This window comes from Streptomyces sp. NPDC107498 (assembly GCF_055582805.1).
Map to the genome: position 1 here is coordinate 1 of NZ_JBVJPE010000013.1, position 111587 is coordinate 111587.

At 71.9% G+C, this 111587-nt stretch carries 107 protein-coding genes, 4 tRNA genes and 1 pseudogene (1 of these 112 running past the window's edge); 61 read left to right on the forward strand and 51 right to left on the reverse strand.

The features are described 5' to 3' along the window. The 3 genes from ACZ66Z_RS22575 to ACZ66Z_RS22585 all read right to left on the reverse strand — a co-directional run. On the reverse strand, window positions 1–1114 hold a 1114-nt coding region (locus tag ACZ66Z_RS22575), incomplete at its 3' end, for an ABC transporter permease (protein ID WP_469936613.1). Between the two features lie 75 nt (window positions 1115–1189). Continuing rightward, window positions 1190–2629, reverse strand: coding sequence for an FGGY family carbohydrate kinase (locus ACZ66Z_RS22580; RefSeq protein ID WP_469936615.1), 1440 nt, complete (start codon window positions 2627–2629; stop codon window positions 1190–1192). Between the two features lie 29 nt (window positions 2630–2658). After that, window positions 2659–2970, reverse strand: coding sequence for a YtxH domain-containing protein (locus ACZ66Z_RS22585; RefSeq protein ID WP_469936617.1), 312 nt, complete (start codon window positions 2968–2970; stop codon window positions 2659–2661). 136 nt (window positions 2971–3106) lie between these two features. Between ACZ66Z_RS22585 and ACZ66Z_RS22590 the strand changes: the two genes are divergently transcribed. From ACZ66Z_RS22590 to ACZ66Z_RS22605, 4 genes are all read left to right on the forward strand, one after another. Beyond that, window positions 3107–3179: transfer RNA gene (locus ACZ66Z_RS22590), tRNA-Asn, on the forward strand. A 5-nt stretch (window positions 3180–3184) separates the two neighbouring features. Further along, window positions 3185–3257: transfer RNA gene (locus tag ACZ66Z_RS22595), tRNA-Asn, on the forward strand. 166 nt (window positions 3258–3423) lie between these two features. Then, window positions 3424–3500: transfer RNA gene (locus ACZ66Z_RS22600), tRNA-Ile, on the forward strand. Window positions 3501–4062: 562 nt separating this feature from the next. Then, window positions 4063–4527, forward strand: a complete 465-nt coding sequence (locus ACZ66Z_RS22605; protein ID WP_469936619.1) for a hypothetical protein — start codon at window positions 4063–4065, stop codon at window positions 4525–4527. Between the two features lie 17 nt (window positions 4528–4544). On the opposite strand, the gene ACZ66Z_RS22610 is transcribed toward ACZ66Z_RS22605, so the two are convergent. From ACZ66Z_RS22610 to ACZ66Z_RS22620, 3 genes are all read right to left on the reverse strand, one after another. After that, window positions 4545–4778: a hypothetical protein gene (locus ACZ66Z_RS22610; protein ID WP_469936621.1), complete on the reverse strand. Its 234-nt coding sequence runs from the start codon at window positions 4776–4778 to the stop codon at window positions 4545–4547. Between the two features lie 134 nt (window positions 4779–4912). Then, window positions 4913–6967, reverse strand: coding sequence for a phosphocholine-specific phospholipase C (locus ACZ66Z_RS22615; protein WP_469936623.1), 2055 nt, complete (start codon window positions 6965–6967; stop codon window positions 4913–4915). A gap of 240 nt (window positions 6968–7207) precedes the next feature. Continuing rightward, window positions 7208–7624 carry an organic hydroperoxide resistance protein gene (locus tag ACZ66Z_RS22620; protein WP_190156536.1) on the reverse strand — a complete coding sequence of 139 codons (417 nt, stop codon included), beginning with the start codon at window positions 7622–7624 and terminating at the stop codon, window positions 7208–7210. A gap of 89 nt (window positions 7625–7713) precedes the next feature. Between ACZ66Z_RS22620 and ACZ66Z_RS22625 the strand changes: the two genes are divergently transcribed. From ACZ66Z_RS22625 to ACZ66Z_RS22640, 4 genes are all read left to right on the forward strand, one after another. Then, window positions 7714–8211: a MarR family winged helix-turn-helix transcriptional regulator gene (locus tag ACZ66Z_RS22625; protein WP_469936625.1), complete on the forward strand. Its 498-nt coding sequence runs from the start codon at window positions 7714–7716 to the stop codon at window positions 8209–8211. A 185-nt stretch (window positions 8212–8396) separates the two neighbouring features. Further along, window positions 8397–8861, forward strand: coding sequence for a GNAT family N-acetyltransferase (locus ACZ66Z_RS22630; RefSeq protein WP_469936627.1), 465 nt, complete (start codon window positions 8397–8399; stop codon window positions 8859–8861). Continuing rightward, window positions 8858–10123, forward strand: a complete 1266-nt coding sequence (locus ACZ66Z_RS22635) for an MFS transporter (RefSeq protein ID WP_469936629.1) — start codon at window positions 8858–8860, stop codon at window positions 10121–10123. The genes ACZ66Z_RS22630 and ACZ66Z_RS22635 overlap by 4 nt, the downstream gene beginning before the upstream one ends. A 154-nt stretch (window positions 10124–10277) precedes the next feature. Then, complete coding sequence (locus tag ACZ66Z_RS22640) at window positions 10278–13967, forward strand: S8 family serine peptidase (protein WP_469936631.1); 3690 nt, start codon at window positions 10278–10280, stop codon at window positions 13965–13967. Between the two features lie 87 nt (window positions 13968–14054). On the opposite strand, the gene ACZ66Z_RS22645 is transcribed toward ACZ66Z_RS22640, so the two are convergent. The 4 genes from ACZ66Z_RS22645 to mreB form a co-directional block, all read right to left on the reverse strand. After that, window positions 14055–15527, reverse strand: a complete 1473-nt coding sequence (locus tag ACZ66Z_RS22645) for an acyl-CoA synthetase (protein WP_469936633.1) — start codon at window positions 15525–15527, stop codon at window positions 14055–14057. Between the two features lie 336 nt (window positions 15528–15863). Then, window positions 15864–17099, reverse strand: a complete 1236-nt coding sequence (locus ACZ66Z_RS22650; protein ID WP_469936635.1) for an MFS transporter — start codon at window positions 17097–17099, stop codon at window positions 15864–15866. Between the two features lie 60 nt (window positions 17100–17159). After that, a complete protein-coding gene (locus ACZ66Z_RS22655) occupies window positions 17160–18809 on the reverse strand; it encodes a GAF domain-containing protein (protein WP_469937003.1) in 1650 nt (549 codons plus the stop codon). A 48-nt stretch (window positions 18810–18857) separates the two neighbouring features. Further along, window positions 18858–19919, reverse strand: a complete 1062-nt coding sequence (gene mreB / locus ACZ66Z_RS22660; protein ID WP_469936637.1) for a rod shape-determining protein MreB — start codon at window positions 19917–19919, stop codon at window positions 18858–18860. 286 nt (window positions 19920–20205) lie between these two features. Here mreB and ACZ66Z_RS22665 point away from each other — a divergent pair, with 286 nt between their 5' ends. Continuing rightward, on the forward strand, window positions 20206–21207 hold the full coding sequence (locus ACZ66Z_RS22665; protein ID WP_469936639.1) for an SCO2400 family protein: 1002 nt from the start codon (window positions 20206–20208) through the stop codon (window positions 21205–21207). A gap of 80 nt (window positions 21208–21287) precedes the next feature. On the opposite strand, the gene ACZ66Z_RS22670 is transcribed toward ACZ66Z_RS22665, so the two are convergent. Next, entirely contained in the window at window positions 21288–21722 is a 435-nt protein-coding gene (locus tag ACZ66Z_RS22670) for a MarR family winged helix-turn-helix transcriptional regulator (RefSeq protein WP_469936641.1), read from the reverse strand. 105 nt (window positions 21723–21827) lie between these two features. Between ACZ66Z_RS22670 and ACZ66Z_RS22675 the strand changes: the two genes are divergently transcribed. From ACZ66Z_RS22675 to ACZ66Z_RS22760, 18 genes are all read left to right on the forward strand, one after another. Then, window positions 21828–22847 (forward strand): NADP-dependent oxidoreductase, encoded by a 1020-nt coding sequence (locus ACZ66Z_RS22675; protein WP_469936643.1) that lies wholly within the window; start codon window positions 21828–21830, stop codon window positions 22845–22847. 65 nt (window positions 22848–22912) lie between these two features. Next, window positions 22913–23335, forward strand: a complete 423-nt coding sequence (locus tag ACZ66Z_RS22680) for an organic hydroperoxide resistance protein (protein ID WP_086831271.1) — start codon at window positions 22913–22915, stop codon at window positions 23333–23335. A gap of 676 nt (window positions 23336–24011) precedes the next feature. Continuing rightward, on the forward strand, window positions 24012–24845 hold the full coding sequence (locus ACZ66Z_RS22685; RefSeq protein WP_469936645.1) for a methyltransferase: 834 nt from the start codon (window positions 24012–24014) through the stop codon (window positions 24843–24845). Window positions 24846–24906: 61 nt separating this feature from the next. Further along, window positions 24907–25698: a HalD/BesD family halogenase gene (locus ACZ66Z_RS22690; protein WP_469936647.1), complete on the forward strand. Its 792-nt coding sequence runs from the start codon at window positions 24907–24909 to the stop codon at window positions 25696–25698. Between the two features lie 29 nt (window positions 25699–25727). Next, a complete protein-coding gene (locus tag ACZ66Z_RS22695; protein WP_469936649.1) occupies window positions 25728–26855 on the forward strand; it encodes a fatty acid desaturase in 1128 nt (375 codons plus the stop codon). Between the two features lie 4 nt (window positions 26856–26859). Then, window positions 26860–28197 (forward strand): phosphoribosylamine--glycine ligase, encoded by a 1338-nt coding sequence (gene purD, locus ACZ66Z_RS22700; RefSeq protein ID WP_469936651.1) that lies wholly within the window; start codon window positions 26860–26862, stop codon window positions 28195–28197. A gap of 8 nt (window positions 28198–28205) precedes the next feature. Beyond that, the gene (locus ACZ66Z_RS22705; RefSeq protein ID WP_469936653.1) at window positions 28206–29531 is read left to right on the forward strand and encodes an ATP-grasp domain-containing protein; all 1326 of its coding nucleotides are present in this window, start codon (window positions 28206–28208) and stop codon (window positions 29529–29531) included. A gap of 23 nt (window positions 29532–29554) precedes the next feature. Further along, entirely contained in the window at window positions 29555–30889 is a 1335-nt protein-coding gene (locus tag ACZ66Z_RS22710) for a diaminobutyrate--2-oxoglutarate transaminase (protein ID WP_469936655.1), read from the forward strand. A gap of 17 nt (window positions 30890–30906) precedes the next feature. Beyond that, a complete protein-coding gene (locus tag ACZ66Z_RS22715) occupies window positions 30907–32133 on the forward strand; it encodes an ATP-grasp domain-containing protein (RefSeq protein WP_469936657.1) in 1227 nt (408 codons plus the stop codon). Between the two features lie 97 nt (window positions 32134–32230). Continuing rightward, the gene (locus tag ACZ66Z_RS22720; protein ID WP_469936659.1) at window positions 32231–33535 is read left to right on the forward strand and encodes an MFS transporter; all 1305 of its coding nucleotides are present in this window, start codon (window positions 32231–32233) and stop codon (window positions 33533–33535) included. Beyond that, the gene (locus ACZ66Z_RS22725) at window positions 33532–34788 is read left to right on the forward strand and encodes an ATP-grasp domain-containing protein (RefSeq protein WP_469936661.1); all 1257 of its coding nucleotides are present in this window, start codon (window positions 33532–33534) and stop codon (window positions 34786–34788) included. Before ACZ66Z_RS22720 ends, ACZ66Z_RS22725 begins: the two co-directional genes overlap by 4 nt. A gap of 4 nt (window positions 34789–34792) precedes the next feature. After that, on the forward strand, window positions 34793–35146 hold the full coding sequence (locus ACZ66Z_RS22730) for a hypothetical protein (protein ID WP_469936663.1): 354 nt from the start codon (window positions 34793–34795) through the stop codon (window positions 35144–35146). Window positions 35147–35163: 17 nt separating this feature from the next. Further along, the gene (gene nudC / locus ACZ66Z_RS22735; RefSeq protein WP_469936665.1) at window positions 35164–36075 is read left to right on the forward strand and encodes an NAD(+) diphosphatase; all 912 of its coding nucleotides are present in this window, start codon (window positions 35164–35166) and stop codon (window positions 36073–36075) included. 31 nt (window positions 36076–36106) lie between these two features. After that, window positions 36107–36562: a rhodanese-like domain-containing protein gene (locus ACZ66Z_RS22740; RefSeq protein ID WP_225799749.1), complete on the forward strand. Its 456-nt coding sequence runs from the start codon at window positions 36107–36109 to the stop codon at window positions 36560–36562. Beyond that, on the forward strand, window positions 36559–37674 hold the full coding sequence (locus ACZ66Z_RS22745; RefSeq protein WP_469936668.1) for a DUF6421 family protein: 1116 nt from the start codon (window positions 36559–36561) through the stop codon (window positions 37672–37674). The genes ACZ66Z_RS22740 and ACZ66Z_RS22745 overlap by 4 nt, the downstream gene beginning before the upstream one ends. Window positions 37675–37679: 5 nt before the next feature. Beyond that, window positions 37680–38237, forward strand: coding sequence for a GOLPH3/VPS74 family protein (locus ACZ66Z_RS22750; RefSeq protein WP_469936670.1), 558 nt, complete (start codon window positions 37680–37682; stop codon window positions 38235–38237). Between the two features lie 49 nt (window positions 38238–38286). Then, window positions 38287–39120, forward strand: coding sequence for an EI24 domain-containing protein (locus tag ACZ66Z_RS22755; protein ID WP_469936672.1), 834 nt, complete (start codon window positions 38287–38289; stop codon window positions 39118–39120). Window positions 39121–39131: 11 nt separating this feature from the next. Further along, complete coding sequence (locus ACZ66Z_RS22760) at window positions 39132–39554, forward strand: pectate lyase (RefSeq protein WP_469936674.1); 423 nt, start codon at window positions 39132–39134, stop codon at window positions 39552–39554. A 76-nt stretch (window positions 39555–39630) separates the two neighbouring features. Here the strand turns inward: ACZ66Z_RS22760 and ACZ66Z_RS22765 are convergent, their stop codons facing one another. Next, the gene (locus tag ACZ66Z_RS22765) at window positions 39631–40593 is read right to left on the reverse strand and encodes a LysR family transcriptional regulator (RefSeq protein WP_469936676.1); all 963 of its coding nucleotides are present in this window, start codon (window positions 40591–40593) and stop codon (window positions 39631–39633) included. A 137-nt stretch (window positions 40594–40730) separates the two neighbouring features. Between ACZ66Z_RS22765 and ACZ66Z_RS22770 the strand changes: the two genes are divergently transcribed. Beyond that, a complete protein-coding gene (locus ACZ66Z_RS22770; protein WP_469936678.1) occupies window positions 40731–42920 on the forward strand; it encodes a M4 family metallopeptidase in 2190 nt (729 codons plus the stop codon). Between the two features lie 98 nt (window positions 42921–43018). On the opposite strand, the gene ACZ66Z_RS22775 is transcribed toward ACZ66Z_RS22770, so the two are convergent. Together ACZ66Z_RS22775 and ACZ66Z_RS22780 are read right to left on the reverse strand one after the other, a co-directional pair. After that, window positions 43019–43744 (reverse strand): carbon-nitrogen hydrolase family protein, encoded by a 726-nt coding sequence (locus tag ACZ66Z_RS22775; protein WP_469936680.1) that lies wholly within the window; start codon window positions 43742–43744, stop codon window positions 43019–43021. A gap of 58 nt (window positions 43745–43802) precedes the next feature. Then, window positions 43803–44774: pseudogene (locus ACZ66Z_RS22780) on the reverse strand (LysR family transcriptional regulator); the annotation flags it as partial. Here ACZ66Z_RS22780 and ACZ66Z_RS22785 point away from each other — a divergent pair. After that, complete coding sequence (locus ACZ66Z_RS22785) at window positions 44677–45525, forward strand: NAD(P)-dependent oxidoreductase (protein ID WP_469936682.1); 849 nt, start codon at window positions 44677–44679, stop codon at window positions 45523–45525. The pseudogene ACZ66Z_RS22780 and the gene ACZ66Z_RS22785 overlap by 98 nt on opposite strands. Before the next feature lie 41 nt (window positions 45526–45566). Here the strand turns inward: ACZ66Z_RS22785 and ACZ66Z_RS22790 are convergent, their stop codons facing one another. Beyond that, on the reverse strand, window positions 45567–46142 hold the full coding sequence (locus ACZ66Z_RS22790; RefSeq protein ID WP_469936684.1) for a TetR/AcrR family transcriptional regulator: 576 nt from the start codon (window positions 46140–46142) through the stop codon (window positions 45567–45569). Between the two features lie 160 nt (window positions 46143–46302). On the opposite strand from ACZ66Z_RS22790, the gene ACZ66Z_RS22795 reads away from it, so the two are divergent. Continuing rightward, complete coding sequence (locus ACZ66Z_RS22795; protein ID WP_469936686.1) at window positions 46303–48738, forward strand: glycoside hydrolase family 3 protein; 2436 nt, start codon at window positions 46303–46305, stop codon at window positions 48736–48738. A 60-nt stretch (window positions 48739–48798) separates the two neighbouring features. Here the strand turns inward: ACZ66Z_RS22795 and ACZ66Z_RS22800 are convergent, their stop codons facing one another. Then, on the reverse strand, window positions 48799–49698 hold the full coding sequence (locus tag ACZ66Z_RS22800) for an SGNH/GDSL hydrolase family protein (protein ID WP_469936688.1): 900 nt from the start codon (window positions 49696–49698) through the stop codon (window positions 48799–48801). Between the two features lie 258 nt (window positions 49699–49956). Here ACZ66Z_RS22800 and ACZ66Z_RS22805 point away from each other — a divergent pair, with 258 nt between their 5' ends. Further along, a complete protein-coding gene (locus ACZ66Z_RS22805) occupies window positions 49957–50451 on the forward strand; it encodes a DUF3145 domain-containing protein (protein ID WP_469936690.1) in 495 nt (164 codons plus the stop codon). A gap of 205 nt (window positions 50452–50656) precedes the next feature. On the opposite strand, the gene fabF is transcribed toward ACZ66Z_RS22805, so the two are convergent. The 5 genes from fabF to fasR all read right to left on the reverse strand — a co-directional run bounded on the left by fabF (window position 50657) and on the right by fasR (window position 55564). After that, on the reverse strand, window positions 50657–51919 hold the full coding sequence (gene fabF / locus ACZ66Z_RS22810; protein WP_469936692.1) for a beta-ketoacyl-ACP synthase II: 1263 nt from the start codon (window positions 51917–51919) through the stop codon (window positions 50657–50659). Between the two features lie 94 nt (window positions 51920–52013). Next, entirely contained in the window at window positions 52014–52262 is a 249-nt protein-coding gene (locus tag ACZ66Z_RS22815) for an acyl carrier protein (RefSeq protein WP_376486879.1), read from the reverse strand. Between the two features lie 60 nt (window positions 52263–52322). Further along, window positions 52323–53354 (reverse strand): beta-ketoacyl-ACP synthase 3, encoded by a 1032-nt coding sequence (locus ACZ66Z_RS22820; protein ID WP_469936694.1) that lies wholly within the window; start codon window positions 53352–53354, stop codon window positions 52323–52325. Window positions 53355–53372: 18 nt separating this feature from the next. Then, window positions 53373–54293 (reverse strand): ACP S-malonyltransferase, encoded by a 921-nt coding sequence (locus ACZ66Z_RS22825; RefSeq protein ID WP_469936696.1) that lies wholly within the window; start codon window positions 54291–54293, stop codon window positions 53373–53375. Between the two features lie 89 nt (window positions 54294–54382). Next, on the reverse strand, window positions 54383–55564 hold the full coding sequence (gene fasR, locus ACZ66Z_RS22830; protein ID WP_469936698.1) for a fatty acid biosynthesis transcriptional regulator FasR: 1182 nt from the start codon (window positions 55562–55564) through the stop codon (window positions 54383–54385). Window positions 55565–55635: 71 nt separating this feature from the next. On the opposite strand from fasR, the gene ACZ66Z_RS22835 reads away from it, so the two are divergent. Further along, window positions 55636–56304 (forward strand): pirin family protein, encoded by a 669-nt coding sequence (locus ACZ66Z_RS22835; protein WP_469936700.1) that lies wholly within the window; start codon window positions 55636–55638, stop codon window positions 56302–56304. Between the two features lie 4 nt (window positions 56305–56308). On the opposite strand, the gene ACZ66Z_RS22840 is transcribed toward ACZ66Z_RS22835, so the two are convergent. Next, window positions 56309–57481 (reverse strand): L,D-transpeptidase family protein, encoded by a 1173-nt coding sequence (locus tag ACZ66Z_RS22840; RefSeq protein ID WP_469936702.1) that lies wholly within the window; start codon window positions 57479–57481, stop codon window positions 56309–56311. Window positions 57482–57692: 211 nt separating this feature from the next. On the opposite strand from ACZ66Z_RS22840, the gene ACZ66Z_RS22845 reads away from it, so the two are divergent. The 5 genes from ACZ66Z_RS22845 (at window position 57693) to ACZ66Z_RS22865 (ending at window position 63515) form a co-directional block, all read left to right on the forward strand. Continuing rightward, window positions 57693–58880, forward strand: a complete 1188-nt coding sequence (locus ACZ66Z_RS22845) for a lipid II:glycine glycyltransferase FemX (RefSeq protein WP_469936704.1) — start codon at window positions 57693–57695, stop codon at window positions 58878–58880. After that, entirely contained in the window at window positions 58877–60496 is a 1620-nt protein-coding gene (murJ, locus tag ACZ66Z_RS22850) for a murein biosynthesis integral membrane protein MurJ (RefSeq protein ID WP_469936706.1), read from the forward strand. Before ACZ66Z_RS22845 ends, murJ begins: the two co-directional genes overlap by 4 nt. Before the next feature lie 135 nt (window positions 60497–60631). Further along, the gene (locus ACZ66Z_RS22855) at window positions 60632–61315 is read left to right on the forward strand and encodes a response regulator (RefSeq protein WP_469936708.1); all 684 of its coding nucleotides are present in this window, start codon (window positions 60632–60634) and stop codon (window positions 61313–61315) included. Between the two features lie 38 nt (window positions 61316–61353). Then, window positions 61354–62877: a sensor histidine kinase gene (locus ACZ66Z_RS22860; protein ID WP_469936710.1), complete on the forward strand. Its 1524-nt coding sequence runs from the start codon at window positions 61354–61356 to the stop codon at window positions 62875–62877. After that, window positions 62874–63515: a hypothetical protein gene (locus ACZ66Z_RS22865; RefSeq protein WP_469936712.1), complete on the forward strand. Its 642-nt coding sequence runs from the start codon at window positions 62874–62876 to the stop codon at window positions 63513–63515. The genes ACZ66Z_RS22860 and ACZ66Z_RS22865 overlap by 4 nt, the downstream gene beginning before the upstream one ends. Before the next feature lie 10 nt (window positions 63516–63525). On the opposite strand, the gene ACZ66Z_RS22870 is transcribed toward ACZ66Z_RS22865, so the two are convergent. Then, the gene (locus ACZ66Z_RS22870) at window positions 63526–64380 is read right to left on the reverse strand and encodes a serine hydrolase domain-containing protein (RefSeq protein WP_469936714.1); all 855 of its coding nucleotides are present in this window, start codon (window positions 64378–64380) and stop codon (window positions 63526–63528) included. 52 nt (window positions 64381–64432) lie between these two features. Here ACZ66Z_RS22870 and ACZ66Z_RS22875 point away from each other — a divergent pair, with 52 nt between their 5' ends. Together ACZ66Z_RS22875 and ACZ66Z_RS22880 are read left to right on the forward strand one after the other, a co-directional pair. Continuing rightward, window positions 64433–64852 (forward strand): MerR family transcriptional regulator, encoded by a 420-nt coding sequence (locus tag ACZ66Z_RS22875; protein ID WP_469936716.1) that lies wholly within the window; start codon window positions 64433–64435, stop codon window positions 64850–64852. After that, window positions 64849–65874, forward strand: coding sequence for an aldo/keto reductase (locus tag ACZ66Z_RS22880; protein ID WP_469936718.1), 1026 nt, complete (start codon window positions 64849–64851; stop codon window positions 65872–65874). The genes ACZ66Z_RS22875 and ACZ66Z_RS22880 overlap by 4 nt, the downstream gene beginning before the upstream one ends. A gap of 65 nt (window positions 65875–65939) precedes the next feature. Here the strand turns inward: ACZ66Z_RS22880 and ACZ66Z_RS22885 are convergent, their stop codons facing one another. The 7 genes from ACZ66Z_RS22885 to ACZ66Z_RS22915 form a co-directional block, all read right to left on the reverse strand. Next, on the reverse strand, window positions 65940–67136 hold the full coding sequence (locus ACZ66Z_RS22885; protein WP_469936720.1) for an acyltransferase family protein: 1197 nt from the start codon (window positions 67134–67136) through the stop codon (window positions 65940–65942). Beyond that, the gene (locus ACZ66Z_RS22890) at window positions 67133–68113 is read right to left on the reverse strand and encodes an alpha/beta hydrolase (RefSeq protein WP_469936722.1); all 981 of its coding nucleotides are present in this window, start codon (window positions 68111–68113) and stop codon (window positions 67133–67135) included. The genes ACZ66Z_RS22885 and ACZ66Z_RS22890 overlap by 4 nt, the downstream gene beginning before the upstream one ends. A gap of 157 nt (window positions 68114–68270) precedes the next feature. Further along, window positions 68271–68954 (reverse strand): response regulator, encoded by a 684-nt coding sequence (locus ACZ66Z_RS22895; protein WP_469936724.1) that lies wholly within the window; start codon window positions 68952–68954, stop codon window positions 68271–68273. Continuing rightward, on the reverse strand, window positions 68951–70294 hold the full coding sequence (locus tag ACZ66Z_RS22900; protein ID WP_469936726.1) for a sensor histidine kinase: 1344 nt from the start codon (window positions 70292–70294) through the stop codon (window positions 68951–68953). Before ACZ66Z_RS22900 ends, ACZ66Z_RS22895 begins: the two co-directional genes overlap by 4 nt. Window positions 70295–70626: 332 nt before the next feature. Next, the gene (locus tag ACZ66Z_RS22905) at window positions 70627–71589 is read right to left on the reverse strand and encodes a DUF4429 domain-containing protein (protein WP_469936728.1); all 963 of its coding nucleotides are present in this window, start codon (window positions 71587–71589) and stop codon (window positions 70627–70629) included. A 74-nt stretch (window positions 71590–71663) separates the two neighbouring features. Continuing rightward, window positions 71664–72872, reverse strand: coding sequence for an alpha/beta hydrolase (locus ACZ66Z_RS22910; protein WP_469936730.1), 1209 nt, complete (start codon window positions 72870–72872; stop codon window positions 71664–71666). 214 nt (window positions 72873–73086) lie between these two features. Then, window positions 73087–73746, reverse strand: a complete 660-nt coding sequence (locus tag ACZ66Z_RS22915) for a TetR/AcrR family transcriptional regulator (RefSeq protein WP_469936732.1) — start codon at window positions 73744–73746, stop codon at window positions 73087–73089. A 117-nt stretch (window positions 73747–73863) separates the two neighbouring features. Here ACZ66Z_RS22915 and ACZ66Z_RS22920 point away from each other — a divergent pair, with 117 nt between their 5' ends. Together ACZ66Z_RS22920 and ACZ66Z_RS22925 are read left to right on the forward strand one after the other, a co-directional pair. Further along, window positions 73864–75486 (forward strand): MFS transporter, encoded by a 1623-nt coding sequence (locus ACZ66Z_RS22920; protein ID WP_469936734.1) that lies wholly within the window; start codon window positions 73864–73866, stop codon window positions 75484–75486. A gap of 147 nt (window positions 75487–75633) precedes the next feature. Then, window positions 75634–76077: a peptidase inhibitor family I36 protein gene (locus ACZ66Z_RS22925; protein ID WP_469936736.1), complete on the forward strand. Its 444-nt coding sequence runs from the start codon at window positions 75634–75636 to the stop codon at window positions 76075–76077. Here the strand turns inward: ACZ66Z_RS22925 and ACZ66Z_RS22930 are convergent. Further along, complete coding sequence (locus ACZ66Z_RS22930) at window positions 76058–76882, reverse strand: potassium channel family protein (protein ID WP_469936738.1); 825 nt, start codon at window positions 76880–76882, stop codon at window positions 76058–76060. The genes ACZ66Z_RS22925 and ACZ66Z_RS22930 overlap by 20 nt on opposite strands. A gap of 83 nt (window positions 76883–76965) precedes the next feature. Then, complete coding sequence (gene aceE, locus ACZ66Z_RS22935; protein ID WP_469936740.1) at window positions 76966–79698, reverse strand: pyruvate dehydrogenase (acetyl-transferring), homodimeric type; 2733 nt, start codon at window positions 79696–79698, stop codon at window positions 76966–76968. A gap of 429 nt (window positions 79699–80127) precedes the next feature. Here aceE and ACZ66Z_RS22940 point away from each other — a divergent pair, with 429 nt between their 5' ends. The 6 genes from ACZ66Z_RS22940 to ACZ66Z_RS22965 all read left to right on the forward strand — a co-directional run bounded on the left by ACZ66Z_RS22940 (window position 80128) and on the right by ACZ66Z_RS22965 (window position 84515). After that, on the forward strand, window positions 80128–80550 hold the full coding sequence (locus ACZ66Z_RS22940; protein ID WP_225799709.1) for a DUF3052 domain-containing protein: 423 nt from the start codon (window positions 80128–80130) through the stop codon (window positions 80548–80550). Between the two features lie 120 nt (window positions 80551–80670). Next, window positions 80671–81129, forward strand: a complete 459-nt coding sequence (locus tag ACZ66Z_RS22945; protein ID WP_469936743.1) for a peroxiredoxin — start codon at window positions 80671–80673, stop codon at window positions 81127–81129. A gap of 138 nt (window positions 81130–81267) precedes the next feature. Beyond that, entirely contained in the window at window positions 81268–81843 is a 576-nt protein-coding gene (locus tag ACZ66Z_RS22950) for a TerD family protein (protein ID WP_030210761.1), read from the forward strand. A gap of 82 nt (window positions 81844–81925) precedes the next feature. Next, entirely contained in the window at window positions 81926–82501 is a 576-nt protein-coding gene (locus tag ACZ66Z_RS22955; RefSeq protein WP_125663907.1) for a TerD family protein, read from the forward strand. 28 nt (window positions 82502–82529) lie between these two features. Beyond that, window positions 82530–83678, forward strand: a complete 1149-nt coding sequence (locus ACZ66Z_RS22960; protein WP_469936745.1) for a DUF475 domain-containing protein — start codon at window positions 82530–82532, stop codon at window positions 83676–83678. Between the two features lie 99 nt (window positions 83679–83777). Beyond that, window positions 83778–84515, forward strand: coding sequence for a TerD family protein (locus ACZ66Z_RS22965; RefSeq protein WP_469936747.1), 738 nt, complete (start codon window positions 83778–83780; stop codon window positions 84513–84515). 17 nt (window positions 84516–84532) lie between these two features. Here ACZ66Z_RS22965 and ACZ66Z_RS22970 read toward each other — a convergent pair whose 3' ends face one another. Beyond that, window positions 84533–85399, reverse strand: coding sequence for a TerD family protein (locus ACZ66Z_RS22970; RefSeq protein WP_469937005.1), 867 nt, complete (start codon window positions 85397–85399; stop codon window positions 84533–84535). Between the two features lie 176 nt (window positions 85400–85575). On the opposite strand from ACZ66Z_RS22970, the gene ACZ66Z_RS22975 reads away from it, so the two are divergent. Genes ACZ66Z_RS22975 through ACZ66Z_RS22985 form a run of 3 tightly spaced genes read left to right on the forward strand, consistent with a single transcriptional unit; the run spans window position 85576 to window position 90203 of the window. Then, a complete protein-coding gene (locus ACZ66Z_RS22975; RefSeq protein ID WP_469936748.1) occupies window positions 85576–86760 on the forward strand; it encodes an HpcH/HpaI aldolase/citrate lyase family protein in 1185 nt (394 codons plus the stop codon). Between the two features lie 18 nt (window positions 86761–86778). Further along, a complete protein-coding gene (locus ACZ66Z_RS22980; protein ID WP_469936749.1) occupies window positions 86779–89382 on the forward strand; it encodes a phosphoribosyltransferase in 2604 nt (867 codons plus the stop codon). Between the two features lie 8 nt (window positions 89383–89390). Next, a complete protein-coding gene (locus ACZ66Z_RS22985; RefSeq protein ID WP_469936750.1) occupies window positions 89391–90203 on the forward strand; it encodes an HAD family hydrolase in 813 nt (270 codons plus the stop codon). Window positions 90204–90303: 100 nt separating this feature from the next. Here ACZ66Z_RS22985 and ACZ66Z_RS22990 read toward each other — a convergent pair whose 3' ends face one another. From ACZ66Z_RS22990 to ACZ66Z_RS23000, 3 genes are all read right to left on the reverse strand, one after another. Then, entirely contained in the window at window positions 90304–90522 is a 219-nt protein-coding gene (locus ACZ66Z_RS22990) for an FmdB family zinc ribbon protein (protein WP_469936752.1), read from the reverse strand. A gap of 32 nt (window positions 90523–90554) precedes the next feature. Further along, the gene (locus ACZ66Z_RS22995; protein WP_469936754.1) at window positions 90555–91853 is read right to left on the reverse strand and encodes a hypothetical protein; all 1299 of its coding nucleotides are present in this window, start codon (window positions 91851–91853) and stop codon (window positions 90555–90557) included. Between the two features lie 144 nt (window positions 91854–91997). Next, window positions 91998–92753 carry a DUF4097 family beta strand repeat-containing protein gene (locus ACZ66Z_RS23000; RefSeq protein WP_469936756.1) on the reverse strand — a complete coding sequence of 252 codons (756 nt, stop codon included), beginning with the start codon at window positions 92751–92753 and terminating at the stop codon, window positions 91998–92000. Between the two features lie 165 nt (window positions 92754–92918). Between ACZ66Z_RS23000 and ACZ66Z_RS23005 the strand changes: the two genes are divergently transcribed. Continuing rightward, a tRNA-Val gene (locus ACZ66Z_RS23005) sits at window positions 92919–92993 on the forward strand. Window positions 92994–93093: 100 nt separating this feature from the next. Here ACZ66Z_RS23005 and ACZ66Z_RS23010 read toward each other — a convergent pair. From ACZ66Z_RS23010 to ACZ66Z_RS23055, 10 genes are all read right to left on the reverse strand, one after another. After that, entirely contained in the window at window positions 93094–94230 is a 1137-nt protein-coding gene (locus ACZ66Z_RS23010) for a tyrosine-type recombinase/integrase (RefSeq protein ID WP_469936758.1), read from the reverse strand. Beyond that, window positions 94230–94439 carry an excisionase family DNA-binding protein gene (locus ACZ66Z_RS23015; RefSeq protein ID WP_385605330.1) on the reverse strand — a complete coding sequence of 70 codons (210 nt, stop codon included), beginning with the start codon at window positions 94437–94439 and terminating at the stop codon, window positions 94230–94232. Before ACZ66Z_RS23015 ends, ACZ66Z_RS23010 begins: the two co-directional genes overlap by 1 nt. After that, complete coding sequence (repSA, locus tag ACZ66Z_RS23020) at window positions 94436–95833, reverse strand: replication initiator protein RepSA (protein ID WP_469936760.1); 1398 nt, start codon at window positions 95831–95833, stop codon at window positions 94436–94438. Before repSA ends, ACZ66Z_RS23015 begins: the two co-directional genes overlap by 4 nt. Window positions 95834–95921: 88 nt before the next feature. Next, the gene (locus tag ACZ66Z_RS23025; protein ID WP_469936762.1) at window positions 95922–96254 is read right to left on the reverse strand and encodes a SpdD-like protein; all 333 of its coding nucleotides are present in this window, start codon (window positions 96252–96254) and stop codon (window positions 95922–95924) included. 11 nt (window positions 96255–96265) lie between these two features. Then, entirely contained in the window at window positions 96266–96424 is a 159-nt protein-coding gene (locus ACZ66Z_RS23030; protein ID WP_250765506.1) for a hypothetical protein, read from the reverse strand. A gap of 19 nt (window positions 96425–96443) precedes the next feature. After that, window positions 96444–96635, reverse strand: coding sequence for a mobile element transfer protein (locus tag ACZ66Z_RS23035; protein WP_469936765.1), 192 nt, complete (start codon window positions 96633–96635; stop codon window positions 96444–96446). Between the two features lie 12 nt (window positions 96636–96647). After that, window positions 96648–97349, reverse strand: coding sequence for a DUF2637 domain-containing protein (locus tag ACZ66Z_RS23040; RefSeq protein WP_469936767.1), 702 nt, complete (start codon window positions 97347–97349; stop codon window positions 96648–96650). Window positions 97350–97432: 83 nt separating this feature from the next. Beyond that, window positions 97433–98788, reverse strand: coding sequence for an FtsK/SpoIIIE domain-containing protein (locus tag ACZ66Z_RS23045; RefSeq protein ID WP_469936769.1), 1356 nt, complete (start codon window positions 98786–98788; stop codon window positions 97433–97435). A gap of 3 nt (window positions 98789–98791) precedes the next feature. After that, window positions 98792–99136: an SCO3933 family regulatory protein gene (locus ACZ66Z_RS23050; RefSeq protein WP_030688073.1), complete on the reverse strand. Its 345-nt coding sequence runs from the start codon at window positions 99134–99136 to the stop codon at window positions 98792–98794. 138 nt (window positions 99137–99274) lie between these two features. Continuing rightward, window positions 99275–100072 (reverse strand): GntR family transcriptional regulator, encoded by a 798-nt coding sequence (locus tag ACZ66Z_RS23055; protein WP_469936771.1) that lies wholly within the window; start codon window positions 100070–100072, stop codon window positions 99275–99277. On the opposite strand from ACZ66Z_RS23055, the gene ACZ66Z_RS23060 reads away from it, so the two are divergent. Continuing rightward, window positions 100073–100534, forward strand: a complete 462-nt coding sequence (locus ACZ66Z_RS23060; protein ID WP_469936773.1) for an NUDIX hydrolase — start codon at window positions 100073–100075, stop codon at window positions 100532–100534. It begins immediately after the preceding gene. A 35-nt stretch (window positions 100535–100569) separates the two neighbouring features. Then, the gene (locus ACZ66Z_RS23065) at window positions 100570–100737 is read left to right on the forward strand and encodes an e9imm peptide (protein WP_469936775.1); all 168 of its coding nucleotides are present in this window, start codon (window positions 100570–100572) and stop codon (window positions 100735–100737) included. A gap of 827 nt (window positions 100738–101564) precedes the next feature. Here ACZ66Z_RS23065 and ACZ66Z_RS23070 read toward each other — a convergent pair. Together ACZ66Z_RS23070 and ACZ66Z_RS23075 are read right to left on the reverse strand one after the other, a co-directional pair. Further along, window positions 101565–102191 (reverse strand): PIN domain-containing protein, encoded by a 627-nt coding sequence (locus tag ACZ66Z_RS23070; protein ID WP_381620903.1) that lies wholly within the window; start codon window positions 102189–102191, stop codon window positions 101565–101567. Window positions 102192–102852: 661 nt separating this feature from the next. Further along, window positions 102853–103203, reverse strand: a complete 351-nt coding sequence (locus tag ACZ66Z_RS23075) for a hypothetical protein (protein ID WP_469936777.1) — start codon at window positions 103201–103203, stop codon at window positions 102853–102855. Window positions 103204–103622: 419 nt separating this feature from the next. Here ACZ66Z_RS23075 and ACZ66Z_RS23080 point away from each other — a divergent pair, with 419 nt between their 5' ends. Continuing rightward, the gene (locus ACZ66Z_RS23080; protein ID WP_469936779.1) at window positions 103623–104684 is read left to right on the forward strand and encodes an HNH endonuclease; all 1062 of its coding nucleotides are present in this window, start codon (window positions 103623–103625) and stop codon (window positions 104682–104684) included. A gap of 609 nt (window positions 104685–105293) precedes the next feature. Here ACZ66Z_RS23080 and ACZ66Z_RS23085 read toward each other — a convergent pair. Both ACZ66Z_RS23085 and ACZ66Z_RS23090 read right to left on the reverse strand, forming a co-directional pair. Next, window positions 105294–107006, reverse strand: coding sequence for a phosphorothioated DNA-binding restriction endonuclease family protein (locus ACZ66Z_RS23085; protein ID WP_469936781.1), 1713 nt, complete (start codon window positions 107004–107006; stop codon window positions 105294–105296). Between the two features lie 149 nt (window positions 107007–107155). Further along, a complete protein-coding gene (locus ACZ66Z_RS23090; RefSeq protein ID WP_469937007.1) occupies window positions 107156–107623 on the reverse strand; it encodes a DUF4240 domain-containing protein in 468 nt (155 codons plus the stop codon). 90 nt (window positions 107624–107713) lie between these two features. Here ACZ66Z_RS23090 and ACZ66Z_RS23095 point away from each other — a divergent pair, with 90 nt between their 5' ends. From ACZ66Z_RS23095 to ACZ66Z_RS23120, 6 genes are all read left to right on the forward strand, one after another. Further along, entirely contained in the window at window positions 107714–108121 is a 408-nt protein-coding gene (locus ACZ66Z_RS23095) for a hypothetical protein (protein ID WP_469936783.1), read from the forward strand. A 91-nt stretch (window positions 108122–108212) separates the two neighbouring features. Then, window positions 108213–108503, forward strand: a complete 291-nt coding sequence (locus ACZ66Z_RS23100) for an Imm32 family immunity protein (protein WP_469936785.1) — start codon at window positions 108213–108215, stop codon at window positions 108501–108503. A 358-nt stretch (window positions 108504–108861) separates the two neighbouring features. Continuing rightward, window positions 108862–109017, forward strand: a complete 156-nt coding sequence (locus ACZ66Z_RS23105; RefSeq protein ID WP_469936787.1) for a hypothetical protein — start codon at window positions 108862–108864, stop codon at window positions 109015–109017. Window positions 109018–109082: 65 nt separating this feature from the next. Beyond that, window positions 109083–109370 (forward strand): hypothetical protein, encoded by a 288-nt coding sequence (locus ACZ66Z_RS23110; RefSeq protein ID WP_469936789.1) that lies wholly within the window; start codon window positions 109083–109085, stop codon window positions 109368–109370. Window positions 109371–109663: 293 nt separating this feature from the next. Continuing rightward, entirely contained in the window at window positions 109664–110188 is a 525-nt protein-coding gene (locus ACZ66Z_RS23115; protein ID WP_469936791.1) for a flavoprotein, read from the forward strand. Between the two features lie 53 nt (window positions 110189–110241). Further along, on the forward strand, window positions 110242–110778 hold the full coding sequence (locus ACZ66Z_RS23120; protein WP_469936793.1) for a DUF4231 domain-containing protein: 537 nt from the start codon (window positions 110242–110244) through the stop codon (window positions 110776–110778). A gap of 57 nt (window positions 110779–110835) precedes the next feature. Here the strand turns inward: ACZ66Z_RS23120 and ACZ66Z_RS23125 are convergent, their stop codons facing one another. Next, a complete protein-coding gene (locus ACZ66Z_RS23125; protein WP_469936795.1) occupies window positions 110836–111285 on the reverse strand; it encodes a lamin tail domain-containing protein in 450 nt (149 codons plus the stop codon). A 126-nt stretch (window positions 111286–111411) separates the two neighbouring features. Here ACZ66Z_RS23125 and ACZ66Z_RS23130 point away from each other — a divergent pair, with 126 nt between their 5' ends. Continuing rightward, window positions 111412–111587, forward strand: partial view of an MBL fold metallo-hydrolase gene (locus ACZ66Z_RS23130; protein WP_469936797.1) — the 5' portion only. The gene runs 643 nt beyond the window's last position; the window shows 176 of its 819 coding nt (coding positions 1–176); it begins with the start codon at window positions 111412–111414; the stop codon falls past the right edge of the window.

Sequence of the window (111587 nt, forward strand, 5' to 3'; positions counted from 1 at the left end):
TGCCCGTCGAACCGATGATCGCCGTGGTCTCACCCGGACGCGCGACCAGCGCCACGTCCTTCAGGACCGACTCCTCCGCGCCCGGGTAGCGGAAGTCCGCGCTCCTGACCTCCAGGTGCCCGCGCCGGTCGAGCGTCCGCACCGGCTCGGCCGGCGGCACGACGCTCGTCTCCGTGCCGAGGACCTCCTCGATGCGCTCCGCGCAGACCTCGGCGCGCGGCACCATCATGAACATGAAGGTGGCCATCATCACGGCCATCACGATCTGCATCAGATAGGCGAGGAAGGCGGTCAGCGCGCCGATCTCCATCCCGCCGCTGTCGATGCGGTGCGCGCCGAACCAGACCACGGCCACGCTGGAGACGTTCACGACGGTCATCACCGTCGGGAACATCAGCGCCATCAGCCGCCCGGTCGCCAACGACACCTCGGTCAGCTCGCCGTTGGACCCGCGGAAGCGCTCCTCCTCGTACCCGTCCTTCACGAAGGCGCGGATGACCCGGTTGCCGGTGATCTGCTCGCGCAGCACCCGGTTCACCGTGTCGAGCCGCTCCTGCATGGTCCGGAAGAGCGGCCGCATCCGCCGCACGATCAGCGAGACGGCGACGCCGAGGACCGGCACCACCGCGAGCAGCACGCCCGACAGGGGGACGTCCTGGCCGAGCGCCATCACGATGCCGCCGACGCACATGATGGGCGCGGAGACCATCAGGGTGAAGCCCATCAGGACCAGCATCTGGACCTGCTGGACGTCGTTGGTCGTACGGGTGATCAGCGAGGGAGCGCCGAAGTGGCCGAGCTCCCGGGCGGAGAAGGACTGCACCCGGTCGAAGACCGCGCCGCGCACGTCACGGCCGAGCGCCGAGGCGGTCCGCGCGCCGTAGTACACGGCCCCGATGTTGCAGACGACCTGGACGACGGAGACGCCGACCATCAGGGCGCCGAAGCGCAGGATGTAGCCGGTGTCCCCGTTGACGACACCGCGGTCGATGATGTCGGCGTTCAGGGTCGGCAGGTAGAGGCTCGCGCAGGTCTGCAGGAACTGCAGCAGGACGAGCAGCGCGATGGGTTTTCGATAGGGCCGCAGATGGGTTCGGAGAAGTCTTATGAGCACGGCTCCTACTATCGCCCGCACCCCGGAAGCGTTACGACTCGGTTTCGGGGCGCGGGCGGAGCTCCGGGCAGGACTTCACGAACCGAACGCGCCCGGGTGGACCTGCTCCCGCGTCGCCACGTACTGCTGCCGCACCGCCTGTCCCGCCGACAGGTCGTCGCCGGGTTCCAGGATCTGCGCGACCGCCCCCTGCCACGGCGGGGGGGCGGACGGGGACAGCGTGCCCCGCGCGGCCCCGAGCGCCCAGGCGGCCTGCCGGGCCGCGCCGAGCGCCGCGTAGTCGGCCGGCTGGGGGACGACGACCTGCGCGCCGAAGAGCGCCGGCGCGAGGGCCTGCACGGCCGGCAGGGCGGCCGCCGCGCCGAGCAGGAAGACCCGCCGCACCTCGACGCCCCGCCCGCGCAGCACGTCCATGGCGTCGGTGAGCGCGCAGAGCATCCCCTCGAACGCCGCCCGCGCCAGGTGCTCGGGCTTCATCGACTCGCGCCGCAGCCCGCTGAGCGTGCCCGCCGTGTGCGGCAGGTTCGGGGTCCGCTCGCCCTCCAGATAGGGCAGCAGGACGAGCCCCGAGGCACCCGGCGTCGACTTCAGCGCCAGCGCCGACAGCTCGTCCAGCGACTCCAGGCCCAGCATCTCGGCGGTCCCGCGCAGCGCCCGCACGGCGTTGGAGGTGGAGACGACGGGCAGGTGCATGCCGGTGGCGTCGGCGAAGGAGGTGATCATGCCGCTCGGGTCGGCGAGTGCCTCGTGGTGCACGGCCATCACGGAGCCGGAGGCGCCGAGCGAGACCACCGCGTCGCCGGGGCCGAGACCGAGGCCGAGCGCGGCGGCCATCGTCTCGCCGGTGCCGGCGGAGACGAGGAGGCCCTCGGGAGTGATCCCGGCGGCCTCGGAGGGCCCGAGGACCTCGGGCAGCACGGCCTGGTGGCCGAGCGCCAGCTCGACGAGGTCGGGCCGGTAGGTCCCGGTCCGCGCGGACCAGTAACCGGTCCCCGAGGCGGCACCGCGGTCGGTGGTGCGGCGGACGGGACGGCCGAGGAGCTGCCAGACGAGCCAGTCGTGGGGCTGGAGGACCAGGGCGACCCGCTGGGCGTTCTCGGGCTCCGCGCGGGCCAGCCAGCGCAGCTTGGCGACCGGCTGCCCGGCGCCGGGCACGCTGCCGACGGCCTCGGCCCAGGCCTGCCGTCCGCCCAGCGACTCCACGAGGTCGGCGGCGGCGACCTGCGCGCGCTTGTCGTTGCGGACCAGCGCGGGCCGCACCAGGCCGCCCTGCGCGTCGAGCGGCACGAGCCCGTGCTGCTGCGCGGAGACGCCGATGGCCTCCACGCCCTCCAGGAGGCCGCCGGAGGCGGCCTCCCCGAGCGAGAGCAGCCAGGTCTGCGGATCGACGTCGACGGCCTTCGGTTCACCGGGATGCGCGGCGTACCCCTGCCGCAGCACGGCACCCGTGTCCGTGTCACAGACGACGATGCGTGTGAACTCCGCAGAGCTGTCCAGTCCGGCGACTATCCCCATGACACATGATTCTGCCGCACGCCGGGCGCTCAGGTGTTGCTGGTGCCCCAGTCCTCCTCCTCGACCTTGCCGTTGCCCATGCCACGCCCCCGCAGGGCGTGGACCCGGTCGGTCACGGAGGTCGGCAGTCGGTCGCCGACCTTGTCGCCCACGAGGTGCACCGCCTTGCCCGCGGCCTGGCGGCCGGTCTGGGCGGCGGTCTCGGCGGCGTTCCGCACGGCGGGGTTCTCGGCGAACTCCTTGGCGGACTTCTTCATCTGTTCGTAGCGTTCGCGTCCGGCCCGTGTGCCGATCACGAAACCGAGGGCGAGTCCCACGACGAACGTCAGCTTGTACCGCACGGCTGCGATCCTTCCCTGGAGGCCCTGGGGATACCGATTGGCGGAGCACCCCCCTGCTTGCGCTAATGTATGTCTCGCAGCGAGCGAGCGCCGCCCGGCAGGTGTCGAGGTGGATCCGATCGGTGCAACGCAGCAATCCCCTGTAGCTCAATTGGCAGAGCAGCCGGCTGTTAACCGGCAGGTTACTGGTTCGAGTCCAGTCGGGGGAGCGCGATCCCCTGTAGCTCAATTGGCAGAGCATTCGGCTGTTAACCGGAGGGTTACTGGTTCGAGTCCAGTCGGGGGAGCGAGACGGAAGAGGACCCTTCGGGGTCCTTTTTCGCGTCTCCGGGAACCATCCGGAGCGCGGCGCGGTCTTCATGGTCGAGCAGAGCCGATCATCCGGAGCAGGAGATCGTATGAGCGGCTATGCTGCGGCAGACGGCGCGCACACATGTACGCGCCTCACCGTTCGGGGCGGTAGCTCAGCCGGTTAGAGCAGCGGACTCATAATCCGTCGGCCGTGGGTTCGAGTCCCACCCGCCCCACCACAGAAAAACGTTCTGACCTGTGAAAACGCCCCTGGAGGGGTGCTTTCGCGCAGAACGCCCGCCCCTCGCCCGTGAGGCGGGGCGGGCACACCCGGCCTGCCGCACCGGTCCCCGGCCTTCTCGACCCGGGGTTCCGGGTGGAACGCGGGTGCGGATCCAGGACGATGATTCCACGACGGCCCCGCCTCCCGTGCGTGACACGCCGCACACCGCGTCGAAATCTCCGTCTTGTCGCGACGCGCCCGTGACGACCCGGCTCGGGCGGGGGTGACCGATGGCGCTCTCCGGGGACGGACGGAAAGCCGTGGACGAGCGGGAGCGTTCCGGTGTGCGGAGAGCCAGCCCCCGCCTCCTCGTGGCGCTGCGAGCGCGCTTCCGCCGACCCCGACCTCGGCCGTGAGCGGCGCCGCCCAGGGGTGTGACGCCGATCACGGCGCGAACCCGTGATGATCCGACGCCCGCTTCCGCTGGGTTCACGGGAGGACGGGGAAAGCCCGCCGTCCTCCCGGGAGATCAGGGGACCGGGAGAACCGCACCGGTCCATACACGAGGGGTGGGACCGATGGACCGAGTCAGCCGCACGCTGCGGGCCGCCGACATGAGCCGGCGCGCCTCCGCGTTCGTGACCCGCACGACCGCGAGGACGCGGCTCCCCCTCGACTTCTCCGCGGCCAGCCTGCGCATCGTCGACCGCGTGGTGGACGGTCTGCGGCAGGGGGCCGGCGACCCGGCCGGCGTGGCACCTGTCCTCCAGGAGCTCGGGGCGTACGTCGGCGAGGTGCTCGTCCGGCGGGCGCGAGCCCACTGGGTCGACTTCGACGACACGGCGTCCGAGATGTTCCGGCAGCCGGTCGGCGTCCGGACGCCCGACGGGCGGGCGTGGAACCCGCTCGGCAAGGTGGTCAACCGCTTCGAACTGGGCCCCGGCGAATCCGCTTACGCACTCTTCCTGTCGGTCCCGCGCCTCCCGAAGGGCCTGCCGCTCTCGCCGGGGACGGTCGACGGCCTGCGGCTTCCCGCCGCGTAGGGCGGCGCGACGCGGCCTCAGTCGGCGCGGAAACCGATGCGGACCGCGTCGCTCGACGGCACGACGAGCACGTTCCCGTGCGTCTCCGCCCAGTTCTCCGGGATGAGGAACATACGGCCGTTCGCCTCGGCGAGCAGGCGCAGACCCTCGTACCGGTACCGGAACCGCTGCGGGGGCTCCGTGAGGGGCAGGACCGTCTCGCGGGCCTGCCCGGGCGGGAAGTAGAGCCGTTCCGCCGTGTCGAGGGTCACCGCGGGGCGCAGCCACAGATTCTGCGCCAGATGGTCGGCGTCGTCGTCACCGTGCCGTTTGGCGTACGCGTGGACCGCCCAGAAGGAGCGCCCGCCCCGGCACCGGGGCGGCGGTGCCGGGGCGGACGTCGGCGTCAGTAGGTCAGGATGCCCGGGTCCGACTGGCTGGGCGTGCCCGTCTCCACGTGTCCGGCGAGGCGGCGGAGGTATTCCGTGCTCGCGGAGGACGTGACGGTGACGTCGTACCAGTGGTGGGCGGCGGAGACGTCGACGGTGTGGGTGACGGTGGCGCCCTTGGCGACCGAGAGGGTCGTGGGGGAGCCGCCGTAGGAGTCGGTCACGGTCACGGTGGCGGTGGTGCCCGCGTTGGTGAACGTGAGGCCGAGGCGGCCGGTCGTCGCGTCGTGCCGGGCGGTCACCTCCGGGACCGCCGTCTTGCCGGGGGAGCGGAAGCGGCGGAGGAAGCCGTTGGGGCCGTGGACCGTGAGGTCGGTGACGCCCTTGCTGTACTTGGTGTTCCAGGTGTCCGCGATCGACTTGTTCGCTTCCGCCGTGTACGTCCACGGCGCGTCCGTGCGGTTCGCCGAGGTCACGTAGAACTGGGCGCCGGCCGCGGGGCCTCCGCTGAACGTGAGGCGGTAGGTGCCCGCCGTCACGTCCGCCGCGCCGTCCACGTACGGCGCGTACTTCAGCGGGCGGGTCGGCTTGGCGCCCGGCTCCTGGCGGGGCATCGTGCCGACGGCCGGGGCGGTGGCCGGGAAGTCGGGGTGGCGGTTCCTGTCCGGCGGGTAGTAGCCGGACGTCGGCGGGAGCGGGGCGGGCTGCGCGTCCGTGCGCGTGAAGTCGAACGCCGAGGTCAGGTCGCCGCAGATCGCGCGGCGCCACGGGGAGATGTTGGGCTCGCGCACCCCGAAGCGGCTCTCCATGAAGCGGATGACCGAGGTGTGGTCGAAGGTCTCCGAGCAGGTGTAGCCGCCCTTCGACCAGGGGGAGACGACGATCATCGGGACCCGGGGGCCGAGGCCGTAGGGGCCGGCCACGTAACCCGTCCTGCCCCCGAAGTGGTCGAGGGCGGTCGGGGCCGTCGACAGGCCCTGCGCCGCCGAGCCCGGGGCGTACGGCGGGACCACGTGGTCGAAGAAGCCGTCGTTCTCGTCGTACGTGATGAACAGGGCGGTACGGGCCCACACGTCCGGGTTCGAGGTCAGCGCGTCCAGGACCTGCGAGATGTACCAGGCGCCGTAGTTGGCCGGCCAGTTGGCGTGCTCCGAGAAGGCCTCCGGAGCCGCGATCCAGGAGATCTGCGGCAGCCGGCCGCCCTGCACGTCGGCGCGCAGGACGTCGAAGAAGCCCTCGCCCGCCTTGGCGTTCGTGCCCGTGCGGGCCTTGTCGTAGAGCGGGTTGCCCGGCTGGGCGTTGCGGTAGTTGTTGAAGTAGAGGAGGGAGTTGTCGCCGTAGTTGCCGCGGAAGGCGTCGCTGATCCAGCCCCAGGAGCCGGCCGCGTTCAGGCCGTCGCCGACGTCCTGGTAGATCTTCCAGGAGACCCCCGCCGTCTCCAGGCGCTCGGGGTAGGTGGTCCAGCCGTAGCCCGCCTCGGCGTTGTTCAGGACGGGGCCGCCGCCCGTGCCGTCGTTGCCGACGTACCCGGTCCACATGTAGTAGCGGTTCGGGTCGGTGGCGCCGATGAACGAGCAGTGGTACGCGTCGCAGATGGTGAACGCGTCGGCGAGCGCGTAGTGGAAGGGGATGTCCTCGCGGGTGAGGTGCGCCATCGTGGCCTTGGTCTTGGCCGGTATCCAGTTGTCGTACCTGCCCTTGTTGAAGGCGCTCTGGCCGCCCGCCCAGTCGTGGTTGAGGCCCTGGAGGTACTCCATGCCCAGCTTGTCGCTGGTCGGCCGGAAGGGGAGCGTGACCTTGCTGCCGTCCGACTGGTTCCAGACCGACTTCCCGCTGGGCAGGGTCACCGGGCGCGGGTCGCCGAAGCCCCGTACGCCCTTCATCGCCCCGAAGTAGTGGTCGAAGGAACGGTTCTCCTGCATCAGGACCACGATGTGCTCGATGTCCTGGATCGTGCCGGTGGCGCCCTGCGCCGGGATCGCGGCGGCGCGGGCGATGCTCTCCGAGAGCATCGTGAACGCGGCGGCGCCGCCGGTCAGCTGCAGGAACCGGCGGCGATTGAGGTCGGCCATGGGGGGAGTTCTCCTCCGGTGTGAGTACGACGGTGCGGGCGCGGGTGCGGGTGCGGTGCGACCGGGCGGACCGGTCGACGGGCGCCCCAAGGAGAGCGCCCGTGGACCACCGCCGGGCGGCCGTCCCATGACTGCCCGTCGTACGGCGGGCGAACCCCCCGTGCCCGAACGTGAAAACTCACAACCGAACGCCCCTGGTGGGTCGATGACCACCAGGGGCGTGCGGGAACCAACAGAAAACTACTCGACGACGAGCTCGACCTCGATGTTTCCGCGGGTGGCCTTCGAGTAGGGGCAGAAGGCGTGCGTCTTCTTCAGGAGGGCGAGGCCCGCCTCGCCCTGGAGGTGCTCGGGGAACTCGGCGCGCATCACGACCGCGAGGCCGAAGCCGCCGTCCGCCGGGTCCTTGCCGATGGAGACCTCGGCGGTGACGGAGGCCTCGGAGACGTCGATCCGCTCCTGGCGCGCGACCACGCCCATGGCGCTGGCGAAGCAGGCCGCGTACCCGGCGGCGAAGAGCTGCTCCGGGTTGGTGCCCTGACCGTTGCCGCCGAGGGCCTCCGGGTGGGCGAGGGGGAGGTCGAGCCGGCCGTCGGAGCTGACGGCGCGGCCCTCGCGGCCGTTGGCGGTGGCGACGGCGGTGTAGATCGCGTCCATGGGGTTCTTCCGTTCCTCGAAGGGATCGTGTCGGGCTGCCCTTATATTGTTAGGGCACGATTAAGTTGTGCACAACTTAATCGCGTGTGATGCGCATCTCCCGTATCCTGGGCTCCATGGACGAGGACTTCCTCCGGCTCGACAACCAGATCTGCTTCTCCCTGCACGCCGCCACCCGCGCCTTCAACGGCGTCTACCGGAGCGCGCTCAAGGAGCTGGGCCTGACCTACCCCCAGTACCTCGTCATGCTCGTGCTCTGGGAGCACGGGGAGCTGCCCGTGAAGGGGATCGGCGAGCGCCTGCGGCTCGACTCCGGAACCCTGTCGCCGCTGCTCAAGCGCCTGGAGGCGGCCGGGCACGTCGAGCGCCGCCGCAGCCCCGAGGACGAGCGGTCCGTCACCGTCCGCCTCACCGGCGAGGGGACCGCCCTGCGCGAGAAGGCCCTCGGCGTGCCGCGCCGGATCGCCACCGCCACCGGCCTGGACATCGACGAGATCGTCGAGCTGCGGGAGCGCCTCGACGCGCTGGCCGCCCGGCTCGACTCCCTCGACCCGGACGGCCTCGTGCCCTGCGCCGCCGACGACTGACGCGTCACCGACGACTGACTGACGCGTCACCGACGGCTGACTGACGTGTCACCGACGGCTGACGCGCCACCGGCGCCGCGCCCGCCTTCACGGGCGGGAGCCGCCACTTGGGTGCGGGCGGGGGCCCGGTGCCCGTTCATCGGATGGTAAGGATCATCGACCGCATCCGCCCCTATACTCGCTCCATGTCCGACATCACCATCCGGCGCGCCACCGCCGACGACTCCAAGCGGCTCACCCGGCTCGTCCGCACCTCGAAGGCCTACCGGGGCGACTACGCCGCCATGGTCGAGGGGTACCAGGTCGGCGGTCCGTACATCGAGCACCATCCCGTCTTCGTCGCCGTCGACGAGGGCGACGGCGACGAGGACGGCGGCCGGGTGCTCGGGTTCTACGCCCTCCTCGTCGACGAGGCCGAGCTCGACCTCGCGTTCGTCGCCGACGCCGCCCAGGGACTCGGCATAGGCCGGCTCCTCATGGAGCACATGACCGGGCAGGCCAGGGCCGCCGGGCTCGGCTCCGTGCGGGTCGTCGCGCATCCGCCGGCCGAGGAGTTCTACCTGCGGACCGGCGCCGTCCGCACCGGCACCGTGCCGCCCGCCGGCCGCATCCACTGGGAGCGCCCCGAGCTGCGGTACGACGTCGCGTGACCGCCGCCCAGGACACCCGGGAGCGGGAGCGGGACCGCCGCAAGGTCTTCGCCGACCTCACCCCGCTGCGCACCTCCGCGCACTACCGCCGCCTCTGGTTCGGGAACACCGTCTCCTGGGTCGGACAGGGCATGACGGCCCTCGCCGTCTCCCTTCAGGTGTACGACATCACCCGCTCGCCCTTCTCCGTCGGGCTCGTCGGCCTCTTCGCCCTCGTCCCGCTGGTCGTCTTCGGCCTGTACGGCGGGGCCGTCGCCGACACCGTCGACCGCCGCAAGCTCGGCCTCGCCAGTGCGAGCGGCTCCGCCGTGCTCTCCATCGCCCTGGCCACGGCCGCGTTCGCCGGCTTCCACCACGTCGGGTTCCTGTACGCGATCGTCGCCCTCCAGGCCGTGTGCGCCGCGCTCAACGCGCCCGCCCGCTCCTCGATGATCCCCCGGCTCCTGCCGCCCGAGCAGCTGCGCGCCGCCAACGCGCTCAACTCGATGGTCACCACCTTCGGCACCCTCGTCGGGCCCAGCCTCGGCGGACTGATCGTCGGGTTCGCCGGCTACCAGACCGCGTACCTCGTGGACGCCGTCGCGTTCACCGCGAGCCTGTACGCGATGTGGCGGCTGCCGTCCATGCTGCCGGAACGGACGGGGGGCAAGCGGGCCTCGGTCCTCGACGGGCTCCGCTTCCTCGCCACCCGTCCCAACCTGCGCATGACGTTCTTCTCGGACTTCTGCGCGATGATCCTCGCCCATCCCCGCGCCCTGTTCCCCGCCGTCGCCGTCCTCTGGTACGGCGGCGACGCGAGGACCACGGGCCTCCTGGTGGCCGCGCCCGCGTTCGGGGCGCTCCTCGGCGGGGTCCTCTCCGGCTGGCAGGGCCGCATCCGCCACCACGGGCAGGCGATCCTGCTCGCCGTCGCCTCCTGGGGCACCGCCATCGCCCTCTTCGGGCTGACCCGGAACCTCTGGCTCGGGCTCCTCATGCTCGCCCTCGCCGGCTACTCCGACACCGTCTCGATGATCTTCCGGAACACGATGATGCAGGTCGCCGCCCCGGACGAGATGCGCGGCCGGCTCCAGGGCGTCTTCATCGTGGTCGTCGCGGGCGGGCCCCGCCTCGGCGACTTCCTCGCCGGCTCCGTCGCGGACCTCACCTCGCCGGCGGTCGCCGTCACCGGCGGCGGGATCGCCTGCGTCGTCGCGATCGGCCTCCTCGCCCTGTACGGGCGCGGCTTCCGCCGCTACGACGCCCACGACCCGGCCCCCTGACCCCCTCCCCGAACGCCCCCCGCCCGACTGGCGGTTGGCCGCCACGGCACATAACCGCCAGGAGCGACGGGGGTCAACTCCCGCCCCACGGGCCAAGACTCCTCGCGGCACCCGGAACACACCCCCGACCCCGGGTCCGCGAGGAGTTCGAACGATGACGTCGAGGACCGCACCCTTCGACAGAGGAAGGGCCGTGCTGCTCGCCGCGGGCCTCTCCCTCGCGATGCTCTCGGCCGGGCAGACCGCCGCCGCCGCGCACCCCGCCCCCGCCCTGCCGGACACCTTCGGGCCGTCGGCGACGAGCCACACCGTCACCCTCGTCACCGGCGACCGCGTCACCCTCACCGACCTCGGCGACGGGAGCAGGACCGTCACCGTCGACCGGGCGAAGGGCGCCACCGGCGCGGTACGCAGCCGGACGTCGAACGGCCGCGTCACCGTCGTCCCCGACGAGGCCCGCCCCTACCTGGCCTCCGGCGCGCTCGACCCGCGCCTCTTCGACGTCACCGGCCTCGTCGAGCAGGGCATCACCGGCGAGCTCCCGCTGATCGTCACGTACGGCGGGAAGAGCGCCCGCGCCGCCGCCCCGCGCGGCACCGAGACCGTCCGCGCCCTGCCCAGCATCGGCGGCGCCGCCGTCACCGCCACCGACCCCACCGCCTTCTGGCAGGACTTCACCGCACGCGGCACCCGGGCCGCCCGCACCGCGACCCCCGGCAAGGTCTGGCTCGACGGCCGGGTCGAGGCGGCCATGGCCGAGTCCAACGCCCAGATCGGCACCCCGAAGGCCTGGGAGGCCGGACTCACCGGCAAGGGCGTCAAGGTCGCCGTCCTCGACACCGGCGCCGACCTCGGCCACCCCGACCTCACGGGCCGGATCGCCGAGACCAGGTCCTTCATCGAGGGCCAGGAGGTCGCCGACCGGGGCGGCCACGGCACCCACGTCACCTCCACCGTCGGCGGCTCCGGCGCCGCGAGCGGCGGTGAGGAGAAGGGCGTCGCCCCCGGCGCCACCCTCGCCGTCGGCAAGGTCCTCAGCGACGAGGGCTCCGGCACCGAGTCGCAGATCATCGCGGGCATGGAGTGGGCCGCCGAGGACGTCGACGCGAAGATCGTCTCGATGAGCCTCGGCTCCGCCGAACCCAGCGACGGCACCGACCCGATGGCCCAGGCCGTCGACGCGCTCTCCGCCGAGACCGGCGCCCTCTTCGTCGTCGCCGCCGGAAACACCGGCTCCCCCGGCTCCATCGGCTCGCCCGGCGCCGCCGACTCCGCGCTCACCGTCGGCGCCGTCGACTCCGCCGACCGGGCCGCCTACTTCACCAGCCAGGGCCCCCGCCACGGCGACCAGGCCCTCAAGCCCGACGTGTCCGCGCCCGGCGTGGACATCCTCGCCGCCCGCTCCCGGCTCGTCCCCGGCAGCGGCCCCTACACGACCATGAGCGGCACCTCCATGGCGACCCCGCACGTCGCCGGCGTCGCCGCGCTGCTCGCCGAGGAGCACCCCGACTGGACCGGCACCCGGCTCAAGGACGCGCTGATGTCCTCGTCGAAGACCCTCGACGCCGGCGCGTACGAGCTCGGCGCCGGCCGGGTCGACGTGGCCGCCGCGATCGCCGCGAACGTCACCGCCACCGGCTCCGCCGACCTCGGCTTCACCTCCTGGCCCTACGAGGCGGACAAGCCGGTCACCCGGACCGTCACCTACACCAACTCCTCCGACACCCCGGTCGAGTTGGACCTCGCCGTCGAGGGCATGCCCACCGGGGTCGCCACCCTCGCCGACACCGCCCTCACCGTTCCCGCCCACGGCTCCGCCTCCACCACCGTCACCGGCGACGGCACCGAGGCGCCCGTCGGGCGGTCCTCCGGCCGGATCACCGCCACCGCCGGCGGCGCGCCCGTCGCGCACACAGCCCTCGGCCTGGTGAAGGAGGAGGAGCGCCACACCCTCACCGTCCACGTCAAGGACCGCGACGGCGCCCCCGTCCCCGCCCACCTGGGCGTCCAGCAGCTCGCCGAGGACGCGGACCCCTTCCCGGCCGCCGTCGGCGAGTCCGGCACCCTCGAACTGCGCCTCCGGCCCGGCACGTACACCGTCGACACCTTCCTCGACGTGCGCGGCTCCCACGGCGAGGACTCCCTCGGCCTCGGCTTCCTCACCGAGCCCGAGATCGTCCTCGACCGCGACCGCGAGATCACCCTCGACGGGCGGCGGCTGCGCGAGATCCGCGCCGAGGTCGAGAAGCGGACCGAGACCCGCCAGCTCCTCATGGAGTTCGACCGCAAGGCGAACGGCGCCTCCTACGGCGGAGCCGTCCAGGTTCCCGCGGCCTACGACTCGATCTTCGCCGCACCCACCCGGAAGCCCGCCACCGGCACCTTCGAGTACCGGACCGTCTGGCGCCTCGGCAAGCCGCTCCTGGAGGCGGGCGTCGGCGGCGTCCGCCTCTCCGACGCCACCCCGCAGGCCGGCGCGACCCTCCTCGAAGGCCGCCACCGCCTCGGCCTCGTCGACGCGGGCACCGGCACCCCCGCCGAGTACACGGGCAAGAACGCCGCCGGCAAGGCCGTTCTCGTCCGGCTCACCGAGGGCGCCGACCCGGCGCTGCTCGCCCAGACCGCCCAGGACGCGGGCGCCCGGGCCCTGTTCGTCACCGACGACCGGCCCGGCCGGCTGATGGAGTGGTTCGGCACCGCCGACTACCAGGACCGGCCGCTCCCCGTCGCCACCGTGAACACCGCCGACGCCGACCGGCTCGCCGCCGGTGCCGCCCGGGGCCTGCGCGTCGACCTGACCGGCACCCGCTTCACCCCGTACACCTACGACCTCTCCGAGGGGCACCCCGGCGCCATCGGGAAGGACCTCGTCTTCCGGCCCGACCGGGACGAACTCGCCACGGTCCGCTCCACGTTCCGCATGCCGACCAGGAGGAGGGAACTCGGCGGCGAGTTCCGGTACTCGCTCACCGACGCCTTCCCGATCGGCTTCGGCTTCAAGGAGCGGATCGCCTTCCCGGCCGAGCGCACCGAGTACGTCTCCACCGGCACCGGCCAGCGCTGGCACGAGTCCGTCGACCTCGGCGAGTCCCTGGAGGAGCGCGGCGGCCAGTCCGTCTACCGGGGCGGCAGCCGCACGGACCTCGACTGGTTCGGCCCCGTCTGGCACCCGTGGCTCGGCACCGGCCTCGGCTGGGGCCAGCAGCGCACCGGCAACGACCTCCGCTTCAACACCCCCGGCTGGGGCGACTCCGGCACCGACCACACCGGCTTCGGCAACGTGTGGAGCGACGACACGATGACCCAGTACACCGAGGTGTACGTGGACGGCGTCCGCGTCGACCGCAGGACGAGCTCCGGCGCCTACGCCTGGGACGCCCCGGCGGCGGAGGCCTCGTACAGGGTCGTCACCGACACCGCCCTCGACGCGGACCGCTGGCGGCTCGGCACCGAGGGCCACAGCGAGTGGACCTTCCGCTCCGCCGAGACCCCCGACGACCGCGTCACCTACCTGCCGATGCTCAACCTCGGCTTCGACGTGGACACCGACCTCCACGGCGACGTCCGCGCCGGGAGCCGGCTGCCCGTCGGCATCTCCGCCGCGTACGTGAAGGGCGCCGCCGACACCGGCACCATCGGCACCGGCACCCTGGAGGTCTCCTACGACGAGGGCACGACCTGGACGAAGGTCGCGCTCGCGAAGTCCTCGCGCGGCGCCGCCTGGACCGGCGAACTCCGGATCCCGTCCGGCGCGGGGTCGGTGTCGCTGCGGGCCGGGGCGAGCGACGACCGGGGAGGCTCTGTGAGCCAGGAGCTGATCCGCGCGGTAGGAGTGAAGAGGTAGGGGCGAAGGGAGAGGAACGAAGAGGGAGGAGCCGAGCAGAAGCAACGGCGTGGCCGGGGCCCCGGGAGGGACCCGGCCACCGTCCGCTCAACCGGACACCGGCAGCGCCTTCTTCAGGACCTTGCCCATGTCGTTGCGGGGCAGCGCGTCCAGGTAGCGCACCACCCGGGGGCGCTTGTGCGGCGCGAGCAGCCCCGCCACGTGGTCGGCGAGCTCCGCCTCCGCCGGCGGCTCCTTCCCGTCCTGCGGCACCACCCAGGCCACGATCCGCTCGCCCAGGTCGGGGTCCGGCTCGCCCGTGACGGCCGCCTCCCGGACGCCCGGGTGGTCGAGGAGCGCGTTCTCGATCTCGCCCGCCCCGATCTTGTAGCCGCCGCTCTTGATCAGGTCCGTCGCCTTCCGGCCCACCAGACGCACCCCGCCGTCCGCCTCGCGGACCGCCATGTCGCCGGTGCGGAACCAGTCGCCGTCGAAGGCCGCGGCCGTCGCGTCCGGCCGGTTCAGATAGCCGGAGAAGAGGTTCGGGCCGCGCACCTGCACCTCGCCGACCGTCTCCCCGTCGCGCTCCTCCAGGACGGAGCCGTCCTCGTCCACCAGACGCAGGTCCACCCCCGCGAGCGGCGTCCCCACCGTTCCCGGGCGGGGTTCGCCGCCCGGGCGCACGCTGGTGTTCATGAGCGTCTCGCTCATCCCGTACCGCTCCACGACCGTCCGGCCCGTCGCCGCCGCGATCCGCTCGTGGTCGTGCACCGGCAGCGCCGCCGAACCGGAGACGAGGAGCCGGGCGCCCGCCAGCGCCTGCGCGAGGCGGTCGTCCCCGTCCAGCGCGTCCGCGATCCGGTGGTACATCGTCGGCACGCCGAAGAGCACGGTCCCGCCGCTGCCCAGCTCCCGCCCGACGCCCTCCACGGAGAAGGCCCCCAGGTGCCGGACCTCGCCGCCGCGCCGCAACGGGCCCAGGATCCCGAGGACCAGCCCGTGCACGTGGAACAGCGGCAGCGCGTGCACCAGGACGTCGTCCGCCGTCCACGACCAGGCCTCGGCCAGCGCGTCCAGGGAGGCGGCGACCGCGCGGCGCGAGAGGAGGACGCCCTTCGGGGGGCCGGTGGTGCCGGAGGTGTAGACGACGAGCGCGGTCGCCTCGGGATCGACGGGGGCGGTGGTGGGGGGCCCGGGCGGGCCGGTGAGCTCCACGTCGACCCGGGGGAGCGCCGCGAGCCCCGTCGGCAGCTCGTCCCCGGGGCCCGCGAGCACCAGGTCCGGCGTGCTGTCGCCGAGGATGTGCGCCAACTCCCGCTCTCCGGTGCGCGGATTGAGCGGTACGGCCGGCACGCCGGCGAGCAGGGCGGCGACCACGGCGACGGCCGTGCGGGCGGTGGGGGTCGCCCAGACGGCGACCCGGCCCGCGCCGCCGGCCCGGCCGATCCGTCCGATCCGTCCGGCGAGGGCGCCGGCGGCGCGGGCCAGTTCGGCGTACGTCAGGGCGTCGGGGCCGACGCGCAGGGCGGGGCGGTCGTCGGGCGGGGCCGCGCGTTCGATGTCGGGGAAGAGCGCACTCACCGGTCGTACTCCTCGGGTTGGTCGAGGGCGAGGGGTTACGCGCCGCATTCTGCCGCGCCCGCGCTACGGGCTGCGCCTGCCGGGCCCCTGTGATGGGCACAACGGAACGGCGCCCCTTGCCGGGCCCGGGCTCCCGCGCCCTGACCCGCACCCGAGGTGCATCGCGCAAGGTGGTGCGGGTCCAGGCGCGGAACGCGGAGGCGCCGCTGGAGCGCGCCGTCCCGTGTGCCCACCCGTCCCGCCCTGCGGGACGATTGCCCACACGGGGGGGGTGGGCCGGGGCACCGCCCCCTGCCGGGCGCGGCCCGCACCGCCCGGCGCGGAAGCGCGGTGTCCTCAAGGACTGGTGGCGGTCAGTTTCGTCGGGTGGGGGGTCGGCGCCTCGCCGTCCGGTCGGATCCCCCGCATCCGACCGTACGCGTACACGCACCCCGCCAGCGCCAGGTCCGACAGCAGCATGAAGCCGATCGAGTACGAGCCCTTCGCGCTGTAGATCGCGCCCATCACCAACGGCGGCAGGAACCCGCCGAGTCCGCCCGTCGCGCCGACGATGCCGGTCACGCTGCCGACCTTCGCCTGCGGGGTGACCTGGGAGACCAGGGCGAAGACGGAGCCGCTCGCCGTGCCGAGCCCGGCCGCCATGACGAGCAGGGCGACGGTGCCGCCGGGGTTCAGCGGTGGGTCGAAGGCCTGGACGACGGCGAGCAGGGCGACGACCCCGAGCGCGACGGCCGTGACGAGCGCCGGGTGGACCCGGTCCGAGAGCCAGCCGCCGACGGGGCGGAAGACGACCGTCACCAGGGCGAACCCGGCCGCCTTGGTGCCCGCGTCCGTCGGACCGAGCTCGTACCAGGTCTTCAGGTACGTCGGCAGGTAGACGCCGAACGCGACGATGCCGCCGAACCCGATCGCGTACAGCGCCGACAGCTCCCACGTCACCCGCAGCCGTGCCGCCGAACCCAGGCGACCGGCCAGGGAGGCGGTGGGGACCGGGCGGTCCGGGCGGTCCGTGATGAGGAACGCCGCGAGCACCGCGTACGCAGCCAGCGCGATCGCGACCACGACGAACGGCAGGTTCTCGCCGTGCTCGGCGATCCAGGGCGTGAAGTAGCCGGAGAGCGCGACGCCGCCCATGCCCATGCCGAACACCCCGAGCGCGAGACCGCGCTTGGCGGGCGGGAACCAGGAGTTGACGAGCGGGATGCCGATGGCGAACGTCGTGCCGCCGAGGCCGAGGAGGAAGCCGACGACCAACAGCAGGCCGTAGCTGTCCTTGACGACGATCAGGAGCAGCACCGGGACGGTCGTCAGCGCCGAGACCAGCGGGAACATCAGCTTCGCCCCGTACCTGTCGGTCAGCGCCCCGGCCGGGATGCGGCCGACCGAGCCGACCAGGACGGGCACCGCGACGAGCAGGGACTGCTGGAAGGAGCTGAGACGGAGCCGGTCGCCGTACCAGCTCGCGATCGGTGCGATCAGGTCCCACGCCCAGAAGGTGAGCGTGAAGCCGACGGTGGCCGTCACCAGGTTGCGGTAGGCCGCCGCTGTGGGGGGCTCGGTCTCGGTGGTCACCCCTCCAGTCAAGATCCGGGGGAGGGGTCCGGCGCGCCGGATTGGGCCGTACGGGGCCCCTCAGGGCCAGGTCACCGTGGTCGGCGGCGTGCCGTCGTCCTCGACGCGCAGCCGGGCGCCGTCGTTCCCGGCCGAGACCTCGACCGTGATCGCGCCGACCTCCGGCCGCCGGTGCGCCGCGGCGAGCGCCCCGCGCAGCGCGGCGAGGAGCCTGTCCGCCGTCTCCTCGTCGACGAGCGTGTCGACCGCGCCGGTGAAGTGCACGGACGGCTGGAAGCCGAGCGGGACCGCGGCCCCGCCGGTCTCGCGCAGCACCCGTCCCCGGAAGGAGGCCGGCGCGTCCGCGGGCGGCTGCTGGAGGGCGAAGATGGTCGTCCGGACCTCCTGGATCGTCGAGTCCAGTTCGTCCACGGCCCGGCCGAGCAGTTCGTCCTCGTCGGAGGAGCCGCCCGCCCGCCGCCGCGTCGACTCCAGCATCATCTCGGTGGCGAACAGCCGCTGCACCACCAGGTCGTGCAGGTCCCGGGCGATCCGGTCGCGGTCCTCGAAGACGGCCAGCCGCTCCCGGTCGTGCCGCGCGTCCGCGAGGACCAGCGCGAGCGCCGCCTGCGAGGCGAACTGCGAGGCGAGCAGCCGTTCCACCGCCGAGTACGGCCGGCCGCCGCGCCGCCGGGGCAGGGCGAGGGTGCCGATGAGCTTCCCGCCGCTCTGCAGCGGCAGCATCATCGACGGGCCGAAACGGGACCGGACGTGCGTGGTCATCCGCGGATCGGTCGCCGAGTCCTCGACGAAGACGGGCTCCCCGCCGAGGAGTTGGACCAGGACGGGGGAGCCGGGCGCGATCGTCGTGCCGACCAGGTCGCCCGGGTCGTCGTGGGTGGAGGCGGCGACGATCTCCATCCCGCCCTCCTCGGTGGGCTGGAGGACCACGCCGGCCGAGGCGCCGGCGAGGACGCGGGCCCGCTCGGCGACGGTCGTCAGGGCGTTCTCGGCGGTGGCGCCGGTGAGCAGGGCCGTGGTCACCGCGGCCGCGCCCTCGATCCAGCGTTCCCGCTGCCGGGCCGTCTCGTACAGACGGGCGTTGCCGATGGCGATCCCCGCCTGGGAGGCGAGGACCCGGAGCAGGGCGAGGTCCTGCTCGGTGAAGGGGCCCGCGTGCTTCTCGGTGAGGTACAGGTTGCCGAAGACCTCGGTGTGGACCCGGATCGGGACGCCGAGGAAGCCGCGCATCTCCGGGTGGCCCTCGGGGACGCCGGAGGAGCGCGGGTCGGCCGTCAGGTCGTCGAGCCGCAGCGGCCGCGGGTCCTGGACGAGGACGCCGAGCAGTCCGGTGCGGCCGTCGGGGAGGCGGCCGATCCGCCGGCGCTCCTCGTCGGTCATGCCGGAGGTGAAGAGCTCGGTGAGGCGGTGGCGCTCGGGGTCGACGACCCCGAGCGCCCCGTAGCGGGCACCGATCAGCTCGGTCGCGGAGTCCACGATGTGCTGGAGGGTGGTGCGGAGGTCGAGGTCCGTGCCGACGCCGAGGACCGCTTCGAGCAGCAGGGGCAGGCGGGGCGAGTCCGCGTCCGCTTCTCCCGCGTCCGGGCCCTCCGTGTCCGCTTCTCCCGCGCCCGCGTCTCCCGCGCCTGCGTCTCCCGCGCCTGCGTCTCCCGTGTCTGCGTCTCCCGCGCCCGGGTCTCCCGCGCCCGGGCCCTCCGCGTCCTCGTTCATGATCGTCACGGTCTCATCGTCGTACGAACCATCCTTGACCGGGACGGTTCACTCCTCGTCGGCGAGCGGGTCCCGCTCCGCCAGCGGGTCCAGGACCATCGGCTGGACCTTGCCCTCCAGCATCGCGCCGAGCCCCAGGACCGCGCACACGTCCGGCCGTTCGGCGATGTGCACCGGCATCCCGGTCGCCTCCCGCAGCATCTGGTCGAGGCCCGGCAGCAGGGCGCTGCCGCCCACCATCATGATCCCGCGGTCGGCGAGGTCGGCCACCAGGTCCGGCGGGCAGTCCCGCAGCACCTTCCCGATGCCGTCGAGGACCGCCGTCAGCGGGGTGTGGATCGCGTCCCGTACGGCGGCGGTGTCGACGGTCACCGACCGCGCCAGGCCGGTGGCGACGTCCCGGCCGTGGATCTCCGTCCAGGCGGGCCCCTGCGTGGTCAGGCCGTTGCCGCTGAGGGCCAGCTGCAGCGGGCGCACCGACTGGCTCGGCAGCATCAGCTCGTGGTGGTGGCGCAGGTGCTGGATGACGGCGTGGTCGATGGCGTCGCCGCCGACGGGCATCCGCTCCGCCGTGACGATCGCGCCGAGCGAGAGCACCGCGACCTGTGTGGTCGCCGCCCCGCACACCAGGATCATGGTCGCGGTCGGCTGCTCGACGGGGAGCCCGCAGCCGACGGCCGCCGCGATCAGGGTGTCGACCAGCTCGACCCGGCGCGCCCCGAGACCGACGAGGGTCTCCACGGCGGCGCGCTGTGCGAGCGGATCGCTGTCGTGCGGGGTGCAGGCGGCCGCGCGCAGCCGGGGCTTGCGGCGCAGCTGTCTGCGCAGCTTCTCGCCGAGGAGGTGGCGGAGCATCCGCTGCGCCATCTCGATGTCGACGACCGTGCCGCCCGAGACCGGGCGTACGACGCGGATGTAGTCGGGGGTGCGGCCGGTCATCTTCTCGGCGAGGGCGCCGACGGCGATCAGCGCTCCGGTACGGGTGTTGACGGCGGCGACGCTGGGCTCGTCGACGACGAGTCCGGCGCCCTTGACGAAGACCCGGGTGCGGGCGGCACCCAGGTCGACGGCGACATGGCAACGGCGCAGCTGATCAAGGCTGACGGTCACGGCTGATCCTCCGGAGTGCGGTGCTGGCACGGGCGAGGGGGTCGCGATTCGCGGTCCTGTTCGCATCGTCGGGCCCTCCGGGGCGCGGCGCGCGCTGGGCTGCGCCGCCCGGGGCCCCGCGTGCGCGCCGTGGCGGGGCGCCCACTCCCGGTGAGGGAGGTCCGGAGGCGATCCTTCCCGAAGCGGGAGAATCACGGCGCGCCGCCGTCGACCTGCGGTTTCCACACAGGATCCTCACGTTCGTGCCTACCTGCCGCCGTACCGGGCCGCATAGCCTGCGGGCCCCATGGACTACTGCCACGCGTGCCGGCGGCATCTCAACGGGGCCCTCGCCTGTGCCGGGTGCGGGACGCCGGTGGAGGAGCTGCGGTACGAGACCCCCCGCACACCGGTCCCCACCCCGGACCGGACCGTGCCGTACGGCGAGCCCGACCGGCTCGCGGTGTACGGCGAGCCGGAGCGGCCCGCGTTCCACGGCGAGCCCGACCGGCCCGCGTTCCACGGCGAGCCGTCCGACGGCGGGCCGTCCCGCGACGAGCCGGACCGGCCCGCGCCCGAGCACGTCTACGAACTGGACGTCCTGGAGCCGCCCCGTCCGGCCCCCGGCGGGCGCCGCGCCGCCCGTGCCGCCGCGCAGGACCGCGCCGCCCGGGACCGCTCGGCCGCGCGGCGGGGGAGGCGATCGCGCTCGCGCCGGGGTCGTACGGTCCTCGTGGGGACGATGGGGCTCCTCCTCGCGGCCGGGTCGCTGACCCTGGCGAAGCTCGCCCTGGAGCCGCCGCCGCCCGACGGTTCGGCCGTCGCGGTGGAGGAGCTGGAGGTCACCGAGACCCCGCTGTCGCCGGAGCCCGTCGAGACCACCGAGCCGCCGGACGGGTCCCACCCGGCCCCGGCGACGGACGCGCCGGGCTCCGTCTCCGCGCACCCCCGCCAGGTGAGCGCGGAATCGGGACCGGGACCCGGCACGGCCACGGGCTCCGGCCCGGGCTCCGGTACGGGGACGGGGCCGGGGTCGCGCCCCGGCACGGGCGTGGGCACGGGGGCCGGTGACGGCACCGGTCAGGGGGGCGGCGGGGCCCCGACCTCCGCGCCGACGACCACCGGCCCGCCCTCCCCGACCGCCACGACCGCCGCGCCCACCGCCTCCGCGACGGCGGACGGCCCGACGCCGGGCGGTCCGGGGACGCCCACCGGGCCGACGCCCTCGACCGCGGGCCCCACGCCGACCCGGGCCCCGACGCCCGACCCGACCCCCACGTGCACCCGCTTCCTCTGGTGGTGCGTCTGAGGCCCCGGTTCCCGGCCGTGTAAGGGTGCCGTCCGAGGCCCGGTTCCCGGCCGCGCGGTGGTGCGTCCGGGGTTCCGGTCCTACGCCGCGTCCGCGCCCAGCATCCGCTTGAGCAGGTCCCGGAGCAGGGTCCGCTCGGTCTCGGTCAGTTCGCCGAGGGGTTCGCGCGCGAAGTCCAGGGACTCGCGCAGCCGGCGGGCGGTGTCCCGGCCCTCGTCCGTGGGGACGGCCAGCTTGACCCGCCGGTCGTCCGGGTCGGGCCGGCGCTCGACCAGGCCGCGGGCCTCCAGGCGGTCGACGATCCCGGTGACGTTGGAGGGCTCGCACTTGAGCTTCCGGGCGATGCGGCGCATCGGCAGCGGGTCGAGCGAGAGCAGGCCGAGGACGCGGGCCTGGGCGCCGGTCAGCGCGTGCTGCGCGGCCGCCTGCTCGTACTCCTCGTAGTAGCGCGCCACGACCGTGCCGATCAGCTCGACGACTTCGAGGGTCAGGGGGTCCGTGCGTGAGGTGGCCATGGGCATCAGTCTATCCAGATGCTTGACAACATGAAATATCTAGGAGCATGGTTGTTTGAGGTAGTAAACCTTTTGTGATCATAAGCTTTTCTGGAGGCCGTACTCATGTCCGTTCTTCCCGCGTCCAGCCGTGAGTGGCACCTCGTCGCCCGTCCGCACGGCTGGCCCGTTCCGGCGGACTTCGCCCTGCGCGAGACCCCGGTCGTCGAGCCCGCCGAGGGCCGCATCCTCGTGCGCAACCTGCACTTCTCCGTCGACCCGTACATGCGCGGCCGGATGAACGACGTGAAGTCGTACGTCCCGCCCTTCAAGCTCGACCACCCGATGGACGGCGGGGCCGTCGGCGAGGTCGTGGCGTCCAACGCCGAGGGCTTCGCCGTCGGCGACCACGTCCTGCACGGCCTCGGCTGGCGCGAGTACGCCGACGTCCCGGCCCAGCACGCCACCAAGGTCGACCCGGCGCTCGCCCCCCTCTCCGCCTACCTCGGCGTGCTCGGCATGACCGGCCTCACGGCCTACGCCGGCCTCTTCGAGGTCGCCTCCTTCAAGGAGGGCGACGCCGTCTTCGTCTCCGGCGCGGCCGGCGCCGTCGGCAGCCAGGTCGGCCAGATGGCGAGGCTCAGGGGCGCCTCCCGGGTCATCGGCTCCGCCGGCTCCGACGAGAAGGTCAAGTTCCTCGTCGAGGAGCTCGGCTTCGACGCGGCCTTCAACTACAAGAACGGCCCGGTCAAGGACCAGCTCCGCGAGGCCGCCCCGGACGGCATCGACGTCTACTTCGACAACGTCGGCGGGGACCACCTCGAAGCCGCGATCTCCTCGCTCAACGTGCACGGCCGCGCCACCATCTGCGGCATGATCGCCCAGTACAACGACACCGAGCCGGTCCCGGGCCCGCGCAACATGGCGATGATCATCGGCAAGCGGCTGCGGCTCCAGGGCGTCCTCGTCGGCGACCACTATGGCCTGCAGAACCAGTTCGTCCAGGAGGTCGGCGGCTGGCTCGCCTCGGGCGAGCTGAAGCACCGCGAGACCTTCGTCGAGGGCATCGAGAACGGCGTGGACGCCTTCCTCGGACTGCTCCGCGGCGACAACACCGGAAAGATGATCGTCTCGGCGACCCGCTAGTCTTCCCTCAGCCGCCGCGATCGTGGGCGCGAGTCGTCGGCGGAACGAACAAGGAAGACACCAGCATGTCGATCCAGCAGTCCGATGTCCTCTACACTGCCGTCGCCACCGCCGAGAACGGCCGTGACGGGCGCGTCGCCACCGACGACGGTCAGCTCGACGTCGTCGTGAACCCGCCCAAGGCCATGGGCGGTTCCGGCGCGGGCACCAACCCCGAGCAGCTCTTCGCGGCCGGCTACAGCGCCTGCTTCCAGGGCGCGCTCGGCGTCGTCGCCCGCAACGAGAACGCCGACGTCTCCGGCTCGACGGTCACCGCCGAGGTCGGCATCGGCAAGAACGACGACGGCTTCGGCATCATCGTCAAGATCTCGGCGACCATCCCGAACGTGGACGCCGAGACCGCCAAGAGCCTGATCGAGAAGGCCCACCAGGTCTGCCCGTACTCCAAGGCGACCCGCGGCAACATCACGGTCGAGCTCGCCGTCTGAGTCCGACCCCAGGGCCTTCGGCCCACAGGTCCTGAGAGGGCCGCCCCCGGTCGACCGGGGGCGGCCCTCTCGGCATATGCGCAGGTCCAGCCACTTCTGCATATGCCAACGGCAGTATCGCCGAGCATCGACTTGAAGAATATGAATACCGAGGGTTGACGTACTCCTTTCGCGATCACTAGTTTCTGCGACGGCTCAAAAACCAGTACGACTCCGCGCTCACCGGCGCATCACCACCCTGGGCCGCCCCGTACGGCGCCATCCGCGTCCGTAAGCAGCAATTCCGGTTCACCCCTCGTCCGGAGGCAGTCACTTTGAGCACGTCAACCCCCCACCTCCACCACCGTCCCGACCGAGTTCGCGCCCGCCGGTTCCACGGCGTCCCCGCAGCGTCTCGGTCCATGTTCTGACGGTGCGGGCCATCTAGCCCGTTCCCGCCGGCCCGTTCTCCCGGGGCCGTGCCTTCTTCCGCTGCTCTCCGGTGAGTACCGACTGACGCGCCCGCTTTCCGTTCCGGCGGTTCCCCGTTGTTCGACGCGTGCGCGTTCGCCATGCCTTCTTCCGGAATTTCCCGAGGGTATTAGGCCCATTTCGGCGCGTTCGGGCCCCCTTCCGAGTCCGTTCCGCCCGAGCCCTGCTTCCGCCCTGCCCACCCCACCGAAAGGTTCAGGCTGCGATGAGTGCTGCCCCGATCACGGCGCCGGTCGAGAAACGATCCCTGCCCGTCGGAGGGAAGGGGACCCTCTGGGTCGCCCGCCCCGCCTACGGAGTCTTCGAGTACCGCGGTCGACCGCTGCGCATCGAGGTCGAGGACCCCGCCGAGGTGCTCTTCCCCACCGACTGCGGCCTGAGCCTGGTCGCCGCCCTCAACCACCCGAGCGCGCCCGACCCGCGCGGCCTCACCGCCTTCGACCTGGGCTGCGGTTCCGGCCTCTACACGGTCGCCCTGCTGGCGGGCGGCGCCTCGCACGTCACGGCCATGGACGTCAACGCCGCCGCCGCCGGGGACACCCTGGCCAACGTCGCCCGCAACGGTCTCGACGTCAATCGCGTGTCCTGCGTCACCGCCGACCTCGCCGGCTTCGCGCCGGTGGAGAAGGCCGACCTCGTCGTGACGAACCCGCCGCACCTGCCGTACGACCCGCGCTACTCCACCGACAGCGGACTGGAGACGGCCCTGGTCGCCGGCCGCGAGGGCCGGGGCATGTACGACGCCGTCGTCGCCCGGATCGACGACCTGCTCGTGCCCGGCGGCCGACTGGTCATGGCCCATTCCTCGCTGGCCGACGTGGCCCGCACGGTTTCCGAGATGTGCGCCAAGGGCTACGAGGTCCGCACCATCGAGGTCTGCGAAATGGACATTCCGCTGGAAAGCTACGCGGAGCACAAGGACATCATGCTCGGTCACCTCGAGAAGCTGCGGGCCGACGGCCGTGCGGAATTCGAGGGCGAGCGCTTCCTGGTCCACGCGCTGGAATTCACGCGTCCGCTTGTGTCCGCCGGACTCTGATCACCCTGCACGGCACCGAAAACGCACGAAAACGCACGCAAAAATCGACGAGGGGGAACGCATGACGATCGACGGAAGTGTGGCGCAGGTGGCTGCGGAAGAGGTGGACGGCCTGCTCGAACGCCACTTCGCGAAGAATTTCGACGCCGCGGTGACGGCCGGAATACGCGAGAAATTCGCCGCGGAACACATCGTGCCGCTGCGCGGACTGCTCCCGCCGGAACTCTTCGGTCCGATCCGGGACGAGGCGTTCGGCATCATGGACCGGCACGGTGTCAGCCACGATCTCACCTTCGAGATCACGGACAACACCCCGCGCAGCATGACCACCGTCGGCCAGCCCGTCATCAAGGACGAGGGCCCGTTGATCGACGCGTTCTACTTCTCCCCCCGGGTCCTGGACCTCGTCTCCCGCGTCGTCGGCGAGAAGGTCCACACCTGTCCGTACGCCGGCGAGCACTACGTCATCAGCCGCCTGCTGAAGTCGGGCGACACCCACGGCTGGCACTGGGACGACTACACCTACGGCATCATCCTGGTCCTCGAGGCCCCGCACTACACCGAGGGCGGCTTCGTCCAGGCGGTCGCGAACACCTCCTGGGACAAGGAGAACCCCGACGTCCACGGCGCGCTGATCAGCAGCCAGGTCCGCTCCTACGCGCTGGAGCCCGGCGACGCGTACGTCGTGAAGACGAACACCACCATGCACCGCGTGTACCCGATCCGCGGCGACGGCCGCCGCACGATCGTCAACATGACGCTGGCCAGCGAGGACGACCTCAGCCGCCCCATGACGCACGAGACCAACGACGCCCTGTTCGGCGGCGTCCGCGATCCGCGCGACGCCGGCTGACGCCCCGGTCGCCCACCGAGGAGCCAACGATGCAACCACGCGAGACGATGCGCGGCCTGCCGCGCCTCGTACAGCCCTTCCTGACCTGGGTGACCGGCGTGCCCCTGGCCGGCACCGCGCCCCGGGTCATGTGGCGCCCCACCCTGGCCCTGATCGCCGGCGCGGTGCAGACCGCCGTCTCCGTCGCCGCCGGCGCCTGGGCCCTGACCCGGCCCTGGTACGTCCTCGTCCCGGTGCTGCTGCTCAGCTGGCCCGTCACGGCCGGCGGCATGCGGCGGCTGGACGTCGTCGTCGTCCACCAGACGCTGCACCGGATGTTCACCGCCTCCAAGCAGGGCAACCGGGTCGTCAGCGAGCTGATCACCACCCTGCTGTGGCGGCCGCCCTTCGACGGCAACCGCGACGAGCACCTCACCCACCACGCCTTCCCCTGCTCCCTCAAGGACGGCGACACGCTGTACCTGCAGAGCACCGGCGCCCGGCCGGGCATGACCCGCAAGGAGTTCCGCGGCTACCTGCTGCGCGCGCTGGTCTCGCCCCGTCACCACCGGTCCTTCCTGTTCAGCCGGATCCGGGCCAACTTCCTGAGCCGTTCCCCGCTGTACCGGATGGCGATGGCGTACGGCTTCCTGGCCGTGACCGTCGCCCTGCTGGCGGTCACCGGCTGGTGGGTCCAGTGGCTGCTGCTCTGGTTCGTCCCGCTGACGTTCTTCTTCCAGAACCAGACCCTGCTGTACACGCTCAGCGAGCACCGCTGGTGGATCCACGGCAACGCCGAGCGCCTCACCAAGGCGCAGCGCGACGAGTTGACCTTCGGCCGGTTCTGCGGGGAGCCCGTCCCGGACACCGCCTCGCTGGGCGCGGCCGGCCGGCTCGCTGCCTGGACCGGCTGGTGGCTGCGGATGACGCTGCTCTACGCCCCGTACCGCATGTGCATCCTCGTCGGCGACACCGTGCAGCACGACCTGCACCACGTCCGGCCCAAGTGTGACTGGGCGAACTCCTCCTGGGTCCGCAACGACGACCTCGCGCAGGGCAACGCCGACCGCTACTACGAAGCGTGGGGCGGCCTGCTCACCCACGTCTACGTCGGCAACAGCGTCCGTGACTGGACCGCCGTGCCGTCCGCTCCGCTCACCCCGTCGACGGCGAGGTGAGTCCGTGACCACACGAGCAAGGTCCATGAAGAAGATCCTCGTCGTCGACAGCACCGGACGCGGCCACGCGATCTGCGATTTGTTCACGCGCACCGACCCGGACGTGACCGTCTACTACGGGCCCGGCTGCGACGTGATCGACCACCCGCGCATCGTGTCCGCCCCGTCGGTCTCGCTGACCGACCCGGCCAGCGCCCTGTCGTTCCTGGAACGCCACCCCGTCTCCTTCGTCTTCGTCTCGAACATCGACGCCCTGTCCCTGGGGTACGTCGACGAACTGCGCCGCGCCGGACACCGGGTCATCGGCCCGACGAGGGCCGCGGCGGCCCTGGAGTCGAGCAAGACCCGCGGCAAGGAGTTCTGCGCCCACCACGGCATCCCCGTGCCCGGGTTCGAGGTCTTCACCGACGCCGAGAAGGCCAAGGAGTACGTGCGGGCCCTCCCGTACCGCTGCGTCGTCAAGACCGACGGGCTGACCCCCGACGGCGACGGCTCGGTGGTCTGCGACTCGACGGCCGAGGCGGAGGCGGCCGTCGACCGGTTCGCCCGCGAGTGCGGCGAAGGACTGCGGCTGGTCGTCGAGGAACGCCTGACCGGTTCCGAGATCTCGGTGTTCGCGCTGCTCGACGGGGACAGCGCCCTGCTGTTCCCCACCGGCCTCGACTACAAGCGCACCCTGGAGAACGACGCCGGCAAGAACTGCGACGGCATGGGCTCCGTCGCGCCGCACCCGGACGACAGCCCCGAGCTGCGCGAGGAACTCCGGTCCACGCTGGTCGACCCGCTGGTACGCGGCCTGAGGGCGGAGGGACTGGACTTCACCGGGTTCGTGTACATCGGCGCCATGCTCACCCCGCGCGGCCCCGTCGTCATCGAGATCAACACCCGCTTCGGCGACTCCGAGGCGGAGGTCGTCCTGCCCGGCGTTACCAGCGACTTCACCGCCCTGTGCGAGGCGGTGCTCGCCCGCGAGCTGGGCGGGCACCGGCTGGAGACCGACGGCCGGGCCCGCTGCTCGGTCGCGCTCGTCCAGGGCAGCGTCGACCCGGGACCCCCGGACGCCCCGGCCGGCTGGCCGTTCGGCCCCTTCACCGTCGGCCAGGCGGTGAGCGGCCTCGACCGCGTCGACCCCGCCGAGGCCGTCGTCTTCTGCGCGAACGTCCGGCTCGACAGGGCCGGCGTCCCGCGCACCACCGGCGGCCGGGTGCTCCACGTGGTCGGCGCCGGCATCACCCCCGAGGAGGCGCGCGCCCGCGCCTACGGCCAGATCGAGCGCGTCGGCTTCCCCGGCATGCGCTACCGGACCGACATCGGGGCCGTCGCGGTTCCGGCAGGGAAGTGAGCACCCCGATGCCCCGCAGGAGAGCCTTCGTCCTCTTCGAGATGATGAACGCGATGCTCGTCACCGCGCAGGCCGCCAAGGCCCGCGGTTTCGAGATCGTCGCCCTCAACCGCAACCCGCTGTGCTCCGAGGGCCCGTTCACCGTGCCCGACGGGCTGGTCGACGAGTACGTCCAGGTCGCCTCCTGGACGAACCCCACCACCGTCGAGCCGCTCCTGAAGTACCTCACCAACCGCTACGAGGTCGTCGGCACCCACAGCATGTTCGAGGGAGCGCTGCCCCACCAGGCGGCCCTCCGCGAGCTCGCCGGACTGCCGACGACCGACCCCGCGACCCTGCGCGGCATCCTCGACAAGGCACACGTCCGCGCCCGGCTCCAGGAGGCCGGCCTCACCGCCCTGCGGACCGCCCCGCTCGACGAGGCGCTCGCCTGGGAGACCTGGAACTTCGACCGGCCGGCCGTCCTCAAGCCGGCCAACGGCACCGGCAGTGCCCTGTGCTTCGAGGTGTCCACGCCCGAGGAACTGCGCGCGGCGATGGAGACGGTGGAGCGGACCGAGGTCGTCAACCCGTTGATGCGGGACTACATCCGGGCCCACGGCGCCTTCGTCCTGGAGGAGCGGGCGGAGGGCGAGCTCCTCTCCGTCGAGTCGATGGTGCACCGCGGCGAGGTCGGCTTCGTCAACCTCACCGGCCGCTACGTGCTCGCCTCCGACCCGGTCGTCGAACAGGGCATGCAGCTGCCCTACCACCACCCCCACCAGGACCGGATCGTCGAAATCTCGCGCGCCGTGCACGAGGCCCTCGGCTTCCACCACGGCCCCACGCACCTGGAGTTCATGGTGACGGAGGACGGGACCGCCGAACTGATCGACTTCAACGCCCGTGGCGCGGGATTCGCCGCCCCGGTCTCCACCGGAGCGGCCTACGGGATCGACTTCGGCGACGTGCTCGTCGACATCGGCTGCGGCATCCGGCCCGACCTCTCCTTCACCGGGCGCCCGCACCGGTTCGCCGTCGAGATGCTCGTGATGCCGCGCCCCGGGACCACCGAGTTCCGGTCGATCGAGTTCCCCGCCGACACCCTGGCGGCCCGCGCCACCAAGACCGGCGGCGAGAAGCTCAGCGGCCGCGCCGACCAGCTCGATGCCGTCGGCATGTTCATCGTCACCGGCGACACGGCGTCCGAGGCGCACCGGCGCGGCCTCCAGGCGCGCCGCGAGGTCGTCGTCAACGGCGAGCCCCTGGGCGACCACCCGGGCAACGCCGTCGCCCACTCCCGCCACATCGGCCGGGACCTCCCGGCCTCGTCGCCGACCGGAGGCCCGCGGTGACCCGAACGCACGAAGAGGCAGTCATGACGCAGGACAGCGGCCCCGCCGCCGTGTTCGACAGCCGGGAGTCGGCGGTCCGCTCGTACTCCCGGTCCTTCCCCGCCACCTTCACGACCGCCCGGCGCGAGTTCGTGACCGGCGCGGACGGCACCCGGTACCTCGACTTCCTGGCCGGGGCCGGCGCGCTGAACTACGGCCACAACCCCGAGTTCGCCAAGCGCGCGCTGATCGACTACATCGAGCGTGACGGTCTCACCCACGGTCTGGACCTGGCGACCCCGGCCAAGCAGGACTTCCTGGAGACCTTCCAGGAGCACATCCTCGCGCCGCGCGGCCTCGACCACCGGGTGCAGTTCTGCAGCCCGTCCGGGACCAACGCGGTGGAGGCGGCCCTCAAGGTGGCCCGGCTCGTCACCGGGCGCACCAACGTCGTCGCGTTCGGCGGCGGCTTCCACGGCATGAGCACCGGTGCGCTGGCCGCGGTCGGCTCGGACTTCTACAAGGCAGGCCTGCACGCCACCCTGCCGAAGACCACCCACATCCCCTTCCCCGACTCCCCGATGGGCCCGTTCGACTCGCTCGACCTGCTCGACCGGCTCGTGTCCGACAGCAGCTCGGGCGTCGAGAAGCCGGCCGCCGTCATCATCGAGACGGTGCAGTGCGAGGGCGGGGTGTACGTGGCGCCCACCGAGTTCCTCGTCGGCCTGCGGACCTGGTGCGACACCCACGGCGTGCTGCTGATCGTCGACGACATCCAGGTCGGCTGCGGCCGCACCGGCACCTTCTTCTCCTTCGAGCGCGCGGGCATCCGTCCGGACCTGATCACCCTCTCCAAGTCGATCAGCGGATACGGACTGCCCATGGCGCTGCTGCTGGTCAAGCCCGAGTACGACGTGTGGAAGCCGGGCCAGCACAACGGCACCTTCCGGGGCAACCAGCTCGCGTTCGTCGCCGCCGCCGAGGCCGTTCGCACCCACTGGGCGGACGGCGCGGGCGAGGCGTTCGGCGCCGAGGTGCGCCGCAAGGGCGACCTGGTCGAGGCCTACCTGGCGGAGCACGTGACCGCCCGCTTCGCCGCCTCCGTCCGGGGCCTGGGGCTGATCCGGGGCATCGACGTGAGCGCCGCCGGCATCTCCGGCGCCAAGGTGTCCCGCCGCTGCTTCGAGCGCGGGCTGATCGTGGAGACCTGCGGCCGCGACAGCGAGGTCATCAAGATCCTCCCGCCGCTGACCCTGTCCGACGAGAGCCTGACGGCCGGACTCGACGTCATCGTCGAGGCCCTCTACGACGAGGTCCAGGACGACCGGCGGGCCACCGCGGGGTCCGCCCCCGCCCCGTCGACCCCCGCCACCGCATGACCACCGGAGGAACCAGCATGAACACCATCCTGATCATCGGCGGGCGGCTGCAGGCCATCGAGAAGGCGAAGGCCCTCGGCCTGCGGGTCGTCCTCCTCCAGCACAAGGAGCGGCTGCTGCCCGGCCAGGCCGAGGCGGCCGACGCGCTGTTGCTGGTGGACTACCTCGACTGGGACGTGACCTGGCCGATCGTCCGCGCCGCCCACGAGGCGTACGGCTTCACGGCCGTCATGACCCTGGTGGAGCAGGCCACCGAACTGGCCGGCCGGCTCAACGACCGCCTCGGCCTGACCGGCACCTCCTACGAGGTGGCGAACCGCCTGCACGACAAGCTCCGGATGCGCGAGTGGCTCCACCAGACCGGCTTCGAGTCGGTGGGCTGCGCCGAGGTGAAGAGCGCCGAGGACATCCGGGAGTTCGGCACCCGCCACGGCTACCCGGTCATCGTCAAGCCGCTCGACGGAACCGCGAGCCGCGGCATCGCGGTCATCGAGAACGCGGACGAGGCCGACGCCGCATGGGCGGACCTGGCCGGGCTCCGCAACCGCGACGACCTGCCGATGGCCACCTTCTACCCCGTCACCTCCTTCATCGCCGAGGAGTACATCGACGGCGTCGAGTACAGCGTCGAGTCCTTCTCCTTCGCGGGCCGCCACATCGTCGTCTCCGTCACCGGCAAGTTCGCCGACGGCGTCGTGGAGATGGGCCACGCGCTGCCGGCGATCCTCGACCCGGAGGACGAGCGGACCATCGTGGACCACGTCGTCGGCTTCCTGACGGCCATCGGCCTCAAGGACGGCGTCGGCCACACCGAGGTCAAGCTGTCGTCCAAGGGCCCGCGGATCATCGAGGGCCACGACCGGGTGGCCGGCGACCGACTGCTCGACTTCATGGCCGTCACGCACGGCGTCGACATGGAGCAGTACGCGGCCGGCTGGCCGTTCCGCCTGGTCACCGAGCTGTTCGAGCGGCCGCAGGCGGTCCTCGGCGCCGCGACGAAGTGGGTCAACGGCCGGCCCGGCGTCGTCGAGTCCGTCGAGGGCGTCGAAGAGGTCCGCGCGCTGCCCGGCGTCTTCGGCGTCGACGTGTACGTCGAGCCCGGCGACGTGATCAGCCCGATGCACGACAACTACGGCCGCCACGTCCAGGTCCTGGTCACCGCCGAGGACACCGCGGCCGCCATCGAGCGGATCGACGGCATCCTCGACCGGATCCGCGTGGTCACCCGGCCCGAACAGGGCTGAGCCGGACCCCTCAGGCAGGAACCGAAGCGAGAGAGAGCCGGAAGTGGCAACCACCGTCGAACCCGATTCGCTAGGCCGGAAACTCGGCATCCCACGGTTGAAGGGGCACGGCAAGTTCGTCTCCGCGAGTCTGATCGACAGCCTCGGCACCGGACTGATCCTGGCGTTCACGGTCGTGTACTTCGCCCGGACCACCTCCGTGTCCCTGGCCGCGATCGGCGCCGCCATGACCCTGGCACGGCTCCTCGCCCTGCCGACGTCCATGGTCGTGGGCCCGCTGATCGACCGGTTCACCGCCCGGCGCACGGCGGCCTGGGGCAACCTGGTCTCGGTCCTCGGCTACCTCGGCTTCCTCCTGGCGCACTCGGTGTGGCAGATCGTGGTCGTGGCCTTCCTCGTCCAGGTGGGCCACACCACGTACTGGACGTCCAGCAGCGGCCTGGTGGTACTCGCCGCCCCCGAGGACCGGCGCACCACCTGGTTCGGCTTCATGACCGCCCTGCGCAACACGGCGATGGGCATCGGCGGCGCGCTCGCCGCCTTCGCCTTCACGCTGGGGGAGGGGACCGCGCTCCACGCCATCGTCATGGGCAACGCGGTGAGTTACGTCCTCGCGGCCGTCCTGCTCTTCACCTGGCGGCCCGCGCCCCCCGAGCCCCCTCGCGAGACCTCCCGGGCGACCGCCGACGTGATCCTCGACGCGGCCCCGGAGGAGCGGAGCGCCCCGCCGGAGCAGCCCCCGGCCGGCTACCGGACGGTCCTGCGGGACCTCTCGTACACGCTGCTCATCGGCGTCAACGCCACCATGGTGTTCGCCCAGATGCTCATCAAGGTGCTGCTGGCGATCTACATCGTCGACGCGCTGGAGATGCCCGCCTGGACCGCGGGCACGCTGATCGTGGTCAACGCGATCCAGGTCTCCCTCACCCAGACCCTGGTCGCCCGCAAGGCCGAGTCGTCCCGGATGACCCGCGCCGTGATGCTGGCCGCGGTGCTCAACACCGCCGCGTTCCTCCTCTTCGCCGTCCTCTACGTGACGTCGGACCTGGTGACCTACGTGGGGCTCTTCCTCGCGATGGGCGTCTTCACCCTCGCCGAGGTGATCGCCTTCCCCGCCCTCGACACCCTGAGCGTGTCGATGGCCCCCAGCACCATACGCGGCCGCTACCTGGCCACGTACCAGCTGTCCTGGACGGTCGGCGAAGTCGTCGCGCCGGGACTGCTCACCTTCCTCCTCGCCCGGGGGGAGGTGCTGCCGATGGTCTTCCTCGCCACGCTGAGCCTGCTGGCCGTCCCGCTGCTCCTCGCCCTGGAGAAGCGGACGAGGAACAAGACGTCCGAGACGGCCGGAACCACCGGGCCGTCCGACGAGACCAGGACGATGACAGGAGAAAGCGCATGAAGACGGTCGTCGTGATTTCGACCCGGGGCTTCGGGGTGTTCCGCCACGACCTGCTGGTGGAGCCGGACCAGGTCCGGTTCGTCGGCATCTTCTCCGAGCAGGACAGTGCCAACGTCTCGCAGGAGGAGCGGGAGTACTTCCACCGGATCCACGTGGTGCCCTGTGGCCTCGACAACCCCTCGTACACCGAGTCGTCGATCACCGACCCGGCGTCCGTACGGTCCATCGTGCGCGAGCTCGCCGCGGAGTGCGGTCCCGGTGAACTCACCCTGCACTGCTTCGACGAGCGGAACCTGCTGCTGACCGGCGAGCTGCGCGAGGAACTGGGCCTGCCCGGCCCGACCTACGACGAGCTGCTGCCCTACCGCGACAAGTGCCTGATGAAGGAGCGGCTGGCCGACACCGGGCTGCGCGTGCCCCGGTTCGGCCGGTTCGACGCCGACGCCTGCGCCGCGGACCCGGCGGCCTACCTGGACCGGATCGTCACCGAGGTCGGCATGCCCTTCGTGCTCAAGCCGGTCGACGCGGCCTCCGCCGACGGTGTGTACAAGGTCTTCACCAGGGAGGAGTTCTTCGCCCTGCCGAAGGACCTCGGACGCTCCTACGAGTACGAGGAGCACATCGACGGCACCATGTACAGCGTCAACCTGGTGACGCAGAACGGCAGAACCGTCTTCCGCGGGGTCACCGAGTACCTGGTCAACTCCACCGAGGTGCAGAAGGGCCGGGTCAACGCCGACATCAACCTGATCGACTCCGACCCCCGCGTCGACCGCATGGTGGCCTTCACCGAGACCGTCCTGGACGCCCTCGGCCGGCTGGACGGCGGCAGCCACCTGGAGCTCTTCCACACCAAGGACGACGAGCTGGTCTTCCTGGAGGTCGGCGCCCGCTTCAAGGGCCTGGCCGGACTCGCCGCCATGCAGGAGAACTACGCGGTCGCGCTGCTCAACCTGGCCTTCGAGATCGAGGCGGGACTGGCCAGCCACCCGTGGGACCAGGAGCAGACCTACTGCTTCGACGCGGTGATCCCCAAGCGACCCGGCGTCGTGGCCCGGCTCGTGGACCCCGACGTCGAGAGCGACTTCACCATGAAGTGGAAGGTCGAGGTCGGCGAGGAGATCAAGCAGGGCGCCTCGCTCATCGACAACGGCGGCACCTTCCTCGTCCGCAACAAGGACTACGACACCCTCTACCGGGACTTCGAGAAGCTGGCCGGCTACACCCCGATCCGCTACACGGACGAGGTCTGACGCCGTGGTGCGACGCACGCGCGAGGCGGAGGCCGTCGACATGGTTTCGCTGCGCGCCACCGTCGGCCGCATCGTGGAGGCGGACCGGTTCGACGGCTGGCTGATCGAGCTGCCCGACCACGTGCTGGTCGCGGTCGCGGCGCCGCTCGAAATGCTCGGCTTCCAGCACTACCTGACGCCGCCGCGGGACGACTTGCTGGTCAGGGCGGCCCGGGTGGTGTGGGACTCTGTGGCCGGTCTCCTGGCCGACTGCCCGGCCGATCTGGCCGCCGAGTTCGCCTCCCTGGGCGCCGCCCTCACCCCGAGTGAAGCCGGCACGGCGGCACGGCCAGGGACGAGCCGAGCCGACGCTTCATGAACGACAGGAGTCCCTCCGTGCACTACACCGGACTTGAGCTGGACCGGGCGGGCGACCGCCGCTCCGACGCCGCCTGGGTCGCCGCGCAGGCTTCCCTCCCCGGCACCCGGGTGCTCCCGATGTGGCGCGACCAGTGCCTCACGCGGGGCGGGACGCCGGTGGTGCGGAGGGGCTCCGACGCGGGCCCGTTGCTGGACGGGGCCGCCGAGCCGGTGTTCCTGGGACTCGACGGCGACGAGGCGGTCTTCGCGGCCGACCTGTCCGCGCTGACGGAGGACCGGGCCCGTGCCCTGGCGGGCGCCGACGCCGTCCAGGACGTGCGGCAGCTGGTCGCCGGCATCGGCATGGCCGAGGCCGGCCTGCTCGCCTACGCCCGCGGCCTGCTGCACTGGAACCGCAACCAGCGGTTCTGCGGTGCCTGCGGCGGCCCCGCGGACTCCCGGCACGGCGGTCACCTGCGGGTCTGCCGGGACTGCGGAAAGCTCCTCTTCCCGCGCATCGAGCCCGCCGTGATCATGCTGATCGAGCTGGCCGGCCGGCCCCGGCGCTGCCTGCTGGCGCGGCACGCCCAGTCGGGTCCGCAGTCCTTCAGCACCCTCGCCGGCTTCGTCGAGATCGGTGAGGGCCTGGAGGACGCCGTGCGGCGCGAGGCCTTCGAGGAGGCGGGCGTCCAGGTGAAGTCCGTCGTCTACCAGGGCTCGCAGGCATGGCCCTTCCCGGCGGGCCTGATGGTCGGGTTCCGCGCCGAGGCCGCCTCGGACACCGTCCGCGTCGACGGTGCCGAGGTGGTGGACGCGCGGTGGTTCACGGCGGCGGAACTGCGGGCCCACATCGACGCCGGGCACGTCTACCGCGCCGACTCCATCGGCAAGTTCCTCATCGAGAGCTGGCTCGCCGAGGACGACGCCGAGGAGAACACGAACGGATGAAACGGATGGATGACCTTCATGGATGACACGGATGGCTGACACGGCCGCGGCACCGACAGCGCCCCGACGGCCCTCACCCGCCTCCCGGGTGCTGGCCGTCCCCGCCGCCGAGCCCGGACAGGCGCTCGACTACTTCCTCCGGGCCCGGCTGGCCTGTGAGACGGACCCCTTCGACGTCCATCACGACGTCTCCGACGGCGTACCCGGCTTCGTCCTGATCGACGCCCGGCAGGAGGCCGCGTACCGCGAGGAGACGCTGCCCGGCGCGCGGAGCGTGCCGCACCCCACGATGACGGCCGACGTCCTCGCCGGGCTCGATCCCGCACCCCTCTACGTGACGTTCGGCTGGGGCCCCGCCTGCAATGCCGGCACGAAGGCCGCCGCCGCGCTCGCGGGTGCCGGATTCCGGGTGAAGGAGATGATCGGCGGCCTGGAGTACTGGAAACGCCAGAACTATCCCACCCAGACAAGGGGGCCAGTGACATGAGTGAAGAGATCAAGCGGGTCATCGACGAGGTCGACGGAATACGCCGGGGCCTGGACCGGAAAGCCGATCCACGCGATCCCGCATTCCTCGACGGGCTGCTGAAACAGCTGGAGAACGCACCGCACCTGCGGGAACAGCCCATCGCCCGGGCCCTCATGGAAGACCTGCGCGGATTCGCCGACGAACCCCGGCTGCTGCGCACCAAGGCCCACGTCAACGACCGGCGTGACCAGCACATCTTCTCCTACTTCGACGCCTCCTACTTCCCCCGGCTGTCGCTGGACTACCTGACGTACGAGACGCTGCCGACCCACCCGCTGCTGGCCGAGCGGTACGCCAGCAACACGATGCCGGTGAACATCACCGCCTGCTCCGAGGGATTCGAGTCCCGGGTCGTCGTGGCCCTCTTCCCGGAGAACCACCTGGACGGTCGGCAGGAACCCGACGACCTGATCTTCTACTTCATCAACAAGTTCGTCGAACGCCACAACCGCATCACCCGGAAGATGATCGACGGGGTGATGGCGCCGGGCAGTTTCCCGCTCCTCCAGGACGCCGACGACGATCTCGTCGAATCCGCGTCCGCCTGGTGGGTGCGGCTGCACGAGTTCCACCACCGGCAGGGCGACATGCCCATCCCCGACTATCTCCACGCCAAGAAGCTCAAGCCGCTCGCCGGCCTGGAGGAACTCCGCGTCGACGTCTCCTCGATGCTGGTCTGCCTCCAGGACGACGAGCTCCCCGCCGACGAGGCCCGCCGCGCCTACGAGTACATGCTCGCGGAACGTCTGCTCCGCTACGCCGTCGAGGGCATCCCGCGGCCCAACTACGACGCCGTCGCCTCCCAGCTGCTCTTCAACTACCTCTTCGAGAACGGCGGCATCGACCTGCGCGGCGACCGGATCCACCTCGCGCCCGAGCTCCCCGCCGTCCTGACCCGCTTCCTGAACGAGATCGTGACCGTGGAACGGCGCATCCACACGGAGTCCGTGGCGGACGTGAAGGCCGCCCTGCTCGCGTTCACCAACGCCTACACCGACTACGACGAGACGGCGAAGGACTACCGGCACATCCCGTTCTTCGCCGACGTCAAGCAGCGCCTGGGCGTCTGACCCGCATGACACCGCCCCCGGCCCCGCGAAGCCCGCTGCCCGCCCGGCTGCTCCTGGCGGCCCACGAGGACCCCCGGCTGCGCTCCCGGACGTTCCGGACCGAGCTGGGATTCGGCGCGGCCGGCGCCGCCCTCCTCGAACTCGCCCGGGAGGGACGGATCAGCGTCTCGCACGACGAGGTCGTGGTCCGTGGCGCGGGGCGCTGCCCCGACCCGGTCGTCGACCTCGTGCTCGGCCGGCTGCTGTTCGCCGAGCGGGGGCGCGGTCCACGCGGCTGGATCGAGCGGCTGGGCCCCGAGGTGCTGGAGGGGACCCGGGACCAGCTGCTCGCTCAGGGGCTGCTGGTGCCCGTGCGGCGCCGGGTCCTCGGGCTGTTCCCGGTGCACGGGTACGCGCTCGCCGGCGCCGTGCCCCGGCATCCGCCGGATGCCGCGCTCATCTGGCTCCTGGACGCCCTGCGCCGGCCGTCGGGGGCGCCGCGGCCGGAGTGCACGGATCCGGTCGTCCTCGCCGTCCGGGCCGCCACGGAGGCCGCGGCCCTCCCGCTCGCCTGTTCCGGCTGAGCGCGGGGGCCGCCCGGCCGGTCCCGGGGCCCCCGATAGGGTGACCGTCATGCGTGATTTCGGGGCGGGTTTCGGTTACTTGGTGCGGGGCCAGAAGTGGGTCGGCGGCCACGGGCGTTGGCTCGGCTTCGGGCTGCTGCCCGGGCTCGTGACGCTCGTCCTCTACACCGGCGCGCTCGTCGGCCTCGGCTACGGCGCCGACGACCTGACCGCGTGGGCGACGCCGTTCGCCGACGGCTGGTCCTCGCCCTGGCAGGGGATCTTCCGCGGCGCCCTGACGGGGCTCGTCTTCGCCTTCGGGCTCTTCCTCGCGGTGATCACCTTCACCGCCGTCACCCTCCTCGTCGGCCAGCCCTTCTACGAGTCGCTCTCCGAGGAGGTCGACCGCAGCGAGGGGGGCGAGGTCCCCGAGTCGGGCCTGCCGCTCTGGCGCGAGCTGTGGATCTCGGCCCGGGACAGCCTGCGGATCCTGGTGCGGGTCGCGTTCTACGGCGTCCTCCTCTTCGCCTGCGGCTTCATCCCCGTCGTCGGCCAGACCGTCGTCCCCGCCATCGGCTTCTGCGTCTCCGGCTTCTTCCTCACCGAGGAGCTGACGGCCGTCGCGCTCCAGCGCCGGGGCGTCGAGTTCAAGGAACGGCTGCGGCTGCTCCGCGGGCGCCGGATGGCCGTGCTGGGCTTCGGCGTTCCGCTGGTGCTCGCCTTCCTCGTGCCGTTCGTCGCCGTCCTCCTCATGCCGGGAGCGGTCGCCGGAGCCACCCTGATGGCCCGCGACCTGCGCGGCGAGAACGCCGACGGGGACGACGGCTCCGAAGAGAACGACCGGGAAGGCGGCAACCCTCCTTCCTCCGGTGGCGACCAGGGGGTGCACCACCTCCCCCGCTGAAGAAGGAACGCATGACGTCACCCGAGCGGAAGACGGGCCGCCGGCGCGCGGTCATCGGCGGCCCCAGTGCCCCCGTCGTCACCGGCGCGGGCAAGCCGGTCGTGACCACGTTCAAGGTCGTCGACTTCGGCGAGCTCGTCCGCTCCTGCGGCAACTGCAAGGAGCAGTACGCGCGGACGATCCTGATCGACGACGTGGACGTCACCGCGCCCGGCAGGTCGATCGCCGGCGTCAACGCCGACCACGGCGACCCGGTGTCCCTGCGGAACGTCCGGATCCACGGCGACGCCGAGCGGAGCATCAAGCCGTGCACCCGCTTCACCGGGAACGACACCGGCAAGGAGCCCAAGGAGCCCAAGGAGCCCAAGGAGGTCGGCGCCGGCCCGGACGGCGCCACCTGCCGCCACTCGGCCGCGGACCTCTCGTACCCGTAGGTCCGAGGACCGGTGGCGGCCCCGGGCACCGGTGGGCCCCGGGTACCGGTGGCGCCCACCGCACCGCGCCCGGCCCTCAGTCGTCGAGGGCCGGGTGCAGCTCCGGGCGCGCGTCCCACCAGGCCCGGTGGAAGGCGTTGTTGTCCACGTTCGCCAGGTACGCGCGGGCCGCCGCCCGGTACAGCAGCTCCGCCTGCGGGGCCGGTACGGCGGCCCGGTTCCAGGCGAGCCGGATCCGCCCCGTCACCGGGTCGCCCTCCAGGGGGCGGAGGACCGTTCCCTCCGCCGCCGGAGCCGTCGGCTGGCTCATCGAGATCGCCCGGCCGGACGCGATCAGGTCGTAGTGCATCTTGCGGTCGGCGACCCGGTGCCGCAGCGAGGGGGTGAACCCGGCCTTCCCGCAGGCCGCGACCAGCGCCTCGGGGCCGCCGTCGTCGTCCTCCACCAGCGTCATCCAGGACTCGCCCGCCAGGTCGGCGAGCGCGACCCGCTCCCGGCCGGCCAGCGGGTGCGCCGCCGAGAGCCGCACGCAGAACGGCTCCTTGGGGACGAGGGTGCGGGCCGTCGTCCCCTCAGGCAGCGGCACCTCGTGGTCGTTGACCTCCCCGTACAGGACGGCGTCGTACCGTCCCGCGCCGAGCTGCCGGGTCAGCGTCGTCGCCGAGTGCTCCACGGTGACGGCGATCTCCTGCCCCGCCATGAGCCGCTCCAGCTCCCCGAGCAGCCGGTCGACGAGGACGAGCAGGATGCAGCCGAGCCGCAGCGGGGTGTGCGGGGCGGCCGCCCGGGCGCCGGCGACCAGCGCGTCCATCTCGCCGAGCACGAGCCGGGCCTTGGCGAGGACGAACTCGCCCAGCGGGGTGGGTTCCACACCGTGCCGGCCGCGCAGGAACAGCTCCCCGCCCGCGACCCGCTCGATGCGCCGCAGCTGCGCCGAGAGGGCCGGCTGCGAGACCCCGAGCCGCCCGGCGGCCCGCCCCAGACTGCCCGCTTCCGCTATCCGGCAGACGGCTTCGAGATGCCTCAACTCCAGCTGCATTTCAGCAGCGTACGCAGCGGAGCACGGGCGCACCATAACCCGCGTCTTATGCCGGATGAGATGTCCCGAACTGGCCATGTCCACGCCCATACTCGGCGCGATGATCCGTCTCCCCCACCCTTGAACGGAGCACGACGTTGCACCCGACCAGACTCACGGCGGCCGTGGCCGCCCTGGCGCTCTCGGCGAGCCTCGCGACCGCCCTCGTCGGACCGGCGACCGCGGCGACCCCGCAGGCGCTGCCCGTACCCCCGGGCCACGGCAAGGCGCTCGCCCTCGCCGCCGCCGACGAGGCCGCGAGCAGCGGTCTCGACGAGCTGCGGCACGGCGCCGACGAGGACCTCGTCCGGACGTCCGTCACCCCCTGGGCCAACGGCCTCTACTACGCCGCCTACGAGCGCACCTACCGCGGTCTGCCGGTCGTCGGCGGCGACGCGGTCGTCGTCTCCGACAGCTCCGGCAGGGTCCGCGAGGTCACCGGCGCCCGGGCGCCCGCCATCCGGCTGTCCACGAAGGCGAAGGTGACGGCCGGAGCGGCCCTCGCCACCGCCCGCGGGCAGCTGGCCTCGGTCGAGAGCACGAGCGCTCCCGAGCTGACCGTGCTCCTGGAGGGCGGCAAGGCCGTCCTCACCTGGCACACCCTGGTCGTCGGCCGGACCGCGCAGGGCGCCCCGAGCTCCCTCGACACCTACGTCGACGCGCGCACCGGGTCCGTCGCCCGCGCCACCGACAAGATCCTGCACGCCGACGGCCGCGGCTACCACAACGGCAACGTCACCGTCGACACCGCCGCGACCTCGATGACCGACACCAGCCGCGGCTCCTTCAAGTGCGGCGGGCAGAACGGCAGCGCCTACACCGGCTCCCCGCCGTGGGGCAACGGCACCGCCAACGACCTGGTGACCGCCTGCGTCGACATCATGTACGCGGCGCAGAAGGAACACTCCATGCTCAAGGAGTGGTTCGGCTACAACGGCCAGAACGGGCAGGGCGGCATGGTCCCGGCCCGCGCCGGCCTCGGCGAGGTCAACGCCTACTACGACGGCACGAAGACCACGTACGGCCGCAACCAGACCGGCAGCATGCAGCTCACCGGCATCGACGTCGTGGCGCACGAGTACGGCCACGAGGTCTTCGACCGGACGCCGGGCAGCTCGGGCTCGTCCAACGAGAACGGCGGCATGAACGAGTCGACGGGCGACATCTTCGGCGCGCTCACCGAGCACTACGCCAACAACCCGAACGACACCCCGGACTACACGGTCGGCGAGAAGCTGAACTTCCTCGGCGACAACAAGCCGATCCGCTACATGTACAACCCCTCGCTCGCCGACAACGCCCCCAACTGCTACCCGCAGCTGACCTCCGGCACCGAGGTCCACGCGGCGGCCGGCCCGCAGAACCACTGGTTCTACCTGCTCGCCGAGGGCTCCAACCCGGGCGGCGGCAAGCCCGGCAGCCCGATATGTTCCGGCGGGCCCTCCTCCGTGACCGGCATCGGCATCCAGAAGGCCGGCAAGATCTTCATGGGCGCCCTGCTCATGAAGACCTCCTCCTGGAACCACCTCGCCGCCCGCAGGGCGACCCTGACCAGCGCCAAGAACACCTACGGCAGCGCCGAGTGCAACGCGGTGAAGGCGGCCTGGAACGCGGTCGGCGTGCCGGCCCAGTCCGGTGAGACCGACTGCGGCGGCACCACCACCCCGGACTTCTCGCTCGCCCTGAACCCGTCCTCGGGCTCGGTGCAGCCGGGCGCCTCCGTCACCTCCACGGTGAACACCTCCACCACCGGCGGCAGCGCGCAGACCGTGCAGCTCTCCGCGAGCGGCGCCCCGAGCGGCGTCACCGTCTCCTTCAGCCCCTCCTCGGTGACCTCCGGCTCCTCGTCCACGATGACCGTGCAGGTCGCGGCGGGCACCGCCAACGGCACGTACCCGATCACCGTCACCGGCAAGGGCTCCGCCACGCACACGGTCACCTACCAGCTGTCGGTCGGCACCACGACCCCGCCCACCGGCTGCGGCAGCACCGAGTACACCTACCAGGGCACCCTGGCCTCCGGTCAGGCCGAGGCCCAGCCCGACGGTTCGTACTACTACTCGGCGACCTCCGGCACCCACGTGGGCTGCCTGCGCGGTCCGGCCGGCACCGACTTCGACCTGTACCTGCAGAAGTGGAACGGGTCGACGTGGGCGGACGTGGCCGTCGGCGGCACGGCGACCTCCGACGAGGACACCAGTTACTACGGCACCGCGGGCTACTACCGGTACGTGGTCCACGCGTACAGCGGCTCCGGCGCGTACACGCTGGGCCTGAGCGCCCCGTAACGGGGGCGGGGCGGCGTCACGGACCGGGGGTTCCGCGACGGCCTCCCCCGAGGGCCGGACGGTCGTATGTCCCACGACCGTCCGGCCCTTCGCGCGTCTCAGCCGACCTTCGCGAGGACGAACCCGGGCTCCTCGGACCCCGCGTCCGCGATCCGTTCGCCGTCCGGGCCCCAGGCCCCGGCCCGGCCGACGCCCACCCCGTCCTCGTTGGCCCCCAGGACGTTGCCGAGGACCACGTACAGGCCGAAGTCCCGGGCCCGTACGGGGTACACCTCCTCGAAGGAGTCGTTGTCGGCGCCGAGCACCGAACTCGCCAGGTACACGGCGCAGTCGTCGGACGCGGCCCGCTCGGCCAGCCCGGGAAAGCGGTTGTCGTAGCAGGTGGCCAGCGCGAACCGGATCCCGTCGAGCGCGAACCGGCCGTCGCCCGGGCCCGGTTCGAAGACCTCCGCCTCGATCCCGTACAGGTGCTGCTTGTCGTAGCGCGTGAGGAGCGAGCCGTCGGGACCGATCACGAGCGTGGTGATCCCCGCCCCCGAACCAGCCGTCCGCACCGGTCCGTTGACCACGGCCGCCGCACCGGCGTCCCGACAGGCGTCCCGCACGGGTTGGAGGCGCGGGTCGTCCTCGGCGAGGACCAGGCCGGGGACGTCACGGATCAGGGACGGCTCGTACCCGGTGAGCGAGAGCTCGGAGAAGACCACGACCCGGGCCCCCTCCGCCCCGGCCGCCCGGACCAGGCCGGCGATCGTACGGACGTTGGCGTCGACGTCCCCGGCGACCGGGGCGAACTGGGTGGCTGCGACGATCATGGCCCCCATCATCCCGCGCGCCCGCCGCGCGGGAAGCCCGGGGCCCCCGCAGCGCCTCCGCCGTCTCCCGCAGCACCCCCAGGAACGCGGTCGCGGCGACGGTCGGGGTCGCGGGCGCCGCCACGCGGATCCGGCGGTACGGGACGTCCTCCGGGTGGATCGCGACGAGAGCGACGTCCCGGCGCACCGCGGCGGCCGCGAGTGCGGGCACGAGCGTGACGCCGAGGCCCGCCGCCACCGCCCCCAGCTTGGCGATCCAGTCGTGCGCGAGCAGCCCCGTGCGCGGCCGGAACCCGGCGGCGACGGCCGGCCGGAACAGGGTGTCCTCCAGGCGTTCGTGGCCGACGATCCACTCCTCCTCGGCCAGCTCCGCGAGCCGCACGGACCGCCGCCCCGCACACGGGTGCCCCCGTTCCAGGGCCACCAGCACCGGCTCGTCGAGCAGGTGGTGCAGCGTCACGCCGGGCGGCGGGGGAGCGGCGACCGCCGGGCCGACCACCGCGAGGTCCTCCTCCCCGGCGACCACCAGCCCGAGGTGCTTGGCCGACGGCCCCTCGACGCGCGTGACCACGACCCCCGGGTGGCGCTCCCGGAAGGCCGCCTGCGCGCGCGGTACGAGGGAGGCGGTGGCGCTGGAGAAGGCCCCGAGCCGCAGCAGCCCGCCGTCGAGCGTGCGCAGCGAGGCCAGTTCGGCCCGGGCCTCGGCCAGCCGCTCCCGTACCGCCTCGGCGTGCGGCAGCAGCACCCGGCCCGCCTCGGTGAGCCGCACCCCGCGCGGCAGCCGCTCGAACAGCTCCGTGCCCATTTCCTCCTCCAGGGACTGCACCTGGCGGGAGACCGCGGACTGCGTGTAGCCGAGGACGTGGGCGGCGGCGGTGAAGGAGCCCGTGCGGGCGACCGCGAGGAACGCCTCGTACAAGCCATGCGAGATGGGCATGTCCACCATGCTAGACATTCGCTTGTGGCATGAACGGGGTCGTCCTAGCGTCGAGGGCATGGAGAACACACCGCAGAAGGTCGCCTTCCTCGGCCTCGGATCCATGGGACTGCCGATGGCCCGCCGCCTCCTCGACGCCGGGCACCCCCTGACCGTCTGGAACCGCACGCCCGCCAAGGCCGACGCCCTCGTCGCCGACGGTGCCGTCCGCGCCGCGACCCCCGCCGAGGCCGTCCGGGACGCCGACGTCGTCGTCACCATGCTCGCGGACCCGGCCGCCGCCCTCGCCGTCGCGGACGAGCTCGTCCCGGCGCTGCGCCCCGGCACCCACTGGATCGACACCTCGACCGTCGGCCCGGACACCGTCGCCGCCCTCGCCGCCCGGCTCCCCGCCGGGGTCGTCCTCCTCGACGCGCCCGTCATGGGCAGCGTCGACCGGGCCGCCGCCGGCGGACTGCTGATCCTCGCGGGCGGCGACACCGCGCCCGTCGCCGACGTCCTCGACCGGCTCGGCACCGTCACACCCTGCGGAGGCGCCGGCACGGGCGCGGCCCTCAAACTCGTCCTCATCAACGCCGTCATCGGCGGGGTCGCCCTCGTCGCCGAGGCCCTCGCGCTCGCCGGCTCCCTCGGCCTGCCCCGCGACCTCGCGCTGCGCGCCCTCGGCGCGGGTCCGCTCGCGGGCGCCGTCGGCCGCGCCACCGCCACCGGCTCGCACTTCCCGGTCGCCCTGGCCGCGAAGGACGTCGCCCTGGCCACGGCCGCGGCGAAGCTGCCCCTCCTGGAGGCCGTCCACGCGACCCTGACCGAGGACCCGGCCCTGCTGGACGAGGACCTGGCGGCGCTCGCCCGCTAGGGCCTGTCGTCACGTTCCCGTCCGGCCCGCGGCGACAGGCCTCAGCCGCGCTCCCCGGAGCCGTACAGCAGCCGCAGGAAGTCCCGGAAGGCGCCCGGCATGTCGACCGCCGACGGGTCCAGGAGCCACTGGTACTGGAGGCCGTCCATCACCGCCGTGAGCAGCGGCGCGGCCCGCTCCGGGGTGAGGCCGCCGGGCAGCCGCTCGCCGAACTCCAGGCGCAGGACGTCCGCCATGCCGGCCCGCACCTGCGCGTACCGCTCGGTGAAGAACTCCCGTGCCGGGTGCCCGTCCGTGACGCTCTCGCCGAGCAGCGCGGAGAAGGTCTGCACGATCCCCGGCCGCATCGCGTTGTACTCGACGAGCGACTCCAGGAGGTCGAGCCGCCAGCCCTCGCGGTCCCGGCCCCCGCTCGTGTCCCAGCGGTCCCGCTCCTCCAGGACCGCGACGAGGAGCGCCTCCTTCGTCGGGTAGTAGTGCAGCAGCCCCTGCTGGGTCAGCCCGACGCGCTCGGCGACGGAGCCGAGGGTGGCGCCCCGGTAGCCGCGCTCGGCGATCACTTCGAGGGCGGCGCGCAGGATGTCCGCGCGCCGCTCCTCGCTCCTGGCCCGCACCATCGCCGTGGCCCCTTCCGCAGGTTCGTCCGTCCGACAGGACCGTACCCGCTCGCCCCGCCCCTTGAGTAACGAAAAAATAACGTAACCTACCGATCTACAGGTAGGCGGGTGCACGATGGGCGCATCGGGGTCATCGGCACGTCAACGAGGAGGTACGGCCATGGCGGAGAACACCGCGGAGACCGTGAGGAACGCGGTCGTCGAGGCGGCGCTCGGCAAGCTCGACCTGGACGCCAAGACCCGGCTGCTCGCCGGCCAGGACATGTGGTCCCTGCCCGCCCTGCCGGAGATCGGCCTGGAGTCCCTGGTCATGTCCGACGGCCCCGTCGGCGTCCGCGGCGTCCGCTGGACCGCCGACGACCCGTCCGTCGCGCTCCCGTCCCCGACCGCGCTCGCCGCCGCCTGGGACCCCGCCCTCGCCCGCCGGGCCGGCCGGCTCCTCGCCCAGGAGGCCCGCCGCAAGGGCGTCCACGTCCTCCTCGCGCCCACGGTCAACCTGCACCGCACCCCGCTCGGCGGCCGCCACTTCGAGGCCTACAGCGAGGACCCGTACCTCACCGGCGCCATCGGCACCGGCTACGTCCAGGGCGTCCAGGACGGCGGCGTCGGCACCACCGTCAAGCACTTCGTCGCCAACGACGCCGAGACCGACCGCTTCACCGTCGACAACCGGATCGCCCCGCGCCCCCTCCGCGAGCTCTACCTCGCCCCCTTCGAGGCCATCGTCAGGAACGCCCGCCCCTGGGGCGTCATGACCGCCTACAACCAGGTCAACGGCGTCACGATGACCGAGCACCACCAGCTCGTGAACGAGGTCCTGCGCGGCGAATGGGGCTTCGACGGCGTCAACGTCTCCGACTGGACGGCCGCCCGCTCCACCACCGCCGACATCGCGGGCGGCCTCGACGTCGCCATGCCGGGACCCACCACCGTCTACGGCGAGGCCCTCGCCGCCGCCGTCCGCGCCGGCGAGGTCGAGGAGGCCGCCGTCGACACCGCCGTGCGCAACGTCCTGCGGCTCGCCGCCCGCGTCGGCGCCCTCGAAGGCGCCCCGCCGGTCGTCACCGAACACCCCGCCGCCGTCGACGGCGACGCCCTCGCCCGCGAGATCGCCCGCCGCGGCTTCGTCCTCGTACGGAACGAGAACGGCGCCCTGCCCCTGAAGAACGGCACCGTCGCCCTCTCCGGCGCCGCCGCCCGCGACGCCCGGATCCTCGGCGGCGGCTCCGCCCAGGTCTTCCCCGACCACGTCGTCTCCCCGCTCGACGGCCTCGCCACCGCCCTCCCCGAGGGCGCCCTGACCTTCACGATCGGCGCCGACCCCAGCGAGGAGCTCGCCCCCGCCGAGCAGGGCTTCACCCTCCGCGCCCGCTGCCGCGACGCCGCCGGGAACGTCATCGGCGAGGGCTCCCTGCCCAACGGCCAGGTCCAGTGGATCGGCGACGACCTCCCCGGGGGCGTCACCCACGCGGCCCTCGCCTCCGTCGAGGTCGTCGGCACCTTCACCCCGCGCGAATCCGGCGAGCACGCCTTCGGCACCCGGGGCCTCGGCGCCTTCACCCTCGCCGTCGCCGGAACGACCGTCTTCGACGGCACCCAGGTCATGGGCCCCGAGACCGACCCCTTCGAGGCCTTCTTCGGCTCCCCGGTCGAGCGCGGCAAGGTCGCGCTCACCGCCGGCGAGACCGTCGAGGTCTCCCTGCTGCACACCCTCGACAAGGAGTTCGCGGCCCCGCTCCCGGCCGTCATGTTCTCCTTCGTCCACCTCGGTCCCCGCCGTGACCCCGACGAACTGATCGCCGGGGCCGTCGAGGCCGCCCGCGCCGCCGACACCGCCGTCGTGGTCGTCGCCACCACCGAGCGCGTCGAGTCCGAGGGCTTCGACCGCAAGGACCTCGCCCTCCCCGGCCGCCAGGACGACCTCGTACGGGCCGTGGCCGCCGCCAACCCGAACACCGTCGTCGTCGTCAACGCCGGCTCCCCGGTCGAGCTGCCCTGGCGCGAGGACGTGGCCGCGATCCTGCTCGGCTGGTTCCCCGGCCAGGAGGGCGGCGCCGCCCTCGCCGACGTCCTCACCGGCGCCGAGGAGCCCGGCGGCCGCCTCCCCACCACCTGGCCCGCCGCCCTCGCCGACGCCCCCGTCACCGAGGTCGCCCCGACGGACGGCGAACTGCGCTACGCCGAGGGCGTCTTCATCGGGTACCGCGCCTGGGACGAGGCCGGCGCCGTCCCCGCGTACCCCTTCGGCCACGGCCTCGGCTACACCACCTGGTCGTACGACTCCCTGGTCGCGACCCCCGACGCGGTCACCGTCCGGATCACCAACACCGGCGACCGGCCGGGCCGCGAGACCGTCCAGGTCTACCTGGCGCCCGTCTCGGACTCCGTCGAGCGCCCCGCCCGCTGGCTCGCCGGCTTCGCGAGCGTCGAGGCCGCACCCGGCGAGACCGTCGAGGCCGGGATCGAGCTGCCCCGCCGCGCCTTCGAGATCTGGGACGAGGACGAGCACGACTGGACCCTCGTCACCGGGGCGTACGAGGTCGTCGCGGCCCGCTCCCTCGCGGACGCCCGCCTGACCGCCGCCCTGGAGGTCTGACCCGCTCGGCTACCCCACGACCGGCCCCGGGGCGGAACCCGACGACCGCCCCGGGGCCCCTCACTCCTTCGTGATCCGCCGGTACGCCAGCTCCGCGAGCCGCGCCTGCCCGTCCCTGCTCGGGTGGAACCAGTCCCAGGGGCTCAACTGCCCGCCGTCGAAGCGGAACCCGAAGACCGCCCCGCCGTCGTACCGGCAGCGCGCGTCCTTCGCGCAGACCTCCTCCAGGACCTCGTTGTACGCCACCACCCGGTCCCGCACCGCCGTCCGCCGCTTCTCGGCCGCCGGACCCAGGTCCTCCGCGTCCGCCAGCATCGCGCCGCAGATCCCCAGCTTCCACACCTCGATCCCCCTCGGGTTCACCCGCCCCGTCGACCACAGGTGCTTCAGGTCCGGCACGCTCGCCACGTACACCTGCGCCTTCGGCGCACCCGCCCGCAGCCGGGCGAGGGCCGCCTCGAAGGAGGCGCGGAAGTCGGCGACCGGGGTCATGAGGGCCGGGGTGGCCCGGCAGGCGTCGTTCGCCCCCATCATCACCGTCACCAGCTCGGGCTTCTCGGCGGCCGCCCCCGCCATCTGCGCGGGGAGCTCCGCCATCCGCGCGCCCGTCCTGGCCAGGTTCCAGCTGTGGGCGGCCACCTTCTCCGGGCCGAGCAGCCGCAGCGCCAGGCTGTCGACGGCGGTGTCCGTCCCGGTCGCCCAGGACGCCTCGGGGCAGTCCGCGAGGACGGAGCACGCGTCGAAGGCGCGGGTCATGGAGTCGCCGACGGCCGCGACGGAGGCGGGGGAGACGTCCCACGACGGCGTCGGTCGCGGCGTCGGCTTCGGCGTGTTCGGCGTGGACGCCTCGGCCGGGGCCTTCCGCGGGCCCCCGGCCGCGCAGCCGGAGAGCACCCCGCCGCACAGCAGTGCGGCCGTCGCGGCGGCGACAGCGGTACGGAATCGGCGTCGGCCGCGCATCCCCGGCCCCTCCTTCGGCGTCCTGGCGGGTGAAAGCTTCGTGTTCACCCGCCCCCGGACCGACCGTACGTCACACCGATGCCGGTGCGGCACGGTAGCTTTTCCCCCGTCGAACCAGAGGCGCCTTCGCCGGCCGGCTCCGGTAAATTACATCACGTCACATGCTGTCCCTTTTTTGATGGTTTGCGATGTCCTGCTCCTGATGCTGTTTACTGAGGCCGCTGGGAAGGCGAACCTCGTCCCACACTGGAGGTCCCGGTGACGACACGTGGAGTCCTGTACGTTCACTCCGCACCGCGCGCGATGTGCCCGCACGTCGAATGGGCGGTCGCGAGTGTCCTCGGTGCGAGGGTCCAGCTCGACTGGATCCGCCAGCCGGCGTCCCCCGGCACCTGGAGAGCCGAGTTCTCCTGGCAGGGCCAGACCGGCACCGCCTCCAAGCTCGCCTCCGCGCTCCGCGGCTGGCAGATGCTCCGCTTCGAGGTCACCGCGGAACCCTGCCCCACCGCCGAGGGCGAGCGCTACAGCGCCACCCCCGACCTGGGCATCTTCCACGCGGTCACCGGCATGCACGGTGACATCCTGATCCCCGAGGACCGGCTGCGGGCCGCCCTCGCCCGCTCCGCGCAGGGCGAGACCCAGCTGGAGACGGAGATCGCCAAGCTGCTCGGAAAGCCCTGGGACGACGAGCTGGAGCCCTTCCGGTACGCGGGAGAGGGCGCCCCCGTCCGCTGGCTGCACCAGGTCGTCTGACGCGGGGGAATCCGCCCGGGCGGGCAGGGGGGCGCGCCGGGTGGGGCAGGAACGACGCGGGACGGGGCGCCGGGCGCCGCGTCCGGCACGACGGCGGCCTTCCCGGGAGCGGGGGTCGCGGACGGAACCGGCGGCCTCCGCCCCGCGCCGGGCGCGCGGAGAGGCCCACCCCGGGCGGGGTGGGCCTCTCCGTGTCGAGCGGGGATCAGACCGTGCGGAACGCCAGGACCACATTGTGGCCGCCGAAGCCGAACGAGTTGTTGATCGCGGCGATCGTGCCCTGCGGCAGCTCGCGCGGCTCGCCGCGGACGATGTCGGCCTCGACCTCCGGGTCCAGCTCGTCGACGTTGATCGTCGGCGGGGCCAGGCGGTGGTGGAGCGCCAGGACCGTCGCGACGGTCTCGATGCCGCCCGCGCCGCCGAGGAGGTGACCGGTCATCGACTTCGTCGCGGAGATCGCGACGTGGTCCAGGTCGTCGCCCAGGACCTTCCGCAGCGCCTTGATCTCGGCGACGTCGCCCTGCGGCGTCGACGTGGCGTGCGCGTTGAGGTGGACGACCTCGGACGGCTTGAGGTCCGTGGATTCCAGCAGGTTCTGCATCGCGGCGGCGATGCCCCGGCCGGTCGGCTCGGGCTGCGCGATGTGGTGGCTGTCGGCCGACAGGCCCTGGCCGAGCACCTCGCAGTAGACGCGGGCGCCGCGGGCCTTCGCGTGCTCCTCGGACTCGAGGACCACGACGCCGGCGCCCTCGCCGAGCACGAAGCCGTCGCGGCCGGTGTCGTAGGGGCGCGAGGCCTTCGTCGGCTCGTCGTTGCTCTTGGACATCGCCATCATGTTGGCGAAGGCGGCGATCGGCAGCGGGTGGATCGCGGCCTCGGTACCACCGGCGACGACCACGTCGGCACGGCCGGTACGGATCATCTCGACGGCGTAGCCGATCGCCTCGGCGCCCGACGCGCACGCGGAGACGGGGGTGTGGACGCCCGCCCGGGCGTTCACCTCCAGACCCACGTTCGCGGAGGGGCTGTTGGGCATGAGCATGGGCACGGTGTGCGGGGAGACGCGGCGGACGCCCTTCTCCTTCAGCACGTCGTACTGGTCGAGCAGGGTGGTGACACCGCCGATGCCGGAGGCGATGACGGAGCCGAGCCGCTCGGGGGCGACGGACGCGTCCTCGCCGGCCGGAGCGGTGTAGCCGGCGTCGGCCCAGGCCTCACGGGCCGCGATCACGGCGAACTGCGCCGAGCGGTCCAGCTTGCGGGCGAGCGGGCGGGGCAGGACGTCACCGGGGTCGACCGCGGCGAGCGCCGCGATCTGGACGGGCAGTTCGGCGAACCGCTCGCCCTCCAGGGGCTTGACGCCGGAGCGCCCCGCGAGAAGACCTTCCCAGGTCGACGCGGAGTCGCCACCCAGCGGTGTGGTTGCGCCGATACCGGTGACGACCACGGTGCGATTGGTCGAGCTCACAGGAATTCGTTCTCCATGTGTGTGATGGTCGGAATACGGCGCCACCGCCGGGTGGCGGACCGAGTCAGCGTGGACCGAGTCGGCAGGGGCCGAATCAGGCCTGGTGCTTCAGGATGTAGTCGGCGGCGTCGCCCACGGTCTTGAGGTTCTTGACGTCCTCGTCCGGGATCTTCACGTCGAAGCGCTCTTCGGCGGCGACGACGACCTCGACCATGGACAGCGAGTCGACGTCCAGGTCGTCGGTGAAGGACTTGTCCAGCTGGACGTCCTCGACCGGGATGCCGGCGATCTCGTTGACGATCTCGGCGAGGCCCTCGACGATCTGGTCCTGGGTGTGAGCCATAGTGGCGCTCCTTCTTGCGGTTACTTCGGTAAAAGGGGGCTTCCGGAGGATCCGGTGTGCCTAGGGGAGGGTAACGACCGTCGCGGCGTAGACGAGACCCGCCCCGAAGCCGATGACGAGCGCGGTGTCGCCGCTCTTCGCCTTCCCGGTCGCCAGGAGCCGCTCCATCGCGAGCGGAATCGAGGCGGCCGAGGTGTTGCCGGTGGTCTCCACGTCACGGGCGACCGTGACGTGCTCCGGCAGCTTCAGGGTCTTCACCATCGAGTCGATGATCCGCATGTTCGCCTGGTGCGGGATGAAGACGTCCAGGTCGTCCGCCGTGATGCCGGCGGCGTCCAGGGCCTGCTGGGCGACCTTCGCCATCTCGAAGACGGCCCAGCGGAAGACCGCCTGACCCTCCTGCGTGATGGCGGGGAACTTGATCTCGCCCTGCTGGTTGAGCGGCAGGTTCGAGGCGTCGCCGGCCTGGAACTCGTTCCAGGGCACGGTCTGCTTGATCGTCTCGGACTTGTCGCCCTCGGAACCCCAGACCGTGGGGCCGATGTGCGGCTCCTCGGAGGGACCGACGACCACGGCGCCGGCACCGTCGCCGAACAGGAAGGCCGTCGCGCGGTCCTCCAGATCCGTCAGGTCGCTGAGCCGCTCGACACCGATGACGAGGACGTGCTCCGCCGAACCCTCGACGATCATGCCCTTGGCGAGCGTCAGGCCGTAGCCGAAGCCCGCACAACCGGCGGAGATGTCGAACGCGGCCGGCTTCCCGGCGCCGATCTTGTCGGCGATCTCGGTGGCGACGGCCGGGGTCTGCTTGAAGTGCGAGACCGTGGAGACGATCACGGCGCCGATCTGCTCGGGGGTGATCCCGGCGTCGGCGATGGCCTTGCCCGAGGCCTCCACCGACATGGCGGCGACCGTCTCCTCCGGAGAGGCCCAGTGGCGGGTGGCGATGCCGGAGCGCGAGCGGATCCACTCGTCGGACGAGTCGATCTTCTCGAGGATCACCTCGTTCGGCACGACCCGGGTGGGGCGGTAGCCGCCGACACCGAGGATCCGTGCGTACGGGGCGCCCTTGCTGGGCTTGATCTTCGACATGTTTCTCGACACTCCTTGTCAGACGGCCGCGTGCTCGGCGATGAGCGTACGGGCCGCGTCCAGGTCGTCGGGAGTCTTGAGGGCGACCGTGGCCACCCCCGGCAGGGCCCGCTTGGCGATCCCGGTCAGGGTGCCGCCGGGGCACACCTCGATCAGCGCGGTCGCGCCCAGGTCGTGGAAGGTCTCCATGCACAGGTCCCAGCGGACCGGGTTCGCGACCTGGCCGACCAGCCGGGACACGACCTCGGCGCCGTCCATGACGACCTGGCCGTCCTTGTTGGAGACGTAACGGGTGGTCGGAGCGGCCGGCGACAGCCGGGCCGCCGCCTCCTCCAGCTTCGCCACGGCCGGGGCCATGTGGCGCGTGTGGAAGGCACCGGCCACCTTGAGGGCCACGACCCGGCGGACGCCCTCGGGCTTGTCCGCCTCCAGGGCGGCCAGCTGCTCCAGGGTGCCGGCGGCCACGATCTGGCCCGCGCCGTTCACGTTCGCGGCCGTCAGGCCGAGCTTCTCCAGGTGCGGGACGGTCACCTCGGGGTCACCGCCGAGCAGCGCCGACATGCCGGTCGGGGCGATCGCGGCGGCCTCCGCCATCGCGAGTCCGCGGGTTCGCACGAGACGCAGCGCCGCCGTGTCGTCGAGGACGCCCGCGAACGCGGCCGCGGTGAACTCGCCGACGCTGTGACCGGCGACGACGCCGGGCGCGAGGTCGTCGCCGAGCGCGGCGGCGGAGAGCAGGCCGGCGGCGACGAGGAGGGGCTGGGCGACGGCGGTGTCACGGATCTCGTCCGCGTCCGCCTTCGTGCCGTAGTGGGCGAGGTCGAGCCCGATGGCGTCGGACCAGGCCGCGACGCGGTCGGAGGCGCCGGGGAGTTCGAGCCAGGGGGTCAGGAAGCCGGGCGTCTGGGCGCCTTGGCCGGGAGCGACGAGTACGAGCACCCTCACACTCTCTCTTGGGGACGGCTCCGAGCGCCCGTGAGGACAAGGACGAAGAACCGTCGGGGGAATTGTTGGTGTTCGACAAAAGTCTAGGACTGCGGATCTCCGTCGGCCAAGCGTCCCAGGATCAGGGCGATCCGCAGCGTGAACGCGGAGCGAACGTCGGAGGGTGACCAGCCGGTGACGTCGGTCACACGTCGAAGCCGGTAGCGCACGGTGTTCGGGTGGACGAAGAGCATCCGGGCCGCGCCTTCCAGGCTGCTCGCCTGCTCCAGATAGACACTGAGAGTTTCGAGCAGGGCCGACCCCGCCTCCTCCAGCGGTCTGTAGATCTCCTCCACCAGCTGCTCACGGGCCGAAGGGTCGGAGGCGATGGCGCGCTCCGGGAGGAGATCGTCCGCCAGGACCGGCCGGGGCGCGTCCTGCCACGCCGAGCAGGCCTTGAGACCGGCCGCCGCCGCCTGCGCGGAGCGGGTCGCGGCGAGCAGGTCGGGGACGACGGGACCGGCGACGACCGGCCCCGCCGCGTACGGCCCGATCAGCGCCTTGGCGACGGCGAGGGGGTTGTCGTTGCCGCCCGCGATGACGACGAGCCGGTCGCCGAGGACACCGGTGAGGACCTGGAGCTTGGCGTGCCGGGCGGCCCGGCGGATCGCCTCCACCGTCAGCTCGCTGTCCCCGTCGGGGGCCGTGCCGAGCACCACGCACACGTGGTCGGGCGAGTTCCAGCCGAGGGCCGCGGCGCGGGAGACGGCGCCCTCGTCGGCCTCGCCGGAGAGCACCGCGTTCACCACGAGGGACTCCAGGCGCGCGTCCCAGGCGCCCCGGGCCTCGGCGGCCTGCGCGTACACCTGGGCGGTGGCGAACGCGATCTCGCGCGCGTAGACGAGCAGCGCCTCGCGGAGCACGGACTCGTCCCCGGGGGCGGCGACCTCCTCGATCGCCGACTCCATGACCTCGATCGTGGTGCGGACCATCTCCACGGTCTGCCGCAGGGTGATCGCGCGGGTCAGCTCCCGGGGCGCCGTGCCGAAGACGTCGGTGGAGATGGCCTGCGGGGTCTCCGGGTGCCGGAACCACTCGGTGAACGCGGCGATGCCCGCCTGGGCGACCAGACCGATCCACGACCGGTTCTCGGGCGGCATCGCGCGGTACCACGGCAACGTCTCGTCCATGCGGGCGATGGCGCCGGCGGCGAGCCGCCCGGACGACTGTTCGAGGCGCTTCAGGGTCGCGGCGTGCGGATGGGAGACGTTCACGGGTTCAGGCACGGGGACAAGACTGCCTTATCGGGACGCCGGCATGCGGGGTCGGGGCCGCTTCGGCGGGCTACGGTACGTCCGTGATACGCATCCAGCGCGCCGGCGAGCGCTACCCCGGCGGCGACCCGGCGGCCGGGATCGAGACCCGGCACGCCCTCTCCTTCGGTCCGCACTACGACCCCGACAACCTCCGCTTCGGCGCGCTCCTCGCCGTCAACGAGGAGCGGCTCGCGCCCGGCGCCGGCTTCGACGAGCACCCGCACAGCCACACGGAGATCGTGACGTGGGTGGTGGAGGGGGAACTCACCCACCACGACGGCACGGGGCACGGGACCGTGGTGCGCCGGGGCGACCTCCAGCACCTCGGCGCGGCCTCCGGCGTCCGCCACGTCGAGCGCAACGACGGCCCCGCCCCCCTGACCTTCCTCCAGATGTGGCTGGCCCCGCTGGAGCCGGGCGGGAAGCCGACGTACGAGGTGGTGCGGGGTCTCGGCGACTCGTACGCCCTCCCGGCGGCGGGCGCGATCCTCCACGTCCACCGCCCGCGCGCCGGGGAGCGGGCCGCCGTACCGGCCGCCGACTTCGCGTACGCGCACGTGGCGCGGGGCGCGGTGCGGCTCGACGGCGAGGAGCTCGGCCCCGGCGACGCCGCCCGGATCACCGGCGGCGGGGCACTCGAACTGACCGCCACGGCCGACGCGGAGGTCCTGGTCTGGGAGATGCGGGACCGGCGCGGGGCGCTGGGCTGACCTCTCAGCCGAGCGCGCTCTTCGCCTTCCACTCCGGCCAGGACAGGTTCCACGCCCCGTAGCCGTTCCCCTCCGCCACCACGCCCTTCGTCTCGCGCCCCTTGATCTCGAAGGGGTCGCCCACGTTCACCGACGCGTAGAAGGAGGAGGCGTCGGCGTCGCTCATGCCGATGCACCCGGAGCTGCGGTTCGCCTTGCCGAAGTACGCCGCGTTCCACGGCGCCGCGTGCGCGTACATGCCCGACCACGTCAGCCGCATCGAGTAGTCGACGTCCTTGTCGTACGCGTCGCCGAGGCCGACCGTCTCGGAGTTCATGTTGATGGTGCCCTCCTTCGCCATGAGCACGGCCGTCCCCCGCCAGGACCGCTTGTCGCCGCCCGGGGTGCCGCCGGAGACGGGGATCGTGCGGACCGTCCGGCCGTCCCGCTCCAGCCTCAGCCGGTGCGCGTCGAGGTCGACCTTCACGACCTGCGCGGCGCCGATCGTGAAGCCGGTGCGGTAGTCCCGTACGAACCAGCCGCCGCCCGAGTCCGTGCCGTCGAGGTCCGCTTCGAGGGTGACCTCGGTGCCCGGCTTCCAGTACTCCCGGGGACGCCAGTCGACCCGGTCCCGGCCCGAGAAGTCCTTGACCCACCCCCACGACCCCTCGGTGCCGTTCGAGGTGGTCACCTTCAGCTGCCGCTCCACGTCCGCCTTCCGCGTCACCGGCAGGTCGAAGACGATGGAGAGCGGCTGCCCGATGCCGACCGTGGTGTCCTTGCCGGGGGCCAGGGTCACCTTGTTGACCTTCCCGGGCTCAGGGGTGGTGAAGGACGACCGGCTCGTCGACTCCTCGCCGTCGGCCGCACGGGACGTCACCTCCACCGTGTACGAGGTGCCGGGCGCCGCCTTGCGGTCCGACGTCCAGCCCGTACCGCCCGCGTCCTTGCGGCCCCCCAGGGTTCCGCCCTCCGCGTCCACGACCCTCACCGCCGTGAGCGTGCCGCCGCTCGCGCTCACGGTCACCGGACTGCCGGCCTCCTTCTTCACGACCGTCACCTTCACCGGCGGCGCCTGCGAGGCCCCGGCCCCCGACCCCGACGCGCCCCCGTCCGCCGCCCGGGCCGTGCAGGCGGTGAGGGAGACGACGAGCGCGACGGCCGCCAGGGCGGGACGGGATGTGCGTATCGGCAGCACGGAAGACCTCCGCGGTGTGAGGGGGAAAGGGTGGGATGTCCTGGACTGTAGGCCGCCCCCACCCCCCCTCGGGGGCCCGGAAGCCTCTGTGACCAGGGCTGCGGCGGAACGGTCGTCGTCCGGTCACAATCGCCGCGCGCGCCCGTCGAATTCGGCTGTGAGCCTGCTGTGCGCCCCGACCACCGAGGGGCGGAACAAGGAGGCTCCCGTTGTGTCAGCGCTGCTCGTGACGGCCGCACCCACCGACCGCCGCGCCCCCGCAGGACCGGTCGGGCTCGGGCCCGTGACCCCCGAGGCGTACCGCGCCTTCCTCGGCTCCCGCTCCGGTGCGGACGGGCCCAGCTTCCTCCAACTCCCCTCCTGGGCCCAGGTGAAGGAGGGCTGGAGCCACCAGCTCGTCGGATGGGGACGGGAGGGCGCGGCCCTCTCCGGCGTCGCGCTCGTCCTCCTCCGGCCCTTCCCCGGCACCCGGAAGTACTTCGCCTACCTGCCCGAGGGGCCCGTCGCCGACTGGGCCGACCCCGACCTGGACGGCTGGCTCTCCCCGCTCCTCGGCCATCTGCGCTCCCTGGGCGCCTTCGCCGTCCGCATGGGCCCCGGGCCCGCCTACCGCCGGTGGAGCGCCGCCACCGTCAAGGCCGCCGCCGGGCCCGGGCGCCGGCTCTCCGACGTCCTCGCCGACGAGGTCGACCCGCTGGGCACCGCCGTCGCCGAACGCCTGCGCGCCCGCGGCTGGCGCAAGTGCGGCGGCGACTCCGAGGGCGGCGCCGACGCCCAGCCCCGGCACGTCTTCCAGGTCCCGCTCGCCGGCCGCAGCACCGACGACCTGTGGACCGGCCTCAACCAGGAATGGCGGCGCAACGTCCGCAAGGCGCGGAAGTCCGGCGTCGAGGTCGTCGTCGGCTCCGCCGCCGACCTGCCCGAGTTCTACCGGCTCCTGCGCGTCACCGAGGAACGCGACGGCTTCCGGCTCGGCCGCTCCCTCGCGTACTACGAGCGCCAGTACGCCGTCCTCAACGCCGAGGAGCCGGGCCGCATGAAGCTCTACCTCGCCCGTCACGAGGGCGAGGTCCTCGCCGCGCACACCATGCTCGCGGTGGGCGGCCGCGTCTGGTACCAGACCGGCGCCTCCGCCGACCACCGCCGCGAGGTCCGCCCCTCCAACGCCCTCCAGTGGCGCATGCTGCTCGACGCCCACGCCCTCGGCGCCGCCGTCTACGACCTGCGCGGGGTACCCTCCACCCTCGATCCGGACGACCGCGCCCACGGGCTGCTGCGCTGGAAGCTCGGCACGGGCGGACAGGTCGTCGAGACGCTGGGGGAGTGGGAGATTCCGATGCAGGGCACGACCAACGGGGCGCTGTACCGCGCCTTCCAGGCCTATCTGGCCCGCCGATGACGGCCACCGCCACGCTCACCGCGCCGCCGCGGCCCCGGCGGAAACCCTCCTCCCTCCGCAGCGGCGCCCTCATGGCCGCGGGCTCGCTCGTCTCCCGCGCCACCGGCTTCGTGCGGGCCTCCGTCGTCGCCGCGGCGCTCGGCGCGGGCTACGTCGCCGACGGGTACGCCGTCGGCAACTCCGTCCCCACCATCGTCTACATGCTGCTCCTCGGCGGGGCGCTCAACGCCGTCTTCGTCCCCGAGCTGGTCAAGGCGGCCAAGGAGCACGAGGACGGCGGCGTCGCCTACACCGACCGGCTCCTGACCCTGTGCGCGCTCGCCCTGGCCGCGCTCACGGCGGTCGCGGTGCTCGCCGCTCCGCTGATCGTCGACACGTACACCGACTACACGGGCGCACAGCGCGAGACGACCGTCACCTTCGCGCGCACGTGCCTGCCGCAGATCTTCTTCCTCGGACTCTTCACCCTGCTCGGACAGGTCCTCAACGCCCGGGGCCGGTTCGGCGCCATGATGTGGACCCCCGTCCTCAACAACGTCGTCGCCGTCACCGTCTTCGGCCTCTTCCTGGCCGTCGGCGACGGCGGGGAGCTCACCGCAGGGGAGACCGCCCTCCTCGGCTGGGGCACCACCGCCGGCATCGCCGTCCAGGCCCTCGCCCTGCTGCCCTCGCTGCGCGCCGCCGGCTTCCGCTGGCGGCCCCGCTTCGACTGGCGCGGCAGCGGCCTCGCCGCCCCGCTCCGCTCGGCGGGCTGGCTCGTCCTGCTCGTCCTCACCAACCAGGGCGCGTACTGGGTGACCACCTGGCTCGCCACCTCCGCGGGCACGGACCGGACGGTCAGCGGCGCAGGCCTCGCCGCGTACAACAACGCCTACCTGCTGTGGACCGTCCCGCACGGCATCGTCACCGTCTCCCTCGTCACCGCGCTGCTGCCCCGGATGAGCGGGACCGCCGCCGAGGGCGACCTCGCGGGGGTCCGGCGGGACGTCTCCTACGCGCTGCGGACCAGCGCGGCGGCGATCGTCCCCGCCGCCTGCGCGCTCCTCGCGCTCGCCGTCCCGCTGATGACGGTCGTCTTCCGGTACGGGGCGACCACCGACGACGACGTGCGCGCCATGTCCTGGACCCTGATGGCCTTCGCGCCCGGCCTGGTCGCCCTCTCCGGCCAGTACGTGTGCACCCGCGCCTTCTACGCCCTGCGCGACACCCGCACCCCGTTCCTGCTGAACCTGGTCATCGCCGGCTCGAACGCCGGGCTCTCCCTCACCGCCTTCCACCTCCTCCCGACCCGCTGGGCGGTCACGGGCATGGCGGCGGCGTACTCGCTGGCGCTCTGGGCGGGCTGGGCGGTGACGGCGTACGCGCTGCGCCGCCGGCTGGGGAAGGGCACGGGCGACGCGGTCTCCGCGCTGGCGCGCCTCCTCGTGGCGGCGGTGCCGGCGGCGGGGTACGGGCTGCTCGTCGCGGACGGGGCCGGGGCGGGGGGACCGGTGGTGGCCGGGCTGGCCGGCGCCGTGACGGTCCTGGCCACCTTCGCCCTCCTCGCCCGCCCCCTCCGCCTCGCGGAGCTCCGGGCCCTCCTCCGCTCGACCGCCTCCCGCCTCCGCCGCACCTGACGCCCCGGGCGGCGCCTCCGCGGTCCGCGCCCGGACCGGCACCACGAGCCCGACGCACCGGGGGCCCGGGCCCGGGAGCGACCGTCCACCACGGGCCCCCGCCGGGGGCCCGTCCGACCTTGGGATACTCCACACATGCCCCGCGTGCTCCTCATAGAAGACGACCCCTCCGTCCGCGAGGGCGTCGAGCTGGGCCTGCGCCGCCGCGGGCACGACGTGCGCACCGCCCCCACCGGCGAGGCGGGTCTCGCCGCGCTCGGCGAGTTCCGGCCGGACCTGCTGCTCCTCGACCTGATGCTGCCCGGCATGAACGGCGTCCAGGTCTGCCGCCGGGTCCGCGAGGGCAGCCAGCTGCCGATCATCATGCTCACCGCCCGGGGGGACGACTTCGACGTGGTCGTCGGCCTGGAGGCCGGCGCCGACGACTACATCGTCAAACCCGCCCGCACGGAGGTCATCGAGGCCCGGATACGGGCCGTGCTGCGCCGCATCGAGGAGCCCGGCGCCGGCCGGTCCGCCGTCGAGTTCCACGGGGAGCTCGCGATCGACCGGGCGGGCCTGACCGTCGCCAAGGCGGGCGAGCGCGTCGCGCTGGCCCCCTCCGAGCTGAAGCTGCTGCTGCACCTCACGGCCGCCCCCGAACAGGTCTTCAGCCGGCAGCAGCTCCTCGAACACGTCTGGGAGCACAGCTACCACGGGGACGCCCGGCTGGTGGACGCCTGTGTCCGCCGCCTGCGGAACAAGATCGAGGACGTCCCGGGCGAGCCCCGGTACATCCAGACCCTGCGGGGCTTCGGCTACCGCTTCGGCCCGCTGTGAGGGCCTGCGTGGGCCCGGAGCCGGACACGGAGACAGGCATGGGCACGGACACGGCCCCGGGCACGGAGACGGGCATGGGCACGGACACGGCCCCGGGCACCCGGCGGGCCCGCCGCGGGGCCCGGGCCCCGCGGCTGCGCCCCTTCGGCCTGCGCACCCGCCTCGTCCTCGCCTTCCTCCTCGTCGCGGCCGTCGGCTGCGGCACCACCGCCGCGCTCACCTACCGCGCCGCCCGCAACGCCATCCTGGAACAGACCCAGGACACCGCCGTCTCCGCCTTCCGCGACCAGGTCGACCCGCTCGTCGTCAACCTGCCCGTCGACCCCGTCTCCCTGAGGGACACGGTCCTGTCCATCGCCCGCCAGGGCAAGCCCCGCCCCTGGCGGGTCTACGCCGAGTACGGCACGATCCGCGTCTCCTCGACCGACCGCCCGACCTCCTCCGTCATCACGCCCGAGCTGCGGGCCCGCGCCCAGGCCCGGTCGGCCACCCCGCACGGCAGCTTCCAGCGGGTCGTGAAGAACGGCACCCCGTACCTGACCATGGCGATCCCCGCCGTGTTCCTGACCCACAAGGACGCGACGACGGGCCGGCCGACGGGCCTGGTCTTCTACGCCGTGATGGAGCTCGACGAGGAGGAGGCGAACATCGAGGCCATGGTGACCGCCGCCCGCGACGGCGCCCTCCCGGCGCTGGCCGTGGCCCTGATCCCCGCGCTCATCGCCTCCCGCGGCGTGCTCCGCCCCGTAAGGGAACTGCGGCACGCGGCCCACAGCATGGGCCGGGGCCGGCTCGACACCCGCATCCACGCGAAGGGCAGCGACGAACTCGCCGACCTCGCCCGCACGTTCAACGAGTCCGCGGCCGAGCTGGAACGTTCCGTCGCGGAACTGCGCAACGCCGAGGCCCGCGCCCGCCGCTTCGCCTCCGACGTCTCGCACGAACTGCGCACCCCGCTCGCCGGCATGCTCGCGGTCACCGAGGTCCTCGACGAGGACGCCGCCGGCCTCGACAGCGACACCGCCCGGGCCGTGCGGCTGATCAGCGCCGAGACCGGGAAGCTCGCCGTGCTCGTCGAGGACCTGATGGAGATCTCCCGCTTCGACGCGCGCGCCGCCGAGCTCCACACCGACGAGGTCGACGCCGCCGACTGCGTCCGCAAGACCCTCCAGCACCGCCACTGGACCGATCCGACGCAGGTCGTCCCGTACCTCGAGGAGGGGATCAGGGCGCGGCTCGACCCGCGCCGCTTCGACGTCGTCGTCGCCAACCTCGTCGGCAACGCGCTGCGGCACGGGGCCGCGCCGGTGACGGTCAGGACGTACGCGGAGGGGGACGTGCTGGTGACGGAGGTCGCCGACCGGGGGCCGGGCATCCACCCGGACGTCCTGCCGCACGTCTTCGACCGCTTCTACAAGGCGGACCAGGCCAGGACCCGCTCGGCGGGCAGCGGCCTCGGCCTCGCGATCACCCTGGAGAACGTCCGGCTGCACGGCGGCACCGTCCACGCCGCCAACGGCCCGGCGGGCGGGGCGGTCTTCACCGTACGGATGCCGCTGTGAGGCGCCGGACGACCCTGCGGCACCGGAGGGCCACGCCCCGCCGGGCGGCCGCCGCGGCCCTGCTCGGCACGGTCGCGCTCGCCGCCTGCGGCATCCAGGAGAGCGACGTCGTCGAGGCGGGCGGCCCCGCGACCGTCGCCGTCCAGCCGGCGCCCGAGTTCCGCATGGTGCTCTACTTCCTCGGGCCGGACGGCCGGCCGGCCCCGGTGGCCCGTGAGCTCGGGTCGCCGGTCCCCGACCCGAACTCCGGCTCGGGCGGCTTCCCGTGGGCCGAGGACCGGAAGGCCCGGGGGACGGGCTCGGAGTGGGCGCAGGACACGCGCGGCGCCCGGGTCGCCACGGACAAGGCGCTGGCCGCGCTCGTCGCCGGCCCGGCCGACGCGGACACCGCGGCGGGCCTGACCACGGGCCTCCCCCCGTCGAAGTACGCGCCGCGCGCCGAGGAGACCGGGTCCCTGACCCCGGAGGGCCGCCGGGTCGTCCGGCTCCGGTCGCCGTTCCCCGTCAGGGGCCTGTCGGGGGCGGCCGTCCAGCAGTTGGTGTGCACGGCCGCGTACGCCGAGGACACCGGGGGCATGGTCGCCGTGAGCCTGGTGGGCGTCGACGGCACGCTCCCGACGGCCCGCTGCGAGACCTGAGGGGCTCCCGTCAGCGCCCGCGCAGGTCCGCGAGCACCGCGTCCGTGAACGACGGCCACACCTCGACCGCCCACGGCCCGAAGGGCCGGTCGGTGAGGGCCACGCACGCGGCCCCCGTGGTGCTCCCGCCCGCCCGCCCGGCGTCCGGGTCGATCCACAGGAAGGTGCCGGCCTGCCCGAAGTGCCCGAAGGTGCGCGGCGAGGAGGTCGCGCCCGTCCAGTGCGGGGACTTGCCGTCGCGGATCTCGAAGCCGAGTCCCCAGTCGTTCGGCTTCTGGTGCCCGTAGCCGGGCAGGATGCCGGTCAGACCGGGGTACGCGACGGTCATCGCGTCCAGGACGGTCCGGGCGTCGAGCAGCCGCGGCGCCTGCACCTCGGCGGCGAACCGCACCAGGTCGTCCACGGTGGACACGCCGTCCTTCGCGGGCGAGCCCTCCAGGGTCGTCGAGACCATGCCGAGGGGCTCCAGGACCGCCTGGTGCAGGTACTCGGAGAAGGGGATGTCGGTGGCCTTGGCGACGTGGTCGCCGAGCGCCTCGAAGCCGGTGTTGGAGTAGATCCGGCGGGTGCCCGGCGCGGCCATGACCCGGTTCTCGTCGAAGGCGAGTCCCGAGGTGTGGGCGAGGAGGTGGCGGACGGTCGAGCCCTCGGGCCCGGCCGGCTCGTCGAGGTCGATCGCCCCCTCCTCGTACGCGACGAGGACGGCGTACGCCGCGAGCGGCTTGGTGACGGAGGCGAGCGGGAAGCGCTGCCCGGTGGGGCCGTGGGACCCGGCCAGGGTGCCGTCCGCGCGGACGACGGCGGCGGCCGCGGTGGGGACGGGCCAGTTCTCGATCGACGCCAGGCTCGGCAGGCTGCTGTGCATGGGGCCGAGCCTACTTGCTTCGAGTGCACTCCAACGTTTTAGCGTGGAGTCCATGAGCGTGACCGAGAGCATCGCGAGCACGACCGGGCTGACGGGGAAGGCCCGTTACACCATCAGCGAGGTGGCCGCCCTGACCGGCCTCACCGCGCACACCCTGCGCTGGTACGAGCGGATCGGGCTGCTGCCGCGGGTCGACCGTTCGCACACGGGACAGCGCCGCTTCACGGAGCAGGACCTCGGCTGGCTGACCTTCGTCGGCAAGCTGCGGCTGACCGGGATGCCGGTCGCCGACATGGTCAGGTACGCCGAGCTGATGCGCGCGGGCGACCACACCCGGGACGCGCGGCGGGAGCTCCTGGAGGCCACCCGGCGCGACGTCCTCACCCGGATCACCGAGCTCCAGGACACGCTCGCCGTGCTCGACATCAAGATCGGCCACTACGGGACCGCAAGCGGAGGAACACCTTCATGACCAGCGTGACCAAGATCGACACCGTACGTCTCGGCGGTCAGGACGGACCGGAGATCGGCGTCCAGGGCTTCGGTGCCATGGGCATCAGCGAGTTCTACGGCGACACCGACGAGGCCGCCGCCCGCGACACCCTCGACGCGGCCCTGGAGGCCGGCGTCACCCTGATCGACACCGCCGACGCCTACGGCAGCGGCGCGAACGAGGAGTTCCTCGCGCCCTTCCTCGCCGCCCACCGCGACGAGGTCACCCTCGCCACCAAGTTCGCCCTGGAGCGCCGCGCCGACGACCCGGCGTACCGGGGCGTCCGCAACGACCCCGCGTACATCAGGAAGGCCGTCGAGGGCAGCCTGCGCCGCCTCGGCATCGAGGCCATCGACCTCTACTACATGCACCGCCGCGACCCGCGGGTCCCCCTCGCCGAGTCCGTCGGCGCGATGGCCGAACTCGTCCAGGAGGGCAAGGTCCGCTTCCTGGGCCTGAGCGAGGTCACCGGGCCCGAGCTGCGCGAGGCCCACGCCGTGCACCCGATCGCGGCCCTCCAGTCGGAGTGGTCGCTCTTCTCCCGGGACGTGGAGCGCAGCGCCGTCGGCGCCGCCGCCGAACTCGGCGTGACCCTCGTGCCGTACTCGCCGCTCGGCCGCGGCTTCCTGACCGGCTCCTTCGCCGACGCCGGCAAGGAGCTGTCGGACGGCGACTTCCGCCGGAACCAGCCCCGCTTCACCGGGGAGAACGCCGAGCGGAACGCGGACCTCCTCGACCCGGTCCGCAAGATCGCCGCCACCCACGGCGCGACCCCGGCCCAGATCGCCCTCGCCTGGGTCCAGCAGCGCGCGGCCGTGCACGGCCTCACCGTCGTCCCCATCCCCGGCACCCGCAAGCGCTCCCGCCTCCTGGAGAACGCGGCCGCCACCCGCATCACCCTCACCGCCGCCGAACTCGCCGAACTGGAGCCGATCGCCGGCCGGGTGGCGGGCGACCGCTACCCGGACATGAGCCACACCGCGGCGGCCCGCGAGGCGTAGCACCCGCGCGCTCGCGCGAGCCCCGGGGCGAAGGCCACTCGCGCCAGCCCCGGGGCGAAGGCCGCTCACGCCAGCCCCAGGGCGAAGACCGCGAAGCCCGCCGCGAGGAACCCCGCCAGGGTGCGGCGGGCCGGACCGGTCTTCGTCCACGGGGCCTCGAAGACGCGCGCGTACCGGCCGATCAGGACCAGCAGGCCGGCGAAGACCGGCATCCAGGCCAGCCGGGCGAGGATCCAGCCCACCGAGTCCGGCGCGCCCACCAGACCCGCGACCTCGCCGGCGTACGAGGCGGGGATCGCGGCGGTGAGCATCGCCGTCTGGTGCCAGCACAGGATCGTCATCGCGGACAGGTTGACCACGACGACCGGGGCCCACAGCGCGGGCCGCCCCAGGAGCGCGCCGAGCCGGTCCCGGAGCAGGACCGCCGCGCCGCTCTGCGCGGCGGCGAGGGCGAGGACGAGCAGCGACGGCGGATGCGAGTTGGTGCGGGCCTCGCCGGGCACGCCGACCATCGACGCCGGGTAGCCGAAGACCAGCAGCAGGACGGCGAAGAGCGCGGCGCCGCCGAGCAGCAGCCCCCACGCGTGGCGGCGGGTGACCCGGCCCTCGCCCCAGGAGACGCCGAGCTGATAGGCGAAGAGCCAGCCGGGCAGGACGTTCAGGAGGCTCAGCCAGGACGGCACGGCGTCGGCGTACGGCCCGTACCGCAGGAAGTCGACGACGGCGACCGAACCGAGCAGCGGCGCCGCGGCCCGGACCCCGAGGCGGCGGGCGGCCCGCACGCACAGCGGGGTCAGCGCGGTGACCACCGTGTACACCCCGACGAACCAGAGCGGTTGGATCACCAGCGTGGACGCCGTCCGCAGCGTGTCCACGGGCACCCCGAGGCCGAAGTGCAGCACCGGCAGCAGCGCCGCCCACACGGCGGTGACCCCGAGCACCGGGCGGCCCAGCCGGGCGAGCCGACCACCGAGCCACGCGCGCGTGGAGCCCTTCCGCCGCCGGTACGACAGCACCGACGCGTACCCGCCGACGAGGAAGAAGATCCCCAGCATCTGCAGGACCCAGCTGACGGGCGCCAGACCGGAGAAGGTGCCCAGCGGGCTCGCGTTGTGGATCGCGCCGTCGGCGGAGAGCGTGAAGCCGCCGAGCAGCCAGTGCCCGGTCGGCACGGCCAGCAGGGCGAGGGCGCGCAGGCCGTCGATCGCCCGGTCGCGGTGGGCGGGCGTGGCGGACTCGATCCTCCGGACCAGGGCCTTCATCGGACGTCCCCCTCGGCGATCGCGGCGAACGTGCGGAGGGAGGCGGTGCCGGGGGCGAAGTAGCCGCCGTGCCCGATGGCGTCCCCGGCCGGGACCGGGCGCGCCCCGAAGGACGGGTCGGCGGGGTCGGCGCCGTGCCCGAGATCCGCGAACTCGACGTTCGGGACCCGGTCGATCCAGTCGGTGGGATCCTTCGCCGCCCAGACGCGGGCGGAGGTGCCGAGCTCGGAGACGTTCTCGGCGCGCATCCCGGGAGAGCCGAAGACCACCAGGTCCTTGGCCTTCAGCCCGTGCGCGGCGAGACCGCAGACCACGGAGCCGTAGCTGTGGCAGAACACGGTCGGCTCGGCCGCCCCGACGGCGGCGAGCCCCTCCGTGAACCGGGTCAGCCGCTCGGCCCCGGCCTCGGCGAGCCGGCCGGTGGCCGCGTCCAGGCCGACGCCGACGGGCGTGGTGTACCCGGCCCAGGCGACGACCGCCGTACGGCCGCCGGTCGCCCGGCGCAGGGCGGTCGCCATGTCCGCGAGGGGCCGTACGCGGTCCGCGTCGACGTCGGAGCCGGGCACGATCACGGCCACGTGCGCGGCCCGCGCCAGGTCCCCGTAGACCAGGGCCACCTGCCCCCGGCCGCGCGGATCGTGGGCCAGGACCCGCGCCCCGCCGAACTCCCCGTGCACGGAAAGGGCGTTGGCCTCGTACCGCAGCTCCAGGGGTGCCCCGTCGAGGTTCCCGACGACCGTCGGGTGCGTGCGGGCCAGCTCCCGCCGTCGTACGGGACTCAGCCCGGCGAAGAACCGCGCGACCTCGGCCGGGCCCATCCGCTCCGGGTCCGGCAGCCCCGCGGCCCGCCACTCCGCGGTCCCGGCCGGGGCCCCGGTCACGGCCTCCTGGCTGTTCCCGGACGCCCAGCCGGCCGTCCCGGCGATCACGCCGGTCACCGCCGCGGCGGTGATCAGGGTCCTCGTGAAGCGGCGCATCGGCCCGCCCTCCCTCGCTCTCGTCGTTGACGAGAGGAAGGTAGGAAGACGGCGGGTGACGCCACGTCACACCGGGGAGCCAACTCCCTCCTGCTACCCGGGTAGGGGAGGGAGGAGCGGCCAACACCCTGCGCGGGGTGGGGTTCTCCCCCGGGTGCTAGCGGGACTCCCCGGGCGTGACCAGGCCCGACTCGTACGCGAAGACCACCGCCTGCGCCCGGTCGCGCAGGTCCAGCTTGGCGAGGACCCGGCCGATGTGGGTCTTCACCGTCTGCTCGGCGAGGACCAGGCCGTCCGCGATCTCCTGGTTGGACAGGCCCCGGGCGATCAGCTCCAGGACCTCCGTCTCGCGCGGCGTGAGCCCGTTCAGACGCAACGCCGTGGTGTCCCGGCGGGGCGCCGGGCGCGAGGCCGCGAAGTCGGCGATGAGACGGCGGGTCACGGACGGCGCGAGCAGCGCCTCGCCCGCCGCCACCACCCGTACCGCCGCGATGAGGTCGGCCGGCGGCGCGTCCTTGAGGAGGAAGCCGGACGCGCCCGCGCGCAGCGCCTCGTACACGTAGTCGTCGACGTCGAAGGTGGTCAGCATCAGCACCTTCGGCCGGTGCGTGACCCCGACCGGCGGGTGCAGGATCTCCCGGGCCGCCGCGAGCCCGTCCAGCTCCGGCATCCGCACGTCCATCAGGACCACGTCCGGGTGCGTCGAGCGCGCCGCCTCCACGCCCTGCCGCCCGTCCGGCGCCTCGCCGACCACGTCGATGTCGGGCTGCGCGGCGAGCAGCGCGGCGAAACCGGCCCGCACCATGGCCTGGTCGTCGACGATGATCACGCGGATGGTCACTCGTTGTCCTTCGTGCGCAGGGGGAGTCGGGCCGCGACCCGGAAGCCGCCGTCCGGCAGCGGCCCGGTGTCCAGCGAGCCGCCGGTCAACCGTACGCGCTCCCGCATGCCGACGAGCCCGTGCCCGGTGCCGGGGACGCCCCGTTCGACGGCGGAACCCTCCTCCAGGGACGGCCCGTTGACGACGAGGACCGTCAGCCAGCCGTCGTCCGCCCGCACCGACACCCGGGTCGACGCCCCCGGCGCGTGCCGCACGACGTTGGCCAGGGCCTCCTGCACGATCCGGTACGCGGACAGGTCCACCGCCTGCGGCACCTCCCCGAGGTCGGCGGCGAGCCGCAGCTCGGCCGGCACCCCCGCCCGCACGGTCGCCTCGACGAGCTGCTGGACCCGGTCGAGGCCCGGCTGCGGGGCCCGCTCGCCCTCGCCGCCGTCGCTGCGGAGGACGGAGAGGAGACGGCGCATCTCGGCCAGCGACTCGCGCGCGCTCGCCGCGATCGACGTGAACTCCTCGCGGGCCGCGTCCGGGAGTTCGGGGATGCGGTACGGGGCCGAGTCCGCCTGCACGGTGATCACGGACATGTGGTGGGCGACGACGTCGTGCAGCTCGCGCGCGATCCTGGCCCGCTCCTCCAGGAGCGTGCGGCGGGCCCGTTCGGCCTCGCTGATGGTCTCCTGCTCGGCGAGCCGCCGCTGGGCCTCGCCCCGGGCGCGGAAGGCCGAGGCGAGGAGCAGCAGCACCCCGCTCAGGACGAGCAGCAGGGTGTGGACGCTGGTGTACCCGGCGGGCCGGAAGGCCTCCAGGACGTAACCGGCCACGCCGGTCGCCAGCCACACCCCGAACAGCGCCCGGCGGGACTCGCGGAGCCCGAGCGCGAGCATCAGGGCGCAGTAGCCGACGACCAGCGGCGGGGTCCACGGCCAGTACTCCGCGCGCGTGCCGTCCGCACCGAGCAGCACGAGCGCGCCGAGCACGTCGGCGGCGAAGACGATCCACCAGGCCTCCAGGGGCCGGGCGACGGCGAGCAGCAGCGGCAGCGTCTGGGCGGTGCCGACGGCGCCGGCGAGGGCGCCGTTGACGCCGTAGTCGTTGATGAGCAGCAGGATCGTGGAGGGGAGGAGCGAGGCGACGAACGCGAGGGCGACGACGTACGGCAGCAGCCGTGCCCAGCGACCGGGTGCGTCCGCGAGGAGCGGGGTGCCCGGCGAGGCGGGGGTGGTGAGTGCGGCTCCCAGCCCCTGGAGCACCTCGCGCGTCCGGGCGATCGCCCACCGGCCACCGGGGCGACGGACGACGGACGGGGGAGCGGTGGGCGGCCGGGGCCGCGATTCGGTATCCATGACGCCTCCAGCGTAGGGAGCACCCCCGACACGGGGCGTCATACCGGGGACCGGGGTCAACCCTGATACCGGGGTATGAGAAGACATTCCCGCCCCGCCGCGGGCCGCGCCCGCCGGGCCCCGTCGTGGGCACGACGGAACGGCGCCCCTTTCCGGGCCCGGGCTCCCGTTGCCTTGACCCGCACGCGAGGTGCATCGCGCAAGGTGGTGCGGGGTCGGGCGCGGAACACGGAGGCAGCGCTAGGGGGAGGCACCGCCCCGTGTGCCCACGCGCCCCGCCCCGCAGGACGACCGCCCGCACCGCGGGAAGCGACAGCCGGCCCCCAGCCCCCTCAAAGCTCCGCCAGGAGCTCCGCCTTCTTCGCCGAGAACTCCGCGTCCGTCACCAGCCCCGCCTGATGCAGCTCCCCCAAGTGGCGAATCCTTTCAGCCACCACTCCCGGATCCTGCTGCCCCGAGGTCCGCCCCCCGGCCGGGACCGCGACGGGCACGGGTGCGCGGTCCTTGTCCCGGATCGCGGCGAGGACCGCCGCCGCGAAGGTCAGGGACTCGTACACCGGCCCGTAGCGGCCGAAGACGACGCACGCCGGGTCCTGGTCGGGCTGGACGTCCCGGGACCCGCCGTCCCGCGGCACGAGCCGCAGGTACCCGTCGACGCCGTCCGGCGAACGCCATTCGACCCCGCAGAGGTCCCGTACCGAGAAGACCTGGTCTCCGGCCTTCCACTTCTCCGAGGACGCCCCCGTCCAGGACCAGCGGAAGGCGACCTCCGAGGCCCCGTCGAAGCTGGCCTTCCCGTCGTACGCCTTGAAGGACTGCGGCCCCGACGGCGCCGCCACCAGGAACCGGTCGGCGGGCGCGACGCCCTCCGCCTCTCCGTGGCCGGGCGCGAGGCCCTCCCCCTCCCCGTCGCCCGGCGCGTACGCCTCGTACCCGACGGCCCCCGCGGCCCCCGGGCGCGACGCGAGGAGCGCCCGCAGCTCGTCCCGGTAGTGCTCGGCGAGCGCCTCGCGTTCCGCCGGGAGCACCAGGCGGTACGGATCGCTGCCCTCCTTGAGCTGCCCCGCGGCCGCCTCCATCAGCGGATCGGCGCCCGGCCTCGGCACGGCGTGGAGCACGACGGAGCCCCGCTTGCCGGGCATGAGCGTCACCGACGCCAGCGCCTCCAGCGGTATGCGTCTCTCGCGCAGCGCGCCGAAGAGCTTCGGCGTGCGGATCCCCCGTTCGAAGCGGATGACGAGGGCGTCGCTCTCCAGCTCCCAGGTGGCATGAATTCCGGCCAGCACATCACCCATGCGCCTCATCGTAAGCGGCGCGTGCCTTTGCGTCGCCCCTGTGAAAGGTCCCGAAATTGCGTGATCTACGCGCGTCAGAGCCCTTCCGTGCCGGATATTCCGTCGTGGCAAGCGCTGTCGGCACGTGCACAGACCAGATCCGGGTACGCGCCGACGCCTATCGCGGCGAAGTTGCCGAGGCTCTGCGTCCCCGGCTCGAAATAGCCGCTGTGACCGAGCGCCCCGCGCGCGGAGAGCAGCCTCGCGCCGAACTCCGGCGCGACCGGGTCCGCGCCGTGTCCGAGGCCTCCCACCTCCAGGTGCGGCACGTCCGCGATCCAGTCGTCGGCGTCCCGCATGGCCCACACGCGCGCGTGGCTGTCGAGGTCGGCGGCCCGCTCGACCCGCATCCCGGGACTTCCGGCCACGGCCACGTCGGTCACCCGGGGGGACAGCCGGGGCGCGGCGACCCCGCAGAGCACGGAGCCGTAGCTGTGGCAGAAGAGCGCCACGCGCGCGTCCCGGGGCAGGGACTCGGTGAGACCGACCAGGCGCACGGCTCCCTCCTCGGCCAGGCGGCCGGTCACCGCGTCGACGCCGATCCCGACGGGCGCGGTGTAGTCGGCCCAGGCGATGACCGCCACGCGCGCGCGTGGCGAGGTCCGCCGCTCGGCCGCGTAGAGGGCCTCGGCCATTCCGGCGGGGGCGCCGTACCGGCCGTGGGTCTTCTGGAAGGTGAGCAGGTTGGTGTCGACGCCGGGCACGATCACCGAGACGCGCCGGGCCCGTTCCAGGTCCCCGAGGACCTCGGCGGCCCGCCCCGCACCGGTCGGGTCGAAGGCGAGGACCTGGCGGCCGGGCCGCATCAGTGAGGCGAAGCGGTCGACGCGACGCCGGGCCTCGTGCCGGCCCTCGGGGGAGAGCCTGGTGTCGTCGACCCTGCTCCGCTCGGCGGCGTACGCGCGCGCGAGGGTGATCCGGTTGGCGCGGTAGCGCAGGGCGACCGGGGCGCCGTTGAGGTTGCCGACGACGAGCGGGTGCAGGGCGGCGAGCCGGGCGCCGCGTGCCGGGCCGAGTCCCGCGAAGAAGGCGGCGACGGTACGGGCCGGGGCGCCCGGGTCGGGCAGCGGGCGGTGGTCGATCCGGTCCCGCGCCCAGGCGGTGAGCGCGGCCTCGCGGGACGGCCACGGCACGGGCCGGTGCCGGATCGTGGTCCACCCGGTGGTCGCGAGGAGCACGAAGACGACGGCGAGTGCGAGGAGCGCGCGCGTGGCGACGAGGGCGGGCGAGGCATCGGAGGTCACGGGCCGCCACCCTACGGGGCGCGACACCTGCCTCTTCACGGGGCGGTCGCCGTACGGGAAGGCCGACGGCCTGCGCCGACAGCTCCTGAACGGGAAGGCCGACGGCCTGCGCCGACAGCCCCTGGACGGGAAGCCGACGGCCTGCGCGGCAACCCCCTCCGTACGGGAGGCCGGCCTGCCCGCGCAGGCAGCTCCTGGACGGGAGGCCGACGGCCTACGCGGCCGCCCCCGGCCCCTCCCCTCCCCGGTCCCGCCAGTGCGAGACGAGCGCCGGACCGAGGTGGTCGAGGTACTCCTCGGTGAGCGCGCGGATGGCCTCCAGGCTCCCGTCCGTGCCCCGGCCCCACATCTGCCCGGTCACCCGCATCACCCCGCTGAACGCCGCCACCACGATCCGGGGGCGCGGGTCCTCGTCGACGTCGAGGCCCTCGCGCGCGGCGATGGTCCGGGCGAGGGTCTCCTCCATCTCGGTGGAGCGGCGCAGGTGGACGGCGAGCAGCGCGGGCGTCGACTCGATCATCCGGTACGCGCGCACGTACAGCTCGACGGGGACGACTTCGGCGATCGCCTCGCCGATGGTGTCCCAGGCGCACAGGACGGCGTTGCGCATCGCGTCGAGGGGGGCCTCGTCCGGGGGACGCTGCCCGAGGGCGTCCACGAAACGCTCCTCCACCATCTGCTGGACGGCGAAGGCGACCTCCTCCTTGGAGGAGAAGTACCGGAAGAAGGTGCGCTGGGAGACCTCCACGGCGTCGACGATCTCGTCGACGGTGGTCCGCTCGTACCCGTGCCGGGTGAAGAGCTCCAGGGCGACCTGGATCAGCGCGTCGCGCGTGCGCTGCTTCTTCCGCTCGCGCAGTCCGAGCACGGTCACGTCGGGGTCCTCGTCTCAGGCATTTCGTCCTGCTCAGCGTACCTGTGAGCTACGTGACAGTTACCGACGCGTGAATCGCTTTGTCAATTGTCAGTGACTGTCACTAGCCTCGTTCGTATGACTAGTCAGACCACCGTGGAAAAGGCCCCGCAGGGTCAGGGGGACGCCCGGGAACCCGCTCCGGTCCCGGCGAAGGGACTGCGCGGCCACCCGTGGTTGACGCTCTTCAGCGTTGCCGTCGGAGTGATGATGGTCGCGCTCGACGGCACGATCGTCGCCATCGCCAACCCGGCCATCAAGGAGGACCTCGGCGCCACCCTCGCCCAGGTCCAGTGGATCACCAACGGGTACCTGCTCGCGCTCGCCGTCGCCCTGATCACCGCCGGCAAGCTCGGTGACCGCTTCGGTCACCGCCAGACCTTCCTCATCGGCATCGCCGGCTTCGCCGCCGCCTCCGGCGCGATCGGCCTGTCGCACTCCATCGGGGCCGTGATCGCCTTCCGCGTCCTGCAGGGCCTCTTCGGCGCCCTGCTGATGCCGGCCGCGCTGGGCCTGCTGCGCGCCACCTTCCCCGCCGAGAAGCTGAACATGGCCATCGGCATCTGGGGCATGGTCATCGGCGCCTCCACGGCGGGCGGCCCGATCCTCGGCGGCTTCCTCGTGGAGCACGTCAACTGGCAGTCCGTCTTCTTCGTCAACGTGCCGGTCGGCGTGCTCGCGCTGGTGCTCGGCCTGGTCATCCTCAAGGACCACCGCGCCGAGAACGCGCCGCGCTCCTTCGACCTCCTGGGCGTCCTGCTGCTCTCCGGGGCCATGGCCTCCCTCATCTGGGGCATCATCAAGGCCGGTGAGTCCTGGGGCTGGACGAGCGCCGGCACCTGGGGCTGCCTGCTCGGCGCGCTGGTCCTGTTCGCGGTCTTCGCCTTCTGGGAGACGAAGGTCGAGGAGCCGCTGATCCCGCTGGCCATGTTCCGCTCCGTGCCGCTCTCGGCCGGTGTGGTGCTGATGGTCCTGATGGCCTTCGCCTTCATGGGCGGCCTCTTCTTCGTGACCTTCTACCTCCAGGGCGTGAAGGGGCTCGGCCCGGTCGACGCCGGTCTGCGCCTGCTGCCGCTGACCGCGATGATGATCGTCTCCTCGCCGCTGGCCGGCGCGCTGATCACCAAGTTCGGGCCGCGCGTGCCGCTCGTCGGCGGCATGGTCTGCACGGCCGTCGCGATGTTCGGCATGATCTCGCTCACCGCCGGCACCGACACCCTCGCCATGTCCCTCTGGTTCGCCCTGCTCGGCCTGGGTCTCGCCCCGGTCATGGTCGGCGCGACCGAGGTCATCGTGGGCAACGCGCCGCTGGAGCTCTCCGGCGTGGCCGGCGGTCTGCAGCAGGCCGCCATGCAGGTCGGCGGCGCCCTCGGTACGGCGGTGCTCGGTGCCGTCATGTCCTCCAAGGTCTCCGACTCCTTCGCGGGGAACTGGAAGGAGGCCGGCATCCCGATCCCGGCCGATCCGCGGCTCGAGCAGGCCGCCGAGTTCGGCATGGCCCCGCCGGAGCTGGCCCAGGCGCCGGGGATGACCCCCGGACTCCTCCGGCAGATCACCGGCGTCATCCACGACACCTTCCTCGACGGCATGGGCCTGGCCTTCACCGTCGCCGGTGGCGTCGCCGTCGCCGCGGCCCTGGTGGCCACGCTCACCAAGCGCGGTGAGAACGCGGAGGCGAGCGGCATGGGCGGTCACATCTGACGCTCGCCCGTCGGCCCGTCGGCCCGTCAGGGTTCCCGTAAGGGGCCGTCACCCGTTCGCGTGAACGGGGGCGGCCCCTCTTCCATCGCCGGGAGACCTCCGCCATCCTCATGATTACAGAGAGTGACGAAGCGGGGGTTCATCAGCATGTATACGAAGACCGTTCTCACCGGCGCGGCCGTCTCGGCCCTCCTCCTGGCCGCCCTCACGGCGGCACCGGCGGCCCCAGCCGCGCCGATGGCCTCGCCCGCACCGGCGGCCGCACCGACCCGTGCCGCGCCGACCCGCGTCGCGCCGTCCGCGACCGTGCTCGGGGCCTGCGGGCCCGGCCGGCTCTGCCTCTGGCCGAAGCCCGACTTCAAGGGCAGGCCGTGGACGCACGAGCTGGCCACGACCGACATCGACAGCTGCGTCGCCCTGCCGCCGGGCACCTCGGTCCAGTCCCTCGCGAACCGCACGGGCCGGCCGGTCACCACGTACCAGTCGGCGGAGTGCGGGGAGACGGGGGAGTTCGAGACGTATCCGGGGAGGGGGACCTGGGTGCCGCAGACGGCCTACGAGGTCAGAGCGTTCAAGCTCTGGGAGCGGTAGGCGAGGGGACGTCGTGCGGCTCGCTCGGCCCCTGCGGTTCCGGCGCCCCCGGTGGGCCCGGCGCCCCCGGTGGGCCCGGCGTCCCCGGCGGGCCCGCGAGCCGGGCCACCTCGGCGCGGAGCTCCCGGACCTCCAGGGTGAGCGCCTCCAGGAGCTCGGTCTGCCGGCGCTCCACCGCGTCGTCCCGGTCGAAGCGGGAGATGAACCAGGCGGCGATGTTGGCCGTGACCACACCGAGCAGGGCGATGCCCGAGAGCATCAGGCCCACGGCGAGGACCCGGCCGAGACCCGTGGTCGGGGCGTGGTCGCCGTAGCCGACCGTGGTCATCGTGGTGAACGACCACCACACCGCGTCCCCGAGCGTCTTGATGTTGCCGTTCGGGGCGTCCCGCTCCACGTGCAGCACGGCCAGCGAGCCGAACATCATCAGCCCGACCACCGCGCCCGCCACGTACGTGGTGAGCGTTATCTGCGGGGCCATCCGGGCCCGCCGGCCCACGAGGAGGAGCGTGGAGACGACCCGCAGCAGCCGCAGCGGCTGCACCATCGGCAGTATCACCGCCAGCAGGTCCAGCGGATGGCCGCGCACGAAGCGCCACCGGTCAGGGGCGAGCCCGAGACGGACGAGGTAGTCGAGCGCGAAGGCGCCCCAGACGGTCCACTCGACGTGGGTGCACAGCCGGTGCACCCACGGCTCGGCGCCGGGAGCCACGATCGGCACCGCGTAGGCGATGCCGAACGCGACGGCGAGCACCAGGAGAGGCGTCTGGGTGCGCTCTTCCCAGCGAAGCTTCATGACGGGCATGACCGGCATCGTAGGGAATGGCGAAGGGCGGCGGGACCACGTCCCACCGCCCTCACCAGCCGAAACGGGCCGGCCGACCGCCGTCAGGCGTCGCCGCCCGCCGGGCCCGGGTCGGCCGCCGCGACGTCGAGCAGCTGGTAGCGGTCCACGGCCTGCTTCAGGGCCGAGCGCTCCACCTTGCCCTCGCGGGCGAGCTCGGTCAGCACGGCGAGCACGATCGACTGCGCGTCGATGTGGAAGTAGCGGCGGGCCGCACCGCGCGTGTCCGCGAAGCCGAAGCCGTCCGCGCCCAGCGAGGTGTACGGACCGGGCACCCAGCGGGAGATCTGGTCCGGCACCGACCGCATCCAGTCCGAGACCGCGACGAACGGGCCCTCGGCGCCCTGGAGCTTGCGCGTCACGTACGGGACGCGCTGCTCCTCGTCCGGGTGGAGCAGGTTGTGCTCCTCGACGGCCACGGCCTCGCGGCGCAGCTCGGTCCAGGAGGTCGCGGACCAGACGTCGGCCTTGACGTTCCACTCCTCGGCGAGGATCCGCTGCGCCTCGATCGCCCACGGCACGGCGACGCCCGAGGCCATGATCTGCGCCGGGATCGTGCCGGCCTCGGCGGCCTTGAAACGGTGGACGCCCTGGAGGATGCCCTCCACGTCCACGCCCTCGGGCTCGGCCGGGTGCTGGATCGGCTCGTTGTAGACGGTCAGGTAGTAGAAGACGTCCTCGGCCTCGGGGCCGTACATCCGTCGCAGACCGTCCTTGACGATGTGCGCGATCTCGAAGCCGAACGCCGGGTCGTAGGCGATGCAGGCCGGGTTGGTCGAGGCGAGGAGGTGCGAGTGGCCGTCCGCGTGCTGGAGGCCCTCGCCGGTCAGCGTGGTCCGGCCGGCGGTGGCGCCGAGCACGAAGCCGCGCGCCAGCTGGTCGGCCATCTGCCAGAACTGGTCGCCGGTCCGCTGGAAGCCGAACATCGAGTAGAAGACGTACACCGGGATCAGCGGTTCGCCGTGCGTGGCGTACGCCGAACCGGCGGCGATCAGCGAGGCCGTGCAGCCGGCCTCGGAGATGCCGTCGTGCAGCATCTGGCCGGACGGCGACTCCTTGTAGGCGAGGAGGAGTTCGCGGTCCACCGCCTCGTACTGCTGGCCCAGCGGGTTGTAGATCTTGGCGCTCGGGAAGAACGCGTCCATGCCGAAGGTGCGGTACTCGTCGGGGGCGATCAGCACGAAGCGCTTGCCGATCTCCTTGTCCCGCATGAGGTCCTTCAGGATGCGGACGAAGGCCATCGTGGTGGCGATCGACTGCTGCCCGGAGCCCTTCCTGGCCGCCGCGTAGGTCTTGTCGTCGGGGAGGGCCAGGGGCTTCGCCCGCACGACCCGGGTCGGGACGTACCCGCCCAGCGCCTTGCGGCGGTCGTGCATGTACTGGATCTCCTCGGAGTCCGGGCCCGGGTGGTAGTACGGCGGCAGGCCGTCCTCCAACTGCCGGTCGGTCACCGGGATGTGCAGCCGGTCGCGGAAGCGCTTGAGGTCGTCGACCGTCAGCTTCTTCATCTGGTGGGTCGCGTTGCGGCCCTCGAAGTTCGGGCCCAGCGTCCAGCCCTTGACGGTCTGCGCGAGGATCACGGTCGGCTGGCCCGCGTGGGCCTTCGCCGCCGCGTAGGCCGCGTAGATCTTCTTGTGGTCGTGACCGCCGCGGCCCAGGTGCAGGACCTGCTGGTCCGACATGCCCTCGACCATGGCCCGCAGCCGGTGGTCGCCGCCGAAGAAGTGCTCCCGGATGTAGCCGCCGGTCTCCGTGGCGTACGTCTGGAACTGGCCGTCGGGGGTGGTGTTCAGCTTGTTGACCAGGATGCCGTCGCGGTCCTGGGCGAGCAGCGGGTCCCAGGAGCGGTCCCAGATCAGTTTGATGACGTTCCAGCCGTTGCCCCGGAAGATCGACTCCAGCTCCTGGATGATCTTTCCGTTGCCGCGGACCGGGCCGTCGAGCCGCTGGAGGTTGCAGTTGACGACGAAGGTGAGGTTGTCCAGGCCCTCGCGGGCGGCGATGGACAGCTGGCCGAGCGACTCGACCTCGTCCATCTCGCCGTCGCCGAGGAACGCCCAGACGTGCGACCTGGAGGTGTCGGCGATGCCGCGCGCCTCCATGTACCGGTTCATCCGCGCCTGGTAGATCGCGCCGAGCGGGCCGAGGCCCATCGACACCGTCGGGAACTCCCAGAAGTCCGGCATCAGCCGCGGGTGGGGGTACGACGAAAGGCCGTGGGGAAACTTCGACTTCTCCTGGCGGAAGCCGTCGAGCTGGGCCTCGTCCAGCCGGTCCAGGAGGTACGCGCGGGCGTAGATGCCGGGGGAGGCGTGCCCCTGGAAGAAGATCTGGTCGCCGCCGTCGCCCTCGTCCTTGCCGCGGAAGAAGTGGTTGAAGCCGACGTCGTACAGGGAGGCGGAGGAGGCGAAGGTGGCGATGTGGCCGCCGACGCCGATGCCCGGGCGCTGGGCGCGCGAGACCATCACGGCCGCGTTCCACCGGGTGGCGTTGAGGACCTTGCGCTCGATCTCCTCGTTGCCGGGGAAGAACGGCTCGTCCCTGGTGGCGATGGTGTTGACGTAGTCCGTGCTGCGCATCTCGGGCACGGCCACGCGCTTCTCGCGGGCCCGCTCGATCAGGCGGAGCATGAGGTAGCGGGCCCGCTCACGGCCCCGCTCGTCGACGGCCGCGTCGAGGGAGTCGAGCCATTCCTGGGTCTCTTCCGGGTCGAAATCCGGGACCTGGCTGGGAAGGCCGCCAATGATGATCGGGGTGCGATCGGATCCGGGAGCCACGCTCTTCCTTCGCTGTTCGGTGGTGCCCACGGGGCCACGGGCTGGTCGGGAGATGTCCATCGTGTACCCCCGCGGCGCCGGACGTCACATTTACCGAGGGGTAACCCCCGGGGGGTGCCTCGCCTGCCCTTCGGAAGTCCGGGTGCGGTCAAATCGCAACCTTACGCCCAACCCGCGCATGCGTTTCGTCCGGGCGTTCGGCAGACTGAAACCTCAGAAGTCGGCAAACCAGTACGAAGCATGTGCACCTGATCACGGAGGAGGGACGGCGGTGCCGGAAGTTGCGGCGAGACGGCCCCAAACGTCACCGTTTCGGCGGTCTCGGCGGCCGGGTACTTGCGCGATCCGCCCCGGCACGTGTGGACTACGGCCAGCGCCGCGCGCATACGCGCGGCCCACAGGATTTTCCGAATGAGCAGGAGGCAAGCCGTGAGCGCGACCGCGGACCACGCGGAGGAGCGGACCAACCCGGCAGCGAGGCTGGGGTTCGAGCCCGGACAGGTGGTCCAGGAGATCGGCTACGACGACGACGTCGACCAGGATCTCCGTGAAGGCATCGAGTCCGTCATCGGAGCCGACCTCGTGGACGAGGACTACGACGACGTCGCCGACGTCGTCGTGCTGTGGTTCCGGGACGAGGACGGCGATCTCACCGACGCCTTGGTGGACGCCATCGGTCTTCTGGAGGACGGTGGCAACATCTGGCTGCTGACCCCGAAGACCGGCCGTGACGGTTACATCGAGCCGTCCGACATCCAGGATGCCGCGCAGACAGCGGGTCTCTCCCAGACCAAGAGCATCAGCGTCGCCAAGGACTGGACGGGCACCCGCCTGGCCGCCCCCAAGCGCTGATCACCACGCTGCGAGAAGCCCCCGCCGGTCCGCCGGCGGGGGCTTTCGTGCGCAGGCCGTAGGGTGGGGTTCACCGGTACGGCCCAAGGCCCGGGCCCCGTCGAAAGGGACGCGTACGCGATGGCGATCGAGGTCGGCACCAAGGCCCCTGAGTTCGAGCTCAAGGACAACCACGGCCGGACCGTGCGGCTCTCCGACTTCCGCGGCGAGAAGAACGTGGTGCTGCTCTTCTACCCCTTCGCCTTCACCGGCGTCTGCACCGGCGAACTGCGCGAGCTCCGCGACAACCTTCCGGTGTTCGTCAACGACGACACCGAGCTCCTCGCCGTCTCCAACGACTCCATCCACACCCTGCGCGTCTTCGGCGACCAGGAGGGGCTGGAATTCCCGCTGCTCTCCGACTTCTGGCCGCACGGCGCGGCCTCCCGTGCCTACGGCGTCCTCGACGAGGAGAAGGGCTGCGCGGTCCGCGGCACCTTCGTCATCGACAAGGAGGGCGTCGTCCGCTGGACCGTCGTGAACGCCCTGTCGGACGCCCGTGACCTGCGCGACTACGTCGAGGCCCTCGAAGCGCTCTGAGCGCCCCGGGGCCGACACCCACGGATTCACCGGGCGAATCGACTGTTTCGACCGGGAACCCGTCACTAGGATCCAGACGTTGATCCGATGCCAACGCACGACTGGGGGCGCTGCCCCTGGAAACCTATGGAGGGACTCGTGGGAGTCAGCCTCAGCAAGGGCGGCAACGTCTCGCTGACCAAGGAGGCCCCTGGCCTCACCGCCGTGACCGTCGGTCTGGGCTGGGACGTCCGCACCACCACCGGTACGGACTTCGACCTCGACGCCAGCGCCATCCTGGTGAGCGAGGAGGGCAAGGTCCGCAACGACCAGGACTTCGTCTTCTTCAACAACCTGAAGAGCGCCGACGGCTCGGTCGAGCACACCGGTGACAACCTCACCGGTGAGGGCGAGGGCGACGACGAGCAGGTCAAGGTCAACCTGGCCGGCGTGCCGGCCGACGTGGCCAAGATCGTCTTCCCGGTCTCGATCTACGACGCCGAGAACCGCCAGCAGTCCTTCGGCCAGGTGCGCAACGCCTTCATCCGCGTCGTGAACCAGGCCGGCGGCGCCGAGATCGCCCGGTACGACCTCTCCGAGGACGCCTCGACCGAGACCGCCATGGTCTTCGGCGAGCTCTACCGTCACGGCGCGGAGTGGAAGTTCCGCGCCGTCGGCCAGGGGTACGCCTCGGGCCTGCGCGGCATCGCGCAGGACTTCGGCGTCAACGTCTGAGCCGAACCGATCGAACCGTCCGGCGCCGCACCTCGCGTGCGGCGCCGGACGTGCCTCATCACCACCGGGGAGGAACCGAATCATGGGCGTCACGCTCGCCAAGGGAGGCAACGTCTCCCTCTCCAAGGCCGCACCCAACCTGACCCAGGTCCTCGTGGGGCTCGGCTGGGACGCGCGCTCCACCACCGGAGCCCCCTTCGACCTCGACGCCAGCGCCCTGCTGTGCCAGGCCGGCCGGGTGCTCGGAGACGAGTACTTCGTCTTCTACAACCAGCTCCGCAGCCCCGAGGGGTCCGTCGAACACACCGGCGACAACCTCACCGGCGAGGGTGACGGGGACGACGAGTCCCTCATCGTGGACCTCACCAAGGTGCCGGCCCACTGCGACAAGATCGTCTTCCCGGTGTCGATCCACGACGCCGACAACCGGGGCCAGAGCTTCGGCCAGGTCAGCAACGCGTTCATCCGCGTCGTGAACCAGACGGACGGCCAGGAGCTCGCCCGGTACGACCTCTCCGAGGACGCCTCCACGGAGACCGCGATGATCTTCGGCGAGCTCTACCGCTACAACGGCGAATGGAAGTTCCGGGCGGTGGGCCAGGGGTACGCGTCCGGGCTTCGGGGCATCGCTCTAGACTTCGGGGTCAACGTTTCGTAAAGCCTGTAATTTCACGATGGGGTAGACAGTGATTCTGAAAACCTTCGGCTGGTCGTTCGCGATCACTGTGATCGGCCTGGCCGTGGCGGTGGCCTACGGGGGGTGGGAGGCGTTCGGGATCGTCGCGATCCTCTGCGTCCTCGAAATCTCCCTGTCGTTCGACAACGCGGTGGTCAACGCCGGAATCCTGCAGAAGATGAATGCCTTCTGGCAGAAGATCTTCCTCACGGTCGGCGTGCTCATCGCGGTCTTCGGCATGCGCCTCGTCTTCCCCGTCGTGATCGTCGCCATCAGCGCGAAGATCGGCCCCATCGAGGCCGTCGACCTCGCGCTGAACGACGCCGACAGGTACCAGGAACTGGTGACCGACGCGCACCCGTCGATCGCCGCGTTCGGTGGCATGTTCCTGTTGATGATCTTCCTCGACTTCATCTTCGAGGACCGTGACATCCAGTGGCTGCGCTGGATCGAGCGCCCGCTCGCCAAGCTCGGCAAGGTCGACATGCTGTCGGTCTGCATCGCCCTGGTCGTCCTGCTCGTCACCTCCATGACCTTCGCGACCCACGCCCACCAGCACGGCGGCGCGCACGTCGACAAGGCGCAGACGGTCCTGGTCTCCGGCATCGCCGGCCTCATCACCTACCTCGTCGTCGGCGGCCTCTCCGGCTACTTCGAGAACAGGCTGGAGGAGGAGGAGGAGCGCGAGCACGAGGCCGAGGAAGAGGCCAAGCGCACCGGCAAGAAGGTCTCCGCGGTCCAGCTCGCCGGCAAGGCCGCCTTCTTCATGTTCCTCTACCTGGAGGTCCTCGACGCCTCCTTCTCCTTCGACGGCGTCATCGGCGCGTTCGCCGTCACCAACGACATCGTCCTGATGGCGCTCGGTCTGGGCGTCGGCGCCATGTACGTCCGTTCGCTGACGGTCTACCTGGTCCGCCAGGGCACCCTCGACGACTACGTGTACCTGGAGCACGGCGCCCACTACGCGATCGGCGCCCTGGCCGTGGTCCTCATGGTCACCATCCAGTACGAGATCCCCGAGGTCGTCACCGGCGGCATCGGCGTCGTGCTCATCGCCTGGTCCTTCTGGTCCTCCGTCCGCCGCAACAAGCGGCTCGCGGCGGCCGAGGGAGGGTCGGGCCCCTCGGACGACAAGACCGAGGTGCCGTCCGGGGTGTGACACCCCCGGCAGCGAGGAACGCTTCACTGCGGGGCGGCCGACGACCGGCCGCCCCGCAGGCATGTGCGGTGTGGGACGACAGTGGGGGGTGAAGGCGGCATGGCCTTCTGGGACAACCTGTTCCCGACGAGGACGGCACAGTTCGACTCGGGCAGCGCCGCGTCGAACGCGATCGACCTGACGAAACGGCGCCCGACCGTCTCGCTCACCAAACAGGGCGCCGCCACCGGCAACCTCCGGGTCAACCTCTCCTGGCGGATGCGCACCTCCGACATCGAGGGCCGCTCCCGGCAGAGCGGACGGCTGCTGCGGAACCCGGCCCAGTTCTTCAAGCCCGAGGTCGTCCAGGCCCACACCCAGGGCATGGTCAACGTCGACCTCGACCTCGGCTGCCTCTACGAGCTCACCGACGGCAGCAAGGGGGTCGTGCAGCCGCTCGGCAACTTCTTCGGCGACCTCAACGCGGCCCCGTACGTGAAGCTCAGCGGTGACGACCGCTTCGGAGGCTCCTCGGGCGAGACGATCTTCGTCAATCTGGACCACCGGGACGAGATCAAGCGACTGCTGTTCTTCGCGTACATCTACGACCAGACGCCGGCCTTCGACCGCACGCACGCCAAGGTCACGCTCTACCCGAGCAACGGCCCCCGGATCGAGATCGAGCTCGACGAGCGCGCCCCGCAGGCCCGCTCCTGCGCCGTCTTCTCCATGGAGAACGTCAAGGGCGAGCTGACCGTCCGCCGCGAGGTGCGGTTCGTGTACGGCTTCCAGGCCGAACTGGACCGGCTGTACGGCTGGGGACTCCAGTGGGGGCGCGGCTACAAGACCAAGGCGTGACGCCCGCCCCCGTCGGCTCAGGTCCGGACGAACTGCGGCCCCATCGGCGGCATGCGGAACTCCGGCGCCGGGTTCTGCTCGGGGGCGGTCACCGGCTGCGGGTAGCCGTAGGCGGGGGCCGGGGCGTTCACCGGCTGTCCCCCCGGGCCCTGCGGGTAGCCGTAGGCGGGCGCCCGGTCCGGCACGGGCGGCAGCCGGTCCGGCATGGGCGGCACGGTCGGCCGCGGCGGAACGGGGGTGTGGGCCACGGTCAGGTCGGAGTCAGAGGAGCCCCCGGAGGCCTCCTGCGCGCCGCCCTGGAGGTCCTGGCCGTCCCGGCCCTCCGCCGCGTCCTCGTCGACCGAGATGCCGAAGTCCGTGGCGAGACCGACGAGCCCCGTCGGATAGCCCTGACCCACCGCGCGGAACTTCCAGCCGTCCCCGCGCCGGTACAGCTCGCCGCAGATGACCGCCGTCTCCTCGCCGGTCTCCGCCGTCACGTCGAACAGCGCCAACGGCTCGTGCTCCGCCCCGGCCGCCGCGTCGTACAGCAGGATCCGCAGGTCGGAGACGGAGCGGAAGGTGCCGCCGTCGGAGGAGGCCGCGATCACCACGCGGTCGACCGAGACGTCGAGCCCGGCCAGATCGGCCTCCACGGTGTCCGTCAGGCCTTCGGGGACCCGCTTCTTCGGCAGCCGCCGCACCAGCCCCGAGGGGTGGCGGGGCTGGTTGTAGAAGACGAAGTCCTCGTCGGACCGCACGCGGCCGGAAGGCCCGAGGAGCAGGGCCGAGGCGTCCACGTCGGGGACCCCGGGGCCCGGGGTCCAGCGGAGCACGGCCCGTACGGCCGCGGTGTCGAGAGGGACGTTGGAGCCCTTCTGCATCGCGTGCGTCATGACCGCAATCCTGCCCTCCCGTCCGACCCGCGGACAACGCGGGGGCACTCCCGACATCGGGGCGGGGCGACGGATGTCGGCGGGTCACCCGAATTTCACATGCCCGGGGAACTACGGACACCCGCACCTACGTACTATTACCGGCCACGCGTCATCAGGGCCGGAGAGGCAGACGGGGGACTCACATGCGTCATTTCGGGCACATCCCGTCCGCGGTACGGGACGGGCTGTTCCACCGGCAGCCGGCCGACTTCACGGCCGACTCGCCCGCGCGCACGCTCGCCGTGGCCCTGGGCGCCACGCTCTACAGCCCGGCCACCCGGCCCCGGCTCGCCGACGCGGTGCGCAAACAGGCCGGGCGCGGAGTGGTCTCCATGGTGCTCTGCCTGGAGGACTCCATCGGTGACGCCGAGGTCGAGGCGGGCGAGGAGAACCTCGTCCGGCACTTCGCCGACCTCGCCGCCGGGACCGGGACGGACGCCGACACCGCCCCGGACCTGCCCCTGCTCTTCATCCGGGTCCGCGAACCGCGCCAGATCACCGAGCTCGTCGACCGCCTCGGCGCATCCGTCCGCCTGCTGTCCGGATTCGTCCTGCCCAAGTTCACCGAGGCCCGCGGCCACGCCTTCCTCGAAGCGCTCGTCGAGGCCGAGCGGACGACCGGCAGGCGCCTCTTCGCCATGCCCGTCCTGGAGTCCCCCGAGCTCCTCCACCTGGAGACGCGGGCCGAGACCCTCGCCGGGATCGCCTCGATCACCGACAAGCACCGCGACCGCGTCCTCGCCCTCCGCCTCGGCGTCACCGACTTCTGCTCCGCCTACGGGCTGCGCCGCTCGCCCGACATGACCGCCTACGACATCAAGATCGTCGCGAGCGTCATCGCCGACGTCGTCAACGTCCTCGGCCGCTCCGACGGGACCGGCTTCACCGTCACCGGGCCCGTCTGGGAGTACTTCCGCCCCGGCGAGCGCATGTTCAAGCCACAGCTGCGCCGCAGCCCCTTCCTCGAAGGCCGCGCCGAGGACCTGCGCACCGCCCTGATCGAGCACGACCTCGACGGCCTGCTGCGCGAGATCGAACTCGACCGGGCCAACGGCCTGCTCGGCAAGACCTGCATCCACCCCACCCACGTGGTGCCGGTGCACGCCCTCTCCGTGGTCAGCCACGAGGAGTGGAGCGACGCCCAGGACATCCTGCGGCCCGAGCAGGACGGCGGCGGCGTGCTCCGCTCCGCCTACACGAACAAGATGAACGAGGTGAAGCCGCATCGCGCGTGGGCCGAGCGCACCCTCCTGCGCGCCGAGGTCTTCGGCGTCGCCAAGGAGGACGTCGGCTTCGTGGATCTGCTCACCGCCGGCCTGGCCGGCTGACGAAGGGACGTCGACGACGTGGTGTGGACCGGAACGTGGGTCGCGGAGCGACTGGGCGTCGAACTGATCGGCGGCGAGGAGCTACCGTCCCTGTTGGGCCTCGCACTGCGTCGCAACCCCAAGCGCGCGCACCTGCTGGTCTCCAACGTGCTCGGCAAGCACGTGCCGCAGCGGCCCTCGCTCGTGTACGGCTCCGGCCTCGCCCTCGGCCGGCGCGTCCGCGGGCTCCTCGGCGACGAGGAGGCCGCCCGGTCCGTCGTCCTCGGTTACGCGGAGACCGCCACCGCCCTCGGGCACGCCGTCGCCGACGGCCTCGGCCTCGCCCCGTACCTCCACTCCACCCGCCGTCCGGTGGCCGGAGTCGCCCGCGCGGGCGGCTTCGAGGAGTCCCACTCCCACGCCACCTCGCACCTCCTGCTGCCCGAGGACCCGAAGCTCCTCGCGGGCGACGGCCCCCTCGTCCTCGTCGACGACGAGTTCTCCACCGGCAACACCGTCCTCAACACCGTCCGCGCCCTGCACGAGCGCTACCCGCGCGAGCGGTACGTCGTCGTGGCCCTCGTCGACATGCGCTCCGCCGCCGACCTCGGCCGCCTGGACGCCTTCGCGACGGAGATCGGCGCCCGCGTCGACCTGATCGCCGGCGCCGCCGGCACGGTCCGCCTCCCGGACGGGGTCCTGGAGAAGGGCCGGGCGCTGGTGGCGGAGCACGAGAAGGCGTACGGGACGGAGGCCGGTCCCGTGCGCGGCGTACCACGGGAAGCACCCGTACGGGTGGACCTCGGCTGGCCCGAGGAGCTCCCCGACGGCGGCCGGCACGGCTTCACGACCGAGCACCGGGAGCGCCTGGAGGCGGCGCTGCCGGCGATGGCGAACAGGATCGCGGAGGCACTCCTCACCGGGGAGGCCCGGGAGGAGGCCCCGGGGGCGGCCCAGGAGCCCCGGGAGGCGCCCCGTACCGCGGGGACGGGGCAGGAGGCCCGGGAGGCGGGCCAGGAGGGCCAGGAGGCCCGGGAGGCGGACGCCACGCCGGGGCAGGTCCCCGTCGCGCCGCCCGCGGGGCCCCGCGTGCTCGTCCTCGGCTCCGAAGAGCTGATGTACGCGCCGCTGCGCCTCGGCACCGCCCTGGAGGACGCCGGCCACGACGTCCGCTGCTCCACCACCACCCGCTCACCCGTCCTCGCCGTCGACGACCCCGGCTACGCGATCCGCACCCGACTCGTCTTCCCGGCCCACGACGACCCCGCCGACGGGCCCGGCGAGCGCTACGCCTACAACGTCGCGGGCGCCGGTTTCGACGCCGTCGTCCTCGTCGTCGACTCCACCGCCGACACCCCGGCCCTGCACGCCCCGGACGGACTGCTCGCCCAGCTCGCCGCGCACGTCCCGCGCGTCGTGCTCGCGGTGATCCCGTCCCACACCCCCACGGCCTCCGTCACCGAAGCTCCCGACGCTCCCGAAGCTCCCGAAAGGAGCTCCATGCTGCCCGAGCCCCTCCGCGGCCCCGCCTTCTCCTCGTACGCCCCCGAAGAGGTCGGCTGGCTGCTCCAGGACCTCTCGGACGTCGAACTGGAGGCCCCCACCGAAGAACGGGAGGAGGCCATCCAGAGCGGCGGCGCCCACTACGCCGAGTCGCTCCCCGTCGAGTACCAGCCCAGCGAGCGCTACCAGGAGCTCTTCCACGCCGCCCTGGAGAGCTCCGCCGCCCGGATGGCCCGCGCCGTCGGCACGGTCACCGAGACCGTCCTCGCCGAGCGGTCCGCGCGCCCGGTCCTGGTCTCCCTCGCCCGGGCCGGCACCCCCGTCGGCGTCCTCATGCGCCGCTGGGCGCAGGCCCGCCACGGCCTCGACCTCCCGCACTACGCCGTCTCCATCGTGCGCGGCCGCGGCATCGACGCCAACGCGCTGCGCTGGCTCGCCGCCCACCACGACCCGGCCGACGTCGTGTTCGTCGACGGCTGGACCGGCAAGGGCGCCATCACCCGCGAACTCGCCGAGGCCCTCAGGGAGTTCAAGGGCTTCGACCCGGAGATCGCGGTCCTCGCCGACCCCGGCTCCTGCGTCCGCACCTACGGCACCCGCGAGGACTTCCTCATCCCCTCCGCGTGCCTCAACTCCACGGTCTCCGGACTGATATCGCGTACGGTCCTCCGCTCCGACCTCGTCGGCCCCGACGACTTCCACGGCGCCAAGTTCTACCGCGAGCTGGCCGGGGCCGACGTCTCCGGGCCCTTCCTCGACGCCGTCGCCGCCCGCTTCGACGAGGTCGCCGCGACCGTCGACACGGACGTCAAGGAGCTCCTGACCACCGACCGCACCCCCACCTGGGAGGGCTGGGCGGCCGTCGAGCGGATCAGCGAGGAGTACGGCATCCACGACGTCAACCTGGTCAAGCCGGGCGTCGGCGAGACCACCCGCGTCCTGCTCCGCCGCGTCCCCTGGAAGATCCTCGCCAAGCGGGGCGCCGACGCCGACCTCGCCCACGTCCGACTGCTCGCCGAGCAGCGCGGCGTACCGATCGAGGTGGTCGACGAACTCCCGTACAACTGCGTGGGACTGATCCACCCCCAGTACACGAAGGGTGCGACAGGCGCCGACGGCAAGGCGGTGGTGTCCCAGTGAGCACGTCCGTGAGCGCCAAGACCCTGGTCGCGAGCGACCTCGACCGCACCCTCATCTACTCGACCGCGGCCCTCGCCCTCGGCATGCCGGACGCCCAGGCGCCCCGGTTGCTCTGCGTCGAGGTCCACGAGTCCAAGCCGCTCTCCTACATGACCGAGGACGCGGCCGCCCTCCTCGCGCGGCTGACCGCCGAGACCGTCTTCGTCCCCACCACCACGCGGACGCGCAAGCAGTACCAGCGCATCCAGCTCCCGGGCACCGCGCCGGCGTACGCGATCTGCGCCAACGGCGGGCACATCCTCGTCGACGGCGTCTCCGACCCCGACTGGCACGCGTCCGTCCTGCGCAGGCTCGACGACGAATGCGCGCCGCTCTCCGAGATCCGCGCCTACCTCACCGCCACCACGGACCTGTCCTGGGTGCGCAAGCACCGGGTGGCCGAGGACCTCTTCGCCTACCTCGTCGTCGAGCGGGAGCGACTCCCCGAGGACTGGCTGGACCGCTTCGGCGGCTGGGCCGGCGACCGCGGCTGGACCGTCTCGCTCCAGGGCCGCAAGGTGTACGCCGTGCCGAAGCCGCTCACCAAGAGCGCGGCCGTCCGCGAGGTCGCCCGCCGCACCGGCGCCACGCTCACCCTGGCCGCCGGGGACTCCCTCCTCGACGCCGACCTGCTGCTCGCCGCCGACCGCGCCTGGCGCCCGGGCCACGGCGAACTCGCCGACAGCGACTGGACGGCACCCCACCTCGACGTCCTCGCGGAGCGCGGGGTGGCGGCGGGGGAGGAGATCCTCCGCCGCTTCCGGGCGGCCGCAACGGGCTGACGGGGACGCGGCCGGCCGGCTGACCAGCGGGCACGACCGCCCGACAGGAGGTCACGACCGGCCGGAGCGAAGAGTACGGCCGACAGCTCGGAAGGAAGGATCAGCCGCAGCAGCCCCCGCCGCAGCAACCGCCGCCGCCTCCGCCCCCGCTCGGGGCGGGTGCGGCACCGGCGGAACCGCCGACGGCCACGGCCGACAACAGCTTCACGGTGTCGTCGTGCCCGGCGGGGCAGGCGGCCGGAGCGGAGGACTCGGCCATGGGACGGCTGAGCTCGAAGGTGTCGTCGCAGGTGCGGCAGCGGTATTCGTAACGAGGCATGGGAACAGGCTAACGGCGGGAGGCGTACGCCATCAGTGCCCGGCGCCCCGCTCCTCCCGGATCTGTCCGACGACCCGCGCGGCGGCGGCGCGGACGGCCTCCAGCTCGGTCAGGAAGTGCCAGTAGTCCGGGTGGCGGCCCTCCAGACCGTCCACGGCCCGGTCGAGCCGGGCGACGGCGTCGTCGAGGGGCCGGGCGTGGCGGGGGTCGGGCGTGTTCCGCCCGGCCATCGCGAGCCGCTGGGCGTCCCGTACCGCGAACCGCGCCCGGTCGACCTCGGCCTTCGGGTCCTTCGCGACGGCGTCCAGGCGGCGCAGCCGGTCCCCGGCGGCCGAGACGGCCTCGTCGGTCGAGTCGAGCAGGGCGCGGGCCGTGGAGAGCAGCGAGGTCGCGTCGGGCCAGCGCTGCTCGGTCCGCGCCTTTCCGGCCTCGGCGAGCCGCTCCTCGGCCTGCCGGAGGGTCACGACGGCCTGCTCCGGCACGTGCTGGAGGTCCTGCCAGCAGGCGGCCGAGTACCGCCGGCGCAGCTCGGAGAGGACGGGCTCGACACCTCCCGCGCGGGTGGTGAGCGCCTCGGTGCGGGTACGCAGGGACACGAGCCGCTTGTCGATCTCGGCGGCCCGCTCGGGCAGCCGCGCGGCCTCGGTCCGTACGGCCTCGGCGTCCCGCAGCACCCGGTCGGCGCGCTGGAGCGTCTCGGCGACGCCGTGACGGCCCGCGCCCTCGTTGAGACGGGTCAGCTCGGGCCCGAGCGCGGCGAGTCGCGCGGCCAGGTCGTCGGCGCGCAGCCCGCTCTCCCGGGCGCCGTCCAGGGCGCCGCTCGCGCTCCGCAGCGCCTGCCGGGCCCGCTCGACGGCGGGCGCGAGCCGGGCGAGCTGGGTCTCGGCACGCCCGAGGAGCGGAGCGAGCCCCTCCTCGAACCGGTCCAACTCGCCCTTGACGCGGTCGAGCTCCTCCTTGGCCCGGGTCAGATCGGCGCGGGCGCGCGAGGCGGTGGCGGCGTCCAACTCGTCCCGGTCGAGATCATGCGCGTCGACGGCGCCGATGTAGCCGTGACTGACCTCGTCGATCCGCCGCCCGAGCGCCTCGAACCCCTCGACGGCGCGACGCGCCTCCGGCGAGCCGTCCACGGCGGTGATCGTCTCGATGGAGATGCGCAGCCCGCGCTGGGCGGTGTCGAGCTCGTAGAAGGCGGCCGCGGCGGCGTCCTTGGCGGCCTGCGCCTCGGCCCGCTGCCCCTCGCCGCGCCCGCCGAACCAGCGGCGGGTCCCGCCGCCCGCGAAGGCCTGCGGCAGCAGCGCGCCCACGAGCAGGGGCAGCGCGAGCGCCAACCGGAACGCGGAGGGACCCCTGGGCGCCGATGTGCCCCCGGGGGGTGTCTTGTCGCTCGCCGCCACGTACTGCTCCCCGTGCTGTGTCCGCCGTGCCCGGTCCGGTTCATTCTCCCACCCGGTAAGGACGAACACACGGCCCGGTCAGTTCACCGTACGGACGGTGACGTCCCCGTTGTCGCTGCGCAGGCTCACGACGTGCCCGCTGCCGTCGCGGCGGGGCACGTCGAGCCGGACGTCGCCGTTGTCACTGGAGCCGGAGGCCGCGTACTCGGCCCTGGGCACCGTCACGGTCACGTCGCCGTTGCCGGTGACGACGTCGACCTTGCGGGGGACGGAGCCGAGGGCGATGCGCACGTCCCCGTTGTCGGACCGTGCGGAGACCTCGGGCGAGGTGACGGAGTCCTCGACGCTCACGTCCCCGTTGCTCCCGCCGAGATCGAGCACCCCACTGGCCTTCCGCACCCGCACGTCCCCGTTGTCGGACCGCACCTTCAGGGGCGTGGTGAACCCCTCGGCGGTCACGCCCCCGTTGTCGTCCTCGACGGTGACGGCGACGCCCCGGGGCACCCGGATCCGGTGCACGGCACCGCAGCCGGCCGCGACGGCGTCGCACTCCACCCGCAGCGTGAGCCGCCCGTCCACCAGCTTCCAGTCGGCTTCGGGCCCGGTCCCCATGAACACCCACCCGTCGACCTGCCGCTCCACCCGCACGTCGTCGACGTCGGCGGGCGTGATCACCAGCTCGGAGTTGTCCGAGTCGACGGTGAGCGCGTCCCCGTCGAACGCGAACGTCTTCCGCTCCACCGGCGCCCCCGCGACGTCGGCGCCGCACCCCGCCAGCACGAGCACGGCGACACCGGAAGCGAGCAGCGCACGGGAAGTGCGGCGTACGACCATGACGATCAATCCCCCAGAAACGACGTCCACGACCCCCCGACCGTAGGACCCCACCACCCCCCACCACGATCCGGCGACCCACCGCCCGGGGGGTGGGGCTATCCCCCCGCCCCCGTCCGTTTGCGACACCCGCCCACCGGCCATGTAGGCTGTTGCCTCTTCCACGGGTGCGTAGCTCAGGGGTAGAGCGCTGCTCTTACAAAGCAGATGTCGGCGGTTCGAAACCGTCCGCGCCCACCAGTAGGTAACACGACAAAGGCCCAGGTCACCGGTACTGAACCGGGAGCCTGGGCCTTGTCCGTTCCCTGGCCGGGAAGGCGGGGGAGGGGCGCCGTGCCAGTTACGTGCCAGATGCGTCGCCGGACTCGCCCGGCCGGACCTTCTTGATCTGCTCATCCACATGGGCGGCGATGGCGTGGTCACGCCCGTTCACCAGGTGCTGGTAGATCAGCGCGGCCCGCACCGACGAGTGCCCCATCCGCTGCATCAGCTCACGCGTCGTGGCACCGCCGGTCGCGGCGAGGGTGTTCCCGGTGTGGCGCAGATCGTGGAAGTGGACGTCGCGGAGGCCGGTGTCCTTCAGGGCCCGCAGCCACAGCCGGCGGAAGTTGTTCCGGCGCAGCTGCCCGCCGCGGGCTCCGGTGAAGACCAGCCCAGTCCGCCCCGGCTCGGCGTAGACGGCGAGATGAGTAGCCAGGCTCTCCGCCAGCGAGGCAGGGAAGGCGACGGTACGCACACCGGCCGCGCTCTTGGGTGTCTTGACCAGGATCCCGTCGGTGCGGGTCTCTGCCAGAGAACGCCGTACGGCGACGGTTCGCCGGTCAAGGTCGACGTCATGGCGCTGAAGCGCGGCAAGCTCTCCGAAGCGGAGGCCGGTGAAGGCCGCCAGCAGGATGAACACCCGGAAGCGCGCCGGCACGGCGTCGGCGAGCTGGAAGACCTCGGCGACGTCGAGGAACGGCCGCTCAGCCGTCTTGGACGCTCCGGCGCCCTTGATACGGCAGGGGTTGCGCTGGATCAGCTCGTCGTCGACCGCGGTGTTCATGATGGCGCGGAGGATCTGATACGCCTTGGCGACCGTCGGCTCACCGACCCCCGACTCCAGGAGGCCGGCACGCCAGCGACGGATCTGCGGTGTCGTGATCTCGCTAAGGACCACGTCCGCGAAGGTCGGCAGGATGTGGAGGCGTAGTGCGCTGCCGTTGCGTTCGCGGGTGGTTGCCGCATAGTCGCGTTCCTTGAACCAGGCATCGGCGTACACCCCGAAGAGAACCTTGTCGTCCGGGTTCTTCCACTTGCCGTCGATGATCTCCGCTTCCTTGCGGACGAGCCACCGATCGGCATCGGTCTGCGAGGCGAACGTCTCGGGCGCGGATCGCGTCAGCCCGTCCGGTCCCTGATAGCGAGCCTGGAATCGCCCGGAGGGCAGCTTGCGCACCGCACCGAAGCGGCGACGCTTTCCCTTGCTGTTCGCCATCAGGCCACCGCCGCGAATCGGCGACGAGTGGTGATCGGCTGGACGGTGTGGGCGAGGACGAATTCCTCCAGGGCCCGCTCAGGAATGCGGACATGCCGCCCCACTTTGACGAAGACGATCCGGCGCTCGGCGATGAGTCGGCGCGGGAACCTCTCGGTGGTGCCGAGGAGTTCGGCGGCCTGGCCCACGGTCAGCAGTCGGTCGGTCATGCGGTTACTCCTTCCAGGGCGAGTTGGTCGCGTAGGGCTTCGCGGGCGGTCTCGCGGTTGAGCTGGATGTCCCGGGCGATGGAGGCGGCGAGGGCGGCCTCACCGGGGGAGTGGCCCTGGCCGACGTAGGACCAGGAGGTGAGGACGAGGACGGTGTCCGGCTCGACGTCGTCGAGGCCGCGGGCGGTGCGCTCCTGGGCGGCGCGGTAGTCGGCGCGGGTCTGGCGGAGTTCGCCCAGGGTGGTGGAGTACTGGCGGGACTTGGTGGAGAAGTGGCCCCGGAAGCCGAGCATGTGGGCCCAGGCGAGGAGGCGGCGGTCGGGGTAGAGCGGGTCGAGGTCGAAGCAGGCTTCGACGAGGCGGCGGGTGTGGTCGGGGACGCCGAGGAGGACCAGGGCCTCACGGTTGCCGATGCGCCGGTCGAGGCTGCCGGTGGTCTCCGCGGCTTTGGTGGCGTATTTGGCGATGTAGGAGGCGACGGCCTGTTCGGTGATGTCGGAGCCGTCGCCGAAGGCTTTGACGGGGCGGATGTCGAGCTGGGTGCCCCAGCGGAGGCGACGTAACGGCTGATCGCCAGCGCCGGGGACAGTCACGATCGTGTACGCGTGGGTGGCGGCGGCGCGGATGGCATCCGTGAGGCGCTCGGTGGTCGCCCACGACGGCGGCGGGGAGTCGGGACCGTCCGGGCCGTCGATGCGGACGACGGCGTGGAAGTGGACGGCGCCGCGCTTCTGGAACTCGGCGACCTTCCCGTACGAGATCCGGGCGACCTCCTTCAGTTCCCTCTGCGAGAGGCCGGCCGTGGCGGCGATCTCCCGGCGGAGTCGATTCGTGAACCTCTGCCAGAGCTGCCCGGCGTGGTTGTTGAAGAGGACGGCAGCGGCGTAGTCGTACGACTCGGGGTCGAGCGGCGTGCCGAGGGCGGTGTCGTCCTCGGCGTGGCGGACGCCGCAGCGACAGGGCTGGGTGCCGGGGCGGTTGTGGACCGGTCCGAAGGAAGGGGCGGTGAGGGTGAGGAAGACGCGGGGGTGTTCGCGGACGGTGGCGGGGATGTCCCGGGCGCTGTCTCCGGCGAGGCCGGCGCGGATGAGGTGGTACGTGTCGCCCGCGTACGTCCACGCGCAGGCGGGGCAGCGGGAGGCCCGGCGGTTGCCGCACGCGATCCGGAGCCGGGCGCCCGGTTCGGTGTCGGTGGAGTACCGGTGGAGGGTCTCCCCGGTGCTCTTGTCGCGAGTGAGGGTCCAGCCCTGGAGGTGGATGGGGTGGGAGCAGCCGCCGGTGCGGTGGATCTGTTCCTTCCAGCGGTCGAAGCCGGGGGACCCGGCCACCCGGAGCATGTCGCCCAGGGTGGCGGTGTCGAACCCCGTCGACGAGGCGGCTGGGACGGTCATCATGGAGTGCTTCCTTCTGGTTCTGCGAGCTGGCTAGGGGCGGGGCTTCCGGGCGGCGGAGACTTGGCGGTTGAGCCGCCCGGAGGCCCGACTAGCGGCGCCGGTGCTGGCCGTTGAGGAGCGAGCGCAGGACGACGGCGCACACGGCGACCGAGACGGCGCTGATGGCGACGGCGAGGAGCATGGAGACCAGAACCGTGCCGACGACGAGGACGGCTCCGACGCCGCCGACGACGACCACGGCCAGGCCGGCGGGGGTGAGGTGGACGGCGGAGGACCGCGCCGGGACCGGCGCGTGATGGTGGTTGCAGACCACCGGGGCAGCCGTCTGGTGGGGCGCGATGTCGGCGGTGACGGTCGGCTGGACGAGCGGGGTGACGATGCCGTTCGGAAGCGGGTTGACCGGGATGCGTGGCTGAAACATGACGGTTCTCCCTACTTGTTGATCGTGTTGTCGATGAGCGGGGCGAGGATGCTGTCGGCGAGGAGGTAGCCGCCGAGGAGGATCACGGCGACGAGCCACCAGGGCGGGCGGATGAGCTTGATGCCGAGGCCGCCGACGACGATCAGGGCGAGCCAGAGCGGAACGTCCATGACGCAGATCTCCTTGGAGTCAGCGGGGCTTGCAGCGGTGCGTGCGGGCGGCGAGCTGGGCGGCCGAGGAGCTGGAGTACTCGGCGGACCAGCCGCAGCCGTCGGCCGTGCACACCGCGGCGTACCTGATGCGGCCGTGACGGTCGCGGTGGGTGCCGATCTGCACCGGGCCGATCCGCATCACGGAGTGGAAGTGATCGCGAGGGGCCATGAGGGTCTCCCATCAGGCGAGCTGGGCGGCGATGGCGTCGGCCATCAGGGGCGGGACGCCGAGGCGGGCGCGGAGAGTGTCGGCGTCGATCGGGTAGCCGGTGCGGGTGCGGTAGTCGTCGGCGACCTTCCGGGCATGAGCGACGAGTGCCGGCGGTACGGCCACGGGGGCGGGTTCGGGTTCCTGGACCTGTTCCGGTTCCGACTCCGGAGAGGGGAGGACCGGGGCGGCGGCGACCTCGGGCTCCGGCTCGACCACGTCATCCCGCTCGATGACCGCTTCCACGGCCGAGGGTTGCTCGGTGTCCGTGTCGGGTTCTGCAGGCTTGGCGACCGCTGGATGTCCAGGGGAGTGGACAAGAAGAGTCCCGCCGAGGAATGCGAGGGCGGGCCAGCCCGCGACGAGGATGCGCAGCCAGGAGGGAACGTGGCCGAGGTCGAGGAGCCCGGCGGTGGCGACGTTCGCACCGAGCGACGCGGCCAGGGCGACCATGAACCACGTCCAGGCCGAGCGGGCAGGTTCACCGGCGGCCCGCGAGGTTCGCAGCCGGTGCCAGGCGGCGACGAGCAGGAGATCCACGGAGACCGGGTAGGCCCAAGCCTTCCAACCGGACTGTCCGGCAGCCGCAGCCAGGTCGTGGAGATGAGCGAAGGACAAGGCGCCGGCGATCACGGCTTGTACGAGGACGGCGTCCGGTCGGCGGATGGGACGCATCGGAGGAGCCTCCTTCCGGTTTCGGGCATGGGCGAGGTAGGGACCTGGAGTGAAACGGTCACGCCGCCGTCGAGCGAGGGGATTCAGGCGATCGCAGGAGCCGTGACGGCCGAGGGCGCCGCGGCTTTGCCCAGGGGCGGCAGGACGGGCCGGAAGGCATCCAGCGCGGGGATCTCGGGCGTGCGGTGGGCGTGGGAGTTCGCGATGTTCACGGCCCGCCGGAGCGTGAGGTGGGGAGTACGAATGCGAACCCACCCACCGGAGGAGTCACCGGCGACAGCAGTGCCGGGCCGGTCGGTGCGAATCTGGACCGTGGCCAGTACGGCATCCGGGGCGATGTCGCCGAAGGCCATGTTGGCGGAGGTCTCGTCGTTGACGCGGTGAGCGGTCCGGCCTGTGAGCTGGGCGCGAAGCATGGTGATGCCCTTGCCGAGCTCGGAGCCGAAGCGCTGCCCGCAGATCTCCAGGTAGATGCCGGCGGCACGACCGAGCTGGGCGAGCCGTACGAGGGAGGTGATGATCCGATCCCGCCGCTTCTCCTCCTCCTTCGTGGCGAAGAGGGCGAGTTCGGCGACCTCATCGACCAGGAGCACGATCGGCGTCGGTCGCAGGTGATCGGGCAGGTCCCAGATGTCGGCGGTGATCTCCGCATCCGGCAGGTCTGCACTCAATCTCTGCTCGTGTCGGATCAGTTGGTAGACCTCCTCCATGTGCTCGACGAGCGCGTCGAGGAGGTCGGCAGCTGCATCAGGATTGTCGGCCAAGGCGGTGAACCGTCGCGCGAGCGGGGCGAGTTCGACACCCTGCTTGCAGTCGATCCCGACGAGGGCGATATCCAGCGCGGCGAGCGCGGCGACGAGGTTGCGCTGATAGACGGACTTCCCGGACTGGGTGGCACCGACGTTCAGCGCGTGCGGGGTCTGGCGGTAGTCGCGGTAGTAGACCTCCCCGTCCTCCCGCATGGCGACCGGAACCCGCATTACCCCACCGCGAGCAGCCGCGGGCATCTGGACCCGCTTAAGGACGTCGTACCCGGTCATCCGCAGCTCGACGACACCCGAGCGGACCTCCCGGGCGGTGACGTTCTGCATGACGAACGAGTGCCGGAGCCGGTCCGAGGCAGCGGAGAAGTCGAACGCGTCCTGACCGGGCCGCAGCTTCACCCGCAGCACCAGTCCGGTACGTGTCGGCCGCAGCCGCAGGATCCGGGGCGCCCGTGACTCGGGGATAGGTCGGCCGGTCATCCGGGCCAGTGCCAGGCGCCAGCGCGAGGGCGGGACGGTCAGCCCACACGCGTCCATGACCGACGCATACCGGGCGAGGATCCGCACCACGGCGAAAACGACGCCGAAGCTCACCCAGTACCAGGCCGGACGCTGCCACCGCAGCAGCAGAGCGACCGTGGCGACCAGCGCGAGGGAGACCGTTAAGGCGGTCATGGGTCAGCCGACCTTCGCGGCGGCGAGCGAGGTGACGGCGACGGCGCGGAAGCTGATGCCGTGGCGCTTCTGGCCGTTGAACTCGTTCTCCCACGGCCGGGCGACGACGCCGGTCAGGGCGACCGGGGTGCCCATGGACAGCTCCTCGGAGATGCCGGTCTTGGGCACGGTCAGGTTGAGGATCTCGGCGTTGCCGTCCATGACGAACATGACGTCGACCGTCATCAGCGGGGCACCGGTGTCCCGGTCGGTGGCGATCTCACCGGTCTGCCGGTTCGCGATCTTCGGGGCCGGGGGCTGGGCCACCATCACCATCGCGGCGGAGGTGTCGACGGGGATCTGACGCACAGTGGATCACTCCTCTATAGAGGTTGGACTCCTTCACTCCTGTATAGGAGTGACATGAAGAAGAGTGCACCACTCCTGTACATGAGTCAACCCGCCACGGAAAGAAACCGCAGCGGGTTGAGGGGAGTTGAGCGAGCGTCAGTCGGCTGCGGGGATCCGGTACTGGAAGACGAACTGGTCGGCGGCCATGAGGGTGTCGCAGACCTCCACGACGCGGCCCTTCGTGGTCACTGCGTCCCGCACCAGCTGAATCACGGGGGCGCCAGGACTCAGAGCCAACCCGGACGCCTCCGCCTTCGCGGCCGGCCGAGCCTGAAGGGTCTCCACGAACTCGGCGAAGGTGTGGCCGTGGTCTTCGAGCCGGGCGTAGATGCCACCGGGGCCGGGGTTCTCGGCGAACAGTTCGGGGATGTCCTTCACCACGTCCCACGGCAGGTATGACGAGGCGGTCTCGACGGGCGTCCCGTTCCGGAAGTACAGCCGCCGCCGCGCGAGCACCTGAGTCCCCGCGTCGACGCCAAGCCGTTCGGCGATGTCCGCAGGCGCTTCCATGGGCCCGATGTAGAGGACGCTCACCTTGGCCGTGGCGCCGGACTGCTCGGACTCGGCGAGATAGGCAGCCTTACCGCCTCGCCGATGAGAAGCGCGGAACCGATCCGAAGACCGAAGCCGTACGGGAGGCCGGTCCTTCACGATCGACCCCTTGCCGTGCCGGGTCTCGACGAGCCCGCTGGCCCGAACCTCGACCATGGCCTTACGGATCGTCCCGCCCGCAACCCCGTACCGCTCGACGAGCTCCGACTCACTCGGAACCATGTCGCCGGCCTTGAGGACGCCGGACCGGATCTGCTGGACGATCTCGTCCGCGATCTGCACGTACCGAGGTACGGCTCTGCCAGCTCCTGCTGGAGTTCCCACAGTCCTACCCACTCTCATATGCTCCTGTACATGAGTAGTGGGAGCGCGGGAACAAAGTCAACGCCGCTGCATTCCGTGTCCGTGGCCGGAGCGGTAGTGCGCGAAGACGGCCGCCTCCTGGCCATCCGCCGAGCGGACAACGGCACGTGGGAACTTCCGGGCGGAGTCCTCGAACTCACCGAGGCCCCGGAGGCGGGCGTCGCCCGCGAGGTCCTGGAGGAGACGGGCATCCACGTCGAGGTGGACGAGCTGACGGGCGTCTACAAGAACACCACCCGCGGCATCGTCGCCCTGGTCTTCCGCTGCAAGCCCTCCGGCGGTACCGAGCGAACCTCCGAGGAGTCCATTGCGGTCGACTGGCTCACGCCGGCCGAGGTCGAGGAGCGCATGGCCGAGGTCTACGCGATCCGACTCCTTGACGCGCTGGATGGGCGCGGCCCCCATGTACGGAGCCATGACGGCCGCCAACTGATCGGATGACTCACGAGGAAGCGATTCTCCTCATCCAGCGCCTCATGAACGCAGAGGCCTCCGAGGGCGAGTCCTCCGAGATCCTAGAAGCCCTCGAACGGGGCCTGGCCTGCCCGCATATCAGCGACTACATCTTCTGGGACCCGGACCCCGAGCTGACTCCTGAGAAGGTGATCGACAGGGCCATGGCCTACAAGTCGATCGCCCTCTGAGGCCAGCGCGGTAAGACTTTCTCTACTTCATCAAGGCCCGCGCACGGCGCGGGAGCGCGCCGCCTTTATGGCGGGGCCGCCGCCACTGTCTTCGCCAGCGGCGGCCCCGCCCGGCGGCGCGCCACGTGCAGCGGGTAGGCGAGAACCCATCACGTACCAGGACGGACAGCTCGGCGAGCTACGCGAAGCGTGATGCCATAGGGCAGCCGCGGGTTCAAGATGATGCCTCCGGCGGGGGCGCTCCGACTCCGGGATGGGAGGGGACCGTACGCGGGTGCCGGCCGGTGGGCTGTGTCGGTGGGGACTCCCATCCCGTCTGCCGTCGACCCAGGCAGAGCCGAGCAGACACGGCACCGGGCGTCCAGGTCGTTCGTACAGTGGCGCGCTCCACCTGGACGCCCGGCACCGCGCCTGCTCCACGGTGTGTGGGTCGACGGCAGACGGGATGGGAGTTAGGGGTGAGTGCTGCGTTCGATAGGACAGTGCGGCATTGATGACGGGAAGCCCAGCTGTGGGGTCCTCGCACAGTCAAAAGGTAAAGAAATGGTAAAAAATCTGGCGTTTGCCGCCTTGTGTGGATCCCCAGCGATACGCTCCGTCACCGGAGGTGCAGCGTAGCGACGGAGCGTATCGCTGGGGATCCACACAAGGCCCTCTAGAGAGCGATCGGCTTACGCCTTCTGTAATCAACGCAGGTCACGGGGGTTTTCACCGTCGACTCAGGGATCCAGGGCAAGAAAAAACCTGACCCACAAGGGGTCAGGTGAGTTATGAGAAGACCGTACCCCTGGGAGACCGCACGGTCAAGTCAGGTGGCGACTATCGGCCTACCAATCTACGGGCCTGGCGTAGCGATCAACGGGGTCTGACAGCTGGTGCTGCTGAAAGTCGGCCGCGGTCAGCTGCCTCCACCAGTGCTGACCAACACCAACCTGAGGGTTCCCCTTCAGGTCGCCGGCCAGCCGCCCGCTAGACGGATTGACGAGCCCAACCGGCACTCGCTTCCTTGCCTCGCTCAGAGGGAAGCTGAGATCGCTGTCGTTGGAGATCACGATGGCAGCGTCTATGGCTCCCCCGACAACATCGAGCAGTAGGTGCGATGCGACGTTCACGTCGCTGCCCTTCTCCTCGCTGTGCGCAAAGGAGGCCATGAAGACACCAGCCTGGCAAGGTTGGCCACCGTCCTGAACCATGATCGGCCAGGTAGGGGCGACGAGCTGCGGTCGCCCCTTACGATCCCGCGTTGCCAGCGGCGCGTACTTGACCCTGTACACGTACTTTCCGTACTCGATGTGATCGACACTGTTGGCCGCTACGAGTGCCTTCAAGTAGATGTCTTGGTCCCGCTGAGCAGAAGGATTCGTGGCTGCATCGATCCGCGCCGTGCAGTAGACCACTCTCTCCACAGACGCGCCGGGCCAGATCGTGCTCGCGTTCAGCAGGGATTCAGACAAACCGCGGATGTCAAGCCATCGCCAGCCACCCGCACCACGCCCGCAAAGGCTACGACCGCCGTAGTAGACGTTGTATGCGTCTACGTAAACCCCAACTCGCATCTATGGAACCTAGCATCAGCCGCCCACTCCGCATGCCAATAGTTGCGGCATGGCAATGTTGTACCGCGATCTCTGAGGCCGATCCCGTCCGGTCGCACCCTTTAAGGGCCCGAACGCGGCCTGGAGGGCCAGAGGAGGTGGTCTCACCTCCCGTGCGCCCTGATGCCTCCATGGGCGCCCGCATGCGCCTTCCGCAGAGCTAGGAGCACTCGACACACTCGGCTGGTCTGTCCGCTTGATGACACCAGGGGGAGTAGTGGCTCGAACGCAGTCCAAGTGTGGAGCGCTCACGCAAAAGGGGACCCGGTGTCAACGTCTCGCCATGATCGGAGCGTCCAGGTGCGACCGTCACCGCGGTGAGTGGTCCTTTTATGAGGTTCAGAAGCGCAAGGCAAAAAAGAAGCGGAAGTAGCCGGCCGCCGGGCCGTGTGCTGGGCCGTGGGAGGGCGACCAACAGTGGGAGGTCGGCTATGAGGATAATTCAGGAACGCGCAGGTCAGGGGCCTGCCATCTACTGGTTCGCTCGTGGGGCCGACGGTCAGGCAAAACGGGGTGTTTCTCACCGCGGCGGTAGGTGAAGTGGCTCGTGGTGGTGCCAGATGAGGTAGCGGTCCTCGCGGCGGAGTTCGGCGGAGCCCCACTCGATGCGCATGACGCCCTGAGTCATGGAGCAGGCGTAGGCGACGAGCACGAGCTTGACGTCCTCTGACAACAGCGCGAGGTCGGGGTGGGGCTCTTGCTCGTCCAGCTCGTGGAGGCCCAGGTCGAAGGCTTGCTGCATGGGCTCGGGGCCGTGCCGGCGTATCAGGTCGGCTCGGAAGCCCGTGGCGCGTCGCAGTCGTGCTGCCGTGACGGGGACGTCTTTCTTCGCGTAGCGGAGCGGATAGATCACATGGTCGCCAAGGATCATGAGCGTTCGTCCCTGTAAGCGCACAGTCGTGGCCGCGGGGAGTGAGGCGAGGCCCACTTCCAGTTCCTCGTACTGCGCGGCGTACAGGCCGTGTCCGTATGCCTCCAGGGTCTGGGTCTGTACTCCCTCGTGGCCGTTACGGGCACGGGTATGGGCTCGAACCAAGCTGGCGGGGATCATGTCGGTCAAGGGTCCTGCGGCGTCGCCGAAGGTCTTCTCGGCCCACCCTGTCACGGTTGCCATGGCCTACCGCCCTTCCCCCTTGTGGCACCTGAGCGCCGAGCAGCATTCAACGAAACCGTGCAGGCTGGGTGCGAGCTGCGCAAGAGGGCATACGGCGCATGACGAGGCGCACGGTGTCCGGTATCGGTTGCGTTGGGCGGCAGGTGGCCGTCAGTGGTGGGCCGTACGCTGCCGCCATGCACAGAGGAGCGATCACACAGGGATCCGTGCTCAAGGCCATTGCGGAGTACGACGAGTTGGGTCGGGATGCGTTCCTGGCGAAGTACAGCTTTGGCGAGGCTCGCTCGTATGTTGTGGTGCACGACGGGCGGGAGTACGACTCCAAAGCCATAGCGGGCGTGGCGCATCAATGGGATCAGGGGCGAGCCCTCAGACCTGAGGAGTTCAGCGGAGGCAAGGAGCACGCCGTGGCGTGGCTGAAGCGGGCAGGCTTCCAGGTCAAGGCCGTCAAGAATCCTGACTGGGCCCGGGACGAGATCATCCTTGCCTGTCAGCTCGTGAGGGAAAACGGCTGGAAGGGGCTGGACGCTCAGGACGCCAGGGTGGTCGAGCTGTCCGGCCTGCTCCAGCTGCTTCCCATCCACGCCGAGGCGGAGCGCAACGAGAAGTTCCGCAATCCGAACGGAGTGGCACGCAAGACGTTCGACATTGCCACGCGTCACCCGGAGTACCAGGGCAAGCCCACCAACGGCGGCGCCCTCGACGTTGAGGTGCTAATGGAGTTCCTTGCTCGGCCCGACGAGATGACCGAGGTCGGTCGACTCATTCGGCAGGGCATCGCGGCCGGCGAGCTGCAGAGCCTTGCGCCGACCGAGGAGGAGGAGTTCGACGACTACAGCGCTCCTGAGGGACGGCTCCTCATGCGCCGACACCAGGCCCGTGAGCGGAACAAGAGCCTACGGAAGAAGAAGATCGCTTCTGTGACTCAGCGCGGTGGGCGGCTGGCGTGTGAGGCGTGCGGGTTCGACTTCGAAGAGGTCTACGGCGACCGCGGTGCTGGGTACATCGAGTGCCATCACGTCGTGCCGTTGCACGAAGCGGGCGAGGGGCGGACCAAGCTCAGCGATCTCGCCCTCATATGTGCCAACTGCCACCGCATGATCCATCGGCGTGCACCATGGCCGACCCCTGAGGAGCTGCGAGCCTCCATCGAGCGAAAGCATGCAGCCGACAGGCTTGCCGCGGAAGCCATCGCACGGCCACGCAGGGCGGCTGACGAGCAGATGCCGAACCCGTGATCTGACATCCACTGCTGACATCAACGGCGGCGTACAGAGGCAGTCCCGGAGGACCGTGGATGACAGCCATCGCCAGGGCCGCCGAGGTGCGAGCCGCCGTTGGGCGAACTTACAAGGCAGATGTCGGCGACCAGGGGCCATGCCAGATCCGTGCCAGATCGAACAGTCAACCACGGTCAATTGGGGTCCGCGGCGGTGCAGGCAACCGTGGGGCGTGCAGGGTCGCCGTACGCGCGTTGACCAGCCAAGACCGTTGTGTGAGCGGCACCAGGCTTACAAAGCAGATGTCGGCGGTTCGAAACCGTCCGCGCCCACCAGTGACGAAGGCCCCCAGTCGATCTTGGCTGGGGGCCTTTGACGTCCATATCTGAGGCCAAAGGGCGTGATCAGGGAAAATGGTGGAGTAAGTCTTCGATACGGGGGGGAGTGGCTCCGGGAGAGAGAAGGAGCGGCGGAGGGGTTCGGGGCGGGCGGGTTCGTGGTGCTGATGGGCGAGTGCGCTTGAAGGCGGGGACGGCTTCTGGGCGCCGGTTCGTGTGGTCCACGGCTTCGTGCTCGATGACGGATGCCGTGCGCGCCTTCTGACGTGCGGCAGCCGTCTGGTTCCAGTCAGCAGGTCTCGCCTTGGGTGGCATGGGTGGTCGCGTCCCTGCCGCAGAGCGCTCGGTGGTAGCGAAGGTGCGCTTCGTCGAGTGGGTGGGCGGGGTGCTTGCGGAGCGGGCCTATGGGGCTGTTGTTCGCGGTCGAGCGAACGGTTCCTTCGGTGTCGATGTAGATCGCCAGGGTGTCGAACTGAACGTGGTGATTCGGGCACAGGACGAGCAGGTTGGCCTGTTCGTCGGGGCCGTTGTGGGGGCGGCCGAGGCCACGGATGTGGGCGGCCTCGCTGTAGGTGCCGAAGCGAGTCGACAGCTGGAGGGCGCACACCTGACAGCGGTCGCCGTGCAGCTTCTTCACCTTGGCTGTCAGGGCGGTGTCGCGAATAACGCGGGAGGAGGTGACCGTGCGGCGTGCGGCAGGAACCGTTTCCCTCGCGTGATCCTCTGTGGAGTCCTCGATACCGCCGGCGCTTTCGTAGCCGGCCAGGCCCAGCCGCTCCAGCAGGGCGTGCTGATCTATGTCTGCCAGGTAGGTCTCCCGCAGGACAGCCACCGCCTGAGACCGGACGAAGGGGTCTCCCAGCAGCCGCGCGACCTGCTCGGTCACCCCTCCTTCGGGGTTGAGCCTGTCGAACGCTGCGGCGTGGGCCACGGCGTCCAGCTCGGGTGGGAGGCCATGGACATCCCACAGTCGGCTCGTCTGCAGGTGCACGAACGGGTACTCGGGGGTGACGGAGGATTCGGGAAGGCCGAACTCGGCCAACAGGCTGCCCACTTCCTCGCGGAACTCTCGCCAAGGTGCGAGGTGAGGCCTGCCCGTGGCCACTCGGGAGATGCTCCACAGCAGAGCCAACGGCTTGTGCCTGCTCTGCCGACCATTCCTCTTGTGGACCCGGAGGTTCCTCAATCTGTCCATGAGCACGTTCACCATGAGCTCGGCGGACGATTCGGTCGGTGTGCGGGAGGCCGAATCGGAGACGCCCGGTTCGCGTGGCGCGTGAAGCGGCGGGAGTTCCCGGCCACTCTCGGGCGACTGCCGGACCGTTTCCCTGCCGCTGGGAGGGCGAACAGCCCGACGCCGAACCTCGGGCATCGCAGCAGGCCCCTGCTCCACCCACTGACGCCAGGAACGGGGAGCGAGCTTGAGCGCGTCCGCGGTCGAGAGCTCAGGGTTGCCCCGAGCCTCGATCCAAGCCCAGTCGACCCGATCGTCCTCTGCGCTCAGATCCAGGACGGACAGTTCGTATCGATAGTTCGGGAAGGAGATTCCCTTCGCCCGCTGCTCGATCTGCTCGGCGTGCTCGATCACCGCCACGCCGCAGAACTCGACGTATCCCTTGGGCGTCTTGTTGCGCGAGACCGCGGCGAACACCAGCAGCGGTACGGCTAGCGCGCGTTGCTCCGCAGTGGGCCCCTGGTGTTCCTCCAGTGCCTCCAGCAGTACCGCATTGCCTTGTGTGGTGCCCACCGGCACCGTGTGGTCGACTCGATGGTCGCCGAAATAGAGGATTCGGCCGTTGTCCAGGTCGAACACATCGTGCCAGGGCGTTTCAGCCGTTCCGGCCTTCCACGGGCTGGAACGGATCAGGATGCACGGACGGCGCAGCCCGCCGGGCGCCTTGATCTTGGCAATCGGGTTGATGCCCTTGCTGAGCTGGATCTGAGCGAGCCTCTCCGAGGCTGTGACGTGGTGGATGTTTGGGTGACCGTCGATGAACGCCACCTCGGGATCTCTGTTTCGAGCAGACCGAAACACGTCCCCGACACGCAACAGGCTTCCCACCGGTCCTCCCCCTCATGGCACTGCCCCGCCTCCTCGATCTTGCCAGGTCCGCGAGGCCACTGGCCTTGCAGGTCAAGTGGTGGCTCGCCTCAGTTTCGTAGGTGTGGCCAACCGTCTCTGTTGGAGTAGCTCTCGAAGCAGTAGCGGGTCGTGCGGTGCCACTCCTTGCCGGTGGCCAGCTCGTACGCCTCGTCCGGTACGGATAGCAGCCATTCACCGTCGTACTCGGTGGAGGTGTACGGGGCGAACTTGTCGATGTCGAAGAAGACGCTCTCCCACACGGTTTGGCCTGCGGCTACGACGGCGCAGCGTGTGTACAGGAACACGTCGGACGATTGCGGGAACGGGTTGCCGTCTCGGTCCGTCAGGTCGACCACGGGGAGGGTGCCGAACTTCTCCTGGTCCAGGCGATAGAGGGCCTCGGCGTGACGTTCGGCGAAGCCGATGATGTCGGGGACGGGGCGGCGGCTCAGCTCCTCGGCAAGCCGCTGGCAGCTCTCTTGGGTTGCTTCGCCGTCCAGGGTGGCTATCAGCGCCCAGAAATCGGCCCATGTCATTCTCACAGGCGCAGGATGTCAGGGCGGTCTGACATCAACGAGAGCGCACAACCGAACTGGGTTGTCAGTGCTTCGGCATACCTTCTCGCCATGGCGAACAGACCCCCTGAGAAGTGGCGTGCCTGGATGGTGGAGGTGGCCCGCGATGTCGAGGCCGGGATCTTGGATCCCGAGTGTGCCGGCGCGGCGGAGATGTACCCCGAGTCCCTGCTGAGGGCGACGGATTCAGCGTTGGAGGCGTTCGAGGCGGAGGTGCGTGGGCTCCTGGAACCCTCCGACGATGAGGTCTTTGGAACGGTCGAGAGGGCTGTTCTCGCGCTCAATGCTGTCGACGGTGACGCGAGCCACGGTGGCGCCGGCTACTGCACTGAAGAGCGGGAGCAGCTGTGCGAGTACATCGATCTCACCTTGGGGGAGCATGGTGTGGACGTGGCTGCTCTGGCAGCGAGGAGGGGCATCGATCGTGCCGAGATCACGGACGCCTGGCGCGACTGGTGACCACCGTTTCCTGAGCTTCCGCGGGTGTCTGCGTATGAAGACCGAGCCCCTGTCTCCGGCGCCTTGCCCGTGCGGCGGCATCATGAGTTTCATGACTTCCGGAACCGGCTCAGCGCCGATCGAGAGCACTCACGTCACGGCCGCCGTTGAGGGCACGGGGCTCCACTTCTCCTGGGATGCCGATGCCCGGATCGAGGTGCGGAACCTCGGGGCCGAGGTCGTCATCGAGGCGAATGCCGCGGGGCTCCGGACGCTTGCCGGGCATCTTTTGGTGCTGGCAGGCGAAGGAGTTCCCGATGGAGCACATCTGCACCTCGAAGACAGCAACGGGCTGGAAGACGGGTCCGTCGGACTGGTCCTGGAGCGCATCGACGAGGAGTGACCGGCCCCTCGTAGCCCTCGCCGGAGCTGACATCCAAAACTGACATCAACGACGGCGGATGACGGCGGTCGCACGCGGTTTGCCGTGGCGGAGGTGACCAGCGATCCGCCCCTGGTGAGAGCGCTCCGCACGAGCTTACAAAGCAGATGGCGGCGGTTCGAAACCGTCCGCGCCCACCAAGGGAAAGGCCCCCAGCCGATCATGGCTGGGGGCCTTTGGGCAGTCGTGCAGTCGACCTGCGCTTGAGTGGCACAAGCTTGGGGACGGCTCCTGAGCAGCCGATCCATGTCGTCGTACCCGCCGCCCTGTGCGAGATCCGCTACAAGACCCCCATCAATCAGTGACGGGAGGCGTGTGAATGGCAATGGATCTTCAGTTCAGTTGGGAGCTGGGCGACGCCGGGGGTGCCACGTACCGGATCGTCGACGGCGCTTCGGAGCACCAGGCCCACGTCGGCTACTGCACGGACGCCCTGGCAGATCTGCTGCACGCCATGACGGGGCTCTTCCGGTGAACGCTTCTCGTTCGACCGCGAGCCCATGGAGACGAGGTAGCTGCTCCGGCGCCAAGGGGGCGGATGTGGCCATCACCGTCTTCGAGTTCCCGGACGGGGGGACGAGCTGGGGCTCGCCCGACGAGACGGGCGGCGCTCTTTCCTGGAGTTCGGTCCAGCCCCGCAGCGCGCTGTGCCACGCGGTGACGGAAGCGGCCGAGACCGTGCTGCGGGACCACGGTGAGGACGGGTACCAGGAGAAGTGGATGCTGCATCCGTTCCCCGTGGCCGCTCTGCAGGACCTGCGGCGCTTGCACCGGCGCGACGACGGCTGCCGGCACGAGCAGTGCCGGAGCGACCCTGAGGGCCGGTGACGAGGGCGGTGTGCGCGACGAGCGGCTGTCCGACCGGCGGCGGCCGTTCGCGGGACGGCGCCAGGCGGCATCCGTATCTGACATCAATGACGGTGGATGACAGCAGCTCTGCACGGCCCTTCGTGGTGGCCGCGAGCGGGGGGGGTATGCCCTGAGCGGTCTTGATCCGGGCGAACTCTTAGGGCAGACGCGGTGGTTCGGGGCCCCGTCCTTGCCCACCGGGGCGAAGGCCCCTCGTCGATCACGGGCGGGGGTCTTCGAGGCGGTGGGAGCGGGTGTGGTCGGATGAGGGGATGAGCACCTTGTACTTGTTTGCCGGCGCCGCCGATCCCGTTTTCGACATCGCCCGCGTCATCGAGGACGCGCAGGCCGACGGTTGGGACGTCTGCCTCGGGCTCACCCCCGCCGCGGCTCGCTGGCTCGCCGGGTCGCTCGACGGGCTCGCCGTGCTCACCGGGCATCCCGTGCGGTGGGACTACGGGCTTCCCGGCGAGCCGGACGTGTGGCCGGAGGCCTCGGCGGTCCTCGTCGCGCCGGCCACCTTCGACACCGTGAACCGGTGGGCGCTCGGGATCACGGACGAGTGGGTCGTCGGTGTGGTCGCGGAGGGGATCGGCAGGGGGATCCCGATGGTGGCCGTGCCGTGCCTGAGCGCGGCCCACGCCCGGCACCCGCAGTTCGAGCGGTCCCTGGAGACCCTCCGCGGCGCCGGGGTCTCGGTGCTGTACGGCGAGGACGGCTTCCCGCCCGACCCGTCGGCGCCCCTCCCGTGGCGGCCGGCCCTCGACGTCGTCCGCGAGCGGGTGGCCGTCGGCTGAGCCGGGCGGCCTCGCAGTTGACGTGGGCGCGTTCCGGCCGGTGTACTCCGGACATGTCTGACGTGGGGGACGCGCCCGAACCGGGGGCGCAGGGCGGCGAGATGACGCCGCAGCGGTACATCGAGACCAGGGTCGCGCAGTACCAGGAGTGGTACGACGCCAAGGCGACCCGGATGAAGGCGATGCACCTGCGGATGCGGACCCTGTCCGTCGTCGGCGGCGCGCTGGTGCCGGTGTTCGTGAACCTCGACCTGGCGTTCGCGCGGGTCACCGCCACGGCGCTGAGCGTGGTGGTCGTCGCCGCCATCTCGCTGGAGAGCGTGTACCGCTACCGGGAGCAGTGGAAGAACTACCGGTCGACGGAGCAGCTGCTCGGGCACGAGCGCGTCTACTTCGAGACCAGGGTCGGGCCGTACCGCGACCTGGCCCGGCGCGAGGCGTTCTCCGTCCTCGTCGCCCGCGTCGAGAAGGCCATCGCCAACGAGAACTCCGCCACCCTGAACGTCATGACCCTCGGCGGGCAGGTCGAAACCGACGTGCAGCGGCAGGGGGGTCCGGCCACCCGGCAGGAGGTGGTGGAGGCCGCGTAGCGCCCGCCGCGGGCCCCGGACGCCGGGACCCGCGGGGGTGTCAGCCGACCTGCGCGGTCAGCACCACTTGTAGTCGACCCGCGTCGAGTTGTACGAGCACGTGTCGACCGTCGTGCCGTTCGACCGGCGCAGCTTCGCCGTGTCCCGGTCGTTGTTCCAGACGTACGCGCCGCGGTTCTGGTACACGTTCGCGGACGTGTTCGTGCCGCGGCCCGTGCGGACCGTCACGATCTTGCCCTTGCCGAGCGTGTAGTTGCCGAACGTGTACTTGTGGTTGGCCGCGTCCGTCAGCGTCCAGCCCCGCAGGTTGACCGCCGCGCCGGTCGTGTTGCGTATCTGGACGTACTCGGCGTTGAGGCTGCTGGTGGACCGGTTGTCCGTGCCCGGGCTGTCGTAGTAGATCTTGTACAGGTGGACCGACCCGGCGGCCTGGGCCTGCGAAGGCAGCAGGAGGACGCCGGAGGCGGCGGCCGCGGTCACGGCCGCGAGCGTGCGTACACGAAGCATGAATGTCCCTCGGTTCTCTGCCGGACGCCCGCCGATGGGGCCCGACGAGCACACAGGATATGCATGATCTTCACTTCTTCCGCATGACTTCCGGTCAGTCCCGGTCATCCGTCCTAGACTCGTCGCATGGGCAGCGAACCGCTGCGGATCACCGTCCTCGGGTCCGCCACCCCCTTCCCCCGGCCGGGCAACGCCTGTTCCGGCCACCTCGTCGAGGGCGGAGGCGTCCGCCTCTGGGTGGACGCCGGGACCGGCACCCTCGCCGAGCTCCAGCGGTACGTGTCGCTCGGCGAGGTCGACGC

Bases quoted from the DNA above. Each gene is read 5' to 3' on its own strand.
- ACZ66Z_RS22580 (WP_469936615.1), bottom strand. From the start codon at position 2,629: ATGGGGATAGTCGCCGGACTGGACAGCTCTGCGGAGTTCACACGCATC.
- ACZ66Z_RS22605 (WP_469936619.1), top strand. From the start codon at position 4,063: ATGGACCGAGTCAGCCGCACGCTGCGGGCCGCCGACATGAGCCGGCGC.
- ACZ66Z_RS22615 (WP_469936623.1), bottom strand. From the start codon at position 6,967: ATGGCCGACCTCAATCGCCGCCGGTTCCTGCAGCTGACCGGCGGCGCC.
- ACZ66Z_RS22620 (WP_190156536.1), bottom strand. From the start codon at position 7,624: ATGGACGCGATCTACACCGCCGTCGCCACCGCCAACGGCCGCGAGGGC.
- ACZ66Z_RS22625 (WP_469936625.1), top strand. From the start codon at position 7,714: ATGCGCATCTCCCGTATCCTGGGCTCCATGGACGAGGACTTCCTCCGG.
- ACZ66Z_RS22630 (WP_469936627.1), top strand. From the start codon at position 8,397: ATGTCCGACATCACCATCCGGCGCGCCACCGCCGACGACTCCAAGCGG.
- ACZ66Z_RS22640 (WP_469936631.1), top strand. From the start codon at position 10,278: ATGACGTCGAGGACCGCACCCTTCGACAGAGGAAGGGCCGTGCTGCTC.
- ACZ66Z_RS22655 (WP_469937003.1), bottom strand. From the start codon at position 18,809: ATGAACGAGGACGCGGAGGGCCCGGGCGCGGGAGACCCGGGCGCGGGA.
- ACZ66Z_RS22665 (WP_469936639.1), top strand. From the start codon at position 20,206: ATGGACTACTGCCACGCGTGCCGGCGGCATCTCAACGGGGCCCTCGCC.
- ACZ66Z_RS22670 (WP_469936641.1), bottom strand. From the start codon at position 21,722: ATGGCCACCTCACGCACGGACCCCCTGACCCTCGAAGTCGTCGAGCTG.
- ACZ66Z_RS22675 (WP_469936643.1), top strand. From the start codon at position 21,828: ATGTCCGTTCTTCCCGCGTCCAGCCGTGAGTGGCACCTCGTCGCCCGT.
- ACZ66Z_RS22680 (WP_086831271.1), top strand. From the start codon at position 22,913: ATGTCGATCCAGCAGTCCGATGTCCTCTACACTGCCGTCGCCACCGCC.
- ACZ66Z_RS22685 (WP_469936645.1), top strand. From the start codon at position 24,012: ATGAGTGCTGCCCCGATCACGGCGCCGGTCGAGAAACGATCCCTGCCC.
- ACZ66Z_RS22690 (WP_469936647.1), top strand. From the start codon at position 24,907: ATGACGATCGACGGAAGTGTGGCGCAGGTGGCTGCGGAAGAGGTGGAC.
- ACZ66Z_RS22695 (WP_469936649.1), top strand. From the start codon at position 25,728: ATGCAACCACGCGAGACGATGCGCGGCCTGCCGCGCCTCGTACAGCCC.
- ACZ66Z_RS22705 (WP_469936653.1), top strand. From the start codon at position 28,206: ATGCCCCGCAGGAGAGCCTTCGTCCTCTTCGAGATGATGAACGCGATG.
- ACZ66Z_RS22710 (WP_469936655.1), top strand. From the start codon at position 29,555: ATGACGCAGGACAGCGGCCCCGCCGCCGTGTTCGACAGCCGGGAGTCG.
- ACZ66Z_RS22715 (WP_469936657.1), top strand. From the start codon at position 30,907: ATGAACACCATCCTGATCATCGGCGGGCGGCTGCAGGCCATCGAGAAG.
- ACZ66Z_RS22725 (WP_469936661.1), top strand. From the start codon at position 33,532: ATGAAGACGGTCGTCGTGATTTCGACCCGGGGCTTCGGGGTGTTCCGC.
- ACZ66Z_RS22740 (WP_225799749.1), top strand. From the start codon at position 36,107: ATGGCTGACACGGCCGCGGCACCGACAGCGCCCCGACGGCCCTCACCC.
- ACZ66Z_RS22745 (WP_469936668.1), top strand. From the start codon at position 36,559: ATGAGTGAAGAGATCAAGCGGGTCATCGACGAGGTCGACGGAATACGC.
- ACZ66Z_RS22750 (WP_469936670.1), top strand. From the start codon at position 37,680: ATGACACCGCCCCCGGCCCCGCGAAGCCCGCTGCCCGCCCGGCTGCTC.
- ACZ66Z_RS22755 (WP_469936672.1), top strand. From the start codon at position 38,287: ATGCGTGATTTCGGGGCGGGTTTCGGTTACTTGGTGCGGGGCCAGAAG.
- ACZ66Z_RS22760 (WP_469936674.1), top strand. From the start codon at position 39,132: ATGACGTCACCCGAGCGGAAGACGGGCCGCCGGCGCGCGGTCATCGGC.
- ACZ66Z_RS22765 (WP_469936676.1), bottom strand. From the start codon at position 40,593: ATGCAGCTGGAGTTGAGGCATCTCGAAGCCGTCTGCCGGATAGCGGAA.
- ACZ66Z_RS22775 (WP_469936680.1), bottom strand. From the start codon at position 43,744: ATGATGGGGGCCATGATCGTCGCAGCCACCCAGTTCGCCCCGGTCGCC.
- ACZ66Z_RS22785 (WP_469936682.1), top strand. From the start codon at position 44,677: ATGCTAGACATTCGCTTGTGGCATGAACGGGGTCGTCCTAGCGTCGAG.
- ACZ66Z_RS22790 (WP_469936684.1), bottom strand. From the start codon at position 46,142: ATGGTGCGGGCCAGGAGCGAGGAGCGGCGCGCGGACATCCTGCGCGCC.
- ACZ66Z_RS22795 (WP_469936686.1), top strand. From the start codon at position 46,303: ATGGCGGAGAACACCGCGGAGACCGTGAGGAACGCGGTCGTCGAGGCG.
- ACZ66Z_RS22800 (WP_469936688.1), bottom strand. From the start codon at position 49,698: ATGCGCGGCCGACGCCGATTCCGTACCGCTGTCGCCGCCGCGACGGCC.
- ACZ66Z_RS22815 (WP_376486879.1), bottom strand. From the start codon at position 52,262: ATGGCTCACACCCAGGACCAGATCGTCGAGGGCCTCGCCGAGATCGTC.
- ACZ66Z_RS22820 (WP_469936694.1), bottom strand. From the start codon at position 53,354: ATGTCGAAGATCAAGCCCAGCAAGGGCGCCCCGTACGCACGGATCCTC.
- murJ (WP_469936706.1), top strand. From the start codon at position 58,877: ATGACGGCCACCGCCACGCTCACCGCGCCGCCGCGGCCCCGGCGGAAA.
- ACZ66Z_RS22855 (WP_469936708.1), top strand. From the start codon at position 60,632: ATGCCCCGCGTGCTCCTCATAGAAGACGACCCCTCCGTCCGCGAGGGC.
- ACZ66Z_RS22860 (WP_469936710.1), top strand. From the start codon at position 61,354: ATGGGCACGGACACGGCCCCGGGCACGGAGACGGGCATGGGCACGGAC.
- ACZ66Z_RS22870 (WP_469936714.1), bottom strand. From the start codon at position 64,380: ATGCACAGCAGCCTGCCGAGCCTGGCGTCGATCGAGAACTGGCCCGTC.
- ACZ66Z_RS22875 (WP_469936716.1), top strand. From the start codon at position 64,433: ATGAGCGTGACCGAGAGCATCGCGAGCACGACCGGGCTGACGGGGAAG.
- ACZ66Z_RS22880 (WP_469936718.1), top strand. From the start codon at position 64,849: ATGACCAGCGTGACCAAGATCGACACCGTACGTCTCGGCGGTCAGGAC.
- ACZ66Z_RS22885 (WP_469936720.1), bottom strand. From the start codon at position 67,136: ATGAAGGCCCTGGTCCGGAGGATCGAGTCCGCCACGCCCGCCCACCGC.
- ACZ66Z_RS22890 (WP_469936722.1), bottom strand. From the start codon at position 68,113: ATGCGCCGCTTCACGAGGACCCTGATCACCGCCGCGGCGGTGACCGGC.
- ACZ66Z_RS22900 (WP_469936726.1), bottom strand. From the start codon at position 70,294: ATGGATACCGAATCGCGGCCCCGGCCGCCCACCGCTCCCCCGTCCGTC.
- ACZ66Z_RS22905 (WP_469936728.1), bottom strand. From the start codon at position 71,589: ATGGGTGATGTGCTGGCCGGAATTCATGCCACCTGGGAGCTGGAGAGC.
- ACZ66Z_RS22920 (WP_469936734.1), top strand. From the start codon at position 73,864: ATGACTAGTCAGACCACCGTGGAAAAGGCCCCGCAGGGTCAGGGGGAC.
- ACZ66Z_RS22925 (WP_469936736.1), top strand. From the start codon at position 75,634: ATGTATACGAAGACCGTTCTCACCGGCGCGGCCGTCTCGGCCCTCCTC.
- ACZ66Z_RS22930 (WP_469936738.1), bottom strand. From the start codon at position 76,882: ATGCCCGTCATGAAGCTTCGCTGGGAAGAGCGCACCCAGACGCCTCTC.
- ACZ66Z_RS22945 (WP_469936743.1), top strand. From the start codon at position 80,671: ATGGCGATCGAGGTCGGCACCAAGGCCCCTGAGTTCGAGCTCAAGGAC.
- ACZ66Z_RS22955 (WP_125663907.1), top strand. From the start codon at position 81,926: ATGGGCGTCACGCTCGCCAAGGGAGGCAACGTCTCCCTCTCCAAGGCC.
- ACZ66Z_RS22965 (WP_469936747.1), top strand. From the start codon at position 83,778: ATGGCCTTCTGGGACAACCTGTTCCCGACGAGGACGGCACAGTTCGAC.
- ACZ66Z_RS22975 (WP_469936748.1), top strand. From the start codon at position 85,576: ATGCGTCATTTCGGGCACATCCCGTCCGCGGTACGGGACGGGCTGTTC.
- ACZ66Z_RS22990 (WP_469936752.1), bottom strand. From the start codon at position 90,522: ATGCCTCGTTACGAATACCGCTGCCGCACCTGCGACGACACCTTCGAG.
- ACZ66Z_RS23000 (WP_469936756.1), bottom strand. From the start codon at position 92,753: ATGGTCGTACGCCGCACTTCCCGTGCGCTGCTCGCTTCCGGTGTCGCC.
- ACZ66Z_RS23010 (WP_469936758.1), bottom strand. From the start codon at position 94,230: ATGGCGAACAGCAAGGGAAAGCGTCGCCGCTTCGGTGCGGTGCGCAAG.
- ACZ66Z_RS23015 (WP_385605330.1), bottom strand. From the start codon at position 94,439: ATGACCGACCGACTGCTGACCGTGGGCCAGGCCGCCGAACTCCTCGGC.
- repSA (WP_469936760.1), bottom strand. From the start codon at position 95,833: ATGATGACCGTCCCAGCCGCCTCGTCGACGGGGTTCGACACCGCCACC.
- ACZ66Z_RS23025 (WP_469936762.1), bottom strand. From the start codon at position 96,254: ATGTTTCAGCCACGCATCCCGGTCAACCCGCTTCCGAACGGCATCGTC.
- ACZ66Z_RS23030 (WP_250765506.1), bottom strand. From the start codon at position 96,424: ATGGACGTTCCGCTCTGGCTCGCCCTGATCGTCGTCGGCGGCCTCGGC.
- ACZ66Z_RS23035 (WP_469936765.1), bottom strand. From the start codon at position 96,635: ATGGCCCCTCGCGATCACTTCCACTCCGTGATGCGGATCGGCCCGGTG.
- ACZ66Z_RS23040 (WP_469936767.1), bottom strand. From the start codon at position 97,349: ATGCGTCCCATCCGCCGACCGGACGCCGTCCTCGTACAAGCCGTGATC.
- ACZ66Z_RS23045 (WP_469936769.1), bottom strand. From the start codon at position 98,788: ATGACCGCCTTAACGGTCTCCCTCGCGCTGGTCGCCACGGTCGCTCTG.
- ACZ66Z_RS23055 (WP_469936771.1), bottom strand. From the start codon at position 100,072: ATGAGAGTGGGTAGGACTGTGGGAACTCCAGCAGGAGCTGGCAGAGCC.
- ACZ66Z_RS23060 (WP_469936773.1), top strand. From the start codon at position 100,073: ATGCTCCTGTACATGAGTAGTGGGAGCGCGGGAACAAAGTCAACGCCG.
- ACZ66Z_RS23065 (WP_469936775.1), top strand. From the start codon at position 100,570: ATGAACGCAGAGGCCTCCGAGGGCGAGTCCTCCGAGATCCTAGAAGCC.
- ACZ66Z_RS23075 (WP_469936777.1), bottom strand. From the start codon at position 103,203: ATGATCCTTGGCGACCATGTGATCTATCCGCTCCGCTACGCGAAGAAA.
- ACZ66Z_RS23080 (WP_469936779.1), top strand. From the start codon at position 103,623: ATGCACAGAGGAGCGATCACACAGGGATCCGTGCTCAAGGCCATTGCG.
- ACZ66Z_RS23090 (WP_469937007.1), bottom strand. From the start codon at position 107,623: ATGACATGGGCCGATTTCTGGGCGCTGATAGCCACCCTGGACGGCGAA.
- ACZ66Z_RS23095 (WP_469936783.1), top strand. From the start codon at position 107,714: ATGGCGAACAGACCCCCTGAGAAGTGGCGTGCCTGGATGGTGGAGGTG.
- ACZ66Z_RS23100 (WP_469936785.1), top strand. From the start codon at position 108,213: ATGACTTCCGGAACCGGCTCAGCGCCGATCGAGAGCACTCACGTCACG.
- ACZ66Z_RS23105 (WP_469936787.1), top strand. From the start codon at position 108,862: ATGGCAATGGATCTTCAGTTCAGTTGGGAGCTGGGCGACGCCGGGGGT.
- ACZ66Z_RS23115 (WP_469936791.1), top strand. From the start codon at position 109,664: ATGAGCACCTTGTACTTGTTTGCCGGCGCCGCCGATCCCGTTTTCGAC.
- ACZ66Z_RS23120 (WP_469936793.1), top strand. From the start codon at position 110,242: ATGTCTGACGTGGGGGACGCGCCCGAACCGGGGGCGCAGGGCGGCGAG.
- ACZ66Z_RS23125 (WP_469936795.1), bottom strand. From the start codon at position 111,285: ATGCTTCGTGTACGCACGCTCGCGGCCGTGACCGCGGCCGCCGCCTCC.